The 109,177-nt window shown below is 58.6% G+C and carries 126 protein-coding genes, 1 tRNA gene and 3 pseudogenes (2 of these 130 cut by a window edge); 88 read left to right on the top strand and 42 right to left on the bottom strand.

Annotated features, from left to right (window positions below; translation table 11 throughout):
* The 5 genes from AB4N64_RS15300 to AB4N64_RS15280 form a co-directional block, all read left to right on the top strand.
* On the top strand, positions 1–114 hold the final stretch of the coding sequence (locus AB4N64_RS15300; protein WP_460116696.1) for a hypothetical protein. The gene continues 129 nt to the left of window position 1, outside the view; the window shows 114 of its 243 coding nt (coding positions 130–243); the start codon falls outside the window, past its left edge; it ends in the stop codon at positions 112–114.
* Positions 114–806, top strand: a complete 693-nt coding sequence (locus AB4N64_RS15295) for a hypothetical protein (RefSeq protein WP_460116695.1) — start codon at positions 114–116, stop codon at positions 804–806. Before AB4N64_RS15300 ends, AB4N64_RS15295 begins: the two co-directional genes overlap by 1 nt.
* A gap of 158 nt (positions 807–964) precedes the next feature.
* Complete coding sequence (locus AB4N64_RS15290) at positions 965–1,411, top strand: hypothetical protein (RefSeq protein ID WP_460116693.1); 447 nt, start codon at positions 965–967, stop codon at positions 1,409–1,411.
* 99 nt (positions 1,412–1,510) lie between these two features.
* Positions 1,511–1,936 carry a cell wall hydrolase gene (locus AB4N64_RS15285; protein WP_460116692.1) on the top strand — a complete coding sequence of 142 codons (426 nt, stop codon included), beginning with the start codon at positions 1,511–1,513 and terminating at the stop codon, positions 1,934–1,936.
* Entirely contained in the window at positions 1,933–2,448 is a 516-nt protein-coding gene (locus tag AB4N64_RS15280; RefSeq protein ID WP_460116690.1) for a DUF2514 domain-containing protein, read from the top strand. The genes AB4N64_RS15285 and AB4N64_RS15280 overlap by 4 nt, the downstream gene beginning before the upstream one ends.
* 45 nt (positions 2,449–2,493) lie before the next feature.
* Here AB4N64_RS15280 and AB4N64_RS15275 read toward each other — a convergent pair whose 3' ends face one another.
* From AB4N64_RS15275 to AB4N64_RS15260, 4 genes are all read right to left on the bottom strand, one after another.
* A complete protein-coding gene (locus AB4N64_RS15275; RefSeq protein ID WP_460116688.1) occupies positions 2,494–3,018 on the bottom strand; it encodes a hypothetical protein in 525 nt (174 codons plus the stop codon).
* 644 nt (positions 3,019–3,662) lie between these two features.
* Positions 3,663–4,148 carry a hypothetical protein gene (locus tag AB4N64_RS15270; protein ID WP_460116687.1) on the bottom strand — a complete coding sequence of 162 codons (486 nt, stop codon included), beginning with the start codon at positions 4,146–4,148 and terminating at the stop codon, positions 3,663–3,665.
* Entirely contained in the window at positions 4,138–4,515 is a 378-nt protein-coding gene (locus tag AB4N64_RS15265) for a helix-turn-helix domain-containing protein (RefSeq protein ID WP_460116685.1), read from the bottom strand. The genes AB4N64_RS15270 and AB4N64_RS15265 overlap by 11 nt, the downstream gene beginning before the upstream one ends.
* Before the next feature lie 159 nt (positions 4,516–4,674).
* Positions 4,675–4,884, bottom strand: coding sequence for a hypothetical protein (locus AB4N64_RS15260; RefSeq protein ID WP_460116684.1), 210 nt, complete (start codon positions 4,882–4,884; stop codon positions 4,675–4,677).
* Positions 4,885–6,236: 1,352 nt separating this feature from the next.
* Between AB4N64_RS15260 and AB4N64_RS15255 the strand changes: the two genes are divergently transcribed.
* Positions 6,237–6,689, top strand: coding sequence for a DUF2214 family protein (locus AB4N64_RS15255; protein ID WP_460116682.1), 453 nt, complete (start codon positions 6,237–6,239; stop codon positions 6,687–6,689).
* A 115-nt stretch (positions 6,690–6,804) separates the two neighbouring features.
* Here AB4N64_RS15255 and csrA read toward each other — a convergent pair whose 3' ends face one another.
* On the bottom strand, positions 6,805–6,996 hold the full coding sequence (csrA, locus tag AB4N64_RS15250; RefSeq protein ID WP_008028241.1) for a carbon storage regulator CsrA: 192 nt from the start codon (positions 6,994–6,996) through the stop codon (positions 6,805–6,807).
* A 250-nt stretch (positions 6,997–7,246) separates the two neighbouring features.
* Between csrA and AB4N64_RS15245 the strand changes: the two genes are divergently transcribed.
* A complete protein-coding gene (locus AB4N64_RS15245; protein WP_460116680.1) occupies positions 7,247–7,612 on the top strand; it encodes an SPOR domain-containing protein in 366 nt (121 codons plus the stop codon).
* A gap of 95 nt (positions 7,613–7,707) precedes the next feature.
* On the opposite strand, the gene AB4N64_RS15240 is transcribed toward AB4N64_RS15245, so the two are convergent.
* A complete protein-coding gene (locus AB4N64_RS15240) occupies positions 7,708–8,397 on the bottom strand; it encodes an endonuclease (RefSeq protein WP_460116678.1) in 690 nt (229 codons plus the stop codon).
* Between the two features lie 4 nt (positions 8,398–8,401).
* A complete protein-coding gene (locus AB4N64_RS15235) occupies positions 8,402–8,692 on the bottom strand; it encodes a DUF1654 domain-containing protein (protein WP_460116677.1) in 291 nt (96 codons plus the stop codon).
* Positions 8,693–8,853: 161 nt separating this feature from the next.
* Here AB4N64_RS15235 and AB4N64_RS15230 point away from each other — a divergent pair, with 161 nt between their 5' ends.
* The 8 genes from AB4N64_RS15230 to AB4N64_RS15195 all read left to right on the top strand — a co-directional run bounded on the left by AB4N64_RS15230 (position 8,854) and on the right by AB4N64_RS15195 (position 16,574).
* The gene (locus AB4N64_RS15230) at positions 8,854–9,312 is read left to right on the top strand and encodes a hypothetical protein (protein ID WP_460116675.1); all 459 of its coding nucleotides are present in this window, start codon (positions 8,854–8,856) and stop codon (positions 9,310–9,312) included.
* 309 nt (positions 9,313–9,621) lie between these two features.
* A complete protein-coding gene (locus AB4N64_RS15225; protein WP_460116674.1) occupies positions 9,622–10,578 on the top strand; it encodes a substrate-binding domain-containing protein in 957 nt (318 codons plus the stop codon).
* Between the two features lie 55 nt (positions 10,579–10,633).
* Positions 10,634–12,187, top strand: a complete 1,554-nt coding sequence (locus AB4N64_RS15220) for a sugar ABC transporter ATP-binding protein (protein ID WP_460116673.1) — start codon at positions 10,634–10,636, stop codon at positions 12,185–12,187.
* Entirely contained in the window at positions 12,184–13,161 is a 978-nt protein-coding gene (locus tag AB4N64_RS15215) for an ABC transporter permease (RefSeq protein WP_460116671.1), read from the top strand. Before AB4N64_RS15220 ends, AB4N64_RS15215 begins: the two co-directional genes overlap by 4 nt.
* Positions 13,162–13,164: 3 nt before the next feature.
* Entirely contained in the window at positions 13,165–14,184 is a 1,020-nt protein-coding gene (locus AB4N64_RS15210; RefSeq protein ID WP_460116669.1) for a LacI family DNA-binding transcriptional regulator, read from the top strand.
* Between the two features lie 18 nt (positions 14,185–14,202).
* On the top strand, positions 14,203–15,114 hold the full coding sequence (rbsK, locus tag AB4N64_RS15205; protein ID WP_460116667.1) for a ribokinase: 912 nt from the start codon (positions 14,203–14,205) through the stop codon (positions 15,112–15,114).
* The gene (gene rbsD, locus AB4N64_RS15200) at positions 15,111–15,515 is read left to right on the top strand and encodes a D-ribose pyranase (protein WP_460116666.1); all 405 of its coding nucleotides are present in this window, start codon (positions 15,111–15,113) and stop codon (positions 15,513–15,515) included. The genes rbsK and rbsD overlap by 4 nt, the downstream gene beginning before the upstream one ends.
* 36 nt (positions 15,516–15,551) lie before the next feature.
* Positions 15,552–16,574, top strand: a complete 1,023-nt coding sequence (locus AB4N64_RS15195; protein WP_460116664.1) for a nucleoside hydrolase — start codon at positions 15,552–15,554, stop codon at positions 16,572–16,574.
* Between the two features lie 30 nt (positions 16,575–16,604).
* Here the strand turns inward: AB4N64_RS15195 and AB4N64_RS15190 are convergent, their stop codons facing one another.
* On the bottom strand, positions 16,605–16,817 hold the full coding sequence (locus AB4N64_RS15190; RefSeq protein ID WP_460116663.1) for a hypothetical protein: 213 nt from the start codon (positions 16,815–16,817) through the stop codon (positions 16,605–16,607).
* Positions 16,818–16,947: 130 nt separating this feature from the next.
* Here AB4N64_RS15190 and AB4N64_RS15185 point away from each other — a divergent pair, with 130 nt between their 5' ends.
* Positions 16,948–17,247 (top strand): hypothetical protein, encoded by a 300-nt coding sequence (locus AB4N64_RS15185; RefSeq protein WP_460116661.1) that lies wholly within the window; start codon positions 16,948–16,950, stop codon positions 17,245–17,247.
* Positions 17,248–17,411: 164 nt separating this feature from the next.
* On the top strand, positions 17,412–17,732 hold the full coding sequence (locus AB4N64_RS15180; RefSeq protein WP_460116659.1) for an I78 family peptidase inhibitor: 321 nt from the start codon (positions 17,412–17,414) through the stop codon (positions 17,730–17,732).
* Positions 17,733–17,805: 73 nt separating this feature from the next.
* Here AB4N64_RS15180 and AB4N64_RS15175 read toward each other — a convergent pair whose 3' ends face one another.
* The gene (locus AB4N64_RS15175) at positions 17,806–18,018 is read right to left on the bottom strand and encodes a cold-shock protein (RefSeq protein ID WP_003179963.1); all 213 of its coding nucleotides are present in this window, start codon (positions 18,016–18,018) and stop codon (positions 17,806–17,808) included.
* 292 nt (positions 18,019–18,310) lie between these two features.
* Positions 18,311–18,613, bottom strand: a complete 303-nt coding sequence (locus AB4N64_RS15170) for a hypothetical protein (RefSeq protein WP_460116658.1) — start codon at positions 18,611–18,613, stop codon at positions 18,311–18,313.
* A gap of 372 nt (positions 18,614–18,985) precedes the next feature.
* Here AB4N64_RS15170 and thrS point away from each other — a divergent pair, with 372 nt between their 5' ends.
* From thrS to AB4N64_RS15125, 9 genes are all read left to right on the top strand, one after another.
* Complete coding sequence (gene thrS, locus AB4N64_RS15165; protein WP_460116656.1) at positions 18,986–20,908, top strand: threonine--tRNA ligase; 1,923 nt, start codon at positions 18,986–18,988, stop codon at positions 20,906–20,908.
* Positions 20,908–21,459 carry a translation initiation factor IF-3 gene (gene infC, locus AB4N64_RS15160; protein ID WP_172668659.1) on the top strand — a complete coding sequence of 184 codons (552 nt, stop codon included), beginning with the start codon at positions 20,908–20,910 and terminating at the stop codon, positions 21,457–21,459. Before thrS ends, infC begins: the two co-directional genes overlap by 1 nt.
* Positions 21,460–21,519: 60 nt before the next feature.
* Positions 21,520–21,714: a 50S ribosomal protein L35 gene (gene rpmI, locus AB4N64_RS15155; RefSeq protein WP_002553160.1), complete on the top strand. Its 195-nt coding sequence runs from the start codon at positions 21,520–21,522 to the stop codon at positions 21,712–21,714.
* A gap of 28 nt (positions 21,715–21,742) precedes the next feature.
* Positions 21,743–22,099 (top strand): 50S ribosomal protein L20, encoded by a 357-nt coding sequence (gene rplT / locus AB4N64_RS15150; protein WP_007905879.1) that lies wholly within the window; start codon positions 21,743–21,745, stop codon positions 22,097–22,099.
* Between the two features lie 109 nt (positions 22,100–22,208).
* Positions 22,209–23,225, top strand: coding sequence for a phenylalanine--tRNA ligase subunit alpha (pheS, locus tag AB4N64_RS15145; RefSeq protein ID WP_460116654.1), 1,017 nt, complete (start codon positions 22,209–22,211; stop codon positions 23,223–23,225).
* 26 nt (positions 23,226–23,251) lie between these two features.
* Positions 23,252–25,633 (top strand): phenylalanine--tRNA ligase subunit beta, encoded by a 2,382-nt coding sequence (gene pheT, locus AB4N64_RS15140; RefSeq protein WP_460116652.1) that lies wholly within the window; start codon positions 23,252–23,254, stop codon positions 25,631–25,633.
* Between the two features lie 3 nt (positions 25,634–25,636).
* Positions 25,637–25,939 carry an integration host factor subunit alpha gene (gene ihfA, locus AB4N64_RS15135; RefSeq protein ID WP_002553164.1) on the top strand — a complete coding sequence of 101 codons (303 nt, stop codon included), beginning with the start codon at positions 25,637–25,639 and terminating at the stop codon, positions 25,937–25,939.
* Positions 25,920–26,276, top strand: coding sequence for a MerR family transcriptional regulator (locus tag AB4N64_RS15130; protein WP_003179985.1), 357 nt, complete (start codon positions 25,920–25,922; stop codon positions 26,274–26,276). Before ihfA ends, AB4N64_RS15130 begins: the two co-directional genes overlap by 20 nt.
* Positions 26,277–26,364: 88 nt before the next feature.
* Positions 26,365–26,441: transfer RNA gene (locus tag AB4N64_RS15125), tRNA-Pro, on the top strand.
* Between the two features lie 89 nt (positions 26,442–26,530).
* Here the strand turns inward: AB4N64_RS15125 and AB4N64_RS15120 are convergent.
* The 7 genes from AB4N64_RS15120 to AB4N64_RS15090 form a co-directional block, all read right to left on the bottom strand.
* The gene (locus tag AB4N64_RS15120; RefSeq protein WP_460126762.1) at positions 26,531–27,643 is read right to left on the bottom strand and encodes a tyrosine-type recombinase/integrase; all 1,113 of its coding nucleotides are present in this window, start codon (positions 27,641–27,643) and stop codon (positions 26,531–26,533) included.
* Positions 27,643–27,855, bottom strand: a complete 213-nt coding sequence (locus tag AB4N64_RS15115) for a hypothetical protein (protein WP_460116650.1) — start codon at positions 27,853–27,855, stop codon at positions 27,643–27,645. Before AB4N64_RS15115 ends, AB4N64_RS15120 begins: the two co-directional genes overlap by 1 nt.
* On the bottom strand, positions 27,852–28,139 hold the full coding sequence (locus AB4N64_RS15110; protein WP_460116648.1) for a hypothetical protein: 288 nt from the start codon (positions 28,137–28,139) through the stop codon (positions 27,852–27,854). Before AB4N64_RS15110 ends, AB4N64_RS15115 begins: the two co-directional genes overlap by 4 nt.
* A gap of 156 nt (positions 28,140–28,295) precedes the next feature.
* On the bottom strand, positions 28,296–28,490 hold the full coding sequence (locus AB4N64_RS15105) for a hypothetical protein (protein ID WP_460116646.1): 195 nt from the start codon (positions 28,488–28,490) through the stop codon (positions 28,296–28,298).
* Entirely contained in the window at positions 28,487–28,678 is a 192-nt protein-coding gene (locus tag AB4N64_RS15100) for a hypothetical protein (RefSeq protein ID WP_460116644.1), read from the bottom strand. Before AB4N64_RS15100 ends, AB4N64_RS15105 begins: the two co-directional genes overlap by 4 nt.
* Positions 28,675–29,079, bottom strand: a complete 405-nt coding sequence (locus tag AB4N64_RS15095; protein WP_460116643.1) for a hypothetical protein — start codon at positions 29,077–29,079, stop codon at positions 28,675–28,677. Before AB4N64_RS15095 ends, AB4N64_RS15100 begins: the two co-directional genes overlap by 4 nt.
* Before the next feature lie 495 nt (positions 29,080–29,574).
* On the bottom strand, positions 29,575–29,697 hold the full coding sequence (locus AB4N64_RS15090; protein WP_460116641.1) for a hypothetical protein: 123 nt from the start codon (positions 29,695–29,697) through the stop codon (positions 29,575–29,577).
* A 267-nt stretch (positions 29,698–29,964) separates the two neighbouring features.
* Between AB4N64_RS15090 and AB4N64_RS15085 the strand changes: the two genes are divergently transcribed.
* The gene (locus AB4N64_RS15085; RefSeq protein WP_460116639.1) at positions 29,965–30,282 is read left to right on the top strand and encodes a DUF1654 domain-containing protein; all 318 of its coding nucleotides are present in this window, start codon (positions 29,965–29,967) and stop codon (positions 30,280–30,282) included.
* Positions 30,283–30,328: 46 nt separating this feature from the next.
* On the opposite strand, the gene AB4N64_RS15080 is transcribed toward AB4N64_RS15085, so the two are convergent.
* From AB4N64_RS15080 to AB4N64_RS15060, 5 genes are all read right to left on the bottom strand, one after another.
* On the bottom strand, positions 30,329–30,910 hold the full coding sequence (locus AB4N64_RS15080; protein ID WP_460116637.1) for a superinfection immunity protein: 582 nt from the start codon (positions 30,908–30,910) through the stop codon (positions 30,329–30,331).
* Between the two features lie 161 nt (positions 30,911–31,071).
* Entirely contained in the window at positions 31,072–31,974 is a 903-nt protein-coding gene (locus tag AB4N64_RS15075; RefSeq protein ID WP_460116635.1) for a hypothetical protein, read from the bottom strand.
* Entirely contained in the window at positions 31,961–32,533 is a 573-nt protein-coding gene (locus tag AB4N64_RS15070) for a DUF6932 family protein (protein ID WP_460116634.1), read from the bottom strand. Before AB4N64_RS15070 ends, AB4N64_RS15075 begins: the two co-directional genes overlap by 14 nt.
* A gap of 64 nt (positions 32,534–32,597) precedes the next feature.
* Positions 32,598–32,849 (bottom strand): hypothetical protein, encoded by a 252-nt coding sequence (locus tag AB4N64_RS15065; RefSeq protein ID WP_460116633.1) that lies wholly within the window; start codon positions 32,847–32,849, stop codon positions 32,598–32,600.
* Between the two features lie 3 nt (positions 32,850–32,852).
* Positions 32,853–33,734 carry a LexA family transcriptional regulator gene (locus AB4N64_RS15060; RefSeq protein ID WP_460116631.1) on the bottom strand — a complete coding sequence of 294 codons (882 nt, stop codon included), beginning with the start codon at positions 33,732–33,734 and terminating at the stop codon, positions 32,853–32,855.
* A 65-nt stretch (positions 33,735–33,799) separates the two neighbouring features.
* On the opposite strand from AB4N64_RS15060, the gene AB4N64_RS15055 reads away from it, so the two are divergent.
* On the top strand, positions 33,800–34,033 hold the full coding sequence (locus AB4N64_RS15055; RefSeq protein WP_460116629.1) for a Cro/CI family transcriptional regulator: 234 nt from the start codon (positions 33,800–33,802) through the stop codon (positions 34,031–34,033).
* On the opposite strand, the gene AB4N64_RS15050 is transcribed toward AB4N64_RS15055, so the two are convergent.
* Positions 34,030–34,236: a hypothetical protein gene (locus AB4N64_RS15050; RefSeq protein WP_460116627.1), complete on the bottom strand. Its 207-nt coding sequence runs from the start codon at positions 34,234–34,236 to the stop codon at positions 34,030–34,032. The two genes, AB4N64_RS15055 and AB4N64_RS15050, sit on opposite strands and share 4 nt — an antisense overlap.
* Positions 34,237–34,319: 83 nt before the next feature.
* Here AB4N64_RS15050 and AB4N64_RS15045 point away from each other — a divergent pair, with 83 nt between their 5' ends.
* Positions 34,320–34,742, top strand: coding sequence for a phage regulatory CII family protein (locus AB4N64_RS15045; protein ID WP_460116625.1), 423 nt, complete (start codon positions 34,320–34,322; stop codon positions 34,740–34,742).
* A 189-nt stretch (positions 34,743–34,931) separates the two neighbouring features.
* On the opposite strand, the gene AB4N64_RS15040 is transcribed toward AB4N64_RS15045, so the two are convergent.
* Positions 34,932–35,438, bottom strand: a complete 507-nt coding sequence (locus AB4N64_RS15040) for a hypothetical protein (RefSeq protein WP_460116624.1) — start codon at positions 35,436–35,438, stop codon at positions 34,932–34,934.
* Positions 35,439–35,669: 231 nt separating this feature from the next.
* Between AB4N64_RS15040 and AB4N64_RS15035 the strand changes: the two genes are divergently transcribed.
* The 9 genes from AB4N64_RS15035 to AB4N64_RS14995 all read left to right on the top strand — a co-directional run bounded on the left by AB4N64_RS15035 (position 35,670) and on the right by AB4N64_RS14995 (position 41,602).
* The gene (locus AB4N64_RS15035) at positions 35,670–36,599 is read left to right on the top strand and encodes a helix-turn-helix domain-containing protein (RefSeq protein WP_460116622.1); all 930 of its coding nucleotides are present in this window, start codon (positions 35,670–35,672) and stop codon (positions 36,597–36,599) included.
* Positions 36,586–37,383 carry a hypothetical protein gene (locus AB4N64_RS15030; protein WP_460116621.1) on the top strand — a complete coding sequence of 266 codons (798 nt, stop codon included), beginning with the start codon at positions 36,586–36,588 and terminating at the stop codon, positions 37,381–37,383. The genes AB4N64_RS15035 and AB4N64_RS15030 overlap by 14 nt, the downstream gene beginning before the upstream one ends.
* Positions 37,380–37,673 carry a hypothetical protein gene (locus AB4N64_RS15025; RefSeq protein ID WP_460116619.1) on the top strand — a complete coding sequence of 98 codons (294 nt, stop codon included), beginning with the start codon at positions 37,380–37,382 and terminating at the stop codon, positions 37,671–37,673. Before AB4N64_RS15030 ends, AB4N64_RS15025 begins: the two co-directional genes overlap by 4 nt.
* Before the next feature lie 70 nt (positions 37,674–37,743).
* Entirely contained in the window at positions 37,744–38,214 is a 471-nt protein-coding gene (locus tag AB4N64_RS15020) for a hypothetical protein (protein WP_460116617.1), read from the top strand.
* Positions 38,211–38,816 carry a recombination protein NinG gene (locus AB4N64_RS15015; protein ID WP_460116615.1) on the top strand — a complete coding sequence of 202 codons (606 nt, stop codon included), beginning with the start codon at positions 38,211–38,213 and terminating at the stop codon, positions 38,814–38,816. The genes AB4N64_RS15020 and AB4N64_RS15015 overlap by 4 nt, the downstream gene beginning before the upstream one ends.
* Positions 38,813–39,358, top strand: coding sequence for a hypothetical protein (locus AB4N64_RS15010; protein WP_460116613.1), 546 nt, complete (start codon positions 38,813–38,815; stop codon positions 39,356–39,358). Before AB4N64_RS15015 ends, AB4N64_RS15010 begins: the two co-directional genes overlap by 4 nt.
* Before the next feature lie 154 nt (positions 39,359–39,512).
* Positions 39,513–39,818, top strand: a complete 306-nt coding sequence (locus AB4N64_RS15005; RefSeq protein ID WP_460116612.1) for a hypothetical protein — start codon at positions 39,513–39,515, stop codon at positions 39,816–39,818.
* Positions 39,819–40,207: 389 nt separating this feature from the next.
* Positions 40,208–41,059, top strand: a complete 852-nt coding sequence (locus AB4N64_RS15000; RefSeq protein WP_460116610.1) for a hypothetical protein — start codon at positions 40,208–40,210, stop codon at positions 41,057–41,059.
* A 213-nt stretch (positions 41,060–41,272) separates the two neighbouring features.
* Positions 41,273–41,602, top strand: coding sequence for a phage holin, lambda family (locus AB4N64_RS14995; RefSeq protein WP_460116608.1), 330 nt, complete (start codon positions 41,273–41,275; stop codon positions 41,600–41,602).
* On the opposite strand, the gene AB4N64_RS14990 is transcribed toward AB4N64_RS14995, so the two are convergent.
* A complete protein-coding gene (locus tag AB4N64_RS14990; protein WP_460116607.1) occupies positions 41,577–41,804 on the bottom strand; it encodes a hypothetical protein in 228 nt (75 codons plus the stop codon). The genes AB4N64_RS14995 and AB4N64_RS14990 overlap by 26 nt on opposite strands.
* A 115-nt stretch (positions 41,805–41,919) precedes the next feature.
* On the opposite strand from AB4N64_RS14990, the gene AB4N64_RS14985 reads away from it, so the two are divergent.
* The 6 genes and pseudogenes from AB4N64_RS14985 to AB4N64_RS14960 all read left to right on the top strand — a co-directional run bounded on the left by AB4N64_RS14985 (position 41,920) and on the right by AB4N64_RS14960 (position 44,844).
* Positions 41,920–42,111 carry a hypothetical protein gene (locus AB4N64_RS14985; protein WP_460116605.1) on the top strand — a complete coding sequence of 64 codons (192 nt, stop codon included), beginning with the start codon at positions 41,920–41,922 and terminating at the stop codon, positions 42,109–42,111.
* Positions 42,108–42,356 (top strand): hypothetical protein, encoded by a 249-nt coding sequence (locus AB4N64_RS14980; protein ID WP_460116603.1) that lies wholly within the window; start codon positions 42,108–42,110, stop codon positions 42,354–42,356. Before AB4N64_RS14985 ends, AB4N64_RS14980 begins: the two co-directional genes overlap by 4 nt.
* 59 nt (positions 42,357–42,415) lie before the next feature.
* Complete coding sequence (locus tag AB4N64_RS14975) at positions 42,416–42,625, top strand: DUF2158 domain-containing protein (RefSeq protein ID WP_460116602.1); 210 nt, start codon at positions 42,416–42,418, stop codon at positions 42,623–42,625.
* Between the two features lie 651 nt (positions 42,626–43,276).
* Positions 43,277–43,801, top strand: a complete 525-nt coding sequence (locus AB4N64_RS14970) for a hypothetical protein (protein WP_460116600.1) — start codon at positions 43,277–43,279, stop codon at positions 43,799–43,801.
* A 1-nt stretch (position 43,802) separates the two neighbouring features.
* Positions 43,803–44,090 (top strand): annotated as a pseudogene (locus tag AB4N64_RS14965) (terminase); the annotation flags it as partial.
* Positions 44,091–44,175: 85 nt separating this feature from the next.
* Positions 44,176–44,844: an NlpC/P60 family protein gene (locus AB4N64_RS14960; RefSeq protein ID WP_460116599.1), complete on the top strand. Its 669-nt coding sequence runs from the start codon at positions 44,176–44,178 to the stop codon at positions 44,842–44,844.
* A 43-nt stretch (positions 44,845–44,887) separates the two neighbouring features.
* Here the strand turns inward: AB4N64_RS14960 and AB4N64_RS14955 are convergent, their stop codons facing one another.
* Positions 44,888–45,430, bottom strand: coding sequence for a hypothetical protein (locus AB4N64_RS14955; protein ID WP_460116598.1), 543 nt, complete (start codon positions 45,428–45,430; stop codon positions 44,888–44,890).
* 153 nt (positions 45,431–45,583) lie between these two features.
* On the opposite strand from AB4N64_RS14955, the gene AB4N64_RS14950 reads away from it, so the two are divergent.
* From AB4N64_RS14950 to AB4N64_RS14910, 9 genes are all read left to right on the top strand, one after another.
* The gene (locus AB4N64_RS14950) at positions 45,584–46,144 is read left to right on the top strand and encodes a hypothetical protein (RefSeq protein WP_460116596.1); all 561 of its coding nucleotides are present in this window, start codon (positions 45,584–45,586) and stop codon (positions 46,142–46,144) included.
* A 110-nt stretch (positions 46,145–46,254) separates the two neighbouring features.
* Positions 46,255–46,674, top strand: a complete 420-nt coding sequence (locus AB4N64_RS14945; protein WP_460116595.1) for a hypothetical protein — start codon at positions 46,255–46,257, stop codon at positions 46,672–46,674.
* A gap of 55 nt (positions 46,675–46,729) precedes the next feature.
* On the top strand, positions 46,730–47,302 hold the full coding sequence (locus tag AB4N64_RS14940) for a tail assembly protein (RefSeq protein ID WP_460116594.1): 573 nt from the start codon (positions 46,730–46,732) through the stop codon (positions 47,300–47,302).
* Positions 47,303–47,360: 58 nt separating this feature from the next.
* Positions 47,361–50,447 (top strand): TipJ family phage tail tip protein, encoded by a 3,087-nt coding sequence (locus tag AB4N64_RS14935; protein WP_460116592.1) that lies wholly within the window; start codon positions 47,361–47,363, stop codon positions 50,445–50,447.
* Between the two features lie 295 nt (positions 50,448–50,742).
* Positions 50,743–51,444 carry a hypothetical protein gene (locus AB4N64_RS14930; RefSeq protein WP_460116590.1) on the top strand — a complete coding sequence of 234 codons (702 nt, stop codon included), beginning with the start codon at positions 50,743–50,745 and terminating at the stop codon, positions 51,442–51,444.
* A 64-nt stretch (positions 51,445–51,508) separates the two neighbouring features.
* On the top strand, positions 51,509–51,934 hold the full coding sequence (locus AB4N64_RS14925) for a cell wall hydrolase (RefSeq protein ID WP_460116589.1): 426 nt from the start codon (positions 51,509–51,511) through the stop codon (positions 51,932–51,934).
* Complete coding sequence (locus AB4N64_RS14920; protein WP_460116587.1) at positions 51,931–52,239, top strand: DUF6527 family protein; 309 nt, start codon at positions 51,931–51,933, stop codon at positions 52,237–52,239. The genes AB4N64_RS14925 and AB4N64_RS14920 overlap by 4 nt, the downstream gene beginning before the upstream one ends.
* A gap of 5 nt (positions 52,240–52,244) precedes the next feature.
* Positions 52,245–52,751: a lysis protein gene (locus tag AB4N64_RS14915; RefSeq protein ID WP_460126760.1), complete on the top strand. Its 507-nt coding sequence runs from the start codon at positions 52,245–52,247 to the stop codon at positions 52,749–52,751.
* Positions 52,752–52,884: 133 nt separating this feature from the next.
* Positions 52,885–53,268, top strand: a complete 384-nt coding sequence (locus AB4N64_RS14910; protein ID WP_368556949.1) for a hypothetical protein — start codon at positions 52,885–52,887, stop codon at positions 53,266–53,268.
* A 45-nt stretch (positions 53,269–53,313) separates the two neighbouring features.
* Here the strand turns inward: AB4N64_RS14910 and AB4N64_RS14905 are convergent, their stop codons facing one another.
* Complete coding sequence (locus AB4N64_RS14905) at positions 53,314–53,523, bottom strand: hypothetical protein (protein ID WP_460116585.1); 210 nt, start codon at positions 53,521–53,523, stop codon at positions 53,314–53,316.
* A gap of 572 nt (positions 53,524–54,095) precedes the next feature.
* On the opposite strand from AB4N64_RS14905, the pseudogene AB4N64_RS14900 reads away from it, so the two are divergent.
* The 6 genes and pseudogenes from AB4N64_RS14900 to AB4N64_RS14875 form a co-directional block, all read left to right on the top strand.
* Positions 54,096–54,575: pseudogene (locus tag AB4N64_RS14900) on the top strand (ShlB/FhaC/HecB family hemolysin secretion/activation protein); the annotation flags it as partial.
* A 27-nt stretch (positions 54,576–54,602) separates the two neighbouring features.
* Positions 54,603–57,626: a hemagglutinin repeat-containing protein gene (locus tag AB4N64_RS14895; RefSeq protein ID WP_460116584.1), complete on the top strand. Its 3,024-nt coding sequence runs from the start codon at positions 54,603–54,605 to the stop codon at positions 57,624–57,626.
* Between the two features lie 5 nt (positions 57,627–57,631).
* Positions 57,632–57,829 (top strand): DUF4926 domain-containing protein, encoded by a 198-nt coding sequence (locus AB4N64_RS14890; protein ID WP_460116582.1) that lies wholly within the window; start codon positions 57,632–57,634, stop codon positions 57,827–57,829.
* Between the two features lie 127 nt (positions 57,830–57,956).
* On the top strand, positions 57,957–58,457 hold the full coding sequence (locus AB4N64_RS14885) for a hypothetical protein (RefSeq protein ID WP_460116580.1): 501 nt from the start codon (positions 57,957–57,959) through the stop codon (positions 58,455–58,457).
* 57 nt (positions 58,458–58,514) lie between these two features.
* Entirely contained in the window at positions 58,515–58,994 is a 480-nt protein-coding gene (locus tag AB4N64_RS14880; RefSeq protein WP_460116579.1) for a hypothetical protein, read from the top strand.
* 776 nt (positions 58,995–59,770) lie between these two features.
* Positions 59,771–59,950, top strand: coding sequence for a hypothetical protein (locus AB4N64_RS14875; RefSeq protein WP_460116577.1), 180 nt, complete (start codon positions 59,771–59,773; stop codon positions 59,948–59,950).
* A 70-nt stretch (positions 59,951–60,020) separates the two neighbouring features.
* On the opposite strand, the gene AB4N64_RS14870 is transcribed toward AB4N64_RS14875, so the two are convergent.
* Complete coding sequence (locus AB4N64_RS14870) at positions 60,021–60,524, bottom strand: Lrp/AsnC family transcriptional regulator (RefSeq protein WP_175380333.1); 504 nt, start codon at positions 60,522–60,524, stop codon at positions 60,021–60,023.
* A 138-nt stretch (positions 60,525–60,662) separates the two neighbouring features.
* Between AB4N64_RS14870 and AB4N64_RS14865 the strand changes: the two genes are divergently transcribed.
* Positions 60,663–61,601, top strand: a complete 939-nt coding sequence (locus AB4N64_RS14865; protein WP_460116576.1) for a DMT family transporter — start codon at positions 60,663–60,665, stop codon at positions 61,599–61,601.
* Positions 61,602–61,618: 17 nt separating this feature from the next.
* Complete coding sequence (locus tag AB4N64_RS14860) at positions 61,619–62,521, top strand: substrate binding domain-containing protein (protein WP_460126758.1); 903 nt, start codon at positions 61,619–61,621, stop codon at positions 62,519–62,521.
* A 182-nt stretch (positions 62,522–62,703) separates the two neighbouring features.
* Here the strand turns inward: AB4N64_RS14860 and AB4N64_RS14855 are convergent, their stop codons facing one another.
* Both AB4N64_RS14855 and AB4N64_RS14850 read right to left on the bottom strand, forming a co-directional pair.
* Complete coding sequence (locus tag AB4N64_RS14855; RefSeq protein WP_460116575.1) at positions 62,704–63,855, bottom strand: L-dopachrome tautomerase-related protein; 1,152 nt, start codon at positions 63,853–63,855, stop codon at positions 62,704–62,706.
* 29 nt (positions 63,856–63,884) lie between these two features.
* On the bottom strand, positions 63,885–64,892 hold the full coding sequence (locus AB4N64_RS14850) for a zinc-binding alcohol dehydrogenase family protein (RefSeq protein WP_460116573.1): 1,008 nt from the start codon (positions 64,890–64,892) through the stop codon (positions 63,885–63,887).
* A 397-nt stretch (positions 64,893–65,289) separates the two neighbouring features.
* Here AB4N64_RS14850 and AB4N64_RS14845 point away from each other — a divergent pair, with 397 nt between their 5' ends.
* Together AB4N64_RS14845 and aldA are read left to right on the top strand one after the other, a co-directional pair.
* Positions 65,290–67,458, top strand: a complete 2,169-nt coding sequence (locus tag AB4N64_RS14845; protein ID WP_460116572.1) for a PQQ-dependent dehydrogenase, methanol/ethanol family — start codon at positions 65,290–65,292, stop codon at positions 67,456–67,458.
* A gap of 52 nt (positions 67,459–67,510) precedes the next feature.
* Positions 67,511–68,947, top strand: coding sequence for an aldehyde dehydrogenase (gene aldA / locus AB4N64_RS14840; RefSeq protein WP_460116571.1), 1,437 nt, complete (start codon positions 67,511–67,513; stop codon positions 68,945–68,947).
* Between the two features lie 55 nt (positions 68,948–69,002).
* Here the strand turns inward: aldA and AB4N64_RS14835 are convergent, their stop codons facing one another.
* The gene (locus AB4N64_RS14835; RefSeq protein WP_460116569.1) at positions 69,003–70,952 is read right to left on the bottom strand and encodes a sigma-54-dependent Fis family transcriptional regulator; all 1,950 of its coding nucleotides are present in this window, start codon (positions 70,950–70,952) and stop codon (positions 69,003–69,005) included.
* A 348-nt stretch (positions 70,953–71,300) separates the two neighbouring features.
* Between AB4N64_RS14835 and pqqA the strand changes: the two genes are divergently transcribed.
* The 3 genes and pseudogenes from pqqA to AB4N64_RS14820 all read left to right on the top strand — a co-directional run.
* Positions 71,301–71,372: a pyrroloquinoline quinone precursor peptide PqqA gene (pqqA, locus tag AB4N64_RS14830; protein WP_003243383.1), complete on the top strand. Its 72-nt coding sequence runs from the start codon at positions 71,301–71,303 to the stop codon at positions 71,370–71,372.
* Positions 71,373–71,500: 128 nt separating this feature from the next.
* Positions 71,501–71,710, top strand: coding sequence for a hypothetical protein (locus AB4N64_RS14825; protein ID WP_460126756.1), 210 nt, complete (start codon positions 71,501–71,503; stop codon positions 71,708–71,710).
* A 26-nt stretch (positions 71,711–71,736) separates the two neighbouring features.
* Positions 71,737–71,868, top strand: a pseudogene (locus AB4N64_RS14820) (hypothetical protein); the annotation flags it as partial.
* Positions 71,869–71,988: 120 nt separating this feature from the next.
* Here AB4N64_RS14820 and AB4N64_RS14815 read toward each other — a convergent pair.
* Positions 71,989–72,750 carry an alpha/beta fold hydrolase gene (locus AB4N64_RS14815; protein WP_460116567.1) on the bottom strand — a complete coding sequence of 254 codons (762 nt, stop codon included), beginning with the start codon at positions 72,748–72,750 and terminating at the stop codon, positions 71,989–71,991.
* A 108-nt stretch (positions 72,751–72,858) separates the two neighbouring features.
* Here AB4N64_RS14815 and AB4N64_RS14810 point away from each other — a divergent pair, with 108 nt between their 5' ends.
* Positions 72,859–74,298: an HD domain-containing phosphohydrolase gene (locus AB4N64_RS14810; protein WP_460116566.1), complete on the top strand. Its 1,440-nt coding sequence runs from the start codon at positions 72,859–72,861 to the stop codon at positions 74,296–74,298.
* Here AB4N64_RS14810 and AB4N64_RS14805 read toward each other — a convergent pair.
* On the bottom strand, positions 74,270–75,472 hold the full coding sequence (locus AB4N64_RS14805; RefSeq protein WP_460116564.1) for an MFS transporter: 1,203 nt from the start codon (positions 75,470–75,472) through the stop codon (positions 74,270–74,272). The two genes, AB4N64_RS14810 and AB4N64_RS14805, sit on opposite strands and share 29 nt — an antisense overlap.
* Positions 75,473–75,548: 76 nt before the next feature.
* The gene (locus AB4N64_RS14800) at positions 75,549–76,598 is read right to left on the bottom strand and encodes an NAD(P)-dependent alcohol dehydrogenase (RefSeq protein WP_460116562.1); all 1,050 of its coding nucleotides are present in this window, start codon (positions 76,596–76,598) and stop codon (positions 75,549–75,551) included.
* 186 nt (positions 76,599–76,784) lie between these two features.
* Here AB4N64_RS14800 and AB4N64_RS14795 point away from each other — a divergent pair, with 186 nt between their 5' ends.
* The gene (locus AB4N64_RS14795; protein WP_460116561.1) at positions 76,785–77,888 is read left to right on the top strand and encodes an FAD-dependent monooxygenase; all 1,104 of its coding nucleotides are present in this window, start codon (positions 76,785–76,787) and stop codon (positions 77,886–77,888) included.
* A gap of 1 nt (position 77,889) precedes the next feature.
* On the opposite strand, the gene AB4N64_RS14790 is transcribed toward AB4N64_RS14795, so the two are convergent.
* Positions 77,890–78,510 (bottom strand): helix-turn-helix transcriptional regulator, encoded by a 621-nt coding sequence (locus AB4N64_RS14790; RefSeq protein ID WP_460116559.1) that lies wholly within the window; start codon positions 78,508–78,510, stop codon positions 77,890–77,892.
* Between the two features lie 168 nt (positions 78,511–78,678).
* Here AB4N64_RS14790 and AB4N64_RS14785 point away from each other — a divergent pair, with 168 nt between their 5' ends.
* From AB4N64_RS14785 to AB4N64_RS14765, 5 genes are all read left to right on the top strand, one after another.
* The gene (locus tag AB4N64_RS14785) at positions 78,679–79,620 is read left to right on the top strand and encodes a catalase family peroxidase (protein WP_460116557.1); all 942 of its coding nucleotides are present in this window, start codon (positions 78,679–78,681) and stop codon (positions 79,618–79,620) included.
* A gap of 11 nt (positions 79,621–79,631) precedes the next feature.
* Positions 79,632–79,973 (top strand): hypothetical protein, encoded by a 342-nt coding sequence (locus AB4N64_RS14780; RefSeq protein ID WP_460116555.1) that lies wholly within the window; start codon positions 79,632–79,634, stop codon positions 79,971–79,973.
* On the top strand, positions 79,964–80,296 hold the full coding sequence (locus AB4N64_RS14775; RefSeq protein ID WP_460116554.1) for a hypothetical protein: 333 nt from the start codon (positions 79,964–79,966) through the stop codon (positions 80,294–80,296). The genes AB4N64_RS14780 and AB4N64_RS14775 overlap by 10 nt, the downstream gene beginning before the upstream one ends.
* 177 nt (positions 80,297–80,473) lie before the next feature.
* Entirely contained in the window at positions 80,474–81,403 is a 930-nt protein-coding gene (locus AB4N64_RS14770; RefSeq protein ID WP_460116552.1) for a DMT family transporter, read from the top strand.
* 72 nt (positions 81,404–81,475) lie between these two features.
* Positions 81,476–82,081: an eCIS core domain-containing protein gene (locus AB4N64_RS14765; protein ID WP_460116551.1), complete on the top strand. Its 606-nt coding sequence runs from the start codon at positions 81,476–81,478 to the stop codon at positions 82,079–82,081.
* A 22-nt stretch (positions 82,082–82,103) separates the two neighbouring features.
* On the opposite strand, the gene AB4N64_RS14760 is transcribed toward AB4N64_RS14765, so the two are convergent.
* Positions 82,104–82,517, bottom strand: coding sequence for a cupin domain-containing protein (locus tag AB4N64_RS14760; RefSeq protein ID WP_460116549.1), 414 nt, complete (start codon positions 82,515–82,517; stop codon positions 82,104–82,106).
* A gap of 1,232 nt (positions 82,518–83,749) precedes the next feature.
* Here AB4N64_RS14760 and AB4N64_RS14755 point away from each other — a divergent pair.
* The 5 genes from AB4N64_RS14755 to AB4N64_RS14735 all read left to right on the top strand — a co-directional run bounded on the left by AB4N64_RS14755 (position 83,750) and on the right by AB4N64_RS14735 (position 89,435).
* The gene (locus AB4N64_RS14755; RefSeq protein WP_460126754.1) at positions 83,750–85,819 is read left to right on the top strand and encodes an ATP-binding cassette domain-containing protein; all 2,070 of its coding nucleotides are present in this window, start codon (positions 83,750–83,752) and stop codon (positions 85,817–85,819) included.
* 14 nt (positions 85,820–85,833) lie between these two features.
* Positions 85,834–86,880 carry an ABC transporter substrate-binding protein gene (locus tag AB4N64_RS14750; RefSeq protein ID WP_460116547.1) on the top strand — a complete coding sequence of 349 codons (1,047 nt, stop codon included), beginning with the start codon at positions 85,834–85,836 and terminating at the stop codon, positions 86,878–86,880.
* Positions 86,880–87,779: a homocysteine S-methyltransferase family protein gene (locus AB4N64_RS14745; RefSeq protein ID WP_460116546.1), complete on the top strand. Its 900-nt coding sequence runs from the start codon at positions 86,880–86,882 to the stop codon at positions 87,777–87,779. Before AB4N64_RS14750 ends, AB4N64_RS14745 begins: the two co-directional genes overlap by 1 nt.
* 182 nt (positions 87,780–87,961) lie before the next feature.
* Positions 87,962–88,240: a hypothetical protein gene (locus tag AB4N64_RS14740; protein ID WP_460116544.1), complete on the top strand. Its 279-nt coding sequence runs from the start codon at positions 87,962–87,964 to the stop codon at positions 88,238–88,240.
* A gap of 16 nt (positions 88,241–88,256) precedes the next feature.
* The gene (locus AB4N64_RS14735) at positions 88,257–89,435 is read left to right on the top strand and encodes a carboxylate-amine ligase (protein WP_460116542.1); all 1,179 of its coding nucleotides are present in this window, start codon (positions 88,257–88,259) and stop codon (positions 89,433–89,435) included.
* Here the strand turns inward: AB4N64_RS14735 and AB4N64_RS14730 are convergent.
* A complete protein-coding gene (locus tag AB4N64_RS14730; RefSeq protein WP_460116540.1) occupies positions 89,396–90,520 on the bottom strand; it encodes an ATP-binding protein in 1,125 nt (374 codons plus the stop codon). The genes AB4N64_RS14735 and AB4N64_RS14730 overlap by 40 nt on opposite strands.
* Positions 90,521–90,670: 150 nt before the next feature.
* A complete protein-coding gene (locus AB4N64_RS14725) occupies positions 90,671–94,066 on the bottom strand; it encodes a bifunctional diguanylate cyclase/phosphodiesterase (RefSeq protein ID WP_460116539.1) in 3,396 nt (1,131 codons plus the stop codon).
* A gap of 168 nt (positions 94,067–94,234) precedes the next feature.
* Here AB4N64_RS14725 and AB4N64_RS14720 point away from each other — a divergent pair, with 168 nt between their 5' ends.
* A complete protein-coding gene (locus AB4N64_RS14720; RefSeq protein WP_460116538.1) occupies positions 94,235–95,266 on the top strand; it encodes a UV damage endonuclease UvsE in 1,032 nt (343 codons plus the stop codon).
* Between the two features lie 120 nt (positions 95,267–95,386).
* Here the strand turns inward: AB4N64_RS14720 and AB4N64_RS14715 are convergent, their stop codons facing one another.
* Positions 95,387–96,223, bottom strand: a complete 837-nt coding sequence (locus AB4N64_RS14715) for an AraC family transcriptional regulator (RefSeq protein ID WP_460116537.1) — start codon at positions 96,221–96,223, stop codon at positions 95,387–95,389.
* A 135-nt stretch (positions 96,224–96,358) separates the two neighbouring features.
* Between AB4N64_RS14715 and AB4N64_RS14710 the strand changes: the two genes are divergently transcribed.
* On the top strand, positions 96,359–97,756 hold the full coding sequence (locus AB4N64_RS14710) for an NAD(P)/FAD-dependent oxidoreductase (RefSeq protein ID WP_460116535.1): 1,398 nt from the start codon (positions 96,359–96,361) through the stop codon (positions 97,754–97,756).
* A 17-nt stretch (positions 97,757–97,773) separates the two neighbouring features.
* Complete coding sequence (locus AB4N64_RS14705; RefSeq protein ID WP_460116534.1) at positions 97,774–98,133, top strand: cupin domain-containing protein; 360 nt, start codon at positions 97,774–97,776, stop codon at positions 98,131–98,133.
* Between the two features lie 142 nt (positions 98,134–98,275).
* Here the strand turns inward: AB4N64_RS14705 and AB4N64_RS14700 are convergent, their stop codons facing one another.
* Entirely contained in the window at positions 98,276–99,169 is an 894-nt protein-coding gene (locus AB4N64_RS14700; protein ID WP_460116532.1) for a LysR family transcriptional regulator, read from the bottom strand.
* A 130-nt stretch (positions 99,170–99,299) separates the two neighbouring features.
* Between AB4N64_RS14700 and AB4N64_RS14695 the strand changes: the two genes are divergently transcribed.
* The 6 genes from AB4N64_RS14695 (at position 99,300) to AB4N64_RS14670 (ending at position 105,624) form a co-directional block, all read left to right on the top strand.
* Positions 99,300–100,400 (top strand): ABC transporter ATP-binding protein, encoded by a 1,101-nt coding sequence (locus AB4N64_RS14695; protein WP_460116530.1) that lies wholly within the window; start codon positions 99,300–99,302, stop codon positions 100,398–100,400.
* 75 nt (positions 100,401–100,475) lie between these two features.
* Positions 100,476–101,591, top strand: a complete 1,116-nt coding sequence (locus AB4N64_RS14690; RefSeq protein WP_460116529.1) for an ABC transporter substrate-binding protein — start codon at positions 100,476–100,478, stop codon at positions 101,589–101,591.
* Position 101,592: 1 nt separating this feature from the next.
* The gene (locus AB4N64_RS14685; protein ID WP_460116527.1) at positions 101,593–102,441 is read left to right on the top strand and encodes an ABC transporter permease; all 849 of its coding nucleotides are present in this window, start codon (positions 101,593–101,595) and stop codon (positions 102,439–102,441) included.
* A complete protein-coding gene (locus AB4N64_RS14680; protein WP_460116526.1) occupies positions 102,438–103,292 on the top strand; it encodes an ABC transporter permease in 855 nt (284 codons plus the stop codon). The genes AB4N64_RS14685 and AB4N64_RS14680 overlap by 4 nt, the downstream gene beginning before the upstream one ends.
* Before the next feature lie 66 nt (positions 103,293–103,358).
* Entirely contained in the window at positions 103,359–104,510 is a 1,152-nt protein-coding gene (locus AB4N64_RS14675; RefSeq protein WP_460116524.1) for a M24 family metallopeptidase, read from the top strand.
* Between the two features lie 10 nt (positions 104,511–104,520).
* A complete protein-coding gene (locus tag AB4N64_RS14670) occupies positions 104,521–105,624 on the top strand; it encodes an arginase family protein (protein ID WP_460116522.1) in 1,104 nt (367 codons plus the stop codon).
* A gap of 294 nt (positions 105,625–105,918) precedes the next feature.
* On the opposite strand, the gene AB4N64_RS14665 is transcribed toward AB4N64_RS14670, so the two are convergent.
* Both AB4N64_RS14665 and AB4N64_RS14660 read right to left on the bottom strand, forming a co-directional pair.
* Positions 105,919–107,193: a nucleotide disphospho-sugar-binding domain-containing protein gene (locus AB4N64_RS14665; protein ID WP_460116521.1), complete on the bottom strand. Its 1,275-nt coding sequence runs from the start codon at positions 107,191–107,193 to the stop codon at positions 105,919–105,921.
* Positions 107,194–107,288: 95 nt separating this feature from the next.
* The gene (locus AB4N64_RS14660; protein ID WP_460116519.1) at positions 107,289–108,221 is read right to left on the bottom strand and encodes a GntR family transcriptional regulator; all 933 of its coding nucleotides are present in this window, start codon (positions 108,219–108,221) and stop codon (positions 107,289–107,291) included.
* A gap of 197 nt (positions 108,222–108,418) precedes the next feature.
* Between AB4N64_RS14660 and AB4N64_RS14655 the strand changes: the two genes are divergently transcribed.
* Positions 108,419–109,177 carry the 5' portion of a polyamine ABC transporter substrate-binding protein gene (locus tag AB4N64_RS14655; RefSeq protein ID WP_460116517.1) on the top strand. Its footprint extends 297 nt past the window's final position, so only the first 759 of its 1,056 coding nucleotides appear in the window; its start codon is at positions 108,419–108,421; its stop codon lies off the right edge, out of view.

Genomic DNA, 109,177 nt, shown 5'->3' with positions numbered 1-109,177 from the left:
GTCCCGATCGGCAGCTTCGGGCCGGAAGTGACGTTCTCCGGCACGACAATGAGCTGGACCTTTGCGTCCGGGCGAACCCCTCTCGCGGCCACCATTTTCTACGGAGTTTTCTGATGCCGGCCGGACTACAGATTTTCAACACCGCAGGAACCATCCAGATCGACGAGAATTATCAAAATTACATGTTGCTTGCGAAGGGCAGCGCGACGTCTGGTTCGCTTCTGGACGAGACTGGCATTGCCATGAACGGCATTCAGGTGTTCACGTCGTCAGTAACGGAATTCGTCGCTGTGCGGGGTTCCGACCGGGTGGCGCTGCACTCCATTCTCCCGAGCGGAGCCGGCCTGCGCTACGTGTTTGCTGCTCCATTCGGTTCGAGCGTGACCTTTTATCGGTACGCACTCGGCGTCAACTCCGCGCAGCCCTACGGACTTCAGGTCTTCAATGCTGCCGGCGCCTTGGTTTTTGATGCCATGTGCCCGTCGATGCGGATTGAGACCATCCTGAACGGGCCAGACTACGCGGCTTTCTTCGGAGACTGGGTTTGGAATACGTCTAAGCAATATGCCGTGGCCTACGGTGCATGGTCGGGAAGTACTGGGATGGACGTTACTCCAGTTGGGAACCAGATCCTGATCGAGTACTGGCGCAGCGCACCATCGGCCACCATCATAAACGGCGGCCTCCGTTTCTCACTTAACGCCAGATACTGGACCCGCTCGCAGTTTGTGACATCACCCCCTGCCAGCCCGGCTTTCAAATTCGGTAAGCTCCAGGCCCTCATTGTTGATGTGACCGGCCAGTGACCGTTAGAGCAAATCAAAACTCCGACGACTCCCTTGGGCGGGTATTTTTTCTTGGAGAAAAGCATCGCTGTCCTGCGCGATCACACCAGCGTAGGGGGCTCTGGAATATCCTAACCCTGCTCAGGTACATTGATAAGCCGCTTACAGGAGAAGTGCTCATGTACGATGCAGATGATGTCTACCGTTTGGTTGATAGACTCAATTTGGAACGGCAAATCAGGGAAATAAAGTCTGCACTGGAATCAATTGCATCTCAGGTTAGCTCCGCCGAACATGGCTCTCGGGAAGGGCTAGACGACATCCAGCGTACCCTTGCAGATTCGGATGAAGAACGTCTGCAGCCTGTCAGTGCTTCGCTGGAATCGATATCTGAAACTTTGAGCGAAATCTTAGAAATTGTGAATCGTCCTGACGAGGAGGCGATAACTTGGCCACCGGTAATTGGACAGGTTGTTGCACTTGTAGGATGGGACTACGCCCATGTCGTGAAGGCTGTCGAGATTGAGGACGGGGTAGTTAAGTATTTTGTCGGTGCCAGTACGCAGCGTAGTGATCAGCGAGACGTTCTCGTGAGGCTAGCCGACGTGATTCCGTATAAATGGTAGACCTGCTTGCATTGAGACGAGGCACTTATCGTCAGTGAACTAATGAAGAACATTCGATTGCCCGCCGCCGCGCGGGCTTTTTTTTGCTTGGAGAAAAGCATGCCGATCACCGAAAAAGACCGCGACATCCTTGCCCGAACGATCTGGGGCGAGGCCCGCGGCGAATCGACGCCCGGGAAGGTGGCGGTAACCTGCACGATCCGCAACCGCGTGCTCGATGGAAAAGAGAAGTCTTGGTGGGGTGAGGGTTATGCCGGCGTGTGCCAGGCGCCATATCAATTCAGCTGCTGGAACAGGAGCGATCCAAACTACCCATTCCTGAGCGGTGCCAAGCAGATTCCGTTCCGCGAGCTCGCGCAGTGCCGGGTCGTCGCTGACCAGGTGATCGACGGGAAAGTGCCTGACCCAACCAACGGCGCGACGCACTATTACGCGATCGCCATGAAGAAGCCCCCGGCCTGGGCGGCGAAGGCCAAGCAGACGCTCAAGTTGGGTGGGCACGTATTCTTCAAGGATGTTCCATGACGACCATCATCCTACGAGCCCTTCCTTATATAGGAGCGGTCTTGCTGGTGGTCGGAGCGCTGTTCGGCGCATACATCCACGGGGTCTCGGTCACAGACGACCGATGGCAGGTCAGGTGGAACGACCGCAACACCCTGGACGCAAAGGCACTCGCCGCCAACGAAACGGCCCAGCGCGCCCAGGAGCAGGCCTACCAACAGTCAATCAACAAGGCGGTCCAGAATGGCCAACAGATTATCGACCAGGCAATCACTGACGCTGTCGCTGCTCGCGCTACTGCTGACAGCCTGCGCGGAGCAGCCGACGACCTTGCCGCTCAACTCGCAGCCAGTGAAGCCAGCGGCAATTCCTGCGCTACCGCAGCAAGCAAGGCAGCTGCCCGCGCCGCAATGGTGCTTGCCGACGTGCTCAAGCGCGCTGATGAGAGATCGGGAAATTTGGCGGACTATGCTGATCAAAGCCACGGACGCGGAGTGACTTGCGAACAGATGTATGACGGTATTTCGAAGTAGGGATTTTTGGTTGGTAGAACGTCAGAGAGGGATGTTTTTGAAATGCTATGAATCGCTGTCTAGGATGAAGGTTTCTTCGTATATCGATTTGTATTTGATTTCTAGGCGCAAATTTTCTTCCAAATAGTCCTCAATGGAATTTAGGTTCTTGTCAAATTTCAATGTGACAAGCTCAATCTGCTGGTTGGTGGGTAATACGAATGGAGTGTTGATTGCCTCTATTGCGATGACCGTGCATCGCGTGAGGTTTTCAAACGCGGCCATGAGGAGCTTTTCACCAGTCCCATCCACCAAGACACTATTTGTGAAAATGTTGAGCATATCTATTGTTGCTGGTCCTAGTCCGTCATTTTTTATAATGATCTTGAATGTGTCGTCATCTTCTTCGCTATGTATTGCGAGATGAGGTTTAACTGAGAGACGATTGTGTTTTCGTGACAAATGGGACTGGTATAGGGTCACAAAAAGCGCAAGAAGCGCGATGAAAACGGACGCTATAGCAGGAACGTCATCAGTCCAGTGGGATTCAGGGACTGAATTTATCAAAATGTATTGTATTTCTGACGCCACGAGTAGGTCCTGACTAAGTTGAATCCGGCGATGATATCAATTTGGTGCTGAGTACGTGCGGGGCAGCAAATGGCGGCGACACAAGATCGGACCGCTCCTGCATGATATCTCTGCACTGTTCGAGATAAGCGGCGTGGTTCATGGAGGAGTACGCACCCGACTTGACCCAGCGCATGCTCAACGAAATGTCGCCATCGCCATCGCCATCGCCATCGCCATCACCGACGCCGGTGATCAGGGATAGATTGCGCTGAAAGCTTTCCAGGCATATGGGCGGGAATTAAGAGAAGTGAAATGAAAAAGCCCCAGCCAGCGATGGCTGGGGCTACATGACTACATCAATCTTTGATGTAGATTTTGAAAGGCTTGCCCACTGCGCGTTGGATGTGGCCGTTTTTCAGTCGGCGGCTCCAGCGGAGGATGAACGTGCCCCGTTCGTCGGTATAGGTCATGACCTATCTCCTTGAGGGGGTTGCCACTACTTACCCTGCTGGACAAACGAACTCGACGTACGTAGACTCTGCTCTTGTCTAGAGAGGCTTCGCCAGCATAAATCTTGTCTGTTTGCAAGAAGCGAGTGGAGAACTTCTTTGGTTGGCTAGCCAACCACCAGTTCTGATTGGTTACGGTGCAAACGTAATCAATCAGAACTTCAATTCCATCTGTTGATCGAATTTCGGCAGTCCTAGCAGATCAAGTATCGAATCTGCGAGATAGTCTGCTTGCCATTCTGAGTCTTCAGCCTCCGTCGGATGTTCGACCGCGAAGTGAAGCAGAGGTCGGTGTCCAAGAACTATGTGGCCTATTTCGTGAAGAAAGATTCTTATGGCTTCTGCCTTCCCTCTGCAGAAATCACCATAGAATTTTTCCGGCACATAGATCATTGCTTTTTGGGGATCTACTGTTGCTCGAGTTGCATCGATCCATTCTTCGTCCGCAATCACATCGACATGAATGCCGTACTGCTCGAATCGAGATACTAGCTGTTCCGACCTTTTACCCTTGAAGGATGTCTTCTTGATCTTCATGATCTCGCAGACGCGCTGGGCAACTTCCTTGATTTCATTCGGAGTGAGGGCGTGGACCCTGTGCCCACGCATGCAATAACTTGCCGGATCTTCAGGCGTCATCTTTCGGTTTCTCCCCGTAAATCTCTGAAAGTAGTTTTCCAAGCTTTGCCAGCTGCTCCTGGTTCAGGTCCGAATTGGCAAACCCGGCAATCAGCATTTTGTGGTGAGGCGGCAAGCCTTCAAGCGACACACTGTCGTTTGACTCGCATGCCATCGCTTTAAGGCGATCAATTTGGATACTTTTGCCCTGATCTGAAAAATAACTACCAATCTTTTCAGCCCATTCCATTGGGACCTTGCTTCTGCCTGTCTCCATGGCGCTGAGAAAAGCGGAAGAAGTTCCGAGCGCGGCCGCCATGGTGCTGAGCGTGAGGCCCAGTTGGCGGCGGTATTCGCGAACGGCGGTACCAAATTTTGTAAGCGACATGATGATCTCCCTATTGGCTAGTTTCAGCACTGATGTCAGTAAACAGCATCGATCCTTGGTCGTCAAGCATTCTACTTGAAAAGTTGAATGCTTGATCGACGGGACTTACGAAACTTTTTGCAACGTGATGAGCAGGGGCAAGGATCGTCTTGGATTAGATCAGTCTGGCGCCATGAGTACTGCGAGCGTCAGCTTGATGAACTCCTCGTTCTTGTCGATGGTGTCCATGGCGCCGCGCACGTTATCGGCAACCTCTGGGCCGCCGTGTTGCTCGACCCAGTTGGTGAGTTCCATGAGCGCGGCTTCTAAGGCGAGCTGATTTTCGTGGATCTTGTATAGCAGGGAAGGGAGTAGGTCGGAATCTGGCATGCTAAATCTCCGTGGGATGGACGGAGCTTAGCAGTGGTTATGGAGGCCGGCGAGATGCCTTGGAGGGGCGACTACTGTAGGAATATCCAACGCTAAGCTATTGATTCTTAATAGGGGAATACGCATGTTTGCGACTGCGGATTTACCCCGGATTCTCCTTTCAGATCACATACTTGCGTACGTCTCGGGGTCACCTTGACATGGTGGGGGTCGTTGGTTCGAGTCCAATCGCGCCTACCAAACAAAATCCGCTCTGCTGGGCGGTCTAGAGGGGTCACCGGAAACGGTGACCCCTTTTTGCTTTTGCGATTTGCAAAAAACTGCCCCCCTCAGTCGGATCACACCTCTTGGTTTTGTTTCCTCATCTTCAAAAGTGCATCTCTCGTCATTTGCTCATGAGCAGTGCTTGTGATTGCTGCTGGGGGAGGATTGGATTTGCGACTGTCGTCGCTTGACTTACACAAAAAAGCCCGCTCAGTGGCGGGCTTCTTTTTAGCTGTCGGCTTGGACGGGCGGATAGCCTAGTTGAATCTTGAGCTCATGCTCTATTTTTCGACATTCCCGACTGAGCACGCTTTTTTCTTCAGCTGAGCCTGTGAATTGGCGTTCTTTGCGATGGCACAGTTCAATCGCGTCGCGTGTACGGGCTTTCGAGTTTCCTTCCACGATAGCGCCATATACCAGAAATAAAACGACAGCGGCACATACGCCGCCTACTGCTCTACCAATCATTTCGCCCCCATCAACATGCCTCAATGTTATCATTTAATGGCAAACAGCTACTATTTTTTCCTGCGGAGTGTAGGAAAAATCGCATCCGGTAGTAGGCTTTATGTCGAGTGGGAACGTCAGGAGGAAATACGAGCGATGCGTCTGCACTGGGTTTGATCGCTGCTACCAGGATGGAGGCCTGAGTAAAGCCGTCCTCGGCCGGTTTATTCTCACTCGACCGCTTACTGGGGTGCCGGAAGGGCTGCTCGCTTCAGTTGCGGGCACTAGTCAATAATTGTCAACCCACCATGCTCCGCGCGTTCACTCCAAGCGATGGTGTGGCTCGTCTTGTTCCGGCGCACTTTTTTTATTCCGCAATCTCCAGTGCGTTCGAAGGTCTCCGAGACATCGTCGGGTGTTGAACATCGCCCCTGCGATGGCTTGCTTGCAGTCGCTAGTCCCAAAAATGGATCTCTTAACGTCCCCTCATTAACCCAGTTTTGAGAGAAATTACAATTTGCGACGAGGGACAAGGCATGCAGATTTGGCAGCAGGCCTGGCCAATTCGTTGAATGCAGGATGCCGGTTGATGAGCTACTACTGACAAGTCTTATCTTGGGCACACTGGCAGGAGTTTATCGATGGCTCACTGGCTTCTTGCAGCGCTTCATCTCTTGGCGTTTGGCGTGGGATTCTGGGCGGTGCTGACGCGTGGTACACACTTTCGGCGTTTGGCCGCAGGCGCTGGCGGGGCTCGCAGTGTTTTGATCGCGGACAATATCTGGGGGATTTGCGCCCTGGTTCTGTTGGTGACCGGTGGGATGCGTGCTTTCGGCGGATTTGAGAAAGGCACGGATTATTACCTGCAGCAGCCGTTGTTTCACCTCAAGATGACGCTGTTCGTGTTGATTCTGTTGCTGGAGCTCGCATCGATGATGACTTTGATCAAGTGGCGAATAGCGCTGGCCCGCGGCGCGACAATCGATACCGCACGCGCGAAGTTGTTTGCGCGGATCAGTCATGTTGAAGGTTTGATGATGTTGCTGATGGTCGTCGCTGCAACGGGTATGGCGCGTGGCGTTACGCTTGGTTAACGGTTACCCGCAAAAGCAGCGAGCAGCCTGACGCGGGGAAGAGGGCGTGGAAGCCCGCGAATCTTTAGCCAGCCATCGTCGTCGAGTACGGGCTGGCTACTGACTGCAGCAGGATTCAGGACTGCGGTTTGTCTGGGGCGGTCAAACCGGCTTGAATGCGCTGGTAAATTTCTTCGCGGTGCACCGCAACGTCTTTCGGGGCATTGATACCGATTCGGACTTGCTGGCCGCTTACGCCCAGAATGGTGATCGTAATGTCATCGCCAATGTTTATGCTTTCACCGACTTTGCGGGTGAGTATCAGCATGGTCTTCTCCTTGATTGCTTTGTTGGGCACCTGATTCGGACAGTGCAGAGGTCGGTGGTATGTATAGATTAGTGCGAAGTCTCACGGTTTGGGTGCCTCTTTCTGACGCGCAGATGCTGCATTAATTCCCAAGGCGTAACTATACAGAGGCCGCATCCATCATTCTCGTTGTTTTCAGTCCATTTTGTGGGGCTCAACAAGTATTCATGGATGATAAAATCCCCGCTTTGAGTCTTCAGAGGGAAGCGTTGTGCGCAAATTGGCCTTGGTAATCGCAGTACTGGCGTTGGCGGGATGTGGTGAGGGCAAGCGCGTCGAAGCGGCAAAGCCGCAACCTTCGGCGGTCTCGACGCCGGCAGTCGCTTCTGCACCTCAATGGGATCTTGAGGTGCGGGGTGAAATAACCCAGGCCGTCAGCGATTTGAGTGGCTGGTTGATTGAGCACAGCTTCATCGCCAATGTGGTCAAGGAAAACGGCAAGACCCGCATCCTGATGGGGCCCTATAGCTCGAAAGCCGAGGCTGAGGCCAAGCAGGACGAGGTGCGCGCGGCGCTGACTCGTGCCAAGAAACAGAATATTGAATTGCTGGTCATCGAGCGGCCGGCGGCTCAATAAAGGCGTCTTCGCTGTAGCCAGGCGGTCCTTCGATTGGGTTGAAACAACAAAGGCCCCGGATTTCCAGTCCGGGGCCTTTGTCGTTTCAATCGTGTTTAACCGCAAGCTTTCATGTCGACCGGTCCGACGAACTCATTGCCGCGCCCCATCACGCACGCCACGCTCTGGTTGCGCTGCCGCTCCCAGGCTTGCACCGGGTAGGTTTTGTTCCAGGCGTCATACAGTTGCCGATCCTGTTTGGACAGGCGTAAACCGTATTGCTTGCTCATGTAGAAATAAGTTCGAGCAATCATGCCGCGAATGGATGGGCGTGGCATGACCTTCTTCGCCTTGAAATCAATCTGAGTCAGGCACGAACCATACTGGCCCGATTGCTCCGGCAGCCAGCCGAAGCTGAAATTGCTGCGGTCTCCGTTCACCTCGCCAATACTCGGCACCAAGTTGTGCAAGTCGGCTTCGGCCCTTTGATACGTCGGGTCGTGTCGCGTGCAATTCTTGCGTCCGCCTTCCTGCCAGCATTGGCGCTGATGGCCAATCTGCCAGGCCGGGACGATGTGCTCCCACTCGATGCGCGAGGCGCGTTTGGCGTTTTTACGCGGTATGTAACCGCAGGCTGAGAGGTTCACCTTGTTGCCGGTGTACTTGCACCCGCAATAGAACTCGGTGGACTGCGGGGCATACAGCTTCCAGGCGACTTTCTTGGCTTCGTTGAAGGTGCGCGGGGCGTCGGCCTGGGCGCCCACGGTGAAAAATATCAATAGCAAAACAAACCAGCGGACACTCATTGACTCAGTCTTCCTTCGGCACAACCCAGAAAATCTGCACACCGCCATCGTCGCGATAGGCGAGGGTGACGTTATCGTTCTCGTCGATTTCCTCGAGTAACTGCTCCCAGTCATCCACGGGCTCGTCCGGCAAACGGAAGATCAGTGCGGCCCTGGCTTTCTGGGCGGTGGGGGAATTGATGATTTTCTGAACGCGAATGCCCATGCGTTGATAGGCGTCAGGAGAAGCGGAGGTGGTGTCCACGGAATTATCCTTATTAAGCTGTACGTGCATACAGTATTTAACCGTAAGCATTTTCGCAACTGCTTAAAATTCAAGAAAATCCTCTGACAGCGTTTTTTTCCGTTTGGTGTAGGAAGAAGGAATTTTTTATCCGCCAGTGTGGCTGTGAGCGTCGCTAAAGAATTCCGTACTCAGGTCGATGCCCTTCAAAGGATTTTTTTCCAGGAGTTCCCATGTCCCTTTCGATTGGCTTTCCCCATCCGAGCGCAATCACCATCGGCGGTAAATCCACAGCCACGATCGACGCCCTGAGCGAATCGACTTCAGGGGCCTCTGCCTCGGCCCTGGGTAAGGACGAGGAGGGGGATGTCACTCAAGTGCGAACCGGTGGCGGGCCACTCACCGAAAATAAAAAAGCCAATAGCGACAGCGGGAGTGACCAGAGTGTCGCCGTGAAGACGTTGCTCAAGCGCATGCGCGAGCTGCAACAGCAACTGCGAGAGCAACAGCAACAATTGGCAGCAGCGCAGGCCGCTCCTTACCCCACGCCGGAAGCGAAGCAGGCAGTCGTGATGTCGATTCAGGGACAAATCGCCGACACCAGCAGCGCACTGCTGCAAGTGACGGCCAGCCTGGTCAAGGAAATGGCAAAGGGTTCCAGTACGGGTAACATCGTCAGCACCACGGCTTAGGTTGCGTGGTGTTCAGAGCGAGTGTAGCTCTCAGGGTCGTTGACAAATGACTACAAGGTTCGCATGTAAGATGCCGGCCGCTGTTCAAGGGAATGAGCGAAGGTTCCAGCAGCACCACGGCGTGGGTTTCATAGGTCGTCGTTACGAACGCAGCTCTCAGGGTCGTTGACAAATGACAACAAGGTTCGCATAGTTCGGTCTTCGCAAACGTTTGCGGGGCTCCGTCGATCGCTTATTCCCTGGCGCTGGCGGTGAAGCTTACACCAGCGCAAGCGTTGCTCAGAATAATCATAAGATCGGAGTGAACCCATGAAGCTGCCATTCGCTGGACGTCTTCTTGCTGTCGCTATGCTGGCTGCCGCATCCGCCGCGCTGCCTGTCTCCTCGGCTTTCGCCGAATCCCCTGAAAAGCCCAAAGTCGCGCTGGTCATGAAATCCTTGGCCAATGAATTCTTCCTGACCATGGAAGATGGCGCCAAAGCCTACCAGAAAGAACACTCCGGCGATTTCGAACTGATTTCCAACGGCATCAAGGACGAAACGGACACCGCCAACCAGATCCGTATCGTCGAGCAGATGATTGTTTCCAAGGTCAATGCACTGGTGATCGCCCCGGCTGACTCCAAAGCCATGGTGCCAGTGATCAAGAAGGCCGTGGATGCCGGCATCACAGTGGTCAACATCGATAACCAGCTCGACCCTGCTGTGGTCAAAAGCAAAAATATCAGCGTTCCGTTCGTAGGCCCGGACAATCGCAAGGGTGCACGTCTGGTGGGCGAATACCTGGCCAAACAACTGAAGGCCGGTGACGAAGTCGGCATCATCGAAGGCGTGTCCACTACCACCAACGCCCAAGCCCGCACCGCAGGCTTCAAGGATGCAATGGAGGCGGCGCAAATCAAGGTCGTGTCCCTGCAATCCGGTGATTGGGAAATCAACAAAGGCAACCAGGTTGCCGCCTCCATGCTCAGCGAATACCCGAACATCAAGGCGCTGCTGGCTGGCAACGACAGCATGGCCGTCGGCGCGGTGTCCGCGGTGCGGGCGGCGGGCAAGGCCGGCAAGGTGCAAGTGGTCGGGTACGACAACATCAATGCGATCAAGCCGATGCTCAAGGACGGTCGCGTCCTCGCCACGGCGGACCAATACGCCGCCAAGCAGGCGGTGTTCGGCATCGAAACGGCGCTGAAGATCATCAAGGGTGAAAAGGTCGACAGCGGCGCCAACGGCGTCATCGAAACGCCGGTCGAGCTGGTAACCAAGTAGTCCTTCTCGCGGCACAACGGTGCTCGCCCGTCCGGGCGAGCGCATGGAGATTCTTATGTCAGTTTCCGCACCGAACGCTGTCCTCTCGGTCAGCGGTATCGGCAAGACGTATGCGCAACCTGTCCTCACCGGCATCGACCTGACGTTGATGCGTGGCGAGGTCTTGGCGCTGACCGGCGAGAACGGCGCCGGCAAAAGCACGCTGTCGAAGATCATCGGCGGGCTGGTCACGCCGACCACTGGCCAGATGCAATTTCAGGGTCAGGATTATCGTCCTGGCAGCCGTACCCAAGCGGAAGAGTTGGGCATCCGCATGGTCATGCAGGAGCTCAATCTGCTGCCGACCCTGTCCGTGGCGGAAAACCTGTTCCTCGACAATCTGCCGAGCAATGCAGGTTGGATCAGTCGCAAGCAACTGCGCAAGGCAGCGATCGAAGCCATGGCTCAGGTCGGGCTGGACGCAATCGATCCGGACACCCTGGTTGGCGAGTTGGGTATCGGTCATCAGCAAATGGTCGAGATTGCCCGCAATCTGATTGGTGATTGCCGGGTGCTGATCCTCGACGAGCCGACCGCGATGCTCACCGCTCGCGAAGTGGAAATGCTCTTCGAGCAGATCACCCGTTTGCAAGCGCGTGGCGTGTCGATCATCTACATTTCCCATCGCCTTGAAGAGCTGGCGCGGGTGGCGCAGCGCATTGCGGTGCTGCGCGACGGCAATCTGGTGTGTGTCGAGCCGATGGCCAACTACACCAGCGAACAACTGGTCACCCTGATGGTTGGGCGTGAACTGGGCGAACACATCGACATGGGGCCGCGCAAGATTGGCGCGCCAGCGTTGACGGTCACGGGCCTGAGTCGTGCCGACAAGGTGCGCGACGTGTCCTTCGAAGTGCGTGCCGGCGAGATCTTCGGCATATCCGGGCTGATCGGGGCAGGGCGCACCGAGTTACTGCGCCTGATTTTTGGTGCCGATGTCCCGGACAGCGGCACGGTTGCGCTGGGTTCGCCGGCGCGGGTCGCGACTATTCGCTCGCCAGCGGATGCCGTTGCGCACGGTATCGCCTTGATTACCGAAGACCGCAAGGGTGAAGGCTTGCTGTTGACGCAATCGATCAGCGCCAACATTGCCCTGGGCAACATGGCGGAAATTTCCAGGGCGGGGGTCGTCAACAACGCCGATGAGTTGTCCCTGGCCCAGCGCCAGGTCGACGCCATGCGCATCCGCAGTTCCAGCCCGACGCAAACGGTATCGGAGCTGTCCGGCGGCAACCAGCAGAAAGTCGTGATCGGTCGCTGGCTGGAGCGCGACTGTTCGGTGTTGCTGTTCGACGAGCCTACACGTGGCATCGACGTAGGCGCCAAATTCGACATTTATGCACTGCTCGGTGAGCTGACCCGTCAGGGCAAGGCGCTGGTGGTGGTGTCCAGCGACCTGCGCGAACTGATGTTGATCTGCGACCGCATTGGCGTGCTGTCGGCGGGGCGTCTGATCGAGACATTCGAGCGCGACAGCTGGACCCAGGATGACTTGCTTGCTGCCGCTTTTGCCGGTTACCAAAAACGTGATGCGTTGCTCAACGAAGCAGCGCCTAGGGATCTCCCATGAAAACTGCAACGCCTGGCGGTAAACGTAGCGGCAACTTCTACGGTCTGGGCACTTATCTGGGTCTGGCCGGTGCCTTGCTGGCGATGATTGTGCTGTTCTCGATCCTCAGCAGCCATTTCCTGTCGTATGACACCTTCAGCACCCTGGCCAACCAGATTCCGGACTTGATGGTGCTGGCGGTCGGCATGACGTTTGTGTTGATCATCGGCGGCATTGATCTCTCTGTCGGGTCGGTGTTGGCGCTGGCGGCATCGACTGTCAGCGTGGCCATTCTTGGCTGGGGCTGGAGCGTGCTGCCGGCGGCACTGCTGGGCATGGCGGCCGCGGCATTGGCCGGGACCATCACGGGTTCGATCACTGTGGCCTGGCGTATTCCGTCGTTCATCGTTTCCCTGGGTGTCCTGGAAATGGCGCGAGGCGTGGCGTATCAGATGACCGGTTCGCGCACCGCCTATATCGGCGACGCCTTTGCGTGGCTGTCCAATCCGATCGCGTTCGGCATTTCACCGTCATTCATTATTGCCTTGTTGATCATCTTCGTGGCGCAAGCCGTATTGACCCGCACCGTGTTCGGGCGTTACCTGATCGGTATCGGAACCAATGAGGAAGCGGTGCGTCTGGCCGGGATCAATCCCAAGCCCTACAAGATCCTCGTCTTCAGCCTGATGGGGTTGCTGGCCGGGATCGCTGCGTTGTTCCAGATTTCGCGGCTGGAGGCAGCGGACCCGAATGCCGGTTCCGGCCTGGAGCTGCAAGTGATCGCAGCGGTGGTGATCGGTGGCACCAGCCTGATGGGCGGGCGCGGCTCGGTGATCAGCACGTTTTTCGGGGTGTTGATCATTTCCGTACTGGCGGCTGGCCTGGCGCAGATTGGCGCGACCGAGCCGACCAAGCGCATCATTACCGGTGCGGTGATCGTCGTGGCGGTGGTGCTGGACACCTACCGCAGTCAACGCGCAAGTCGGCGGACCTGAGCCATGGCAACCATCAAAGATGTGGCAGCCCTTGCAGGGATTTCCTACACCACCGTTTCCCACGTGGTAAACAAGACGCGTCCGGTCAGTGAAGAAGTACGGGTCAAGGTCGAGGCGGCGATCAAAAGCCTCGACTACGTGCCCAGTGCGGTGGCCCGCTCATTGAAAGCCAAGACCACGGCCACCATCGGCCTGTTGGTGCCGAACAGCCTCAACCCGTACTTCGCCGAGCTGGCGCGCGGTATCGAGGATTACTGCGAGCGCAATGGCTATTGCGTGATCCTGTGCAACTCCGACGACAACCCGGACAAGCAGCGCAGCTACCTTCGCGTACTGCTGGAAAAACGCATAGACGGGCTGATCGTGGCCTCCGCCGGTGGGGATGCCGGTTTCGCCGAAGGGCTGGCGGGCGTGCGTACGCCGATGGTCATCGTCGACCGTGGGCTGCAAGGCGTGAGTGCCGACCTGGTGCGCATCGACCATGAATACGGCGCATATCTGGCGACCCGACACCTTTTGGAGTTGGGGCATCGGGATATCGCCATGATCGGTGGCCCGGCGGACACCAGCGTCGCGCAGATGCGTCTGGCGGGTTATTGCCGTGCCTTGCAGGAAGCGGGCGTCGAAATGGTTCACGAGCGTGTGCTGCAAAGCGACTTCACCAGCACTGGCGGTTACGGTGCTGCCGCAACCCTGCTGGAAAACAACCCGCCCACGGCGATTTTTGCCGGTAACGACATGATCGGCTTCGGTGTCCTGCGAGCCGCCGCCGAGCGCAACATTCGCGTGCCGAGCGAACTGTCGGTGATCGGCTTCGACGATATCCAGATGAGCCGCTATGTCTATCCGGCGCTGACCACCGTGGGCCAATCGATTCTGCAATTGGGCGAGATGGCGGCCGGTGTGCTGTTGCGCAGGATCGCCAAACCGGAAACGGCTATCGATCAACGGATCGTGACGCCGAGTATTGTCTTGCGTGAATCGACTGCGCCCCTGGCCGGTCTGTTCGCGCAATTGCGTTGAAACTTTGAGTAGCGATGTATGCCAGCAAAAGTAGTGGTGATAGGCAGCCTGAACATGGACCTGGTGACTCGTGCTTCGCGCCTGCCCCGGGGCGGCGAGACGCTGATCGGTGAGTCGTTTACCACGATTTCCGGTGGCAAGGGTGCCAACCAGGCAGTGGCTGCGGCACGGTTGGGTGCGCAGGTATCGATGGTCGGTTGCGTGGGGAGCGATGCCTATGGAGAGGTGCTGCGCGGGGCGTTGTTAGCCGACGGCATCGATTGTCAGGCCGTGAGCACCGTTGATGGCTCCAGCGGTGTGGCGCTGATTGTGGTCGATGACAACAGCCAGAACGCTATCGTCATCGTGGCTGGCGCCAATGGTGCGCTGACGCCGGCGTTGATCGATCAGTTCGACGCGGTGCTGCAAGCGGCGGACGTGATCATCTGTCAGCTGGAAGTGCCGGATGCCACCGTCGGGTACGCGCTCAAGCGCGGCCGGGAGCTGGGCAAAACGGTGATTCTCAATCCGGCACCGGCCAGTCGGGCGCTGCCGGCGAACTGGTATGCGGCCATTGATTACCTGATTCCCAACGAGAGCGAAGCATCGACCTTGACAGGGTTGCCGGTGGACTCACTGGCAACCGCCGAAACGGCGGCAACGCGGCTGATCGCCATGGGGGCGGGCAAGGTCATCATCACGCTCGGCGCGCAAGGCTCACTGTTTGCCGACGGCCAACGCTTCGAGCACTTTGTCGCGCCGAAGGTGAAAGCGGTGGACACCACGGCCGCAGGCGACACCTTCGTCGGTGGTTTTGCCGCTGCACTGGCCGGCGGCAAAAGTGAACGCGAGGCCATCCACTTCGGTCAGGCTGCCGCTGCACTGTCGGTCACCCGCGCGGGGGCGCAACCCTCGATTCCCGATCTGTCTGAAGTGCAGGCCACAGCATGAAAAAAACACCGCTACTCAACGTCGCCTTGTCGCGGCTGATTGCATCCCTGGGGCATGGCGACCTGGTCGTGATCGGCGATGCCGGACTGCCAGTGCCGCCGGGTGTCGAGTTGATCGACCTGGCCCTGACCCAGGGTATTCCTGATTTCGTCAGCACCTTGAGCGTCGTGCTCAGCGAAATGCAGGTCGAGCGCCATGTACTCGCCCGGGAGATCCTGGATAAGCAACCATCCGCTCTGGTTGCGCTGGACAGACTGCATGCCGAAGGTGCGCTGGGCCAGCGCGAGTTGCTCAGCCATGAGCAGTTCAAGGTCTTGAGCCGACAGGCGAGGGCGATTGTGCGCACCGGCGAATGCCAGCCGTACTGCAACATTGTTCTGGCGGCCGGGGTCACCTTTTAAGTTGCTTGATCTTTCCCCCTGCACAAGGAGTGCACCATGTACCGCAATGTCCAGAAACTGCTGCTTCGGAGCCTGCTGCTTTTGTCCCTGATATCCGCAACGAGCGCCCACGGGGCACAAAATATCGACCTGATCATCGACACCGATCCCGGTGCCGACGACGTCGTGGCCTTGCTGTTTGCCCTGGCATCACCGCAAGAGTTGAGCATCCGTGCGTTGACCACCGTCGCTGGCAATGTGCGCCTGGACAAGACCTCGCGTAATGCGCGGCTGGCTCGTGAATGGGCAGGGCGCGAGGAAGTGCCGGTGTATGCTGGCGCGCCAAAACCACTGATGCGCACTCCGATTTATGCGGACAACATTCACGGCAAGGAAGGCATGTCGGGCGTCACCGTGCATGAGCCTGAGAAGGGGCTGGCGCAGGGCAATGCCGTTGATTACCTGATCGATACCCTGAAAACGGCCAAGCCCCATAGCATCACCATCGCCATGCTGGGGCCTCAGACCAATCTGGCCCTGGCACTGATCCAGGCGCCGGAGATCGTTCAGGGCATCAGGGAGGTGGTGATCATGGGTGGCGCGCACTTCAACGGTGGCAACATTACGCCGGTGGCTGAGTTCAATCTGTTCGCTGATCCGCAGGCTGCAGAGGTCGTGCTCAAGAGCGGCGTCAAACTGACCTATCTGCCGCTGGACGTGACGCACAAGATTTTGACCAGTGAAGCGCGCCTTAAGCAGATCGCCGCACTGAACAACAATGCCAGCAGGCTGGTGAGCGATATTCTCAATGAATACATCAAGGCCGATATGGAGCACTACGGTCTGACGGGTGGGCCGGTGCATGACGCTACCGTCATCGCCTATCTGCTCAAGCCTGAGTTGTTCAGCGGTCGTTCGGTCAATGTGGTGATCGACAGCCGCGAAGGCCCGACCTTCGGCCAGACCATTGTTGACTGGTACGACGGCCTGAAGGCGCCAAAGAATGCTTTCTGGGTTGAGAACGGTGATGCCCAGGGCTTTTTTGACCTGCTGACCGAGCGTCTGGCTCGCCTGAAGTAAGCCAAAACCCGCAGGCGACGGCCTGCGGGTTTACTCCCTTTCGTTGATTTCAGCGCCCTGGTAGCCCGCCGGGTATTTCTCGAATACTTGTGCGATGAAGGATTGCGCGGCCTCGGTTCCCAGTTCCTTGACCAGCAAGTCGACACTGATGATCGCCAGTTCCTCCGGGCTGCCCGGGCTATACGAACTGTGGCCCAGCGGCCATTTGGCCTTGATGTCGGCGTCTATGTTTACGGTGGTCATGATGGCGCTCGTGAATGGGGTGAAGTCTGCATGAAGTTAATCATTTTGCCGCTTGTTTGGCACTCCGACTTAGGCATGAGGGCAGGGCTGTGCCACACTGCCTCATTGATGATTTTTCAAGGACCGTGTTGTGCAGAACGATTTGAATGACGGCCTGACCCTGGAGGCCGTGCGCCAATTGCTGGCCAGTGCCAGCGATGATGAGCATACGCAGTTGCGGGTAACCAAGGGCGGCATTGCCTACATTTCTTCGGGTGTCGTGGGCGGCACCGACATCGATGGCCTGCTGTTTCGCCTCGAGACCTGGGCCAAGGGCTCCGGATACGTGGGCCGGGTTGCAGCCAGTGATGAGGTCTGGGTCACGCAGATTTTCAACGCATTGAAAGACAACTGGCCGAAGCCACCCTTCGATTACATCGATATCTATTAAGCGCCATTCATATCCGGTCACGATTGAGAAGTGAACGACGGGATTGGCTCAGGCAAACTTGTCGATCGACCGGATCGAAAGCAAGGGGCTGGCACCTGGTGAAACCAAACGCCGGATTGGCGGTCGCACGATCTCAGCTCAATCAATTGAATAAAGGAGGCTTCATGCCTTGGAAGCTCGCGTCATTGGGTACTTTGCTGGCCGCTAGCCTGCTGGCTGGTTGCAGCAATACATCCACCGACTCGGCCGCGGACCCTGTTGCGGCGACCGACACCGGTCATAGTCGCTGCGAAGCAACGGCGGCGGAGTTCGCTATTGGCAAGAAGGCTTCGCCTGAGCTGCTGGAGCAGGCACGCGTTCGCGCAGGCGCGCAAAACGCCCGAATCCTCAAGCCCAACGATATGGTGACCCTGGAGTACCGCTCCGATCGCCTGAACCTGAGCACCGATAACAGCCTGGTCGTCAATCGCGTCAATTGCGGCTGACACCGCACCCGCTTTTTCATCACCCATAAAAAACCCCGTCACATGGACGGGGTTTTTTTAGTGCGCCTGGAAATTACTCTGGGCGAACTTGTGCAGCTTGCATACCCTTTTGGCCTTTCTCAGCCACGAAGGAAACGGTTTGGCCTTCTTTCAGGCTTTTGAAACCGTCGCTTTCGATAGCTTTGAAGTGTACGAACAGGTCGTCACCGCCACCTTGAGGAGTGATGAAGCCGAAGCCTTTTTCATCGTTGAACCATTTAACGGTGCCGGTTTGGCGATTAGACATGGTGTATCTCCAAGAAACATATATTTTCAGTAGTACTGTGTTGCTCAGGCCAACTGGGCACACCCGGGTATCATAGTCGAAATGTTCGCTTTGGGAGCCCCCCGCAGGTGCTGTTTGCCGCGTAGTCACACTTTCTTTGTTGCCTGATAAGCCTGGAAGCCCCGATTTAAAAGGCTTTCAGGCGAAAGTAAAGACGATAAAAAAAGCTGTAAAACCTACATAAATTGTTGAAAAAAACGCTATTTGCGGCCTTTTCAACGACAGTTGCGGCCTTCGCTGCCGGTTTTTCGCTTTATTTTTTGGCCTTGTTATCAGCCTTGCACGCCGAAATCTGGGTCAGCGCTTTCTGTTTCAGAGCATCACTGGCCTTATTGTCCATCAGCGCCTGAAGGTCGCTGGCCGGGTAGGACTTGATGGCATCCGCGCCACAAGCGCAGTGCGCCTTGGCGGCCGCCGCGCCGATCTGCGGGGTGGCCGCTTCGGTGCATTGGGCCATGTACTTCTCGCGTTCGCCCTTCGGCCAGTCCGCATGGGCCGTCAGCGGCAACAGGAGGACGATGGGGGCGACGACTGCGAATAAACGATTCAGACGCATGCTGAGATGCTCCTTGTGGGTCGATGTCTTTTTATCTGAGGGGTGAACAGGGTTCAAGTTCAGCACTCTGGCACAAAATGGCTGATTTGCCCCGACGTAAAACCCAGGCCCGCGACAACCGTTCATCTGTGCTAGCATGCCCGGCTCGGGTGTTTGCAGGCTGCGCAGGACCTCCCGTCCCGTTGGCGGCAGATGTCCGAATAACCCTGATTTGAATCCCAGTCACTCTGGTTCGGTTTTTCCGGTTGGCCGCAAGGCTCCTGCCGCTGTAAGGCAGGCGTTCGTCATTGAATGGCCGGGACTGGATCTTGTACTGGCTCATCCCAACCCACGTGACCTTTGGTAGGGGTCACCACTAGGAGAGGAGGCGCCATGCCAACTATTACTCTTCCCGACGGCAGTCAACGTTCATTCGATCACCCGGTTTCCGTAGCCGAGGTTGCCGCATCCATCGGTGCAGGCCTCGCCAAGGCCACCCTGGCCGGCAAGGTCAACGGCAAGCTGGTCGACGCCAGCGATACCATCGACAGCGATTCCACGCTGCAAATCATTACGCCAAAGGATGAAGAGGGGCTGGAGATCATTCGCCACTCTTGCGCGCACCTGGTTGGCCATGCGGTCAAGCAGCTGTACCCGACTGCCAAGATGGTCATCGGGCCGGTCATTGATGAAGGCTTCTATTACGACATCGCCTTCGAGCGTCCATTTACGCCGGACGACATGGCCGCCATCGAACAGCGCATGCAGCAGCTGATCGAGAAAGATTACGACGTGATCAAGAAAGTCACTCCGCGCGCCGAAGTGATCGAAGTGTTCAAGGCCCGCGGCGAAGACTACAAGCTGCGCCTGGTTGAGGACATGCCGAACGAGCAGGCCATGGGCCTGTACTATCACGAAGAATACGTCGACATGTGTCGCGGTCCGCACGTGCCGAACACCCGCTTCCTGAAGTCCTTCAAACTGACCAAGCTGTCCGGCGCCTACTGGCGCGGCGATGCCAAGAACGAGCAATTGCAGCGCGTTTATGGCACGGCGTGGGCGGACAAGAAGCAACTGGCGGCTTATGTCCAGCGCATCGAAGAAGCTGAAAAGCGCGATCACCGCAAGATCGGCAAGCGCCTGGGCCTGTTCCACACCCAGGAAGAAGCGCCTGGCATGGTGTTCTGGCATCCGAACGGTTGGACCCTGTATCAGGTGCTCGAGCAGTACATGCGCAAGGTTCAGCGCGATAACGGTTACCTGGAGATCAAGACACCTCAGGTGGTTGATCGCAGCCTGTGGGAGAAATCCGGGCACTGGGCCAACTACGCCGACAACATGTTCACCACTGAGTCGGAAAGCCGCGACTACGCCATCAAGCCAATGAACTGCCCTTGCCACGTGCAAGTGTTCAATCAGGGCCTGAAGAGCTACCGCGAGCTGCCGATGCGACTGGCCGAATTCGGTGCCTGCCACCGTAACGAGCCATCGGGTGCGCTGCACGGCATTATGCGTGTGCGTGCATTCACCCAGGACGACGCCCACATCTTCTGCACCGAAGAGCAGATGCAGGCCGAATCCGCTGCATTCATCAAGCTGACCATGGATGTCTATGCCGACTTCGGCTTTAAAGACATCGAGATGAAGCTGTCCACTCGTCCGGAAAAGCGCGTCGGATCCGACGAGCTGTGGGATCGCGCCGAAGCTGCATTGGCCGCAGCGCTGGACAGTGCGGGCCTGCCGTACGATCTGCAGCCGGGAGAGGGCGCTTTCTACGGTCCGAAGATCGAATTCTCGCTGAAAGATTGCCTTGGCCGTGTGTGGCAGTGTGGTACCCTGCAGCTCGATTTTAACCTGCCTGTGCGTCTGGGCGCTGAATTTGTCTCCGAAGACAACAGTCGCAAGCATCCAGTTATGCTGCACCGGGCGATCCTCGGATCGTTCGAGCGCTTCGTCGGAATATTGATCGAGCACTACGAGGGAGCATTCCCTGCGTGGCTCGCTCCGACCCAGGCTGTAGTGATGAATATCACTGATAAACAGGCAGATTTTGTCAGCCAAGTGGAAAAAACTCTCAACGAAAGCGGGTTTCGTGCCAAGTCTGACTTGAGAAATGAAAAGATCGGCTTTAAAATCCGCGAGCATACGTTGCTCAAGGTTCCCTATCTTCTGGTTATCGGGGATAAGGAAGTTGAGACGCAGACTGTCGCTGTGCGTACTCGTGAAGGTGCTGACCTGGGCTCGATGCCCGTCGCCCAGTTCGCCGAGTTCCTCGCGCAAGCGGTTTCCCGGCGTGGTCGCCCAGATTCGGAGTAATTATTATTAAGCGTGAAATGAGACAAGATAAACGAGCTGCACCGAAAGCCCCGATCAACGAGAATATCTCGGCACGCGAGGTTCGGTTAATTGGGGCTGAAGGTGAACAGCTTGGGATTGTGTCAATTGAAGACGCGCTTCTTAAGGCTGAAGAGGCCAAGCTGGATTTGGTGGAAATTTCCGCCGATGCAGTACCCCCTGTTTGCAAACTGATGGACTACGGCAAATCGATCTTCGAAAAGAAGAAGCAGGTTGCCGCGGCCAAGAAAAACCAGAAGCAGATTCAGGTTAAAGAAATCAAGTTTCGTCCAGGGACGGAGGAAGGGGATTACCAGGTAAAACTGCGCAACCTGGTACGTTTCCTGAGTGACGGGGACAGGGCCAAGGTATCCTTGCGATTCCGCGGCCGTGAGATGGCCCACCAGGAGCTGGGGATGGAACTGCTCAAGCGAGTTGAAGGTGACTTGCTCGAATACGGTTCGGTCGAACAGCATCCTAAGATGGAAGGACGCCAGCTGATCATGGTCATCGCCCCGAAAAAGAAGAAGTAATCAACAGGGCACGGCAGGCCTTCTGATTATGTTTATCAACTGAATGCGGAGTATCCGAACATGCCAAAGATGAAAACCAAAAGTGGTGCTGCTAAGCGGTTTCTGAAAACTGCGAACGGTATCAAGCACAAGCACGCTTTCAAGAGCCACATCCTGACTAAAATGTCGACCAAGCGTAAGCGTCAACTGCGCGGTAGCAGCTTGCTGCATCCGTCCGACGTGGCAAAAGTCGAGCGCATGCTGCGCCTTCGTTAATTTTAGTCAAGAATAGAGGAAGTAACTCATGGCTCGTGTAAAGCGTGGCGTCATTGCCCGTAAACGTCACAAAAAAATTCTGAAACTTGCTAAAGGCTACTACGGCGCTCGCTCCCGCGTATTCCGTGTTGCCAAGCAAGCGGTAATCAAGGCAGGCCAATACGCCTACCGTGACCGTCGTCAGAAAAAACGTCAGTTCCGCGCTCTGTGGATCGCTCGTATCAACGCTGGTGCTCGTATCAACGGTCTGTCCTACAGCCGTTTCATCGCCGGCCTGAAAAAAGCGTCCATCGAGATCGACCGTAAGGTTCTGGCTGATCTGGCAGTGAACGAAAAAGCGGCGTTTGCTGCGATTGTCGAGAAAGCTAAAGCCACCTTGGCTTAAGTACCCCCGACAGTCACCCGGCCTCACCTCAGTGGGGCCAGGTGTTAAACGTCATAAATAGGGGAAGAGCCTTCAAGCTCTTCCCCTATTTTGTATCTGGAGTCTGTACATGGAAAACCTGGATGCGCTCGTCTCGCAAGCTCTAGAGGCTGTGCAAAGCGCTGAAGACATCAATGCCCTGGAGCAAATCCGGGTTCACTACCTTGGCAAAAAAGGTGAATTGACTCAGGTGATGAAGACCCTGGGGAATCTGCCGCCAGAGGAGCGCCCACAAGTCGGCGCCCTGATCAACGTTGCCAAGGAGCGTGTTACAGAGGTTCTCAATGCTCGCAAGGCACTGTTTGAAGAGGCCGAGCTGGCCGCCAAACTGTCTGCCGAGTCCATTGACGTGACCCTGCCTGGCCGTGGCCAGACCTCGGGTGGCTTGCATCCGGTGACCCGCACTCTGGAACGTGTAGAACAATTCTTCACCCGCATCGGCTACGGCATCGCCGAAGGCCCTGAGGTCGAAGACGATTACCACAACTTCGAAGCGCTCAACATCCCAGGCCATCACCCGGCCCGGTCGATGCATGACACCTTCTATTTCAATGCCAACATGTTGCTGCGCACCCACACCTCGCCGGTACAGGTCCGCACCATGGAATCGAAACAGCCGCCGATCCGCATCGTCTGCCCAGGCCGCGTGTATCGCAGCGACTCCGATATCACCCATTCGCCGATGTTTCACCAGGTCGAAGGCCTGCTGGTTGATCGCGACATCAACTTCGCCGACCTCAAAGGCACCATTGAAGAATTCCTGCGTGTGTTCTTCGAGAAAGAGCTGGCCGTGCGTTTCCGACCTTCGTATTTCCCGTTCACCGAGCCATCGGCTGAAGTGGATATGGAATGCGTGATGTGCAGCGGCAAAGGCTGCCGCGTCTGCAAGCAGACGGGCTGGCTGGAAGTCATGGGTTGCGGCATGGTCCATCCGAACGTGCTGCGCATGTCCGGCATCGACCCGGAAGAGTTCTCCGGCTTTGCCTTCGGCATGGGCGTGGAGCGTCTGGCCATGCTGCGTTACGGCGTGAACGACTTGCGTCTGTTCTTCGACAACGACTTGCGGTTCCTCGCGCAATTTCGCTAGTCGTAATGAATTCTTAGGAGAGCAGGATGAAATTCAGTGAACAATGGCTGCGCGGCTGGGTTAGCCCGCAGGTAAGTCGCGACGAGCTGGTTGCTCGTCTGTCGATGGCCGGTCTCGAGGTCGATAGCGTGACCCCGGCGGCCGGCGAATTCAGTGGCGTGGTGGTAGGCGAGGTGCTGAGCACCGAACAGCACCCTGACGCTGACAAGTTGCGTGTTTGCCAGGTCAGCAATGGCTCGGAAACTTTCCAGGTCGTTTGCGGTGCGCCGAACGTGCGTCCGGGCCTGAAAATCCCGTTCGCCATGATCGGTGCCGAGCTGCCGGGCGACTTCAAGATCAAGAAAGCCAAGCTGCGTGGCGTCGAGTCCAACGGCATGCTGTGCTCCCAGGCTGAGCTGCAAGTCGGTGAAGGTAACGATGGCCTGATGGAACTGCCGGTCGATGCACCGGTGGGTCAGGACATCCGTGAGTACCTGAACCTGAACGATGCCAGCATCGAGGTCGACCTGACTCCTAACCGTGGTGACTGCCTGTCCCTGGCGGGTCTGGCCCGTGAAGTCGGTGCGCTGTATGCGGCCAAGGTCAATCGCCCCGTGGTTGCCAGCGTTCCTGCCGTGCACGACGAAGTGCGTTCGGTTGAAGTGCTCGCGCCAGCCGCTTGCCCGCGTTACCTGGGTCGTGTCATCCGTAATGTCGACCTGTCCAAGCCTACGCCGCTGTGGATGGTCGAGCGTCTGCGTCGTGCCGACGTACGCAGCATCGACGCTGCCGTCGACATCACCAACTACGTGATGCTCGAATTGGGTCAACCGCTGCACGCATTTGATCTCGCCGAAATCAATGGCGGCATCCGCGTACGTATGGCCGAAGAAGGCGAGAAGCTGGTATTGCTCGACGGCCAGGAAGTCAGCCTGCGTAGCGATACGCTGGTGATTGCCGACCACACCCGCGCCTTGGCCATTGCCGGCGTCATGGGTGGCGAGCACAGTGGCGTCAACACCGCGACCACCCGCGACATTTTCCTGGAAAGTGCGTTCTTCGATCAGATCGCCGTGGCCGGCAAGGCCCGTTCCTATGGCCTGCACACCGACGCCTCGCACCGCTATGAGCGTGGCGTGGACTGGAAACTGGCCCGTGAAGCCATGGAGCGCGCCACCGGCCTGCTGCTGGAGATCACGGGTGGCGAAGCGGGTCCGATTATCGAGACCGTCAGCGAACAGCACCTGCCGTCGATCGCACCGATCACCCTGCGTGCGCCTCGCATCACCCAGATGCTGGGCATGGAAATGGATTCGGCCGAGGTCGAGAGCCTGCTCACTGGCCTGGACCTGACCATTACCGCCGAAGGGGCAGGGCAGTGGCGTGTAGACGTGCCAAGCCATCGCTTCGACATCAGCCTTGAAGTTGACCTGATCGAAGAGCTGGCGCGCCTGTACGGCTACAACCGCCTGCCGGTTCGTTACCCGCAGGCTCGCCTGGCTCCTCAAGCCAAGGCCGAAGCGCGTAGCGACCTGCCTGAGCTGCGTCGCCTGCTGGTGGCTCGTGGTTATCAGGAAGCAATCACTTACAGCTTCATCGATCCGAAACAATTCGAGTTGTTCAGTCCGGGCGTGGAGCCGCTGTTGCTCGCCAACCCGATTTCCAACGACATGGCCGCGATGCGTTCGTCCCTGTGGCCAGGCTTGGTCAAGGCGCTTCAGCACAACCTGAACCGTCAGCAGGACCGTGTGCGTCTGTTCGAGAGCGGCCTGCGCTTCGTCGGTCAGCTCGACGGCTTGAAGCAGGAGCCGATGCTGGCGGGCGTCGTTTGCGGCAGCCGCTTGCCGGAAGGCTGGGCACAAGGTCGCGATGTCGTGGATTTCTTCGACGTCAAAGCCGACGTAGAAGCGGTGTTGGGTTTTGCCGGTGCGCTGAATTCGTTCACGTTCGTGCCGGGCAAGCACCCTGCGTTGCATCCAGGGCAGACTGCGCGCATTGAGCGCGAGGGTCGCCTGGTCGGCTTCGTTGGCGCGATTCACCCTGAATTGTCGAAAACCCTGGGCCTTGATCGTCCGGTCTTCGTGTTCGAGCTGGTTCTGGCGGAAGTGGCAACCGGCAAAATGCCTGAATTCCGCGAGTTATCGCGCTTTCCTGAAGTGCGTCATGACCTGGCATTGATCGCGCACCAGGACGTCGCTGCTGCGGCTGTACTGGACGTAATCCGTGAAAATGCAGGCGAATGGCTGACAGACCTCAGGCTATTTGACGTGTATCAGGGTAAAGGCATTGATCCTGATAGAAAAAGCCTCGCAGTTGGCTTGACCTGGCAGCATCCATCGCGCACTCTTAATGACGATGAGGTGAATACCGCAACGCAAAATATCCTCACCTCGCTCGAACAAAGGTTGAACGCCACGTTAAGGAAGTGACGTATGGGGGCTTTGACGAAAGCTGAGATGGCGGAACGTCTGTATGAAGAGCTGGGCCTGAACAAACGGGAAGCCAAGGAATTGGTCGAACTGTTTTTTGAAGAAATCAGGCACGCGCTCGAAGACAACGAACAAGTCAAATTGTCCGGTTTCGGCAATTTCGACCTTCGGGACAAACGCCAGCGGCCTGGCCGCAATCCGAAAACGGGTGAAGAAATCCCGATCACGGCTCGCCGTGTGGTCACCTTTCGTCCAGGGCAGAAGTTGAAGGCCCGAGTTGAGGCTTATGCTGGAACCAAGTCATAACGACGAACTACCCGTCATCCCGGGCAAACGCTACTTCACCATTGGTGAAGTTAGCGAGCTGTGTGCGGTAAAACCACACGTGCTGCGCTACTGGGAGCAGGAGTTTCCTCAACTCAACCCCGTCAAACGACGCGGAAACCGCCGGTATTATCAGCGCCAGGACGTGCTGATGATCCGGCAGATCCGCGCACTTCTTTACGATCAGGGTTTCACCATCGGCGGCGCACGCCTGCGCCTGTCCGGCGATGAAGCCAAAGATGACACCACCCAGTACAAACAGATGATCCGGCAGATGATTGCCGAGTTGGAAGATGTGCTGGTTGTCCTCAAGAAATAAAATCATTCGTTTGAATACTTCCATTTTTCAAACGCTTGCGATACATTCTTGAGCGTTCTTCGAAGTGAAGAACAGTTTCACGCCTAGTCGGGGCGTAGCGCAGTCCGGTAGCGCACTAGCATGGGGTGCTAGGGGTCGAGTGTTCGAATCACTCCGTCCCGACCATTATTCCTGAGTTAAATCAGACAGTTAAGCCGATCAGCTAGATCGGCTTTTTTGTGCCTGCGCAAAACCCGCGCAAAACTGGCGCAAAACTACCCGGTGATTTCGCTGATATTCAGGTCCGGAATTGCCTCGGTCCAGACCACTTCTGCGTGGTCCCGCTGGTAGTTTTTGGTCATGCTCTCGCTGGCGTGCCCGGCGATCTTCTGCCCATCCTTTCCAGCTTTCTGGTACAGGTGCAGCGACAGCGCTCGCACTTCGTGGAAGCCCGGCATTTCCTCTTCCTTCCATCCTTTGTAACAACCCGCCGCCTCCCGCGCCTCTTTGAAGGCTCGAGTCAAATATCGCTCTTCGACCTGCGTCCAGTGATCCTTCGTTTGCGCCTGAATCTGCTTCTTGCGCTCAGGGCGACGGTGGATCAGGTAGGGAGAGACGATGTCATCCCGGCACCGGCTGATCACAGCCTGGAGCTCATCGGTCACCTTGAACCTGATCCAGGCTGCGTCCGTGGCCTTGGCCGTCTTCTGCTGCACCACATACAGAAACCCTTCCCGAACCCCGTCGAAACGCATGTTGAGGATGTCGGTGCGGCGCTGCGCAGTGATTAGTGCCAGGTCGATTGCGTTCTGCAGCCAGGCTGGCGCCTTCTCGCGGATGGACTTCAGGCCCTCGACGGTGTGCCGCTTGCGCTGTTTCTTCTCGATCCGGTTGATGGTGCTGGCCGCGGGGTTGTCAGGGCAGAGGCCCTTTGCTGCCGCGTGGTTGAAGATGTCGATCAGCAGGGCCCGGCACTGATTGGCAGTGCGCGGGGTGAGCGCGTCCAGCATTTCCGCAATCATGCGGATGGTGATCTGGTCCACGGCCTGGCCTTCGAAGTGCTTCCGAAAGCGCCGGAAGTGGACGGCGTATAGGCCCAGGGTGCCCTTGGCGAGCTCCCGCGGAGGGAGGACATCCCGTTCGTACGTGTCGAGGAAAGCCGCAAATGACTCTGTTGCGTTGCCCAGCACGGCTCCGATCAGGTCCGCCCCGCGCATGAACTCCAGGTTCAACTGCTTCGCCGCGTCGATGGCCTTGATGCGGTCGGTGCCGAACCGAAACCACTTACCGTCGGTGGGCCGCCGGTAGCGATAGCTCGAACGCCGCGAATCGAAGTACAGGTTCTGCGGGAGATTCTTGTTCGCCTTGTTGCGCGGCCGTGGGACCATCATGCAGCTCCTTTCAACACCATTGCCACCAGGTCGTTGCCTTCCGACTTGCTGAACGCCGTCCAGTCAACGTACCAGAGTTTTCCGATCTGCTCGCCCGGCACCTGGCCGTTGCGGATGTGGTTGCGGATCGCCTGGGGGCACTGCGGCGTGCCGTTCTCGCCCCAGCGCCGGCGCTGGAACTCACTGATCTTGATCAGCTCTCTTCTCATGTGATGCTCCATGCCGCGCGTGGCGGCAGAAGGTGGTGATGGGTTATTTCACCGCCGACCATTTGTAGGCCAGCGGCTCGGGCGGGAAAAACAGATGGCGCATGTTCGCGACGTTCACGATGTCCCTGTCTGCCGGGAACACCTCCACCGCGTCCAGTCGCCTTGCGCATCAGGTAGGTGGGCTTGATCGCCGTACCCTTGAACCCGCCCATCCCTGTGAAGTTTTTCGTGGCGCTAGGGTCGGTGGTGTTGACCTGGTCCCAGATTCTCGTATTCGTGGACATGAGTGATCCTTGCCGCGTTGAACGCAGTGTTTGAATGGTGGGGTTACTGAGTGATGCAATCAGCGAGAGCGCTGAGCAGCATCAGGAGGGAGAAAATTGCGAGGGCAGGGAACGAGCCGCGCCAGATGAGGATGCGCCTTGTGCGCTGGTGGGAGGTCATGGCCGAACCCTCACCGCAATCCTACCGCCCTTCATAGTCGTGCCCAGGCGCTGGGGCAGATCACTGACTAGTTCTTCGCGGCGCCGGCCGATCACTTCGTTGAAGGGCCGGCCGAAGCCGAGAATGGCGATCTTCCGCTCGATCTCGTCGAGCTGCTCATCGACCAGCGTTTTTACCGGCGGCGTACTCATGCAGCCTCCTTGCGCTGCCGACTGATCTTCAGCAGGCGGGCGCTGTAGTGGTGGAATTCTTCGGCGGTGATATCGCCAGCCGTGAAGTGGCGGACGATCAGTCCTTCGGCGAGGGTGTCGTCCAGTTCGCGGTTGCCAGAATGCGCCAGGTCCTCCAGCGCCGTGTCGATGGCGATATGCGGGCTCAAAACCCGCACTCCTGCTCGACGCGATCACTTTCGCGCTTGGCGTCTCGGTACTCGTTGGCGTGCACCGCGACCAGATCGCCGGCCAGAATTCGAATGATCAGCGGATCACCGCCGACAGCTTCGATGGCCCAGGCGCGCAAAATCCCGCCGTCTTCACGCCGGATCAGCTCGATGAGAATCTTCTCGATGCACCGATCTGGATCTGGATTTGCGGCCATGTGATCCGCCAGCGCTTCTGGCAGGTGATCGGCGTGAACCAGGACCTGGTTTCGACCAACCGGGTTCGGCGCCTCTACGTGGTGCCGAGAAAGCAAACCGTTGACCGACTCGGTCAGCCATTCCTGACCGGCTTCCGTATCGAGAAAATCGTCTTCCAGGATGGGCTTGCGTAAAGCTGACATGGTCGCCTCCAGATCGGCGGTGTGGATTCAACAAAACTCGGCTGCACACGATCATTCCGCTGGTTGCCGTTGGGCGCGGTGATGTGCATGCGGGTGGTGTCGGGGAGGGGCCCCGGCCTCGCTACTGGCGACAGGCCGGGGTTGTTGCATCAGCGGTGTTGGCCAGTTACCCGCAGCTGATTGCAGGGCTGGCCGATCTTCGTCGGTGCGGGCGTCGAGCTTCCTCCCCGCGGCGTCAAACAGCATCTGTTCGCCTTGGATCACAGGTCCTTACAACATGCACGCTACAGCTCTGAATGCCCTGATTGATGGGGCAGGGTGCATGAGGTCCGGCGATCCCAGCCGAGGCTATGGGGATCGCTAATTCAAATCTGTTTGCGGTGACCCGCTACTGGCGGCAGTCACTGGCTTGAATCATCTGGCTGTCGATTCAGGATTACTCGCCATCCTGAGAGGCAATCGTCTCACTGCTTCGCACTGTGCCGGTGAAGCGCCTCATCTTGGCTCCAGCAGGGAGTGCTCACTGCGCAGATCGGTGACTGCTGAATCCAGATGCATCAGCAGGTCGATCTGGTCCGGGAACCAGAGCCGGGCGTGGTTCAGTTCCAGAGCTGACATGGGGATCGAAATTTATGGTTCGCGCTGTTCGCCGTTTCCAGCGATGCCTCAAGGGCTGCCCGTTTCCGGGGACCGATCCGCGAAGATTCCAGACTGTTAAAGAGCGGCGGGTCTGTTGAGGCCCTTCGCAGTGGCTGTTTCGCTGCGATGCATTCAGTTAACCATCGGTATATTTATACGTCAATACCGATGGTTAATTTATTTTGAGTGGGTGTGAGATATGCTTGTTTCACAACTGTATGGATATACAGCTATCGGGGGATTGGAATGGCAAAGGCAGCGAAGCAGGCGGTACAAGCGGTACGGCGGGAGATGAGCAGCGTAGAGCGGCTTGGCCTGCGAGTATCGTCCATGATCAACTCACCGCGAGCCATGGAAAGGTGTTCAGCGCTGATTCACCGACTCGATTCGGATCAGGACGCGGAGTGGGATGAGGTAATGGGGCGAATCGCCGAGACAGACGGGGTAAATATGATCTTCCAGGACGACGGCGGGGTTTTGTTGGAGTGGGAACCGCCCAGCGATGAGGATCGCGTGCTTGAGACGGGCGAGGTTGAACTGGTAGAAGAACCAGCGCCATTCTGAGTGCACAAAAAAGCCCGCGCGCGGCGGGCTTTCTGCATGGGCAATTCTAATCAGTGATTGGATGATACTTGCCGCTGACCGAGTCCCTATAAACGATTTCGCTGTAGAGCCTCGGGCCATCCCGCATCTGCTTCACGGCTGCTTTGGCTTCGTCCTTAGTTTCAAATGGGCCGGCACCAACGGCGAGCCCCATCATAGAAACCACCGGCAACCCGATCGCGGCAATGGCATCAATCGTGCGCTCCTGCTCTTCCTTGTCGCGGCATGTAGTGGATGCTACCCAGCCCTGCTTGAGGCGGGGTGCCTTTACAGGCTCAACGTCGGCCCCGCAGTGCTTGCATTTGATGGCTGCACTTTTGATCGTCTCAGCACAGTAAGGACAGGTGCGATCACCGGATGCCGAAAGGCCTGGCACAATTTTTTCTGCTGGTTTCTCTGTGTTTGCTGAGAACGCCCACACCAACGCTGCGACCCATCCCAGGAATGTCCATCCTAGGAGCAGGTTCACCAGAAAGATCGAGGTGAAGTTTACGTGCTTGCGACTCGATGCAACAAACGTCGGCAGAAAATATATAAGAAACCCAGCCACCAGAAGAACTAAGCCGGCCCAAGCACTACCGCTATCCATATCGTAAAACCTGATCCGTTGAATTAAGCCCGCACTTTACCATTCGTGGCCTGGCGCCACCATTGTCCCGCGGGATGGGTGCGAAGCCCGCTCAATGGCGGGATTCAGATACAGATCCGGAAGGGCAGATACGAAAAGCCCGGCTCTGGGCCGGGCTGGTATCACCAAGGCAAAGCGGAAATTGAGTATCGAGGCCTGCCCCTTCCGACGGTTCGTGCGTTCACGTTGATTCGGAAGGTTCGATTCAATTGCGTGTTGATCACCGACGGGTCTTCAATATCGGCCGTAATGCGCCCATGTATTACCGCACCATCAAGAGTTTGGAATTCAAAGCGCCGTTCTGCCGGAAATGCGCCGAGGAATTGTCCGGTGAATTCAACACCTTGTTCCGAGATGTTCTCGGCACTAAGGCGTGACCTACTAATTCTGACCTGATCCACGCTAGAGAACGCGAAGACATGGTCGCGAGTGGTCACGGAACAAAAGGCTTCATAAGCGATAAGTTTATCGAGATATTCGGAGACCATACCTAAGGCGCGAGTGCCCAGTCGAGAAGCTGGCTCTGAAAGCTCCTCGTCGCTTTTCGTAGACGCCTCCAGCAGTTCCGCTACGAGCTCGAATGCCTGTGAAACTGGCGTGGTTCCTTCGAGCGGCAACTGAGCCTCTGGAGAAGGCGCTTCCTCAAATTCAAACCCAAAGGAACCGAGAGCGGTGCCGGTTATCAGAATTTGATTCTGTGCCTTGTTGGGTATAGGCCCGAAATCATTGAGGACGCCGCTTAGGGAAGCCGCAATAGCCGCGACGGCATCAGAAAATTTGGTGGTAACGGCCGCACCAAATTCTGCAACCATTCCGTGCACCCCCCTGACTGGAGCTCCACGGTAAGTCACAATTGCTTTGGCAGGCGCGAATGCACCGCGGCCAGGGTCGCGCAGGCTTGCGGCGACTTGATCCATTCTCGACTGGAGTGACAATCGGGTAAGGTTGCTCAACCCACCGTTCTTGGTCATTCGGTCCAGGAAACTGATTTCAGCTTGTGCATGAGTAAATTCAGTTCTGTCCATTTTGGAGCTCCTGTTTGCGAATCACCAAGAGATCAGATGCATTCTGGTCGAGGCCAGGATCCAGCTTGACGCTGAGGAAGCCTTTCCATTGCTGAGATCTTCTATGCGACCACATACTGTACCAGTATGCGGCAATTTCTATGAGGCTTTCAGGGGGCTCCGACAGAAGGGTTAGATAGAAATCGACCTTGTAAGTCGCCTTTATCCACGGATTGTCTACAAGCATTTGGATGTCTGGTTGAGTCAACGCCTGTTGAGTAGCGATGGAAATCTCAGCGAATGTCACAACGTCCATATCGTTTGGCGGACGGGTTTCTAAAAGCTCCACGTTTTCCATGAAGCTTCCATCAAGCCACTGGGTTCCCGCAACGATACCCATGCGATGTATTTCCGCGCGATGGGCAAGGAAGCCTTCCAAAATCGCGCAGCGCTCCAGAGACGTAGAAAAACGCTCGACTACTTGCTGTACGTCAGTAGGGTATGGGGCGCGCGTCAGCGAGGCAGGGTCTTGTTGATCAATAGGAGGAATTACCCCCTGATGGTTCCATAACGGTATCAATCACACCTCCGTGTGGAGCATTATTTTCCGAATAATGAATAGCAGTGAAATGCCCATCAGACACCTACCCCTCTTTTGCTGCCGCTTTCCCTCGTAGAATTCTTCCCACGTTCACGTCTTCCACATACCCCGCCAGCTTGTCCTCGACCTCCTGAAAGCTCACTGCGATCTTCAGCAGCTCCTGGGCCTCATCTTCCAGGCCGGACACCGAAAGCTTTCGGGCCACCTGGAGCAGATCCACACCCGACCATTTCAGCAGGGCGGCGGCTTGTTTCAGATCGCGGCGCAGCTCTTGGTTGGGCTTGGTGAGGGACATGGCTCAGGCCTTCCTCGCATTCCAGATCAAGAGCACCTTTGCGTGGACGGTCACGTCTTCGATTCGCGCTTCTTGATCCCTAACGTGAGGGTTGTCTGACACAAGCAAGAAGCGCTCTGAGTCCAAGAGCTGGATACGCTTTATGAATAAATGCTCATGCCAGGTCAGTACGTATATCCCGTCGCCCGCGTACTCGTTGACACCCTTGTCGACGATCAGTGGGTCTTTATCATTGATCGTCCCCTCCATGCTCTGACCCCAGCCGGTAATCATGGCGAGGGCGTGAGGGGAGGTGTAGGTAATGCCTTTTTCGCGCAGCACGTCCTCGCGAATAATGAGGTTTCTTATGACCTCGTTGTATTCAGCTGGGACCTGGCCGTGCCCCATGGACGCACGGACGTCGTATTGGCGAATCACGATTTCTTCAGGCCTTGCTTTTATCCCGGAGAAATCAGCCTGAATTACTTTGCCGTGCGCCTCGCCAGCGGCAGACAGAGCCGCCGCCGCGATTTTTTCCTGAGCGTCCGCATCCAGATTCTTCCCTGCATGCTTGCGGATCATCTCCATCACTTTATCAGCCGCACTCGATCCGACCGCTACGGCGGGCTTGGCCGTGGCGCTGGTCAGCGCCGCTATTTCGTCAGCCAGGCGCGGGCTGAATGCAGAGACAGGCTCATCAAGCATGCGTGCAAGGACGGCGGCGAATCTAGTGTTCAGGGGATTGATGCCCTTGAAGTAAAGATTCACTGCAGCCGGAGTCATCCCGGCCTCATCGGCAATTTTCTTCTGACTGAGCTTCAGCTCGTTCTTCTTCGAGAGGAACAAGTCGTGCGCGGCTGCGCACTCGGCGATCAGCTCAGGCGGGAGGATTCGTTTTTTGGTCATCGCGCGAATGTATACCAACGGTTAAAAATAAGAAGAAACCATCGGTATTGATTTAGAATTAACAGATGGTTAATATCCTGATCATCTACGACCGAGGTTTGATCATGAATGAGACCCCCCTCGACAAGTTTGTTGCCGAAAAAGGGCAGTCCGAAGCCGCGAGGCTGCTTCGTGTCACTGCCCCAGCAATTCACAAAGCGCTTTCAGCCAAACGTGACATCCGCGTTCTGGAGCTTCCTGACGGAAGTTTCCAAGCAAATGAACAACGCCCTTTTCCATCGCAGAAGACCGCTGCCTAACCACGCTTCGAGCTGAGCGTAATCGTCGCCTGCTCGAAGCCTCTGAGGGCATCCCGACCAAGCTGGGTGCGCAATAGATCGGCCTTCGATTCAAACGCAGGCCAGAGCCTGAGCTGAGAAGACAAGGGCAGGGTGGATGCCAGGGCACCTACGAAGCAGCAAAGGGCGGTTATCTCGCCTTGAAGTTCTGAAGAGTCGGTCATGGATGAGTCCTTGATCGGTTGTTAGACCCATTTTCGAGGTGTTGGCGCATCGCCACCACTGAAACAGCTGCGAGGTTTTACGGATGGAAAGTTTTCTGCGCGCCACCCAGGCGGCTGTTCTGGACAACGAAGCGAAGGTACTTGCGTCGAAGATGGGACTTGGCCACGTCAGCCTTCTTCAACGTGCCAATCCTGACAACGATGCTCACCACCTGACTATCGAGCATCTGTTCGGCGTCTTGCTGCACACCGGCGATATGCGCCCGCTGATGGCGCTGGCCAATGAGTTCGGTTTCGACCTGGCCGCGAAGAATGCCCCGAAACCGCAAGAACTCACCAAATCCATGATCGGTGTCGGCAAGGAGTTCGCCGATCTGACAATTGCTGTGCATGAAGCCTTGCAGGACGGCCGGGTCTGCCAGTTCGACAAGTCGACCATCCGCCGCGAGATCAACCACATCCGAGAAAGCCTGGACGTGATGGATGCGTCAGTGAGGGTTGCCTGATGATGAGAATCACGCAGAGCCAGTTAGCGCAGGTAGCCATTGCTGGGCGTTGCGGTCTCCTGAGCACGGAAATTTTCTACTCGATTGTCGGCCTAGATATTCCGGAGTTTTGGTTGGAGTTGTGGAGTGGTTCAGAGGGTAAACCTTCGAAAATTGGTTTCGCCAAGTTCGAGTTGGCCACCACCAATGTCACTGAAGAGCTTGTTGAAGGTACGTACCGATTAACGCAGTTGCTGCCGGCAAGCGCCCAAGCCCCTCATCCAATAATTTCAATGTCAGGTGTTTTATGGCCTCGCCGGAGAGTCCTTTCAAACCTTGAACAAGGCGACTCTTCTCTTCCTGCGGCGTATCGCTCTCAAGGATTTTCCTTTCTAGAAGATCGCGGAGGGTGTCTTCATGAATCTTGATGGTGACCGTTCCGAGAATTGCGCCAAGACCACCGTCATCTTCCAGAAAGTCCATGCCGGATTTAGTGCATTGAATTCCATTCTGCGTGGGCAGTGCATGCCCATCGCTGGTGAGCGTAATGCATCGATAAATCAGCCCGTGCTCACCCAGATAGTAAAGATTGGCATCGACCTTTTCCTTGGTCTCGCCGTCTGCCAGTTCGAAGTAAAGCCCGTGTGGTGCGGGGAAAGGGTACGCAGCAGCTGCTGCTTCAAGAATCCGCTTCTGGAGCGTTCTATCCAATTTCATTCGTCCGTGCTCCATGGCCTTGTGAGGTAAGTGTCGGAAGCGACTAAGGATGCGCTGGACACCAACAGAGCCTGAATTTCAGGCACAAAAAAGCCGACGGGCAAGGTCGGCTTATCTGCAAAACTAGAGAGGCCCGATTATGCAGAGCAAGCCTATTTCAAGCAATACCTCGAGCAATTTCACAACCTGTTCAGCGAATTGTGAAATCGCTGGCTCTGCGCGAGGTGCCCAGTGAGCATGTGCCTTATGGTCGCCGCGATGAAGCTTCGCGTCGGCAACCCATTGCGCAAGCTGGTGCTGATCAAGCTGGCCGACAATGCCAGCGATATCGGCGAGTGCTGGCCGTCCTACCAGCATATCGCCGATCAGTGCGAGATCAGCAAGCGTTCCGTTATGAACCACATCACAGCACTGTGTGAATCCGGTCTGCTTCGCAAGGAAATCCGGAAGGGTGGACCGAAGGGTAACTCGTCCAACGTGTACTTCCTGACCTTAGATGGGGGTGTACCTCCTGCACCAGGGGTAGTGCAGCAGATTCACCAGGGTAGTGCAGCAGGTGCACCCCCTAGTGAATCTCCTGCACCAGGGGCTAGTGCAGGAGCTGCACCCAGAACCAGTCACTCTCCTGAACCAGTCATGGAACCGGTCATTGAACCAGTTACGCCCGCGGCTTTCGCCGAGGCCGGCGCGGAGAGAGCGGCCCGCAACCTGGTGCTGGTGGTTGATCGCACCGATGCGCCACGGGTTGAAATCCCCGCCGATATGCCAGGCCCCAAAGACCAGACCTGCAAAACCTTCAAGGTCTGGGCCAATTACGCAATGGCCTACCGCAAGCGCTACACCACCTGGCCGGTGTGGAACGGCAAGGTCGGTGGACAGCTTGGCCAACTGGTCGACCGCCTCGGCGCCGACGTCGCGCACCACGTCGCCGCCCACTACCTGAGAACCAGCGACGCCGCGGTTTTGCGTAAGTGCCACAGTCTCAACGAGCTTCTGGCCAACGCTGAGAGCTACCACACCCAGTGGGTGACCGGTCAGCGCATCAATGGGGCGACTGCTCGCCAGATGGAGCGCACCGAGGCAAACGTCTCTGCCGCCGAGCAGGCCGCGCTAATGGTCTTGGCCAAGCGCCAAGGTGGAGAGCGCAATGAATACCTCTGAAATGAACGATCAGCAGGTTGCCGGCCTCGCCGCAGCGATCTGCGCCACCGCCGAGGCTATGGGACAGGAAATGAACCCAGGTACAGCGGCGATGATGGCTGAAGACCTCTGTGCTTACTCGGTGCCCAGCGTGAAAGCTGCGCTGAAGGCCTGCCGCTTCGAGGTGAAGGGCAAGCTGGCAATGGCCGACATTCTCCAGCGGGTGCAGGCCGCCGACGGCCGCCCTGGCAAAGACGAAGCCTGGGCCATCGCGATGACCACCAACGACGAGTTCGAAACCGTGGTGCTGACTGACGAGATCCAGTTGGCTCTTGTTGCAGCGAAGCCCGTGCTCGATGCCGGCGACAAGATCGGCGCCCGGATGGCATTCATCAGCGCCTACGAGCGGTTTGTCGGCCAGGCCCGCACCGATTCGAAGCCGGTCAATTGGCATGTGTCCGTGGGCTTCGATGCCAACCGCCGTGTCCAGGCCATCACCAAGGCCGTGGAGATGAAGCGGATTCCGCAGGAGCGCGGGCAAAAGTACCTGGCCGACCTGAGTGTTGAGCCTGTCACCGAAGACGGTCGCGCGATCGCGGGCCTGCTCACCGGCGCTGTGACGCGCCCGGCCCCGGCAATGCGCGAAAAACTCCAACAGGTGAGGGACTCCATGCTGGAAATGCGCCGGGCAAGCGCCGAAGAGCAGGACCAGATCCGTATCGACGCGGCCAACGACTTGGCTGACCGCCGGGCTCTGCTGATCCAGCAGGCGGCGCAATTGGAAACGGGGGAAGCAGCTCAATGAGCATCGACAAACAGAAACTTCAAAAACTGCTTTGGGCTGAGGCTGCGTCGTTTCGTGCCGACTGCGCCGGCTGGAAGCTGAACACCGAGCGCCTGCAGGACTTCCTCGGCGACAAGACCGTCGAGGAAGTCGCTCTGGAGCTGCTGGCTGAGAACGAGGCGCTGCGAAACGTGCTTCAGGAGGCTACTGATGAACTCCGCGCGCTGAAAGCATCCGTTGGGTTTCGTGGACACACATTGGATGTACTTCATCGCATAGACGCCGCGATGGGCAAGGCGGTGCAGCCATGACAATCCTGGATATCCTTCTGGGCTACACCATCGGCGTTACTCCCTTCCTGATCTTCGTGGCGGTGACGTCATGAGCGAGAAGATCAGCGTCAACTGCCAGGCCAAGCTTTCCGAAGCCATCACCGCGCTCAGTGCGATGTATCGCGACAAGAAGTTCGTGTTGGTCAGTCTGCGCCCAGGCAAGGACCGCACGCTCGACCAGAACGCTCTGTGGTTCGCAATGTACAAGCGCATCGCCGAGATGACGCAGATCGGCGACGAGGCCGACGCGCGCCGGTATTGCAAGCTGCACTTCGGCGTGCAGATCCTGCTGAACGAGGATGCAGGTTTTCAGGCTGAGTGGTATCGGGTCATGCGCCATCTGTCCTACGAGACGAAGCTTTCGATGATGGGAGGTTGCAAGTTGTTCGGGCCTGACGGCTTCCCGGTCACTAGCCTGTTCAATCGTGCCCAGGGCATCAAGTACACCGACCGGATGGCATCGTTCTTCACCGGCCAGGGTGTTGTGTTCGCCGATCTACTGAGCCAGGAGGCTGCATGACCCTGGAACGCAAGGCTCCGCGCCCGAAGAAATGCCGCGTCGAAACCTGCAGGGCCTCATTCGTTCCGCAGCGCCTGGGGCAGGCGGTATGCAGCCCGGCCTGTGCCGCAATCGACGCTCCGCGTCACCTGGAGAAGGCCCGCAAAGCCATTGCCCAGAGGGAGCGCCGTGAGATCAAAGTCCGCAAGGAGAAATTGAAGAGCAGGGCGGATCACCTGCGCGAGGCCCAGGCCGCGGTGAACGAGTTCGTGCGCCTGCGTGACGCGCACCTGCCGTGCATAAGCTGCGACTCGACGCCGAACGACAACGACCTCATGACCGGCAGCCGCTGGGACGCCGGGCATTACCGATCCGTCGGCGCCTGCCCTGAGCTGCGTTTCGAGCCGCTGAACATCCACCGCCAGTGCGTGAAGTGCAACCGCAACCTGTCCGGCAACGCGGTCGAGTACCGCATTCGCCTGGTGCAGCGCATCGGTGCCGAGCAGGTGGCCTGGTTGGAAGGGCCTCATGAGCCCCGCAAGTACACCGTGGAAGACATCAAGGCCATCAAGGCGGAATACCGGGCAAAGACCCGCGAATTGAAGAAGGGGCAAGCAGCATGATCTATCGCAACGTGATTTCCGCAGTGGTCCGGGCCTTGGCCGCTGAGACCATCAACTCCGCCGGTGGCTGCGACTTTGAGCCTAAGGTGCAATGCGCCAAGCAGAAGGAGGAGATCGTCGGCAAAGAGGCTGCATTCCTGGCTGACTGCTGGGTGTTTGGCCGCTTGCACAAGTCGCTGTCACCGGCGCATTGGCGGGCTCTTGTCGCGAAGTTCTCTACGCACACCGAGCGCAAACATGCAGCAATCGCCGAACTTACCAAGGTCATGCGGTCCCCGGCCCCCGAGCGGTTCCTACACTGTGCTGTCGTTACTTGGGCATTGCCCAAGCTGGCAGGAGTAGACGGAAAGCGGTCGACCAACGTCCTGCCGGCCGGCTGGTACGAGATGGACAACTGGTCGAACGAGCCACATCCGATCAAGACCCAGGAACGCTGGAGACGCGACATCCGAAAGGCGCTGGAGCGAGAAGTGGATGAGGCATTGGTGTGCGCTCAGGCGCTGTTGGATGCTGATGAACTGATCGAGATAAAAGCCGCTTGACTCGCGGTGAGCCAATGAGCCAAGATCTACCCATCCTGTCATTCCTTCGTGCGTAGGACTGACGAATAAAACCCGGCCACCGTGCCGGGTTTTTTATGTCATCAAGAAACGTTAGTCTTGCGCCATCACAGAGATGCGATCAAGGAACTGACGTATGGTTGAAGTAGATAAAGAGGTATTGAAGGAAGCGGTGGCTGCTGTGGTGTCGATCATGGAGGTATCTACTCCTCATTTGTTCTACGATGCCGGAACAATTGTAATGCCGTATCACATTCGCCTTGAAGGTAAGTACGGGAAGCAGAAAAAGGCCTCGAAAGTTACCGTTACTGAAATCCATCGCGAGCTCGAGTGGATGATCAAGAGCGGTGAAATTGAAGAAAGACTCTCTTGGCTCGATCCCAAAGCAATTGAGGAACGGGAACAGCGCGCTCGGGAGATGAATGCCAAGTACCACATTTGAATAGGTTGCCTGATTAACAAATCGACTTCAGGCTTTATGCCCATACTCATGAGCCCGGCCACCGCGCCGGGTTGTTTTTTGCCCGCTCATCTGCTTGACCGCACCCTAATTTGCCCGCGGCTTCAAACCACTACGACCCGGAATATCTGGGCATTACTGGTGAGGTGGGTTATGTCTATCCGCTGAAGTCGCGCTTGTTCCGGAGCTAGCTCCGGCTGGGGCTGGCTCGTTGATTGGGTGTTGTGAGTTGTGGGTAGCAAGAAGTTATGGCGCGGCGTCTGGTATCAGTGGTGATTTAGTAGAATTAGGAAAAGGAAGAAGCTGCTTAAAAGTAATGGCATTATGCATGCCACCACTGACTAAGGAGTTCCGTTTCAATGGAAGAGGTAATGAGTCCTGCATTGGCGAGCGGGATATTCACCGCGCTTGCAACTGGATTATTGGTATTGGTTGGCTTTGCTCAGGTTGTCGTTTTGAGAGGGCAGCGCAGGCAACAACGGCTTGATCAAGCTGAAACCTATAGAAAGCGCTGGGCTGATTCTCGAAGTGATTGGGCGAAAGTGGTTTTCTTGGGGCATGACAGGGGGGCTTATTACCAAGTAGCGAACTCCCAAACAGTTGAAAAGCTTGAAGAAGATGTCGCCGCCGGTTCGGATGGAAGAGTTGCTTGGGCTTATGAATCTGTCCGCAATATTTCGGCGCTTCTCAGCGACGTCTCGCTAAGAATACTTCAAGGTCAGCTTCAAGTTAGCGATATTTATCCTGTCTTTGGCAGTGAGCTGTTAAGGCAAAGTAGGCAGCTTAGGAACCTTCTAGAGCATGGCTACAGTCGATCTCCATATGGGAGGCTAGGACCTTCTCCGGCTGAGCGGGAGCACGACAGTCTTCGCGGTCATCTCAACAGTTGGCTGGTTTACCATGACGGTATTCGCCGCAGATGTCTGATTCTGATTGATTTACTCTGGGCGGAGGCCGCGCGACTTGAAGATCTTCCGCCTGATGATCTCAAGAGCGCAGCTGATGCAAAGGTTGCGAGCGGTGAAATCTGCCGAAAGCGCTTATCAAGTGAGTGCAAACGTCTGAATGGATACTGGGATAAAGGAGTGGGTAAGCAACTCACTAACTTTCTTCGGCATTCCGAGTATCGGCGTAAATGCTCACGTGTAGGTTTAGACCCTGACCGGCTTGCTTTGCTGGGAAAAGAGTGGGTAGATCGTTTGTTGCATAATCCACCCGGATAAACTTTTGAAAGGACTGTCCTGATTTCCTAGGTTGAGTGGTTATGCGCTCAATCCAAAAACTAGCTTAGGGCGAGTTTTTATTGCCCGGATTTCAATCCTGAGCCCCGCCATCGTGCGGGGTTTTTCGTTTTCGGCTCCACCACACCCATTGCTCCGAGCTGGGGGGCTGCTGGGACTGAATCAACTTTGCTTCCCGAAAGGGAGGGATACCGGATGTCACACATGCCAGACAAACCAGACACCTGGCTCATCGTGCTTGCATGGCTGAGCCAGCATTCGCCGACGATCTATGCCGGTGCGCTTTCGTTCGTGGTGGGGGCGTTGCGGATAATTTATGGCGGAGGAACGCGGCGCCAGGCACTGCTGGAAGCATCACTGTGCACACTGATTACGATCGGCCTGATACCGCTGCTCGAGTACTTCGGACTGCCTCAAAACTTCGCCACCGCAGCGGGAGTATTCATCGGCTTTCTGGGTGTGAAAAAAATCGCTGACCTGGCTGACCGCTTCGCTGACTTCAAGCTTCCTCGACGGGCTGAGTGAGCTCGCCCTCGAGGTGGACCTCGTTCAAATGGCGGCAGTGGCTTTCAGCCAGCTCTGCGTGAGTGAAGTTTTGATTGACCCCCTGACCGGTGCTTACGTCGACCACTCGATAGTAGAAGCCGTTCAACACGCCATTGGCGGGCCTTTTTTGCACGATGAAGTTTTCCGCCATGAGTGTGCCCCGCGTGGTCAATTTATTCACCTTAATCGGTGCTTGATGATTATCAAGCGAGGTAGATGAACGGCCGCCCCTTGGTAATCTCGGCGCCGCGACACGCTTCGCGGATCATTAAATTGTGTCGCGACACGGAGCCAGCATGACGAACATCACTCGGCTGCACCACGCATTGCCCCTCAGCCCTGCTATCAGCCAGGCCTTGACCAAGCTGGACAGCAGCATCGCCAAGGCGATTGATGCAGCCAAGGCCGCCGGTTGCCCGCAGGGCCTGATCGTCAGCCTGCTGCACGGACACGCTCACGCGGAGACGCACAATATGGTGGTCAAGTGAAAGTCGTCGAGCTCAAGCGGGAAGGCTGGCGCGATGCTGCCCAGACACTACGCAAGATCGCCGACGACCTCGATGCTGGTGTGCATCCGGAGTGCTCGGTAGGCGCGCTGACACTCATGGGGCCGAAAGGCGAAGTGACGGTGTTTTGGCTTGGCCCTAAGTGCGACGATCTCCAGTGCCTCGGCGCCATGCGCCTGGGTGAGCAGAAGCTGATTGATGTCCTACTCGAACCTGTTGACTGTTAGGTTGATATTCTGCAGTCGGATAGCCATGCTGCTGTCTCCATGACTCTAGGAGTAGGGCAATGTCGGATTTTAAGCAGGGTGACTTAGTTAAATTAAAAAGTGGTGGGCCAGTAATGACAATCTCCTATGTGGATGACGTTGAGCTTCCTCCAGAGGATAGGCTGGTGCCCGACCAGAAATTCAGCATCACGATTTTTTGCCAATGGTTCGACGATAAGAAAAACCTGCAAACAGCAACATTCAATCCCGAAGTTCTTGTTAAGCACTGATATGGTGTGCGCTTTAGAGTGTCAGCTCGTACGGAGTGGTCTTGGCTTCTCCGACGAGCTTTTTGGCACCCGTCCCTTTTGATGGAGTGCCCCTGCGCCCAATCGGTGTGCCGCAGGTGAGCGCGGCACGGATTCCGCTTCAAATTAGAAGGTGCGCCTAGAGCTTACGATTCTCTCCAATTTGCCTCTAGCGTCTGCATAGGCCAGCTCGGTAACCCCTTCGTCTGGATAGCACCCAACATAAGCCGGCCCGCAAAAGACGTTCCGGATTGTAGTGTTAATTTCCGCATCTAGATCAGATGCCCTGTGTATCAGATGCCCGCAGACATGCACGATGGAGTCAAAAACCAGAATCGCGACATCTCCGGGATTATTGCGATCGAATCGCCCCTCTTGACTTGGATCCACTTCTAGGAGGAGCTCCGGAGTGAGCGCTGCGCCCTCATTCGGAAGCCCGCAGATGGCGGCAGCAACTCTAAAGAACGTCTCTTCATACGTTATGTGGTGCGGCACTCCAGTAATCCGTTCGAATTCTGTGGGGGGAATGATCAATTGAGCTCGATCAAAAGTCTTCATGATGGATTTCCGGAATTGATTTCTTCGTCAGTGATATATCTGTAAAAAACCTTCCTATCAAGGTGCTCTCAAGCTATGAATCAAAAGCAACCCGACTGGGAGGCGATCGAACGAGCCTACCGGGCTGGATTGCTTTCCCTGCGAGCCATCGCAGATAAGTACGACACCAACGAAGGCACGATACGCAGTCGAGCCAAGAAACACGGCTGGTTGCGTGACCTCACCGTACAAGTGCGCGCAGCAACGAAAGGAAAGCTTTCACGCGAAGCTTCACGCAACAGCGTCACGCAGCGTGATGTGCGTGAAGATGCCGAGATTGTGGAGGAGGCTGCAACAGAAGCTGCCTCGGTCGTGCTGGCTCACCGGACCGACCTCGCCCAGTGGCGCGCCATCGCGAACAAGCTCTGCGAGGCGCTGCAAGACATCGAGGTGACCGAGGACAACGTCGGTGACTTCTCCCGCTCCCTGAATGCAGGTGTCGACGCCCAACTCAAGGTCATCAAAGGCGAACGCCAGGCATATGGCCTGGACAGCGAGGAAGGCAACAAGACGGTCGATGAGCTGGCCGCGATGATGGATGAACTATCGAAGGACGCCTGACATGAAGCTCGAGCACATGAAGCTGCTCCGGGACAGATACTGGCGACTGAACAACCTCTACTTCATCACCGACAAGCAGGGGAAGAAAGTCCGCTTCCGCATGACGCAGGAGCAGATCGACTACTTCCAGGGGATGCACACTCGCAACATCATCCTCAAGGCGCGGCAGCTCGGGTTCACGACCCTGGTATGCATTGTCCAGTTGGACGCGGCCCTGTTCGAGGCTGCGAAGTGCGCGCTGATCGCTCACACCCTGAACGACGCCAAGCGGCTGTTCCGGGAGAAGGTCACCCGTCCGATGCATTCCGGTATTTCGCGGTCTCCAAGAGCGCGAGGAAACCGGTCAAATCAATCAAAATGGGATTCGCACGCTAATGGCAGACGTCACCTATACCCGGCCCGAGTACGACGCGGCTCAGTCCCGTTGGCGGCTGGTGCGCGACGTATGCAAGGGCTCCGAAACAATCAAGGCTCGAGGCGACGTCTATCTGCCGAAGCCCAATCAGCACGACACCAGCGTAGAGAACACAGAAAGATACAAGGCCTACAAGCAGCGCGCCGTGTTCTACAACGCGACCGGTCGAACGAAGCACAGTCTTGTTGGTGCGGTATTTCGCACCTGGCCCACGCTGACCGTTCCTGGTGCACTCGATTACGTTGCAACGGACATCGACGGCCAAGGCGTCAGCGTTTACCGTCGTGAGATGGGCATTGACCTCGGCGACTACGAGCGCGAGGACGGCTGGTGGGATAAGGGCGGCAACCTGTACCTGGAGAACCTGCCCGCTGCTGGCTTTGAGAAGGTATCGAACCTGCGACACGGTGACCTTGTGCTGATGCAGATCCGCTCCCCGGTTCCAAACCACGCCGCGATTTTCCTTGCCGATGGAGTACTGAAGACCGAGCCCGACCACTACCCGGCGCCAGGGTCGATCCTGCACCATCTGTACAACCGGGACAGCAAGCGGGATTTGTACGGCGGTTATTGGTCAGAGGTCACAGTCAACTACTGGCGGCACTGTGCCGTCCCGAAAGGTAACTGATCAACCTAGGGGGTTGGGCTGAATAGAAGGCAAATCCATCGGACTAAGTGTTGTTCGTCTTGTCACGCCGCGATCTCCTGACAGGTTGAAACCCTCTCTTGGAGGCGTTGGCAAGGCTGCGACGCTTTTGGGTCATGTATGTGATCAGATAATCTGCTAGGTCAGCTCCAAACCTTAAGCGATCAGCAAGAATTGTCAGCTGTGCAGTCGGAGGGTCTTCTTGATCAGCTAGCAGTTCGTTGATCAGAGTGTCGGTGTTGCGAATGAAAAATGCCAGCTGTAGAAAGCGCGCCATCTCGTTTGCTCCCAAAATGGCATTTTCTTTTATGTTGGCGGCGCCGATTGAATTACCGTAAAGCGCCCATCGAAGCTGTCTACGTATGGGGGCATTGTTCGAGGGATTGCCTAGTTCTTGGGCTGTGATGTCGTAGTGTCGCTGGATGTGAACTAGCTCGGCAAACAGCGCTGCTTGAGTCGCAGCCTTTCTCCGTGAATCTTCCAACCAGAGCTTTAGTCCTCCGAATATGCCGCCTACCAGCGCGGCTAGAAGGGTGGCGCTGGTTAGTGTTGTGACAAGCCGTTCCATAATAATCTCCACTTTTTTGAAACTAGAGCCTGTTCCCTTTTGCGCAAGTCACAGCCTGCTATCGAAATTCCATTTTCGGTGGATGCTTTGCCAAGGTAGTGTAGAGTGCTTGCGCTCAGATTTCCCATCTCCATCTGAATCGCAAGGATGCTCATGCGAAAATTGCTTTCAGCTTTGCCTCTCACTGTTTTCGCGCTCCTTCTGCCAGGCTGTGAAAGCGTGTCGACGTTTGATAAATATGCAACATTGCGTTTTCATGAGATGGATCGGACGGAGATCAAGTACAGCTACTTCGATGAGGAACTTGGCATCCGATCCAACCCCAACTTCCGCGACAAAATGCTGCCCATGCGTATAGCTGACAGCAATCAATGGATAGATTTCACCGATGACCTTGGAAGCAAATTTATAACGCTGGGAAATCGTATACAGCGCGAAACGTTTCCAGCCGGATTGGAGCCAATTTTTCTGTTTGTAGCCTGGAGTGAGCTTCCCTCAATGCAGCGCCTGCTTACACTCGATGTATTGAATGCCAAACCAGAGTTAACATCGATCAATGCGCGACTGGTGTTTGAGCGCGGGACGGATGAGCCACTGCTGGTTTTTACTGGGAGCTCACTACCTCTGACTAAAGTTCCGGCCTATGCGTTGGACAGATATAACGCCAGGAAGATGCTGGGCACGGCACAGATGTGGTTCAAGAACTCGAATTAACCTCGTTTTTGAGAGCCTTGGACAATGCGTTCGCTCAGCACTGCGCCGGGCTTTTTTAGTTTCTGTCCGCTGAATGTTATCGTCTGCCGATCTCACAAGGAGCGGTAACTATGCGGATTTTGATTGGGGCGGCTGCTCTGGTGTTGCTGGCGGGGTGTGCGACTTCACCAGTTCCAAATTCCCAGGCAGTGAACGCGCCTTCTGACCGTCTGTTGGCACATCAAACCGAATTGCCTGATGCCGGTCGGATAACGGTTATCAGGGACAGTGGAATGCTCGGGGGCGGGTGCTTCGCTACCGTTTTTATAAACGGCGAGCGCGCTGCGAAGCTCAACCCCAAGGAGAAGGCAACTTTTATTCTCCCGCCGGGCGAGTGGGTAATTGGCGCGGCTCTAGAAGGTGCCGGGCTCTGCGGTGTTAACGAGAAGCGTACAGAGGCCGAAACGCAGTTGAAGCAAGGCCAAGACAAATTCTTCAGGATTTTCTCTACGCCAGATGCCGGGCTTGATGTGCGGCCAACTAGTTTGTAACTGATGAAATCCAATCAAACCGCCTTCGGGCGGTTTTTTATTGCCAGGTAAAAATATGGCCCACCAAACAGAAAAAATGCAGACCGTCCTCCTGTCTGGGTCACTGGCCCGCAGGTTCGGGCGCAGGCATAGGTTTACCACCGGTGCTGGCTTCAATGACGTCCGCGGGTATTTCAAGCAGTTTCCGGGCTTCGAGCAACACATGATGGAGAGCTCCAGCAAAGGACTCTGCTTTGCGATCTTTAACGGAAAGGAAAACATCGGCGAAGACGACATCGAAAAGCCGACTGGAAAAGATGTAATCCGGATTGTCCCGATAATTGCGGGCTCGAAGCGAGCCGGCTTGCTCCAAACCATTATCGGCGCGGTTTTGATCGTAGCCAGTTTCTTTGGAGCCCCGACTGCTCCTATCGGTATTGCGTTGCTAGCGGGCGGCGCAATTCAAATGCTCAGCCCTCAGGCAAAAGGCCTGGGTACGCAGGACAGCCCCAACAATCGACCCAGCTACAGCTTCAACGGCGCCGTGAACACCAGCGTGCAGGGAGGCTGCGTTCCGCTGCCCTACGGCCGAATGATCGTCGGCAGTGCGGTGATCAGCGCCGGGATCTTTTCCGAAGATCAAATGTAACTCTCGACAGTTTCCCAGGCCCGTCCAGAGCGGGCTTTTTTTCGCCTGAAGGAAAGCTATGACGAATTCCAAAATCACCGGCCGCAAGGGCGGCGAGTCGAAGCCGCGCCCCTCTGTCGAGGCACCGGACAGCCTGCAGAGCACGGCTTACGCCAGAATCCTTGACTTGGTAGGCGAGGGCGAGATTCGTGGTCTTGTGAATGGGATGCAGTCTGTATTTCTCGATGAGACGCCATTGGCGAACGCTAACGGCAGCTTGAACTTCAGCGGCGTTACCCTCGACGTACGCACCGGCAGTCAGGACCAAACCCACATCGCCGGCTTTCCAGCGGTGGAGAACGAAACGGCTATCGGCGTTGAGCTGACATCGGCGCAGCCTTGGGTGCGATCGCTCAGCAACCTTCAATTGTCGGCGGCTCGAGTCAGGCTTTCCACGCCGCGCCTCGCGCAGACCAACACAACCAACGGCGATACCAATGGCTACACCGTCGCTTACCGGATTGAGCTCTCCACCGATGGAGGGCCTTTCATCACGGTCCTGTCTTCCGCCTTCAGCGGCAAGACCTCGACGAAATACGAGCGTTCGCACCGTGTCGACTTGCCAGACGCTGTCAGCGGCTGGACGATCCGCGTCGTTCGATTGACTCCCAACTCCACCAGCGGTGCCATTGCGGACACCACCAACGTCGATGCGATCACCGAGATCATCGACGCGAAGCTGCGCTACCCAGGCTCCGCCATCGTCGGCCTTCAGTTCGATGCCTCGCAGTTCCAGTCGATCCCAACCCGGGCGTTCGAGTTGTACGGCCGCATCATCCGCGTGCCCAGTAACTATGACGCCGAGACGCGCACCTACTCGGGCGTGTGGGATGGCAGCTTCCAAAGCGCCTGGACCGATAACCCGGCCTGGATCTTCTACGACCTGCTGCTGCACTTCCGTTACGGTCTGGGTCACCTGCTCAATGCCAGCCAGGTAGACAAGTGGGAGCTGTACCGCATCGCTCAATATTGCGACCAACTGGTGCCAGATGGAAAGGGCGGGGTAGAACCGCGCTTCACCTGCAATCTGTATCTGTCGGTACGCGCTGACGCTCTAAAGGTGCTGCAGGACCTGGCCACCACCTTCCGTGGCATGGCCTACTGGGCGGCCGGCGCCGTCATGGCCGTGGCCGACATTCCAGAGGATCCGGTTTACACCTACTCGAACGCCAACGTTATCGATGGGAAGTTCGGCTACTTCGGCTCGGCCAAGAAGACGCGCTACACCGTAGCCCTGGTGAGCTGGAACGATCCGACGGACTTCTACCGGCAGAAGGTCGAGTATGTCGACGATCAGCCCGGGATCACTCGCTACGGCATCCAGCAGACCGAGATCACTGCCACCGGCTGCACATCGCAAGCCCAGGCGCACCGCATCGGCAAGTGGGCATTGCTCACCAACCGTCTCGAGACGGAAAGCGTCGGGTTTTCCGTGGGCCTCGACGGCACCCTGGCTCGCCCTGGGCAGATCATCCGCATTGCCGACAATGACCGGGCAGGGCGCCGCATCGGCGGCCGCCTGCGCTCGTCGACGCTGGATACGCTGGTCCTCGATGCTGATGTGAGCGCCTTCTCGGGCGACACCATTACGCTGATCATGCCCAACGGCAAGGCAGTATCGCGGGCAATCAAGTCCGTTGGCTATCCGCTGACCTGGGATGACACCGGTATCACCTGGGACAACGGCAATGTCACCTTCGACACCACCGGCTTCCCGGCCGAGGTGCAGCAGGTGGTGCTGGCTGAAGATCTCGACGACCTGCCACCGCGCCATTCGATGTGGGCGATCGACTCGCCGACCCTGGCCGTGCAGCAGTTCCGCGTGATGTCGGTGGCCGAGGATTTCTCGGATTCTGAGATCAAGTTCACCATCAGCGCAGTGCGGCACAACTCGAGTAAATACGGCGCCATCGACAACGGTACCCGGATCGAGCGCCCGCCGATCACCGTCATCCCGCCCAGCGTGCAACAACCTCCATCGACCGTGACCGTCAGCAATGACCATTTCGTCGACCAGGGCAGCGCAATCAGCGTGATGACCATCGAGTGGGACCGACCGCCGAACGCGATCACCTTCGAAGTGTACTGGCGCAAGAAAGACGGCGACTGGATCTTCGCGGGTCGCACCGGTACGACTTCGGTCGACGTGAGCGGGATCTACGCCGGCCGGTACGTGGCCAAGGTTCGGGCGATCAACTCGCTCGACATCGGTTCGGTCTTCGCCACGTCCGTCGAGACCGTGCTCAACGGCAAGACCACGCCGCCACCGGTGGTGTCATCGTTTACCGCAGATTCGATTGTGTTCGGCATCAAGCTGAAGTGGGGTATCCCCCAGGACGTGAGCACGGCCGATCTCCAGCGAACTGAGATCTGGTACAGCGAAACCAACCAGATTGCAGAAGCCATCAAGTTCGGCGACTACGCCTATCCGCAGACCGACCTCACTGTTATGGGGCTGGCCGCCGGCAAGACCTTCTTCTTCTGGGCCCGGCTGGTTGACCGGATCGGCAACGTTGGCGCGTTCTTTGGGCCAGTCTTTGGCCAGTCGTCGGCGGATGCCGGCCCTATCCTCGACTACCTGAACGGCGAGATCACCGAAACTCAGCTCAGCCAGCACCTGCTGGAAAAGATCGAGGCTGGCGATGGTTCACTTGTTCTAATCGAACAGGTGAAAACCGAGCTTGCCGCGATGTATAGCATCAAGACCCAGCTCACCGTCGACGGGAAGCCTTATTTGGCGGGTATCGGCGTTGGAGTCGAGAACGACGAAGGGATCATCACCAGCCAGGTACTGATTGCCGCCAGCAGATTCGCAATTGTTGACCCCAATGCCTCGGAGATTTTTTATCCGTTCGTGGTCGAGAACAACGTCGCCTACCTCAAGGCCGCATTCATCGAGGATGGGTCAATCACGAACGCGAAGATCGGCAACACCATCCAGTCAAACGACTACGTTGCTGGAGCCTCGGGCTGGAAGCTTGGCAAGGCGACTGGCTGGGAGATGAACGGCGCCGTTCCAGGCACTGGCCGTCTCACGATGAACAACACGGTGATCAACGTTTACGACGGCGCGGGCACGCGGCGCGTTCGATTGGGGATGTGGTAATGCCATCAGGACTGCAAGTTTGGGATGCCAACGGCAATCTGGTAATCGATATCACAACGAGGCTGTTCCGCTTTCTCGGAAGCGTTAATAGCGGGACAGCGGCCGGTTCAATAAACGACCCGGCCTTGCTTCAGGGAACACCTTTCCCATTCGTTGTGCAAAACGGCACAGCCCCCGGCCAGTTCGGGCCTGAGGTCACGTTTTCAGGTTCAACCATGAGCTGGACTTTCCCGTCAGCCGCTCAATCGCCGCCGCGACCTGCCATCGCTTCAACTATTTATTACGGAGTGTACTGATGCCTGCCGGATTGCAAGTTTTTACGGCGAGTGGAGTAATTCAGATTGACGAGAATTATCAGAATTACATGCTCCTACAGAAGGCATCAATTTCAGCATCAAGCCTTACTGGTCCAAACGGAGAACGGGTTACAGGGGTTGAGGTTTACACATCGTCGGTAAGTGAAATGGTAGCAATTCGATCAACTGCGCTTGCCGCTTTGCATTCGATTACACCGTCAGGTACTGGCCTTCGCTATATTTTTGGAACAGCAGGGACTGTCACGTATTACCGATATGGGCTGGGGGTTGCCTCGGGCCAGAGCTTCGGTTTGCAGATATTCAATGCTGCCGGGAAGTTGGTTTTTGACGCGGCCAGTCCAGCGCTGAGGGTCACCTCGATTATTCAAAGTCCTGATTATCGGAACATCCTTGGTGACTACGTTTGGGACACCTCAAGAACCTACGCTGCGATGTTTGGGTTCTGGTCTGGTCTGTTCAGGCAGCTCGTTGACATGGATACGAGCCCATCAAACCCGTTGCCATTCACTGAGGACTTTGTAAAAAACTCCCCTGGTGTTTTGTCATTGGCGGGCGGATTGCGCTTCCAGATGATCAATTACTGGAACACGTTCGCAGGCAGGCACAATCAGCCTCCCCCCAACAAAACATTCGACTCTACTCGGTTCAGCGCATTGATTGTTGATGTGACCGGCCAGTGACCTGTTCGAACCCGAATCACGATAACCCGCCATCGAGCGGGTATTTTTTTGCCTGGAGAAAAGCATGACCATCAGTGAAAAGGATCGAGACATCCTTGCCCGCACGATCTGGGGTGAAGCCCGGGGTGAGTCGACGACCGGAAAGGTCGCCGTAGCATGGACGGTCCGCAACCGCGTATTCGATGGAAAAGCGAAGTCGTGGTGGGGAGAGGGCTATGCCGGCGTTTGCCTGGCGCGCCAACAATTTAGCTGCTGGAACGCTGACGACGAGAACTATCCATTCCTGAGCGGCGCCCGCCAGATCCCGCTCCGCGAGCTGGTGCAGTGCCGGGTCGTCGCTGACCAAGTGATCGACGGGAAAGTGCCGGACCCAACCAACGGCGCCACGCACTATTACGCGATCGCCATGAAGAAGCCCCCGGCCTGGGCGGCGAAGGCCAAGCAGACGCTCAAGTTGGGTGGGCACGTATTCTTCAAGGGTGTGCCATGACAGCCTTTCGCAGAGTTTCCAAAGTGCTGGCCACCACGGAAGAGGGCAGCCTGTGGTTCGAATGCCCAGGCTGCGACATGGTGCACAGGATCATGCACGGTCCAGGCGCCGGGCCTCGATGGGGCTGGAACGGAGACGCGGAGAAGCCCACGTTCACTCCGTCCGTGCTGGTGCGCTACAACTGGTCTGACGGGGAGCGTGTCTGTCACTCATTCGTCACGGATGGGCAGATCCAGTACCTGGGTGACTGCACGCACTCGCTAGCCGGACAAACCGTCGATATCCCGGCTTGGGAGGACCAATGATGCAGATCGCGATTCCGTGGAAGGCGATCGGCCTAGTGGTCCTGGTGCTGCTCGCCGCCGGCGCCACCTGGCAAGTGCAGGAATGGCGTTACGGCCTGCAGCTCGCTGAGCAGGCCCGCTCCCACACCGACACCCTCAATCAGTTGGCCATGGTCGGCGCTGCTGCGCAGAAGACCGAGCAGGACAAGCGGCTCGCGCTCGAGCAGAAGCTGGCGGCCAGCGAACAAACCCACTTCGAGAAACTGACCAATGCTCAAAAAGACCAGGATCGCCTGCGCGATCGCCTTGCTACTTCAGATCTGCGGCTGTCAGTCATCCTTGACCAGGGTTCAACCAGTGGCTGTTCAGTGCCTGCCACCCCCGGCGCCAGCGGCGTGGTTCCTCGCACCGTACGAGCCGAACTTGACCCAGCGCATGCTCAACGAATTATCGCCATCACCGACGCCGGCGACCAAGGACTGATCGCATTGGCTGCGTGCCAAGCGTACATAAAAGAAATTAACGCCAGGTAAGTGAGGGTTCTAGCAAAGGTGGCCTTACATCGGACTCGATTGAAGTGAGGCGACGAAGGGGTCGTCTCTGGTAAAGGATCTCTACTATCGTTCCAGGGCAACTCAATTCCATCGAATAAATGTGGAGGTGGACATGGAGATCTGGACAACGAATTTTACGGACGGAACGGGCTATGAAGGCAGGGAATTTAAGCTAACAGTTACGGGGACCGCTACTGATGATTCTGTTGTCGTCGAGTTAACAATCGAAAATGAGGAGAGACTTTGTGGGTCCGTGAAGTTAACCAAGACAGAGTCGAATATATCACTAACAAAATTAGACCTCGGTTCCTTCAATTTTGTAGCCTGTCTACTAGCCAGCGGGGGTGGAACACTAGCTCACGAGCTTGGGGACTGTCAGGGGAAGCACGGCTTTAAGCCATTTGAAATTATCGCTTGTATGGCAGCTAAGGGTCATATTTTAGAGCCTGCAATAACCACTGCATTAATTTCTTGCTGGATCGGAAGTGGGAATTGAATAAGGTCGACGGTACGCATTCTGGTCCATATGTGAAAGGAACCTTCACTCTGGAGCCATCAACACCGCGAGCGTGAGCTTGATGAACTCTTCGTTTTTGTCCAACGTTTCCAGGGCGCCGCGCACGTTTTCGGCAGCTTCTGTCCCGCCATGATGTTCCACCCAGTTCCTCAGCTCCGTGATGGCAGCTTCAAGCGCTAGTTGGTTTTCGTAAATCTTTTGGAGTAGGGAGGGGAGTAGGTCGGAATCTGGCATTGCTTATCTCCGTTGGCTGTACGGAGCGTAGCAGTGAAGTGGCTGGGTGTTGGTCGGCAGGACGCCGGGAAGTGTGCGCAAAACCTCCTCTGGAGGGCGCGTGTTTTCGTTTGCATACGCACAAAAAATCAGGTTTTTTGCTATGCCGAAATAGGCCTGTTATCCTTTAAAAACAAGTGCTTGGGTTGCTACAGTCGCCAGCATGGGGTGCTAGGGGTCGAGTGTTCGAATCACTCCGTCCCGACCATATTTTTCAATGACTTAGCCCAATCTGAAAAGGTTGGGCTTTTTCATGTCTGAAAATCCCCCCTCTTTTCTCCTCACCAAGAATATTTAGTGGCTTGTCATGTCACTGAAAGCTTCATTCGCCCGAGTTCGAGTCTCGTTTCCCGCTCCACATATCGTTTTGCAGAGCAGTCTTCGTCGACAAAAAAAGATTTGTTGGAGCCCATGGATGGTTGCGTTGCGCAATTCCGTTCCAATCTGCGGTTGTGATCTTGATAGCAGGGCTCCTCAACATCTCGGCGCGTTGGTCTCGTTTTCGATCGTTTACCGAGCGCTCCGTCGTTGTTGCCCGTTATCGCAAATACACCGCGACGATCAGTTATCTGCAGCCCTTCAAATGGTGGGATGAGTCGCTGCTGTTCACGAGCCTGATCACCGGGCAGCGCAGTGAAGACGTGTTGTTCAGTCCTCAGCGCATGAGTCTGGGTGGTCAGTCTTCCATCCGTGGCTACAAGGATCAGAACCTGACCGGGGACAGCGGCGGTTACTGGCGAAATGACCTGCGCTGGAGTCGCCCGGTCACCTGGTCCTGGCTGCGTCCGCTGCTGACGGAATATGGAACGGGCCTTGGCTACGACGTAGGTGTGATCCGCAACGACCGCTACAACGCAGAGCAGCATGGCCGCGTGTCGAGCAATTCTCTTGAGCTGTTCGCTCGGGGCGAGCACCTGGCGGCCAGTGTCACCTTCGGGCACTCGCTCGAGCGACCCGAAGCGCTAAGCGATCGTGAAGCACCGATTTACTTGCGCATGGATTTCTTCCTTTAACTTCTGCTGATTAATCGAGATACCGACATGGACGTCCGCCAGTTCACCTTTTTGGCCAGCCAGCCTTCTGCCTCCGTGCATCCTCGTGACTCTTTCTGGGGGCTGCCCAAGCGTGGATTGGCGTTAATGCTCGCCAACGCGATATTTTGGCAACCGATTTGGGCGCTCGCCGACGGCATCGTGGTCAATGGCAGTGCGACGACTGTCGGGCAGGCTGCCAACGGTGTTCCGGTGGTGAACATTGCCGCGCCCAATGGCGCCGGCTTGTCGCATAACCAGTACAGCGACTTCAACGTTGGTCAGCAGGGCGTCATCCTCAACAACGCCACCAACAATCTGCAAAGTACGCAACTGGGTGGCTACATCATTGGCAACAGCAACCTCAATGGACGCGCCGCCAATCTGATCCTCAATGAAGTCAACGGCGGTAGTCCCAGCCAGCTCAAAGGCTACACCGAAGTGGCCGGGCAAGCCGCCCATGAAGGCGAGAACGGCGTCAGCAAAGGTTCGAGCGTACTCAAGGGCGTGGATGCCGTCGGCCAATTCCTGTCGGGGCCCACAGGCGACCTCAAGATTGGTAACAGTAAACAGAGCAGCAGTCAGGTGGTGATCGAGCAGACTAACCGATCCTCGACGCTCAATGCGGGTAACGACGTCAACCTCAATGCCAACAATGATGTAGTGGTCAATGGCAGCCGGGTAAACGCCGGGCGCGACATCAACGTCAAAGGCCGTGACGTAACCTTCGATGTTGCCAAGGGTGGTGTCAGCGAAGAGAGCCAGAACACCGAAAGCTGGGGCGGCATTCACGGCGGTACCAGTGGTGGCATCAAGCTGGGTGTCGGCGGCAGTTACGGCACGTCCAGTGCTGACAGCACTCAGGACTCTTCAACGGTCACGCAATTGGGGGCCGGTCGCGATGTCAACCTCAAGGCCAGTAACGACCTGAACCTGATCGGCACCCAGGTGAAGGCCGAGCGCGATATCGATCTGAGTGCCGGCAATGAGCTCAACATTCGATCGGCTCACAACGACAGCAGCAGCGACAACAACCGCCACAACGGCGGCGGCGAAGCCGGTCTGACCTTCGGTTCGCAAGGCGTAGGCCTCTACGTCAGCGTCAATATCGGCAAGGGCAATCTGGAGCGAGAAGGCGAGCAACAACAAGAGGCTTATCTCTACGCCGGCAACCGATTGGGCTTCAGCAGCGGGAAGGACACCAACATTGCCGGGGCCAACCTGCGCGGTGATGAAGTAGTCGGCCGCGTGGGCGGCGATCTGAATGTGTCCTCGGTTGCCGATACCGGCAAAGTCAAAGGCAAGGAGTTCGATATCAGTGCCACCGGCTCATTCGTCGGTGTCAGTGGCTCGGTGGGTTATGGTCAGACCACCGGCAAAACCAACTGGGTCGAAGAACAAACCAGCATCACTGGCAAGTCCAAAGTCGACATTCGTACGGAGAACCACACCCAGATTGACGGTGCAGTGATTGCTGCCGACAACGGCAACCTGAAGCTGGACACCGGCACGTTGGGCTTTAGCGATATCGCCGGGAAGGATAAAGAGCACGGTTATTACCTGAACGTTGGCGGTACGTACGGTGGCAGCGGCGCTGTACAAGATGGCAGTCAAGTCGGAAAAGGGAAGGAGGGCAAGTCGGGTTGGAGCCTTGAAGGCTGGAACTACGAGAAGGATCGCGAACAAATTGTGCGGGCCACCGTTGGCGCGGGTGAGATCGTGGTGCGCAACGACGAAGGGACGGGCAAAGACTCTACAGTCGGGCTTAATCGTGATCTGGACAAAGCGTACGAAATCACTCGCGACAAGGAATCTCGGACCGATCTTTATGTCACCAGCTCGTCGGTTAAGGCTGTTCTGAACCCTGCTGACACTCTGCAAGGTTGGAAGGACAGCGTTTCGAAGTATGGGGAAAACGCTGAAGAAACGTTGCACAAGCTTGGCGATTTACTGATCGTCGGAGCGACGCTGGGCACTGGTACCGGAGCGGAGCTAGTGAATCGTCAGCAGATTGCACGAGAGCTGACGCGCCAATTAGGCAATCGCAACGAGGAAACCCGCGCTAAAACGGTAAAGATACTGCTTGCTAGGGTCGCTCCAAGTGACCAGAGCAAGGATTTTGAACTAGTCGCCCAGCGTCTTACGGACATGGCTGGTCAGGACCCAGACAAGGCAATGCAAGTTCTCGCGGTGATGTACCGGATGAATTTGCTGCAGCAAACCCAGCATAATTTTGTACCAGTGCTAGTGGCGGGGTCAGTGCTATTAGGGGCGTTGGCGACATCCCTCGCTGCCACACAATTACCACCTGAGCGGCAGGCAGAGATGCAGACGGCGGTATCGAGTGCGATCGACTCCATCGAGCGGGGCGTGAGTGACGCGACCCAGCGTGCCGTCATGGTGAAGATGATTGTGGATGTCGCACTCGAAAACATGGGGCTTCCAATCCATGTCCTCGATCCGCGGTTGAAGAAGTATGAAGGTTTGCTGGCGGAGATGACTAAGCAAAACCCGAGCAGTGGGGGGTATGCGGAGGGTGGGCAGGCCGTTACAACTCCAAATACTGGGGGGACGCAGCTGGATGGCCAACAAGGTGGTAGTGTTTATGTGACGCCAGGTCATCAGTTGAATCCGGGTGTGGTATACAATAACGAGAACAATGCTGAAGGTGCAAAAGGAGTTCCGGAGCTCGTCGAAGCTCATTCACTTGTAGGCTCCAATCGTGCGGTTATTGACCCGCGCAAGCTCACAGACTACGCATTGAATCCTGATCATCCTGTTGGTGGTAACAAGGCTCGTGTTTTTGAATCGGTGCTTGGATTTACGAAGGGCAATTCTGATCTGCTGATGAAGCAGCTTCAGGAAGGGGTAATGAAAAACACGCCAACTCCTGGGAAGGTGGATCAATATGGAGCTCGCTTTACTGTTGACATTCCCGTTACAGGTCCAAATGGAAGCGGAGTCGTTAGAAGTGGATGGATTTATAAGCCCGGCTCAAATACTCCAGAACTGACAACAATTTTTGTGAAGTAACTCATATGCCTTTAGAAATTAACGAAGTCGTGCGCTTATTAGAGGACATTCCTTCGGAGGGAGTTTTTAGTGGCAGCCTCGGAGTAATAGTTGCCGTGTTCTCGGAACCAGAGGAAGCTTATGAGGTTGAGCTCTGCGATGAGAAAGGTGCCACCACTGCACAGGTGGCACTGAGACCATCACAGTTTGAGTCTATGACGTAATACATTTAGGGCAAAAGGTGTAGAAGCACTAGGCCAAAAGCTGCAATCTGCCTTACCAGATAATTTGACTGTTTATGCGAACTCGAAAGATATCCTGTTCACGCAAGACAGTATCGGAGCGGAGCTGGTGAATCGTCAGCAGATTGCACGTGAGCTGACGCGCCAATTGGGCAATCGCAACGAGGAAACCCGCGCCAACACGGTAAAGTCGCTACTAGCGAGGGTTTCGGCAACTGAGGGAGGCAAGGATTTCGAGCTTGTTGCGCAGCGCCTAACGGATATGGCAGCTCAGAATCCCGACAACGTCTTGCGCGTTTTGGTGGTGATGGCCATGACCAACGCCCTGCAACAGAACCGCCATAACTTTGTGCCTGTGGTATTGGCGGGTTCTGTGCTATTGGGGGCGTTGGCGACATCCCTCGCTGCCACACAATTACCACCTGAGCGGCAGGCAGAGATGCAGACGGCGGTATCGAGTGCGATCGACTCCATCGAGCGGGGCGTGAGTGACGCGACCCAGCGTGCCGTCATGGTGAAGATGATTGTGGATGTCGCACTCGAAAACATGGGGCTTCCAATCCATGTCCTCGATCCGCGTTTGAAGAAATATGAAGGATTGCTGGCCTAGGCTGGCGGGCAAAACCCAAGCAGTGGCGGTTATGCTGAGGGCGGCCAGGCCTCTACAATGCCGCATACTGGTGGAAGCCAGTTGGATGGCCAACAAGGAGGTGACACTTATGTAACTCCGGGCCATCAGTTGAATCCGGGGGCAGTCTACAATGAAAGTAGCAATGGCAACGGTGTAGGGGAAGGCAATGGTAGCTCCGGAGCGGAGAGCGCTGTCAATCAGGACAGGCTCAGTTCCCAGCTTTTGGCTGAGGAGGTTGCTAGTGGGCATGCCTTTCAGAAGCATGTGATCGAGCGGCAAGAGTTCGCTGATCTTGGCATCAGTACAAAAAATGAGTTTCAGAGCTTTATTGAAAAGATCGTTTCCAATCCAGAAATTGAGCGGCGCCAATCCGTTGATGGAACAGTGTACTATCTTGATAACTCAACAAAGACGATTGTTATTCGGGGGCAGAGGGGCGAAGCTACGGCGTTCAGGCCTGACCAAGGTGGGGTCGGTTGGGATAATTACATTAAATCTCAGGTTCCCAAGAAATGAGTGAGCGAAATATAGATTCAAAAATTATTATGTTAGAAGTCACGCCGAAAGAGCTTCGGTATTTTGTGTCGTGCGGGTTTGCTCTAATTCAGAATATTCCAGATGACTCACTGCCGACATATTGTGGATTAAACAAGGATGAGATTATCGAGGTTTCTCTGAGGTTGAGAGAGTTGGCTGAAAAATTAGGTGTTGATTTTTAGGTTGGTTTAGTAGGTAGGCAAACTTAGTGGTCTATATCCTGAAATTGTTGGTGGTCGTTTATTTAAAAATTTTTGGCTTGGCAAGGCGAATATACGGCCTACGCCCTGACCAGTGGATTGACATTGCGGCAAAGGGGGGAACGTTTTACCGCTAGGCCTACACCTTGAACAACGGATCGACCAGCTTCATCTGTCGTGAGAAATTTCCGACGCTCGTTCCTGCCCATGAATGAACGCCACCACCTCATCCAGGACCGGCGCCAGCCAATCGTTGGGCACTGTTTGTCCGATAGCTTTGCCACGGAACCGTAAGGGCTTTTTGTCAGCGACTGAATAAGGTCGCCCAGGAGCTGAGTGACGAGCTAAAAACCGTAGCGGGGTGTTTTTCTGCTTTGACATAGAATCACTTGGGTCGACCGACCCGTAGACCGCCAAGTAAGGCATTGCGCGCCAAGACTCGTGCGACCTGCACCTACGCTTTCTTCAATTTGCTGAAACTGTTTCATTGGCTGGCGGGTGTCGCCAGATTTTTTTGCCGTTCAAGCTGATCACTCAACAATTGGAGCGACTGCCATGAATGACATGACCACCGCTGCAGCAGAGATCACTGCTGAATCTTCCCTACACAATGAGCCCATCCCTGCGCTTCACACCAAAGCTGACCCGATCCGGCTTGCAGCAGAAGGCTTCAGCGACCCGGATATGCTCGAGATACAGCAGCCGGAGTTTTGGCTCGGAAATGGATTGCCCTAAAGGAAGTTATTCTTGAAGGGCTTTGAATCGCAATGCTTCGTGTGCGGCGACGCCTTCGAGTGTTTTGACTTCAACCGTGAGCCAAGCTGGATCGACCACGCAGATGATTGGTCGGAAGTGCCGTGGTGTACTTCACTTGGCTCAGGGCAAAGCTTGACCTGATACTCGCTACGACAGGTATGGTCGTGAGACAGTCGAGCAGTAAGGTCTGGTATTTTGAAATATCCTCGCTCACAACCCTCAGCATGAAATCAGCCTCGCCGCTCATCAAATAACATTCCATGACTTCCGGTCGCTCCCTGATCGCATTGGTAAATATCTCCAGTGATTGCTTGTCCTGAAGCTTCAGGGTGACGTGTACGAACACGTTAATCGCAAGCTCCAGCTTCGCGGGGTCGACCAATGTGACTGCACCTCGAAGAACCCCGTTTTCTTTCATCTCCGCAACGCGTCGCCAACACGGCGAAGTGGACAGCCCCACGATATCTGCCAATTCGGCATTGCTCAATTCTGCGTTCTTCTGCAATGCGTCGAGGATTCGCAGGCTGGCATCGTCCAGTTTTGCGCGGCTCATGGTAGGTTTTTCCTGTAATGGGTCGTTGATAGGTGAAACGTACCTAATTATTCGTTTTCAGGAAACAGATAGAAGCATTTTTGCTGCTGGGTAGAAATATCATGATTGCTCGATGGGATAACTTTCCGGAGCGCAATCATGAGTGTTTCCACCGAATTACTTGTAAGAGCTCGAGGCGGGACTTTCGGGTTTCAAAACACGTATATGTGGCTGGCTGTGATGGTACTGCTCTGGGGCAGCAGTTGGCCTATCACCAAGCTTGCATTACAGGATGTGCCTCCGCTCTGGCTGGCCACCATCCGGTTTTCCAGCGCGGCGCTGTGTTTGTTCATGTATTTGATCTTGCGGGGGCAACTGAAACTCCCGGTAGCCAAAGACCTTGCGATCATCGCAAGCGTTGGTTTATTGCAGATGATGGCTTTTACCGGGCTGGGTTTGGTGGCCATGGTGCACATCGACACCAGCCGTGCAGTGCTTCTGGCGTATACAACACCCTTATGGTGCGTGTTAGTGGCTTGGCTTATTTTTCGCGAAACACCGTCGAGGATGCAGGTGTCCGCACTCCTGATTGGCCTGATCGGTATTGCAGTGGTTTGTTCGCCCGGCGAGTTGGATTGGTCGAATAAGGATACTGTGCTGGGTGCGGTGTTCCTGATTCTGGCGGCCATCAGTTGGGCAATCGTTATCCTCCATATCAAGCGCCACCATTGGGTCACGTCTCCCTTGGCACTCGCCCCATGGCAGATGCTGCTTGCGACCGTTCCACTGGCAATTGCTGCCACTCTCACAGAAGGTCCTCCCACCTCCATAAAAGTCAGTGCCGATCTGTTAGAGGAGCTTTTTTTCATTGGTCCCATCGCAACATCAGCGTGTTTTGTAATATCAGCGGAATTTGGGAGAAGGGTGTCGACGTTTGCGATGTCGAATTTCACCATGGGGGTGCCATTGGTGGGGATTGTTTTTTCCTGTCTTACTCTCGAAGCCACAGTCTCAGGTAAGTTCCTGCTTGGACTTTGCCTGGTAGTGTTCGGTGTTGTCATCGCTGCGCTGGTTGCGCGTAATACCGCGAGGAGTTGATTGTAAAAGTGAAGAAAATAGTTCGGGTCGACGATATTCAGGTATTCGTTACGACTGCAAGTGCAGGCAGCTTTTCGGCGGCGGCACGATTGCTGGACATCTCGCCTGCCTTGGCCAGTGGCGCCGTTCAGCGTCTGGAGGGCATCCTGGGAGTCAGATTGTTCGTGCGCTCCACGCGGCGGCTGAGAGTATCTGACGACGGTGAGCGCTACCTGTCGCATGCTCGGCAAGCACTGGAAGCCCTTGAACTCGGCGAGCTGGCATTGACCCAAGGGCGTGATGAGATCGCCGGAACCATCCGTTTGTCCATACCTTCGGACATCGGAAGAAACGTGCTGTTGCCCTGGCTTGATGAATTTCAATTGATGTATCCGAAGGTATTGCTACAACTGCGGATCAGCGATCAGGTCGCGGACCTGTTCGGCGAGCATCTGGATGCCAGTATCAGATATGGCCAACTGGCTGACTCAAGCCTCGTGTCATTGGCCTTGGCACCGTTCAACCGCAGAACAGTGTGTGCATCGCCCAGCTATCTCGCACGGCATGGTGTTCCCCTGACGCCCGAAGATTTAAGCCGGCATAACTGTCTTCGTTATGTCATGGGGGAACAGACTTACGAGCGTTGGAGTTTTCACTCGTCAGAGGGCGCCAGAACCGTCCAGGTGACGGGGGACCGCATCAGTGACGATGCGGATATCGTTCGTCGATGGGCTGTAGCGGGAGTGGGGGTCGTCTACAAGTCCAGGATCGACGTCATGGATGATCTTCGGCAGGGCCGCCTTGTGGAAATCTTTCCCGAGGAGTACGGACAGCCGGCGCCGCTTCAGCTCGTGTGTGCACATCGAACTTCGCTGACGCCGGCAGTGCAAATGCTGAGAACCTTCTTGTTCACACGTTTCGAGAGCTATGTTGCGCAATGACGCTCAATGTTGGATGTCAGACTTTTTCAAGCTGTGATAGGCGTTCAATTCGCCTATCAGCCGCTTCCAGGGCCGAGCATCCTTCCCGTCGAATCAGGTAGTCGGCTTCACTCCCGTTAGCGAAGTAGTCGCCGGCCTGATCCAGCGCACAAGACGGATGAGCTTTTGCATTGAACGGCCCTCTAGTGGGTTTGTGCAGGCTTGGCGTCGATCTTGATACGCATCAGACTGTAGGGTTTCACGCGCTTGTCCTGACCATCATTGAATCCAGGAGAACGATGAAGTTGATTGGCCGTGAAGTACAAGTAGCCGTCGGGTCCGATGGACAAGGTGTCCGGCCAAAGCAAGCGTGAATCCTCGACCAGGGTTTGCCATTGACCGTCGGACAAGCGTTTCCTGATTGCGTTGTGCTCATAATCGCCGGCATAAACCGCTCCGTTGGCATCGGCTTCAAGGCCGTCGGAAGCTCCTTTCTCACCCAAGTCGATGACCGCTTTTTCCAGTTCGGTATCGCTCACGCTTGGGTCTCGCAACAGAGCGGTCGAAACTGAATAAAGATGCCTGCTCGACAAAGGGCAGAAGTACAGTGTCTGGCCATCGCTTGAGAGCGCTATGCCATCAGACGCTACCGACAACAGGCCGGCTTCTCCTTTGTCATTTTTTGTGATAAGGGCCGGTCTGCCTTCGATCACGGGAGTGAACGAGGGATCGACCGAGGTGGACTTGACTCCACTCAGTCGGCGAGTGGCATTGCCGCTTGCAAGATCGACAACAATGATTGCACCAGGGCCACTGACGGAAGAATCCGTAACATAGGCGACCCCTTCCTTGCCCACCCGAAAGTCGAACCTCATGTCGTTCACGTAGGTGGAGGGCAGCATCACCTCTGGGGGGAAAACGACGGTCTTGACTATCTTGTTGGACGCCAGGTCGATGGCGACCAGCTTGGCGCCTCCGGCCTTGGGTTCGGAAAACCTGGGTGCTGCGGTATCGAGTATCCAGACCCGCCCATGGCCGTCGGCGACTACGCTTTGCACACTGATGAAACCAGCGGCCGGGTTTTTCGGATCTTCGACATTGGTTTTCAGGTCAGGGTAAGGCACGACCTTTCCTTGGACAACTTCCGCAACGGTGTATGGAACGTCGTCACCCCAACGGGGAAAGTTGACAAAAATGCGACCGCTCTCGGTGACAGTAACTCCCGTTGGCATGGCCCCATTGAATGCGAAGACGCGTTCGATCTGGATGCCCTTGCCGGTTGCAGAATCGGCTACAGCCATTGTGCTGAGAGAAACCGCGATCGCCAGTCCAGCGACTTTGAAGAGTGCTTTCATGTTCGTTTCCTTGCGTGTGTAAGCGCTTTTTAGAAGCCTTCCAGGACGATCTTGCCCTTGGCTTTGCCGCTTTCAATGAGTGCATGAGCGCGTTTGAGGTTCTCGGCGTTGATGCTGCCGAAGTGCTCGCCGATCGTGGTCTTGATCACGCCTTCTTCGACCAGGGCGCAAATCCTTTCCAGCAAGTGATGTTGTTGGATCATGTCGTCGGTGTGGTACAGCGAGCGAGTGAACATCAGTTCCCAATGCACTGACAGCGATTTGCGCTTGAGTGGAATCACGTCCAGTTGTTCGGGATCGTCAATCAGCGCGAGCTTGCCCTGAGGGCGCAGCACTTCGACGATCTGGGGAAGGTAGGTGTCGGTGTGGGTCAGACTGATCACGTAATCGACGGGGCTTTGTTTGAGGTTTTCAAGCTGTAGGGAGATCGACCCTGAATGATCGATGACGTGATGGGCGCCCAGTTCACGTACCCAGTCCCGGGTTTCCGGTCGAGACGCCGTGCCGATCACCGTGAGTTGGGTCAGCTTGCGGGCCAACTGAACCAGGATCGAACCGACACCGCCGCCTGCGCCAATCACCAGGAGACTTTGCCCTTTACCACCGCCTTCCTTTACGCCGAGGCGGTCGAACAACAGTTCCCAGGCGGTGATGGAGGTCAGCGGCAACGCTGCGGCACTGGCATTGTCCAGCGTGCGGGGTTTATGCCCAACGATGCGCTCATCAACCAAGTGAAACTCGCTGTAGCTGCCAGGGCGATCAATGGCGCCGGCGTAGAACACTTCATCGCCTGGCCGGAACAACGACACATCACCACCGACCTCACGAACGATGCCTACCGTGTCCCAACCCAAAACCTGAGGTTGCTTGCTGGTACTGCGAGCTCTCACTTTGGTATCGACCGGGTTGACGGCGATCGCCTTGACCTCGATCAGCAAATCACGGGCGCGTGGGATGGGTTGAGGCAATTCGGTTTCGAACAATGACTGAGCGTCTTGAATGGGCAAACCCGGTTGGGTGAATACGACTGCTTTCATTTGCGTTACCTCAATAGGGCGGGAAGTGGTGTCAGGCTAACTGCCTTGGCCTACCTCAAAAACCAACCAACCGGAGTAAGACTTTCGCCGTTTTGATGAAGGTTCGGACAAATTTGCTTCAACGGCGCTCCAATCTCCCAATCAGCGGCCGAAAGGACGGCGAATCCAGTGGTCCCGCATACCAGTAAGGCGATTCAAAGAACACCGCTACACCTGTCGCATCACTGTCCCTCTGTTGCGACAAGTGTCCGGCTTCATCATCACGCGTCACTTCTCTACAGACCCCGGCCTATCTGGTCTCTAGCCTGTTTCAACCCCTCTGGCACAGCCGTTGCTCCAGTCCTTTGCAGCCATCCGCGCCTGGCGCTGGCTCCTAATAAGAACTGGAGATTCCACGATGAATCAGATTGGCCTGCCACGGTCCCTTCTTCCCTCAAAAATCCTCGCTTCACTGCTTCTCGGCGCGGCGATTTCCGGCCACGCCATGGGGGCGCCTGCGCAGCCTGCGGCTGTGGATGGCGCGCGTATCAGCGCGGCCAACAGCGAGCCGGGCAACTGGATGAGCACCGGCCGCACCTACGACGAACAACGCTTTAGCCCGCTGAAGAAAATCAACGACGGCAACGTCGACAAGCTCGGCCTCGCCTGGAGCTACAAGCTGGATATCGATCGCGGTGTGGAGGCTACGCCGATCATCGTCGATGGCGTGATGTACACCACCGGGCCGTTTTCAATCGTCTATGCCCTGGATGCGCGCGACGGCAAGCTGCTGTGGAAATACGACCCGCAGTCCGACCGCTCGCGCGCCGGTGAAGCCTGCTGCGATGCGGTGAACCGTGGCGTGGCGGTGTGGAATGGCAAGGTCTATGTCGGCGTGCTCGATGGCCGTCTGGAAGCCATCGACGCCAAAACCGGGCAGAAGGTCTGGAGCGTGGATACCCGAAGCGACCCGACCCGCAGCATCACCATCACCGGCGCCCCGCGCATCGTCAAAGGCAAGGTGATCATCGGCAACGGTGGCGCGGAGTTCGGTGTGCGCGGCTACATCACCGCCTACGACGCCGAGACCGGCAAGCAGGACTGGCGCTTCTTCACCGTGCCCGGTGACCCCAAGGAAATGCCCAAGGGGAAAGGCATGGAAATCGCCGCCAAGACCTGGTTCGGCGACAACTACCACAAGCAGGGCGGTGGTGGCACGGTGTGGGACTCGATGTCCTATGACCCCGAGCTGAACCTGCTGTACATCGGCGTGGGCAACGGTTCCTCGTGGAACCCGCGTATCCGCAGCGAAGGCAAGGGCGACAACCTGTTTCTCTCCTCCATCGTGGCCATCAACCCGGATAACGGCGAATACGTCTGGCACTACCAGACCACCCCTGGCGATGCCTGGGACTACACGGCTACCCAGCACATCATGCTGGTGGACCTGGAACTCGACGGCAAGCAACGCAAGGTGCTGATGCAGGCGCCGAAGAACGGTTTTTTCTACGTGATTGATCGGGCCACGGGCGAGCTGCTGTCGGCGAAGAATTTTATCCCGATCAACTGGGCCACCGGCATCGACATGAAAACCGGGCGGCCGATCCGCAACGAGAAAGTCGCCGAATACTGGAAAGACCCGGAGAAAAAAGCCCGCCTGATCCAGCCGGCCTTCTGGGGTGCGCACGACTGGCAACCTATGTCGTACAACCCGCAAACGGGCCTGGTGTACATCCCGGCGCACATCATGTCGGCCATGTACCAGGACGTTGACGGCGCGCCACCGCGCTCCAAGTTCAAGAGCATTTACCAGCTCGACGTGAACACCGGGATGATGCCGGAGGACCCTGAGGGCCTGCGCAAGATCGCTGACACCTGGACCGGTAAGCTGATCGCCTGGGACCCGGTCAAGCAGGAAGCCCGTTGGGAAGTGCCATACACCACCATCTTCAACGGCGGCACCCTGAGCACCGCCGGCAATCTGGTGTTCGAAGGCACCGCCAATGGTCGCGTAGTCGCCTACGCAGCCGACACCGGCAAGAAGGTCTGGGAGTCGCCGGCCAACACCGGCGTGATGGCGGCCCCGGTGACCTATGAAGTGGACGGCGAACAGTACGTCACCTTCATGGCCGGTTGGGGCGGGGCATTCTCCACCTTCGCCGGTGCCTTGTCGTTGCGTGCCGGGGTCAAACCCAATGCGCAGGTGCTGACCTACAAGCTTGGCGGCACTGCCACGCTCCCGGACCTCAAGGACCGGTTCGCCGATCGCGAACCCGAACCGCCGAAGCTGACCGGCACGCCAGCACAGATTGACCAGGGCCGTGAACTGTTCAACTCCAGCTGCTCGCAATGTCACGGCATCAACGCCATCAGCGGCGGTGTAGTGCCGGACCTGCGGACCCTGAGCAAGGACAACCACGAACGCTTCCTTGGCATCGTCTACGGCGGGCGTATTCCCGATGGCATGCCGTCGTTCCAGGGCCACCTCGACCTTGCGCAAGCCGAAGCCGTGCATCAATACCTGATCAAGCGCGCCTATGACCTGCAGGAACAGCAGGCCGCCACCAAGAAAACCGCCAGCAACTGACACTTATGCGCCCGCTCTGACGGGCGTTTTTTCATGGACAGGAGAGACTGCAATGAGCGAGATCGTCACCTACCAGAACTACATCGATAACGCCTTTGTCGGCAGTGAAGAGCTGATTGAGGTGTACAACCCGGCCGACGCCGCCCTGTTGGCTCGCGTGCCACAGGCCACCACTGTGCAGGTCGAGCGCGCCATCGCCGCCGCGCGCAAAGCGCAAAAAGGCTGGGCCGCGAAACCGGCCATCGAACGCGCGGGTTACCTGCGCCAGATCGCCAACAAGGTGCGCGCCAACGCCGACCGCCTGGCGCGCATCATCACCCAGGAACAAGGCAAGGTGCCGGGCCTGGCGCTGGTGGAAGTCAACTTCACCGCCGACTACCTCGACTACATGGCCGAGTGGGCCCGCCGCCTGGAAGGGGAAGTGCTGACCAGTGACCGCGCTGGCGAACATATCTTCCTGCAACGTAAACCCCTGGGTGTGGTGGCCGGCATTCTGCCGTGGAATTTCCCGTTCTTCCTCATCGCCCGCAAGATGGCGCCGGCACTGATCACCGGTAACACCATCGTGATCAAACCCAGCGAAGAGACGCCCATCAACTGCTTCGAATTCGCCCGCCTGGTCGCTGAGACCGACCTGCCCACCGGCGTGTTCAACGTGGTCAGCGGTACTGGTGCAGGCGTAGGGCATGTCCTCACGAGCCATGCCGGTATCGACCTGATCAGCTTCACCGGCAGCGTCGCCACCGGCTCGCGGATCATGGCCGCCGCCGCCCCGAACATCACCAAGCTCAACCTTGAGCTGGGCGGCAAGGCGCCGGCCATCGTACTGGGTGATGCCGACCTGGAGCTGGCGGTTAAAGCCATCACGGCCTCACGCGTGATCAACACCGGGCAAGTGTGCAACTGCGCTGAACGGGTGTACGTCGAGCGTGGTGTGGCGGATGAGTTTATCGACAAACTGGCCAGCGCCATGGCCGCCACCAAGTACGGTGACCCGTCCAGGGAAGCTGGTCTGGATATGGGCCCGCTGGTCAATCAGATCGGTCTGGACAAGGTCGCGCAGATGGTCAAGACCGCCAGCAGCCACGGTGCGCAAATCATCACGGGCGGCAACGTCGCCCACCTTGGCAAAGGTTTCCACTACCAGCCCACCGTGCTGGCCGGCTGCAAGGCCGATATGGAGATCATGCGCAAAGAAATCTTCGGGCCGGTATTGCCGGTGCAGGTGGTCGACTCGCTGGATGAAGCCATTGCCTTGGCCAACGACAGCGAATACGGCCTGACCTCGTCGGTTTACACCCGCAATCTGAGTGCCGGGTTGAAGGCCGCCCGCGAACTCGACTTTGGCGAGACCTATATCAACCGCGAAAACTTCGAAGCCATGCAGGGCTTCCATGCCGGTACGCGCAAGTCCGGGATCGGTGGGGCGGATGGCAAGCATGGGTTGTATGAGTTCACCCATACCCATGTGGTGTACATCCAGGAGTGAATGATGGCCGGGCGTGAAAGCGCCCGGCTTCTGCACGGGGTGATCGTGTTCGTGCTCAAAATACCTCGTTGGGCTGCACGATCCCGTGTTTTTTCATTTTGCGATACAGCGTGGAGCGCGAAATCCCGAAGCTGTCGGCCGCTGCGGTGATGTTCCATTGATGCTGCCGCAACGTGGCATACAGGTGCCGTGCCTCATCGCTGCACAGTTGTTCGGCCAGATTGCTGCTGGGCGGCACGTCGGGTGCCAGGGCGAGCGGTAGCGGCGCAATCATCCCCTGCAATTCCGCCGGCAGACAATCGCTATCAATCACCCCGTCTTCAGCCAACGCCACGGCGTAACGCAGCCCATTGAGCAACTGGCGGATGTTGCCGGGCCAGGGGTAGGCCAGTAGCCGGGCCCGCGCTTCGTTGTCCAGGCGTAACCCGGCCGCGCCGGGTTGGGCGGCCAGCAGTTCATCGAGCAGTTCGGCGCGGTCGCTGCGTTCGCGCAGGGCCGGCAGGTGCAAGGTCATGCCGCTGAGGCGGTAGAACAGGTCTTCGCGAAACTGTTTGGCGCTGATCATGTCGGCCAGGTTCTGGTGGGTGGCGGACACCACCTGGACGTCCAGCGCCACCGGCGCGGCTGCGCCGATGGGGGAGATTTCCCGTTCCGCCAGCACGCGCAGCAAACGGGTTTGCAGGTGTGCGGGCATGTCGCCGATTTCGTCGAGGAACAGGGTGCCGCCATTGGCCAGTTCCAGTTTGCCTTTCATGCCTTTCCTGTCGGCGCCGGTAAAGCTGCCGGCGCGATAGCCGAACAGTTCGCTCTCGATCAGGGTTTCGGGAATTGCGGCGCAGTTCAGCGCCACGAAGGGGCCCTTGCGGCGCAGGCTGGCCTGGTGGACGGCGCGGGCGAAGGCTTCTTTGCCGGTGCCGGTTTCGCCGGTGATCAGGATGGGGATGCCCTTGTCGATCACCTTGCGAATACGTCGTACGCCTTGCTGCAGCACCGGGTCGCGGCCGCCCAGTTGGTCGAGTTGCGGGTGCTGCGGGTGACTCGGGCGTGTGGGTGCGGCGGGTTTCAGGCGACCGACGGGGATACGCAGGCCGACGTCGACCAGCGCTTCGTCGATCAGCGCACGCAGTTGCACGCCGCGGGCGCCGCCGCTGGTCATACTTAGCAGTTCATCGACATTGGCCGGCAGCAGGGTGTCGATGCGCCGGCAAAGCAATGGCTGGTTCTGCACCTGGTCGTAGGCGACAAACGCAGCGCGATTGGCGCCGACCACCCGGCCGCTTTCATCCAGGGCCAGCAACTGTTCGTTGGCCAGGTCGGTGATGTCATCGCGCGGTTTGATCGCCAGCGTCAGGCAGTCACGGTAGCGCTGGCGAAAGTGCGAGTTCTCGATCATGCGCGCATACATGATCACCAGTTGCAGGGTCAGGTATTGTGATTCCTTCGGCCCGGCGCTGTTCAGGCAGGTGGCGTTGAGGCAGCCGCGCAGCAAGCCCTGGGCGTCGAAGATCGGGGCCACGGAACAGCTGAGGCGGAAGTTGGAGGCCAGGAAGTGTTCTTCGCGGTGAATGATCATCGCCTGTTGGGCGGCCAGGGCGGTGCCGATGGCGTTGGTGCCGGCCACCGATTCGTCCCAGCGCGCGCCGACGATCAGCCCGGACTGGGTATAGGGATCGTGCTGGTTGGGCAGGCGAGCGTCGAGGGTGATGCCTTGTTCATCGCTGAGCAACACGGCAAAACCGGCCGGCACCACGCGCTTGGCCAGTCCGGTGACGCCCTGGCTGGCGATGGCCAGGTATTCCTGGTGCTGGGCCTGGTGCTGGCGGATTTCTTCCGCGGTGAGGATGTTCTTGACGTTCACCGCCCGTGGGTTGAGCTGGTGCTGGTTGATGCTGCGATACCAGGACTGGGCAATCACCCGGTCCGGGCGGATACCGCGATCATGGAAGTGATCATCGACGAAGGCAGCCAGTTCACTTGCGTTGGTTTCCACGGCATGCACAGGCATAGCAGGACTCCCGATGCCGATGCCGTCAGCGGGTCAGGCGCTGCGGATCGGCTGTTGTTTTTGTAATGGCGACGCTCAGTCAGAGCGTGAACGCTGCACAGGTGTAACAACCATAGACCTTTGGTCTGCCTTTTGCAGTCATCCTTGCGTCGCATGCCGACCATTGCAGCAAGCTACATGCCGAAAGCCGGACGTCGGCCTACAAGGCCCAATCCAGCGCACTGAAAGGACTGCAGGGCGGGGTCGGGTGGGCGGCGCAGGTGTGCCACGGATGACACACCTGTCGCAGCACGCTGATTCAGGTGTTGCGGCGAGCAGTATTCCTATCAATAACAAGAGGATCACACCATGTGGACTAAACCCGCCTACACCGACCTGCGCATTGGTTTCGAAGTGACCATGTACTTCGCCAATCGTTGATCGCCGTTGCCCCGGCTTGCCGGGGCATCTTCGTAGTGGCATTTTAATGGTGTTAAATGTCCCGTCGCCACCCGGAACGGGTCAGCACCCATCGCAGACTCAAAGCCTGCCTTGCAAAGGCTCCTGAAATGCCAAAAACACCACCTGAGAACAGGGCTTCAGTAACTGCCGCTGATATCGAGCGGTCGATCCAGGCCTTGAACAAAATGGCTGAGCGTCTTTGGGGCAATGGTCGAGAGGCCGAGGCCAAGGCGCTTCTCGATGCCCTGGATGCGTTGAACCGCGCGTTGGATCGAATCAGGATCGGCGAAGGCCGCAGAGCGGCGACCTTGCACTGAGCGGGCCTGGTGGCGTTGATCTCGTCGTGATCGGCACGCGAACCTATGACACGTCATCGTCTGCCTGGGAGGGGGTCATGTCGGCCATGACCAAGGAGCAGGTGGAAGCGCTTGCCCAGCAGATCATCAGCGATATCAAGAGTGCCAAGGCGAAGTAGTCTGGATCTGCGCTGTCAGGGACGGCGCTCATAAATAGATGCCGGAAGATCCTTCCGGCGTCTGCATCGAAAAACCATGACAGGCATCAATCGCCTGTCATGGTCCTGGCACCCACTCACTTATTGGGTGCTGTGCACCGCATCGATGATCACCTTGGCCACATCTGCCGGGCGCGACTGTTGAGGCACGTGGCTGGACTCCACCTCGGTGACCTGCGCCTTGATCTTCTTGGCAAAATCGCGTTGCAAGTCTGGCTGGATCATGCGGTCTTCACGGGCGACTACGTACCACGACGGCTTGCCTTTCCAGGCGGCGGCGCTGGTCTTGTCCTCGAATGCAGCGGCGCGGATCGGGCCCTGGGTCGAGGTCATGACGGCGGTCTGGGCAGCAGGCAGGTCCTGAGCGAAGCCGGTGGCCATGCCTTGTGCGGTCATGTAGAGGAAGCCGTTTTTATCGGCGGCGATGTCCTTCGTGCCGGACGGCGCCGGGTATTGCTTGCCCAGGTCCTTGACGGCCTGGCCGGCATCCGGGGCGAACGCGGCGACGTACACCAGGCTACGAACTTTCTGGTCAGTACCGGCCTGAGTGATTACTGTACCGCCCCAGGAGTGGCCGACCAGCACCACATTGCCGTCCTGGTTGTTCAGTACGCGCTGAGTGGCGGCCACGTCATCGGCCAGCGAAGTCAGCGGGTTCTGCACCACGGTGACCTTGATGCCTTCGGCTTGCAGCAATGGAACGACCTTGGCCCAGTCGGAGCCGTCGGCGAATGCGCCGTGCACGATCACTACCGAAGGTTGCGGGGTGGCAGCGTGGCTTGCGCCAGCAAAAACGGAAGCGGTCATGGCGAGGGCGAGGGCGATTGCCTTGGGTTTGAACATGGTGGAATCTCCTGTGGTTGATGTGACCAGTTTCCGGAATACGCGTGAGGTCCGGTATCGGTCGTTTATCCGAGGCGGACAAAAAACAGGTGAATAATGGAGAGCGTGATGAAGGGTGCCGACGCGGTTGAGCTGGAAAGTGCAATGGTGTGCCTGTCCGTTGTGGGCGATTTGAGCATGGGCCAACCCACTGATCAGTCACGCCGCGCCGCCCGCCTGGCCCAGTGGCTTGCGCAAACCTGCGACGGCGCCGGCGAACACATCGAAGTGGCGCGACAGGTGTCCCTGCTGCGCTGGTCCGGTTGCACCGCCAACGCCGAGGACTTCATGCGCCTGCTCGGTGATGACGTCGCCGGGCGCAACGCGATGCTCAGCCAGACGCTGGGCCCGGCGGGGCTGCGGGCCATGCGCAAGACCGCGCCGCAGGCCCAGGTACATTGTGAGGTGGCGGGTGACATCGCCCAGACTTTGGGGTTGAGTGCGCCGGTCGAACTGGGACTGCGCCATGTGTTCGAGCAATTCGACGGCGAAGGTCGCCCGGGGGGCCTGCGCCATCCCGAAGTGCCGGAGGTGGTCTATCGAGTGCTGCTGGCCGGGGACCTGGAGATTCTCTCGCGGGTGCACGGGCTCGATTCTGCGCTCGAGTGGATTGCGGGCCAGGGCAACCGTCGTTATCCGGCCTCGCTGGCCGCCGAGCTTTCACGCAATGCCGCCGAATGGCTGGACGCATTGAGGGAACCGCCAGCCACCCATTCAAGCTCGCCCGCGCTGAAGGCACAGGTGCCGCTAACGTTGGTAGGCGATGTGATCGACCTGAAAATTCCCTGGCTGGCGGGTTATTCCCGGCGCTCGGCCGAACTGGTGCGCGACGCGGCCAAGCTGTGGGGCCTCGCCGAACCCTCCATCGAGCAACTGGGCAAAGCGGCGCTCATTCATGGCGTCGGTCGGGCGGCGGTGCCCAATCGCATCTGGAACCTGCCCGGTCCATTGCTCGATGGCGATCTCGAACAGGTGCGACTGGTGCCGTACTGGACGTCGCGCACCTGCAAGCAGATCCCTGAGCTGGTGGCTCCCGGTCAAATCGCCGCCAACGCCTACGAACGACTCGATGGCAGCGGTTATTTCCGGGGGCTGGACGGGGATGCCCTGCAACCTGAACACCGTTTGCTGGCGGCGGCGCTTGCCTGGCAGGCATTGCGTTGCGTGCGACCCTGGCGTCCAGCGTTCAGCGAGAGTGACGCCGAACGCCTGCTGCTCGAGGAAGCAGCAGAAGGGCGTTTCGACCCGCGCGCTTGTCAGGCGGTGATCGCCGCCGCGCGGGGTGAGAGCGCCGTGGCCCCCTGTAAGTCCAACACCAGCCCGCTCAGTGAACGAGAGACCCAGATCCTGCAGTGCATCAGCATGGGTGGCAGCAACAAGGAGGTGGCGCGCCAGCTCGGCATCAGCCCGAGCACGGTGCGCACCCACGTTGAAAGCGTGTTCCGCAAATTGCAGTGCACCACACGGGCCGCCGCGACGCTCAAGGCGTTGACGTTGGGATTGATCTGATTACCCCACGCATCTCCCGCGATGCGCAGCGACCCGCCAGCCACGCCAGGACAGCCGCGACACCCAGCAACATCGCGCTCGACTCGAACGTTGCGCGATAGCCGCTGAAGTCGAACAGCAAACCGCCCACGGTGGCGCCGGAGGCGATCGCCAGTTGCACGATGGCGACCATCAGGCCGCCACCCGCTTCGGCATCGTCCGGCAGGGTTTTCGCCAACCAGGTCCACCAACCCACCGGCGCCGCCGTGGCGACCAATCCCCACAGGCCGAGTAAAACCGTGGTGGTCATCGCCGAGCTGCCGAAGGACAACAGCGCCAGGGCGATCACGGCCATCAGTACGGGGATGGCGATCAGGGTGCGATGCAGGCCGGATTTGAGAAACCCTTCAATCAGGAAGGTCCCGGCCAGGCCCGCCAAGCCGAGCACCAGCAACATCAGTGACAGCGTGGAAACGCTGACCTGCGTGACCGTTTCAAGGAAAGGACGCAGGTAGGTGAACAGCATGAACTGGCCCATGAAGAACACGCTGACTGCAATCATGCCCAGGGCCACCGGCATTCGTTTCATCAACCGGAAGACGTTGCCGCTGCCGGCGCTGGCGCTGTTTTTCAGGGACGGCATGCTGAACATCAACCACGCCGCGGCGATGACGGCGACTGGCACAATGCAGAAAAACGCCCCGCGCCAGCCGATCAACGAACCGACAAAGCTGCCCAGTGGCGCAGCAATCACCGTTGCCAGGGCATTGCCGCCGTTGACGATGGCCATCGCCCGCGTGACCTGGTCTTCAGGAACCAGGCGCATGGCGGTGGCCGCCGACAGCGACCAGAACCCTCCAATGGCAACGCCGATCAGGGCGCGGCCCATCATGAAGATCGTGTAGTTCGGTGCGAAAGCAGCCACCGTCCCGGAGACGATCATCAGCAACGTCAGGGACAGCAGCAGGGGTTTGCGGTCGACCCGCGCCGCGATCGAGGCGATCAGCAGGCTGGTGATCAGCGCGAACAATCCGGACACGGCGATGCCCTGGCCGGCCTGGCCTTCGGTGACATGCAGGTCGGCGGCAATCGGTGTCAGCAGGCTGACGGGCATGAATTCCGAGGCCACCAGCACGAAGGCGGCGAGGGACATGGCGAATACCGCGCCCCAGGATGTTTTGGGGGGTTGGGTCATGGTTTGAATCCTTTAAACGCAAAGCATCGCGCCCCCTGGATCGGGGGCGGGACAAGGTTGTTTTTTAGCGGGGGGGTTAGTTAGCCAGCGTGGCGTTGTCGATCACGAAGCGGTATTTCACCTCGCCCTTGAGCATGCGCTCGTAGGACGCGTTGATCTGGTCGGCGCGCACCAGTTCGATGTCGGCGACGATGCCGTGCTCGGCGCAGAAATCCAGCATCTCCTGGGTCTCGGGAATGCCGCCGATCATCGAGCCTGCAACCGTGCGGCGCTTGGTGATCAGGTTGAACACGTTCGGCGACGGATGCGGCGAGGCGGGGGCGCCGACCAGCGTCAATGCGCCGTCGCGCTTGAGCAGCACCAGGAACGCATCGAGGTCGTGGGGCGCGGCGACCGTGTTGAGGATGAAGTCGAAGCTCTTGGCATGCGCAGCCATTTCCTCGGCGTTGCGTGACACCACCACCTCATCGGCACCCAGCTCGCGGGCGGCCTCACGTTTGGACTCGGACGTGGTGAACGCCACCACATGCGCGCCCATGGCATGGGCCAACTTGATGCCCATGTGGCCCAGGCCACCGATGCCGACCACGCCGACTTTCTTGCCGGGGCCGGCGTTCCAGTGACGCAGCGGCGAGTAGGTGGTGATGCCGGCGCACAGCAGCGGCGCCACCGCCGCCAGTTGCGCTTCGGGATGGCGGATGCGCAGGGCATAGCGTTCATGCACGACGATGGTTTGCGCGTAGCCACCGAGGGTCCAGCCGGGCGCGTCCGGGGTCGGGAAGTTATAGGTGCCGATCATGCCGTCGCAGTAGTTTTCCAGGCCGCTTTCACAGTCGTCGCAGTGCTTGCAGCTGTCGACGATGCAGCCGACACCGACCAGGTCGCCAACCTTGTAGTCCGCCACATGGGCGCCGATCGCAGTCACACGACCAACGATCTCGTGCCCCGGTACGCAGGGGAATTGCGTGCCGGCCCATTCCGCACGCACCTGGTGCAGGTCGGAATGGCAGATGCCACAGAACGCGATATCGATCTGGATGTCATGGGCGCCGGGTGTGCGGCGGGTGATCTGCATGGGCTCAAGGGGTTTGTCACCTGCATGGGCACCGTAGGCGTGTACAAGCATGGGGAAATTCCTGAGTGAGTGGGGGTGGACGACCATTGTGTGGCCGGCCCCTGCATGCCCTGTAGATCATTCCTGTGAGTTACTTGCCTGATTCTATGAATGTCGGTTTGCGCCGGAACACTCCCTGTAATTTCGGCGGGTTATGATGGCGCCACTGCTTATGTTCAAAGACTCAAGGACCTTGCAATGCGGATATTGATTGTGGGCGGCGGCATCGCTGGTTTTGCCATGGCCAGGGCCCTGGAATTGAAGGGCTTCACGCCGGAACTGGTCGAGCGCCGTCTCGATGAATCACCCGGTGGCATGGGGTTCTACCTGCCTGGCAACGTCGGCCGCGCACTCGCCCGACTCGGTCTGCTGGACTCGGTTCGCGGGGCGGCGGCGCTCATCAAGACGCAACGGATCATGGACCAGCGAGGGCGCTTGCTGACAGTCACCGACACCGAAGACTTCTGGCGTGACTGCGGCCCCTGCCTGTCGCTGCCGCGTGATGCGCTGCACACCATCCTGCGCGGCGCCCTCGAGCGCACGAACACGCGTTTCGGCGTCTCCATCACCGGGATCACGCCTGCGACCGATGCCTGCGAGGTGGCTTTCTCCGATCACACCACGGCCACTTATGACCTGGTCATCGGCGCCGACGGCATTGATTCGACCGTGCGCCGGATGATTTTTCCGGCGATCCAGCCGTCCTTTGTCGGCAACGTCTGCTGGCGCTTCATCACGCAGAACACCACGGGTATCGAAGGCTGGACAGCAATGCTGGGCAAGGGCCGCACGCTGTTGGCCATCCCGGTCAGTGGCGAGCAGGTCTACGTTTATGCCGACATGGCGGTGGCTGAAGACGAATTCGACCGCGTCAGGCACGCCTCACTGCAAAGCCTGTTCGGTGACTTCGCCGGGCCGCTGTTTCCACTGCTGGCCGACACCCGCCAGGACACCCACTTCGGCAGCATCCAGCAAGTGGTCATGCCGCACTGGTATCGCGGCCGCGCCGTGCTGATCGGCGACGCGGCCCACGCCTCATCGCCAAGCATGGCGGAGGGCGCGGGCATGGCCATCGAGGATGCTTGGGTCATGGCCGACGCCATCGCCACCCATCAGGACCTGGATGCGGCGTTGCAGGCGTACAGCGCCAGGCGTCAGCCGAGGGTGGACTGGGTACAGAAACAATGCGTGGCGCGGGACAAGATGCGCACGCTGCCGGTGCCGGCCCGCAACCTGATTCTCAAGCTGCTGGGCGACAAGCTCTACAAACGCAGCTACATGCCGTTGCTGGCTTCGGTGTAGTTCAGGCGCCGTTCTCCATGGGGCGGGTGATCAGGTACTGACACACCAGGCGTTCTCCGCGAAGGCACTGGTCCGCCGCCGGTTGGCCGGTGGCTTCGGAGAAGAACGACGCCATCGCCCGGCAGACGCAAGGTTCGTCGTGCACGGCGCCGCCCAGCGGGCACGTGTAGTTGCGCACCATGATGCCTTCGTCCTGGGCATGCGCTTCGGTGTTGGCGCCGAGCGCGTTGGCAGCAGCCATGGCGGACTGCAGGCCGCTTTGAAAGTCCTCGGGCGTGGCGATACCGGCTTCGCGGGCGAGGTGGCGGCCGGTCTCGTCGAGCAATTCACTGATCTGTCGCTCGTCCATGCGCGTCTGCATGACTTTCAACAGCCCGCGCAGGAACAGCCGATAGGCGCTCGACTCGATGTCCTCGCTGCCCGGCGCCGCTTCATAGACCACCGGTGGTTTGCCGAGCATCCCGCGTTGCCTGAGGGTGGCGCGACGGACCAGCCCCTGGGCTTCGAGTTGGCGCAACTGCACGTTGATGGCATTGCGCGTGACGTCCAGGTGCTCGCACAACTGCACGACAGTCAGCGGTTCGCGTTGTAACAGGCGCAGGATGTCGTTTTTCGTGGTCACGAAAAAATCCTTGTGGTCCAAAAGTGCCGATCATAGCAATCCCTCCGGCAAAGTGGGGTAAGGCGATTAATGACAATTGGTATTGTCATTAATCGCGTAATGCCGCTAGACTCGCCTGGCAACGCCATAAAACCAAAACCAAGCCTGATGATTGCCGAGCCAAGACAAATGAACGCACACGAAAATACCCGTCCTGCCGAAATGGTCGATGCACTGAATGCAGTGTTCGGCAAACACCAAGCTGCGCGCAGTTCTCATGCCAAGGGCGTCTGCGCGAGTGGTGAATTCACGCCATCGACTGACGCGCCCCAATGGGTCAGGTCGAGCCTGTTTGCCCAGGGTGGCGTGCCCGCGGTGCTGCGTTTTTCAGTGGGCGGTGGCAACCCCAACGTCTCTGATAAGAGCCGCACCGTACGCGGCTTGTCGGTGCACCTGAACGACAGTGCCCAAGCCTACGACCTGATGATGATTTCCGAGCCGGTGTTCTTCGCCGCCACGCCCGCTTCGTTCGTCGCGTTCCTGCAAGCGCGGGTGGCTGACCCGGCCACCAAGAAGCCTGATCCGAACAACATCAAGGCGTACGAAGCCAGCTTCCCCGACGGCAAGCTCCAGCCGCGTCTGCTGGCGTCGCACCCGGCGCCGGCGTCCTATGCCACGACCGCGTACTTTTCCACGCATGCCTTTCGCTTCGTCAACGGCCGTGGTGAAGGTGTGTGGGGCCGGCTGGTGATGGAACCGGTGGCAGGCACGGTGTTGCTCAGTGAAGAACAGGAAGCCAGCCTGCCTGACGCGTTTCTGGCCGCAGAACTCGATGCGCGTCTGCAGACCGGCACGGTGCAGTTTCGCTTGTACATTCAGCCGGCGGGGCCGAACGATTCGCTGGTCGATCCCTCGCAACAGTGGAGCGAAAACCACAGCGCTCGCCTCGAGCTCGGACGCCTGAGCGTTCAGGCGGTTGAAGCGGACACCTTGTGCAACCCAGGGGTGTTCGACCCGATGCGCCTGCCGGATGGCATCGAACCGTCGGACGATCCGGTGCTGCTGTCGCGCAGCGCGGCGTACAGCGTATCGCTGCAGCGTCGCCAGGCACCTGGCGAAGCGACTTGCTGAGGATCAGTCGAATGGGTGTTTTACCGATGGCGGCCATGGCGTGTGCTGCCGTGTTGCTCACGGGTTGCGCCTGCGCACCAAACGACCCGACCCTGACCTTGCACACCCGCAAGACCCCGGCCGAGTACGCCGATTGCGTTGTGCCGAAATTGCAGGACAACGCACTGACGCCGACCGTTTCGCAGAGCCAGCGCAGCTATCGGATCGTGGTGCCCAGCAAGGTTTCGGCGGACAAGGTGCTGGAGGCGCACAAGGCTGGCAAGGGCGGCAAGGTATTTGTCTACGACCCGCAACTGCTGGCCTCGAACGTACTGCCTTCGAGCTTTGAACGCGCCGCGCAGGATTGCATCTGATCCTGGCTGACAGCGCTTTTGCGCAACTCCTTTGGTTGGCCGTAACCAGCCATTTTTCAGCCCATGCCGGTGTCGGCGTGGGTTTTTTTGCCAGAAAAACAGTGCGCGGCCGTGAGGAAATTGTCTCCACAGAGGCTACAGAGCGTATCAAATCGGACGGCGCACTGGCGCGCCTGCGCCTGCACTTCGATGACCCGCTATTTCTGCGGATGGGCAGAGGGGGGCAGCCAACGGTTCGGGCGATGGACATCGCGGCATTACTGGTCCCGGCATTGCGTAGCATCGAGGTGGTGATCAAGCAGGCAGCGCGGCGCGGTGGTTGATTGACGGGCTCGCCTTGGGCAGGCAGACACGATCCACCTTTGCGCACGGTGTCGACCGCCATGACATCCTGGGAGTGCCCAAGGTATGCCGAAAGGGAATGTCAGTATGCGGCGTTTTCGTTACATCGACGCGGCGATTTCTCCTAGTATCGTGACATTAATCAACGGGTAGCCGCGATGCGAACAGCAATAGTCCATGCCATGATGGCAGGCGCTTTGTGGGGGGCGGTGATCGTCACGCCTTCAATGATCCCGGATGTGCATCCGGTGGTAATCAGTTGCGCACGTTTCCTGGTGTATGGCTTGTTCGCCGTGCTGGTGGCATTGCCGCGCGCCCGGCAGCTTCTGGGGCGCCTGCGCAAGAGCGATGTGCTGATGTTGCTGGAGCTGGCGCTGACCGGCAACCTGGTCTATTTCATCCTGCTGAGCGCGGCGGTCCAATATGCCGGGGTGGCGATTGCTTCCTTGATCAATGGGTTGATCCCGGTCGCGATCATGCTCATGGGCAGGAAAACCAGCGGTGGCAGCAGCGGGTCGATGTACATCTCCCTGGCGTTGATTTGCGTTGGCACGGCGTGGATCAACGTGCCGGCGATCATGGATGTCCTCCATGGCCAGGGCAACAGCGACAAGGCATTCGGCGCATTCCTCGCAGGACTGGGCGTGCTGTCCTGGTCGTGGTTCGCCTTGCGTAACGCCGCGCATCTCAAAACGCTGCGCTTCAGCCCCAGTGAATGGTCGACGCTGCAAGGCGTGACCACGGGCGTTGTCGCGTTGTTTGCCAGCATCGGCGTGTGCCTGTTCAATCCGCAGATCCTGCCCACGGCATTGAGCGGCGGGCGCATGACCGTGTTTATCCTGGTGATCCTTTTTCTGGCCATTTGCGGGTCGTGGCTGGCCAACGGCTTGTGGAACAGCGCTGCACAGCGCCTGCCGCTGGGGCTCAGCGGGCAGATGATCGTCTTCGAAACGTTGTGTGCGTTGGTTTATGGCTACCTCATGTTGTGGGCCTTGCCCGGCGCCAACGAGGCGATTGGTATCCTGCTGGTGCTGGGTGGCATCGCCTGGACCTTGAATGCGCGAGGGCGACGAGCTGCTGCTACCTGACATGCTGGCTTCAAGGGCTGCGCCGTTCGCAGCTACGCTAAGGGCATCTCCATCTCCAGGACGCAAGCCTTGATGCCGCCCATAACCACGCGCCTGGTGGCGCTGCTGGCGTTTTGCCTGAGTCTCCCACTGGCGGCTCAGGACAGCGCCTGCCCGGCAGGCGAAAAACAGGTGTGCCTCAACGGCTGCATCTGCCTGCCTGACCTGGGCAAGATCGCTGGTGTACCGGATGGCATCTATCAGGTTGCAGCGCCCGCCTTGGCGTTATGGCTGACCCAGTCGCGCGCCGAAGCCGCGAGTGCTGGGGTTCAACCCATTCCGGCGCCTGTACGTGAGCAACTGCTGCGATGGTACGACGCCGGTGTGCTCGATGCCGTGAGCTACAAAATCAGCGACGACGGTCAACTCAACGCCGCCAACGCCATGCTGCAAAACCCTGACATCGGCGCGGTGACGCTGATCGACATCATCGTTTTTCGAACCGCTGAAGACGCCGGGCAGAACATCGCGCTGTGGGCCCATGAGCTCAAGCACGTGCAGCAGTATCAGGAGTGGGGTGTTGCCGGTTTTGCCCAGCGTTACACCGCGGATTTCAACGCGGTGGAGGCGCCGGCCTACGCCATCCAGATCGAGGTGGGAAGGGTGTTGCGGGAAGAGGCGGCCAAAGTGTCTGAATGAGCCTCCTCCCGACAGGTATTGCTTATTTCGACAGGATCAGCAGCGGCGTGTTTTTCTTCACGACGTAGGTCGCCAGCTCCGACGCGGTGGTCGAGCCCACGTTCTTCGCCGTGTGGGCGACACCTTCGGGAATGAACAGCGAATCACCGGCTTTCAGCGTCACCGGTGGCTGGCCTTCGAGCTGATATTCGAACGTCCCGCTTTCGACGTGGGCGATCTCCACGCCGGGGTGTGAGTGCTTCGGCGCCGCCACGCCCGCATCGAAGTCCACACGCACCTGGATCACCTCGCGTTCGGCGGCACCCAGGTCGGCGCGCAGCAGGTCGGTACGGTGCAGGCCGCTCTGCCAGCTTTTGGTTTCTTCAGCGTGGGCGACGCCAGTGAGTGCGCCGATTGCGACGACGGTAGCGAGGACGGCGGTCTTGAATCGAGACATTTTTGTTCTCCGGTAAGAGCACGGCGAAGCGGGGGAGGTAAGCGCCTGTGCGGTGAACTCATTAGGCGGGTGGGGTGTGTCTGCGGCGTGTCGAACTATGGGTGTTTTGTATCTTGAGGTAGCCGTGGGGGTAGGGGATACGTGGTGGTACATATCGCGGCTGGTCTTACCCCATTCCTGTAGGAGCGGGCTTGCCGATGCGTCGAACCGTCGCGATGATCGTGAACGATGATGAGGGCTGCCTGGGACCTTGCGGTGTCTGGGCCTCCATCGCGAGCAAGCTCGCTCCCACAGGTTTTTGTGTCGACTGCACATCCTGCGGCTTGCCCGGCCCCTGTGGGAGCGGGCTTGCCCGCGATGGTCTTGAACGATGACGCTGGCTGTCTGATGCCCTGCAGTGTCTGGGCCTCCATCGCGAGCAAGCTCGCTCCTACAGGTTTTTGTGTCGACTGCACATCCTGCGGCTTGCCCGACCCATTGTGGGAGCGGGCTTGCCCGCGATGGTCTTGAACGATGACGCTGGCTGCTGATGCCCCGCGGTGTCTGTGCCTCCATCGCGAGCAAGCTCGCTCCCACAGGTTTTTGTGTCGACTGCACATCCTGCGGCTTGCCCGGCCCCTGTGGGAGCGGGCTTGCCCGCGATGGTCTTGAACGATGACGCTGGCTGCCTGATGCCCCGCGTTGTCTGGGCCTCCATCGCGAGCAAGCTCGCTCCCACAGGTTTTTGTGTCGACTGCACATCCTGCGGCTTGCCCGGCCCATTGTGGGAGCGGGCTTGCCCGCGATGGTCGTCAACGATGATGAGGGCTGTCTGATGCCCCGCGGTGTCTGGGCCTCCATCGCGAGCAAGCTCGCTCCTACAGGGTTTTGTGTTGACTGCACATCCTGCGGCTTGCCCGGCCCCTGTGGGAGCGGGCTTGCCCGCGATGGTCGTCAACGATGATGAGGGCTGTCTGATGCCCTGCAGTGTCTGGGCCTCCATCGCGAGCAAGCTCGCTCCTACAGGTTTTTGTGTCGACTGCACATCCTGCGGCTTGGGTAGAAAAAACCGGAGACATCGTTTACAGGTGCAAAACTGTGATCTGTAGGTTCACCGTCGACTAAGCTAATTCCAAAATATTATTTCTTTCATTTTTTTAAGATCGTTTAGCTTTACGCCCATGCAGAGCGCCTCGCTGTCCAGCCAGGCGCTTTTTTTTGCGTCAGATGATGTGCAGGGAGCGGCCGTGTCAGTGATACAAACCCGATTGGCGACAGGTCTGGAACCTGCGCAAAGGTCCGTTGCCCCAGCCGATGTGGTGCTTGAGCTGCGGGCCGTCACCAAGGCCTACACACGCAGCCAGGGCGCGGCGACTTTGCCAGCGGTCAACGATGTCAGCCTCAAGGTACGACGCGGTGAAGTGTTGTGCCTGATGGGCACCTCCGGCAGTGGCAAATCGACCTTGTTGCGCCACATCAATCGCTTGATCGAACCGACCCAGGGTGAAGTGCTGATCGAAGGCCAGGCCATCAGTGGCTTGAGCAACAGCGATCTGCGCACGCTCAGGTCGCGTCGCATCGGCATGGTGTTCCAGCATTTCGGCCTGTTACCCCACCGCACCGTGCTGGAGAACGTGGCGTTGCCGCTCGAGCTGAGCGGCGAGCCGGAAGTCATCCGGCTGGCCGCCGCCGCCGTGCAACTCAAAGCCGTGGGGCTGGAGGGCTGGGGCGAGCATTACCCGCAGGAGCTGTCCGGTGGCATGCAGCAACGCGTCGGCCTGGCCCGGGCATTGGTCACCGAGCCGGACTTCCTGCTGATGGACGAGCCGTTCAGTGCCCTTGACCCGACGATTCGCCGAGACCTGCAACAGCATTTCCTCGCCCTGGTTCGCGAGCGCGGAATCACGACCTTGCTGGTCACCCACGACCCGGCCGAAGCCATTCGCCTGGCGGATCGCATTGCGGTGTTGCGGCGCGGGCGACTGGTGCAATTGGGCACGCCGCAACAATTGCTTGAGCAACCCGTCGATGCTGACGTCGCGGACTTTTTCCGTGACTGCCAGCCAACCTCAGCCACGCCATCGGCGGTGAACAGCCTGACGACCGAGGCGGGGCAACCTGAACTGCGCGAACAGCCGGTGACGTCTGGGCTGCCGTGGTGGCAAGCGCTGCTCCTGGGCCCTGCGGCCTTGGCAGCAAGGGGCAAGGGCGGTTCATTCTGGGCCACCTTTGCGGCCGAACTCGGGGCTTTGGCCGCGCTCGGGCAGGGCATTGCCAGCGCAACGGCATGGACGGTGGTCGTTGCGCTGCTGGTGCTGGCTGCCAGCCGATTTGCCGCGATTTCCCTGAGCGGGCATGCCTCGCGCTCCCACGCCTCTGGTTGGCTGCTGCCCCTGACCGTGATATTGGCGTCCCAGGCGCTGGTGGTGTGGCGGGTGATCACTCCCGAAACCACCCACGCGCTGTTGCAGTTCCCGATCAATCGCCAGGTCATGCTGGTGACTGCGCAAAGCATTGACGACTTTATCGGCTGGTCGCAAATCACCTTCGAAGGGGCTTTCGTCGGTGTGATCGTCGCGGTGCGCACGGTCATCGAAGGCGTCGAAAACATGCTGGGCTGGCTGCCATGGCCGGTCGCTGCACTGTCACTGGTCTTCCTGGCCTGGCGGTCTGCCGGTTGGGGCCTGGCGCTCACCAGCGGTGCGGCATTGTTGTACATCGGCCTGTTCGGCTTTTGGGAGCACACCATTGCCACGTTGGCGCTGGTGGGTGCCTCGGTGTTGATCGCCCTGGTGATCGGTGTGCCCACCGGCATCGTGCTGGCCAAACGGCCTCTGGTGCGCCGGCTGTTCACGCCGTTGCTGGACGTCATGCAAACCTTGCCGACCTTCGTCTACCTGATTCCTGCCGTGGCGTTCTTTTCGGTCGGCAAGACTCCGGCAGTGATCGCTACCGTCATTTTCGCCCTGGCCCCAATGATTCGCCTGACTTCGCTGGGCATCCAGGAAGTGCCCAAGGACGCGGTCGAAGCCGCCGTCGCCCACGGCGCCAGCCCCTGGCAGACCCTGATCAAGGTGCAACTGCCACTGGCGCGCCGCTCGCTGCTGCTGGGGATCAACCAGACCATCGTCATGAGCCTGTCAATGGTGGTGGTCGCCGCGCTGATCGGCGCCGGCGGCCTGGGCTACGACGTCATGACCGCGTTGCGCAACATCAAGGGCGGCGAGGGCGTGCTGGCCGGTATTGCGATTGTCGTGTGTGCACTGATCCCTGACCGAATCATTCAATCGAGCTTGCGCAAGCAAGACCACCTCTCCCACTGAAAGTGAGACTTATCGTGAAGACATCTCTATCGCGCAGCTTCGGCACGGCGGCACTCGTGGCGTCCTTGATCGCTCCCGTCACGGCCATGGCCAAGGACAAGATCGTCATTGGGGAACAGAACTGGACCGGCGCCATCGCCATTCAGCACATCCTGGGCGAAGTCCTGCAAACCCGCCTGGATGCAGACGTTTCCTACCTGGCCGGGGATGTTCCGGTGCTGTTCAGCGCAGCGTCCAAGGGCGACGGCTCGGTGGATGTGCTGACCGACATCTGGCTGCCCAACCAGTCTGCTGCCTGGGCCAAATACGTCACTGGCGGCACCCGTTCACTGGTGCCCAACAAGCAGCCCTACGTGGGTGAGCAGGGCTTCTACATTCCCGGCTATGTGCAGGACAAGTACGGGGTCAAGTCGGTGTACGACCTGAAGAAACCGGAAGTGGCCAAGCTCTTCGAACCGCTGGGCGGCGGCAAGGCGCAGTTGCTGGTGGGGCCGGCGGGTTGGGAGTCGACCTACATCGGCGAGATCAAGGCCAAGGATTACGAGTTCGCCGATAAATTCGAGTCGATCTCCACCGAGGCCTCGGTGACTTATTCCAAATTGGCGGCGGCTTACAAGGCCGAGCGAGGCGTAATCTTCTACGCGTACACCCCGGACTGGATTTTCTCCGCCTTCGACCTGCGTCGCCTGGAAGAGCCGGCTTTCGACGGTTATGCCCAGGACAACAAAAAGGATGACCCGCTGTACAAGGCCGACGGTTGCTGGAAATTCATCAGCCCGACGGTCGACCCGGACTGGCTGAACAAGAGTCGTATTACCTGCGCGTTCCCGGACGCCAAGGTCTACGTGCTGTCCTCGGTTGCCCTGCAAAAACGTGCGCCCAAAATCGCCGAATTCTTGCAGAACGTTGCCATCGAGCCGTCGCAGCTCAATGACCTCATCCTGAAAATCGAAAAGGAAAAGCAACCGGCGGACGTGGCTGCCAAGGCGTGGGTCAAGGCCAACCCTGCCGTTATTGATCAGTGGCTGGCCGGTCCTGCGCAGAAAGTGAGTGCCAACTGATGACGACCGTACGTTTGTTGGATGGTGGCATGGGGCGGGAATTGCAGCGCATCGGCGCGCCTTTCCGTCAGCCGGAATGGTCGGCGTTGGCGCTGATCGAATCGCCGCAGTTCGTGCTGCAAGCACACCAGGCCTTCATCGCCGCCGGGGCCCGGATCATCACCACCAACAGCTACGCGGTGGTGCCATTTCACATCGGTGAGGAGCGTTTTGGCGAGCAGGGCCTGGAGCTGGCCGATCGCGCAGGAAGGCTGGCACGCCAGGCGGCCAGTGAAAATCCGGAGCCGGTCACGGTGGCCGGTTCGTTGCCGCCGGCCCTGGGGTCTTACCGGCCGGACCTGTTCGATCACACGCGCAGCGTTGCCATTCATCGAACGCTGATTGCCGGGCTACGCGATCACGTCGATGTCTGGCTGGCGGAAACCCAGAGCTCCATCGCCGAAGTGCGAGCGGTGGTCGAAGCGTTGGGTGCGCAGCCCAAGCCGCTGTGGCTGTCGTATACGCTACTGGATGACGCTGACGGGGCGCCACGGTTGCGCTCTGGCGAAACAGTCGGAGCGGCGGTGCAGGTGGCTGCTGAGCTGGGCGCGAAGGCGGTGTTGTTCAATTGCAGCCAGCCGGAAGTGATGGCTGCGGCGCTGGCCGAGGCGCGGTCAGTCATTGTCGGGCAGGCGATTGAACTGGGGGTATACGCCAATGCGTTTCCTGCGGTCACCGCCAAGGCCGAAGCCAATAGCACATTGCTGGAGATTCGCGCCGATTTGACCCCGGACTCGTATTTGAACTGGTCCAGTGCCTGGGTCGCGGCAGGTGCGAACATCATCGGCGGGTGCTGCGGCATTGGACCGGAGCATATTGCGCGGTTGAATGTGCACTTGGTGCAACAACAGGCATCTTGAGTGCCTGTACGGACCCCTTCGCGAGCAAGCCCGCTCCCACAGGGGGTGGACAACGCGGAGCTCCGGTGGGAGCGGGCTTGCTCGCGAAGAGGCCAGCCCCACACCACACCCCTCATCAATTGACCTGAACCTCGCACCGCCCCGGGTGTTCCATACCAAAACACCCCCGGATCGATGCCGCCATGAGTTCATTCAAGCCCTTGCTGACACCCCTCCAACACCAGCGGCTCTGCGCTCTGGATGCCTGGCATCGAGCGCTCGAGGACTGCACGCTGCGCATGAACTGCCCTGACGCCTACCATGAGACGCTGATACGCCATGCGGACGAGATGGATCGCAACGGTCTGGTGGATTGGCAGGAGTGGCGGGATCTGCGCGCCGAGGCAGACCGCGCCTATTTGCGGGCCGTCGCGGGTGAGGACTACCACCCGTCACGTTCCAGCGGTCGGCGCCTCGTCTAGCGCAGGGGAATGGGCCATGAACGAGCCACTGAAGTTCGGCATTGAAGAAGAGTATTTCCTCACCGATCTGGACTCTCGACAGGTGCCCGGGGAAGTCCCGCGCGAGGTGAGCAATCAGTGCGCGGCCGCCCTGGGACACGCCTTCGCCTACGAGATGTTCCAGTCGCAAATCGAAGTCGCCTCACCGGTTTTCACCAGCCTGCCTCAAGCGGCCGAATACCTGGTCAACGCCCGCGGAACCTTGCAGCAGGTATTGCAACCCTTTGCGCTCGGGTTGCTCAGCGCCGGCAGCCACCCCTTGGGCGATTGGCGTGCGCAACACCCCACCGACCAGGCGCATTACCGGCAGCTGTTCGACGATTATCAATATGTCGCCCGGCGCAGCCTGCTTTCTGGCCTGCACGTGCACGTGGAGGTTCCAGCTGACCTGGACCGTATCCGGGTGATGAACGAGGTCCTGCCGTGGACGCCGTTGCTTCTGGCATTGAGCTGCTCCTCACCGTTCTGGCAGGGGGATGACAGCGGATTCGCCAGCTATCGTCAGACCGCCTGCGATGAATGGCCGCGCATGGGCGTGCCGGAATACCTGGAAGATCAGCGCGCTTATGATGACTATGTGTCGTTTCTCATCGCCAATGGCGCCATGAAGAAAGCCAGTGGCTGCTGGTGGGCGGTGCGTCCATCCTCCAGCTACCCGACGCTCGAATTAAGGATGACCGACGCTTGCCCTCGTTTGAAGGATGCGCTGAGCCTGGCGTCGTTGTTCCGGGTGCTGGTTGCCTACGCCATTGCACAGCCTCGTGCGGGGGCTGACTACTCGGTGACGTCCCGTTGGACACTGATGGAGAACCGCTGGCGAGCAAAGAGGTCTGGCACCAACGCCATGTTTCTCGTCGAGGGCTTCGACCGTGCCTTGACCCTTGAGCAATGGTTGTCCCTGGCGGAGCAGGTATTGGGGGCAACAGCGCGATCATTGGGTGTCGAGGACGTCTTCGATGAGTTGCGGCACATAATCCGCGAGGGCAGCAGTGCAGGGCGGCAACGGGTCGTTTATCAAACGTCCATCAGTAGCGGTCGCCAACCCCATGAAGCGCTCTTGCAGGTGGTCGATCATCTACTGATCGAAACCGCGTCATCCTCGCGCCGTGACATGCCTCAGGCATTGGGCAGCAGCACGGTGAAGATAGTGCCTTGATCAGGTGTGGATTGCACTTCAATGCTGCCGTCGTGTCCTTCTACGATTTGTGCAGCGATGAACAAACCGAGCCCCAATCCGGACGATGAGCCTTTTTCGCCCGAGGCATAACTGGAATACCGGCCTTCTGGATTGAACAGGTGAGGCATGATTTGTGCGGGAATGAGCTCACCACGATTCTGCACGCTGAACAGAGTGCGGTGCCCGTCGCGCTTGAGTGTCACGTGGATCGGTTGCTGCGCATCCCCATGGCGGATGGCATTGGCGATCAAATTGGTGAACACCTGTTCCATGCGTAAAGGATCGAATTGCCCACTGACGTTTTCGTTGGCGTGCAGCACGAGCTGTACGGCGGGGAAACCGGTGCGCAGTTCTTCCACCACCGAGGCGCACAAACCGCTCAGCTCGCAGGGTTGACGATTGACCGGCAGCCCGGTGCCCAGGTTGACCCGCGCCAGGTCAAGCAAGTCATTGACCATCGAGTCGGCACGCCGCACGCTCGTGCTGATCTGCGTCGCAAGTCTGCGTTCGCGGTCGGACAGGTGAACGCTCTCTCGCAGCAGGTCACTGGCCATCATCACCGCGCCAAGCGGCGAGCGCAGGTCATGCCCCAGGACACCCAACACGGTCTTGCGCGTCGACTCGACGGCCTGCCCGTACGTTCTGATCGACTCAACGAGCGCCTGATCGATCGCTTCGTTGAAGCGAATCATGTCATCGATCCGATGAGTTTCATCAAAAGCGTTTTCCGCCATCCAGAGCCTGAGCACGCTGGAGCGCAGTGCCCGGTATTCAGAAACCATCTGATCCATGGAGAAACCGGCGACAAGGCGTGTCCTGGCATGGGTATCGGCGGGCGAATCGCCGTCAATATCGGGGCCCCGTCCTTCGGATTTGGCAATCTGCTGCTGCTCGGTCTGGGTCCTGCGCATGTCCCGCGCCACTGTTTCCAGAATGAATTGAGCGTGATTTCTCAGCCCTTTGGCGTCCATCGTCGGCATGGGTGTATCTATCGTCCTGGCATACGTAACCCAGGCCGCCAAAATCTGTTCCATGTGTTTGAGAATGAAATCGTGTAATCGCATGGCGGTCGTTGTTGCCTCCCTGGTCACCCATTTGATGTGCATGTACGTGCGACAGGCGAACGGATGGTGCCGGCCCTGCCTTCAGAAGTCATTTTAGTTCAGTGCCCAGAGAGTGTAGTGCCGTATGGGGTCTGTGCGATGACACTCGGTTCAATGTCGTGCGTTCAGCCACTGTTCGAAGTCTTGCGCCGGCATCGGACGTCCGTATAGGTAACCTTGACCCTGGTCGCAGCCGATTGTTTCAAGGAAACGATGCTGCTCTTCGGTTTCAACGCCTTCGGCAATGATCTTGAAGCCCAGTGCATGGCCCAGTTCCACGATGGTTTTGGTAATGGCCACGTTTATGGAGTCCTGGGGCAGGTCCGAGATGAACGTGCGATCGATCTTGATATGGTTGATCGGCAGGATCTTCAGGTACGCCAGAGACGAATACCCCGTACCGAAGTCATCGATGGCGGTGGTGATCCCCAGATTTTGCAGGGTGCACAGCACCTCCCTGGAGTGTTCGGGGCTGGCCATCATCAGGCTTTCCGTCACTTCGACCTCCAGCGCGCTGGCAGGCAGGTCGTACAGGTCCAGCGCGCAGCGAATGGTTTCGACGTAGTCGCTGCGATCGATCTGCAAGGTGGCGACGTTGATTGCGATGACGCCGTGGGCAATGCCCTGATCCTCCCAACGGCGCAGGTCCTTGCAGACCATGTCGACCACCTGTTCGCCGATCTGAATGATCAGCCCCGTGCTTTCTGCCAACGGAATGAATTCAGCAGGGGAAATCAGGCCTTTGATCGGGTCGCGCCAGCGGATCAATGCTTCTGCACCTTCGACCGCGTTCGTGACCAGATTGACCTTGGGTTGATACCAGACCTCGAATTCGTGATTGAGCACCGCCCGCCGCAGGAAGCGCTCGCTGTTCATGCGTTCCTGGGCGCGCAGTGTCATTTCGGGCTGGTAGAAGCGGTAGTCGTTACGACCACTGTCCTTGGCGCCATACATGGCAGTGTCTGCCTGGCGCAATAGAAGCTCGGGCGTTTCGGCGTCGTGCGGGGCAATCGAAATACCAATGCTGGCAGTCAGCAGCGTCGAGGTGCCTTTGAGGTCGAAGGGCTCCTGCAGTGAGGCCAGTAGCTTCTTGGCGATGATGATCGCGTCGGTGGGATGGGTCAGGTTGTTGAGAATCAGTGCAAACTCATCCCCGCCCAACCGTGAAACCGTGTCTTCTGCTCGTACGCACGCCAGGAAACGAGACGCCGCCTGCTGCAAGAGCAGATCACCCATCGAATGCCCCAGGCTGTCATTCACGGTCTTGAAGCTGTCCAGGTCAAGCACGACGACGGCCAGTGATTGGTTGTAGCTTAGCGAGAGGTCCAGTGAATGCTGCAATCGTTCGTGGAACAGCGAGCGGTTGGGCAGGGCGGTGACAGGGTCGTAGTGCGAGACGCGCTCCAGGTCGGACCTGGATTGATTGATGGCCGCCATATCGGAAAACACCGCGACGTAGTGGCTGATATTTGCATTGTCATTGTAGACCGCGTTGATGGTCAGCCATTGCGGATACAGCTCGCCGTCTTTCCTGCGATTCCACAACTCCCCGCGCCACAGCCCGCTGAGCTTCAGGGTTTCGATGATGTCGCGGTAAAACGCATTGTCCTGTTTGTCGCTGATGAGAATGTTGGGCTTGAAGCCGACGGATTCCTCGGCGCTGAAGCCGGTAATATGGGTAAACGCCGCGTTCACTGACAGGATGTGGCCGCGGGCGTTGGTGATGATCACGCCGTCGGCGGTATTGTCCAGAACGATGCCTGCCAGGCGTAACTGTTCGCTGTTCTGCCGGGTCGCGGTAATGTCGGTGGAAATACCCAGGACTCCTGAGGCTTGGCCACCGGCCCCTCTGAGCACGCATTTGGTGGTCAGGTAAGTTCGAGTCGCGCCCTGTTGCACCAGTTGATCCTCGAAATGCAGTATGCCGCCGGTTTCGAGCACTTTCTTGTCGTTCTCGCGCAGCGTGTGGGCCTCCTGCGTGGGCAAATAATACTCCCGCGTCTGGCCTTTCATTTCTTCAAAGGAAATATTGGCGGCCTGCTCGAACATGCGGTTGCAAAGCCGCAGTTTGCCTTCGGTGTCATAGACGTAGATGAGCGATGGAGCGTTTTCGACGATCTCCAGCAACAGGGCCTTCTGCGTGTGCAAGGCTTCTTCGGCCTTCTTCCTGTCGGAGATGTCGCGCACCACGGCGTAGAGCATCGGCTCGTCAGCCAGATTGACCGAGCACAGCGTGACCTCGGCCGGGAAAACGCTGCCATCGCCGCGCTTGTGCAGCCATTCGAAACGGTGCACACCGTTGGCCAGAGCCGTTTTCAACATGGCCTGTGCCTTGACGGTCGACAACTGTCCGTCGCCTTGATACTCGGGAGAGATGTCGGTCGTGCGGATTCGGTGATACGTGGCGGGATCATCGAAACCGAAAACGCGCATCGCCGCCGCGTTGGCCTGGGTGCAAATACCGCCCGGGCCCAGAATCCAGATAGGATCGGGGGAGCGCTCGAACAGCGCACGAAAACGCGATTCACTCTGGCCCAATGACCTCTCGATCACCCGGCGCTCTTCGATTTCCTGCGCCAGCTCGGTATGGCGCTGGCGGATGAGTTGGTTGCGCCTGCTCAGTTGCGCCGCGAACACCGTCAGCAGCCCGGTGCCGATCAGGGCCGAGAGGAACAGTGGCGACACGAGCAGGGACGCAGGGCGCGAGCCCGCTACGGGCAATGCCGCCAACTCCCAGGTACCACCGGGTACATCGACCGATGTGACCAGCGCATCGCCCTGGAACAGCTGCGGATCACCTTTGATCATTTCGCCCAAGGCACCCCTGCCGTCCCGGCCACGCAGCGCAAGGCGCAGACTGCTGCTGGTGTTCAGCCCCCCCGCGTCGAGCAACCGATCCACGTCAGCGACCACGGACGTGCTGCCCCAGTACACCGTTACCCCTGAGGCATCAGTGACGAAGACGGGGCGACGATGAATAAACGCCTGACCGCCCTGCACCAGCGTGACGGGGCCGGCCAATACCGACGTCTTGTTTTTGCGGGCGAGTTCGAGCGCCGGATATTGGTCTGCAACCGTACGGTAATCCAGGCCCAGGATCTGTTGGTTGCCGGCGATTGGAAATACCCGACTGACGACGTCATTGGGCGCCAGAGAGAGGTGATGAATGTGCGGTTGGGACTCGATCGCTCGTTGCGACATGCCGTCGAAGTGCGCTGCAGTGATGGTGCCATCCAGGCTCAGCAGTTGTCCGATACCCGCCGTCACATCGAATGTCGAGCGAACCTGGCTCTCCAGCCGAGCCTTGACTCCGGCCAGCTCCACCATGCCTTGGGCGGCGGCCTCCTGTGCCTCTTCGTGCACGTCCATGGCACCCAGGGTGACAGAAATGACGATTCCGCTCAAAAAAATGCTGGCTGGCAATACAAAGGTACGCCACCGACTTTGCGGCTCGGGAGTCGGGCTATTTTGGGTGTCCGGGGCCGTGGCGGCTCTTGGTGTGTCCAACGCGTCGTTCCTTGAGTCCATGCACGGCATCTGCCTTTGAGTTGACTGGTCGGCAACAATGAAAGTTTCGATGGATAATGAGTGAACCTCAAGTGGAATTCGGACCTAAGTTCTTATCGCTTATCTGAACGCCGTGTACGACATTAACTCAAACGAGCCGTCCTCTCCATGACCCTGACGCGAATCGGTTTTGCCTGTCAGTTCAAGCATCCGCAGCGTGAGCTGTCGGTGTCTGAGCTCAAGGCGCTCGAAGGCCCCTTGAACCCGCGTACTACCACCCTTCGCTGGATGGACACGGTGTCGCCGCAGCTTGCGCGCGACAAGCTGATTGAAGTGGTGCTGCACAACCTGGCCGCACAACTGCGCCTGCTCGAATATGTCAGCGGGTTGCCGCCGACCCTTCGCATGCTGCGTCTGAGCAGCGACCTTTTGCCGTTCTACAGCCATCAAAAGGTTCGCGATTTCTATCGCGACCCCGGGATCGAGCAGCAGTTGGCGGCGGGGTTCGCCGCCATCGGCGAGCTGGCGCGCGAGGCGGACATACGCCTGTCGTTTCACCCCGGACAATATTGTGTGTTGGGATCGGATAACCCAGGTGTCGTGGAAAACAGCGTCGCCGAGTTCGAATACCACGCCGACATGATCCGCATGATGGGCTACGGACGGCGTTTCCAGGACCTCAAGTGCAATGTGCACATCGCCGGGCGATTGGGTGTCGAGGGAACGCGTGCCGTCTGGTCGAGGCTGTCGGAGGTTGCCAGGAACTGCATCACTTTCGAGAACGACGAGAAAACCTACGGGCTGGACCATTGCCTGCAAGTGGCCGACCTGGCGCCCGTGGTGCTGGACATTCACCACTGCTGGATCCATGAAAACGACTACATCGCCCCCGATGACCCCAGGGTTGCACGAGTGATCGACAGTTGGCGCGGCGTCCGTCCGACCATGCATTACTCCCAGCCACCGGAGCGTTTGCAGGAATTGGGCTTCGATGCCGGCAACAAGCTGGAGATGGAGGCGTTGTTGCAGGTGGTGTCAAAGCGTGACCTCTATGCGCACAGCGACCAGATGTGGAACCGCTGGACCAATGACTACGCGCTGCAGTTTCGCGATCGCTTCGACATCATGCTCGAGGCCAAGGACAAGAACCTGGCGGCGCTGGCGTTTTACGACTACTCGAACGGCCTCGAAAACCTTTAGGAGCGAGCATGTCGAGGCGTCGAACCGTCGCGATGGTAGTCCAGACACCGCGGGCGTCCAGACAGCCAGCGTCATCGTTAACGACCATCGCGACGGTTCGACGCCTCGACATGCTCGCTCCTACAGGTTGCACAGTTGTTGTGCATAACTCTTCGGCGAACACCCGGTCCGCTCCTTGAAGCAGCGATAAAACGTCGACAACGAATTGAACCCCGCCGCACTGGCTATCTCCTCGATCCGGGCCGTCGTGCCCTGGGTGTTCAGGTGCTCCAGCGCCTCATCCAGCCGCAGCTGATTGAGCAGCGCATAAAACGTTTGCCCGCGAACCTGATTGAGGAAAAACGAAATCTGGTTACGCGTGTACCCCGTCGACGCCGCGACATTGGACAAGTCCAGGCGTGGATCGAGGTACGGCTTGGACTGTTCGAAATACTGCTGCAAATCATTGGCCAGCGCGCCGATCTGCCGGGCGGACAAGCCCAGGCGGCTTACGGCACCTGCGCTGTATGTCGGGCGGGTTATGGGCGGCGCCTGGCTGACGAGGGCTGCATGCTCGTTGACCCTGACAATCAACCCGTCCCGGATCGACAGCGCTTCGACGGTGCGCAATGACACCAGCCCGTCACTGCCGTTGAGTGTCACCTGGTATTGCAGGAACGCGGTATCGCCGTCGACTCGCAGGCGGTCGGTGTAGGTCTGCAATTCCTGCGACCCGCGCGGCATGCTGGCGCCGAGATACGCGCGTAGTTGTCCGTAGTCCAGCGCGCGGTTTTGCAGGAAATCGTTGTACTCGACCGCCGGGTGATACAGCGCCATCACCGCGTCGAGGTCGCGGCGTTTCCAGGCCTGGTGGTAAAGCACGGCGACCAGGTGGGTCTGGGCGCTCGCCGGGTCCGTCACGAAGGTGTCGGTGGTGGGTAAATCCAGTGCTTGCACAACGAACTCCAGGTCGCGCATCAGGGGCGAGCCGTGAGTATTCCAGAAGCCGTGGTTTTCCGCCCGTGTCCGCTGCGAGGTTTGTCGCGCCGTGGTGCCTGTGAAAGCGCAGGCGTTTGCATTAGCGTCAGCCTATGAATTTTCGGAGCCGAGCGCATGCCCCAGCACACCGCGAACCCATCCCTGGCTGATGCCCGGCCTTACCCCGTCTGGCTGGAGGCGCGAGTCAGCCCGCCAGCCGCTCCCCGACTGACCGGCGACATCCTCTGCGACATTGCCATCGTCGGCGGTGGTTTTGTCGGTTTGTGGACGGCGCTGAAAGCGCGCCAGCGTTGGCCCGATGCAAGGATCGTGGTGCTGGAGGCCGGGGAGTGCGGCGGTGAGGCGAGTGGACGCAACGGTGGGTTCTGCGCACCGAGCATTTCCCATGGTGTGGCCAATGCGTTGAAACGCTGGCCGGGGGAGGCCGAGCAACTGGTGCGCCTGGGTCGGGAGAACCTCGATGCTTTCCAGCAGGATCTTCAGGAGTACGCCATGGACGTGGCGTTCGAGCGCCAGGGCAAACTCAACGTCGCCAGCCAGCCGTGGCAGGTCGATGGCTTGCGCTCGATGCAGCGCAACTATGAGCGCTTCGGCATTGATTGTCAGTACGTGGAAGGCGTTGACCTCAAGGCCTACCTGGACTCGCCCGACTATGTCGCCGGTGTCTTCGAGCCCAATTATGCGCTGCTCAACCCGGTGAAAATGGTCACCGAGTTGCGCCGGGTTTGCCTGGCGCAAGGGGTGCAGTTGTTCGAGCATTCGCCTGTCAGTCGTTTGCGTGAAGACGGCACTTATCAGGTGCTGGAAACCGGCCTGGGCACGGTCAGGGCGGACAAGGTCGCGCTCGCCACCAACATCGCACCGCCCCTGCTGGGGACGCTTAAATCCAAGGTCATTCCGATCTATGACTATGCCTTGGCAACCCAGCCGCTGAACGAAGAGCAATTGCGCGCCATTGGCTGGGTCGGGCGCTACGGCATCGCCGACAGCGGCAATCAGTTTCATTACCTGCGCAAGACCGAGGACAACCGCATTCTCTGGGGCGGCTATGACGCGATCTATCACTTCGGCAGCCGCCGCGACGAGGCGCTGACCCAGCGTCCCGACAGCTTCGCCACCCTGGCCCGGCAATTTCAGGCGGCCTTCCCGGCGTTGGTCGATGTGCGTTTCAGCCACGCCTGGGGCGGCATCATCGACACCTCGGCGCGCACCACGATGTTCTGCGGCACCGCGTCCAATGGCCGTGTGGCCTATGCCCAGGGCTTCACCGGGCAGGGTGTGTCCGCCAGCCGTTTCGCGGCATTGACCCTGCTCGACCTGCTGGAGGGCAAAGCCACTGAGCGTACGAAGCTGGCGATGACCTCGACCGCACCGTTTCCGTTTCCCCCCGAGCCCTTGCGGTACCTGGGCGTGTCGATGGCCCAGCGCTCGCTGGCCCGCGAAGACCGCACCGGGCACCGCGACTGGCTGCTCAAGGGGTTCGATGCATTGGGCATCGGGTTTGATTCTTGACTGGAGTGAGTACACGCATGAGCACGCCTTCGCACATCATCGACTTCGCCAACCCCGAGTTGCCCGTGGTCGAACTCGACACCACGGACCCGGCGCTGGTCGACATACCGTACCGTAGCCGCAGCTGGCGGCATTTTGTCGACCCGCAGAAAAAAGCCACCGCCGGCATCTGGGAGGCCCCGCCCCATCTGGAGCGCTGCGAGTGCGACTACGATGAGCTTTGCCACCTGCTCGAAGGGCAAGTTCGCCTGACCGACAGCGATGGCGCCAGCCAGTCGTTCCAGGCCGGTGACACCTTCGTGGTGGCCGCCGGGTTCAAGGGTACCTGGGAAAACCTCACGCACGTGCGCAAGGTGTTCATGATTCTGCGGGGCTGACATTTGGGTTGTCTGGACTGGCCTCTTCGCGGGCAAGCCCGCTCCTACAATGATCCGTGTTGTTGCATAAATAGTGTGAACACCCAAAACCCTATGGGAGCGGGCTTGCCCGCGAAGAGGACGTCATAGCCACCGCGAAACCTCAATCCACCCGCGCAATCATCTCCAGCTCGCGCATCAGCCAATCCGAGAATGCCTTTGCCAGGTCATTCGCGCCCCGCGGCGGCAGGATGATGAAGTACGGGTGCGGGGCCGGGAACTGGATGTCGAACAGGCGGATCAGCGTACCCTGGGCCAGGTGCTCGCCCGCCAGGATGTGATCGCTGATGGTCACGCCCGTGCCGGCAATCGCCGCGTCGATGGTCAATGAGGCATTCGGCAGGTAGATGTTCTGCCGACCCTGCAAGCTGGGAATGCCGGCCGCCAGGAAATAGCGGCTCCAGTCATAGCCCTCGTCCTCATGCAGCAACACCTGGCGCTCCAGGTCACGTGGTTTGCGCAACGGTTCGCTGCCGTTGAGCAGGCGCGGGCTGCCCACCGGGAAATACATGATGTCGCCCAGCGCCGCGATGCGCTGGCCTTCGACCTGGCTGTCACCAAACGAAATCACCAGGTCGACGTTCGGTGTCGCCTGTTCGATCGGCAGCATGTACAGCGACACGTCCGGGTAATCACGCAAAAAACGGTCGAGGATTTTCGAGATTCGCGCCAACAGGGCCGGGGCGCAGGCGATGCGCAGGCTGCCCGAGGGCGTCGAGGTGGGCAGGGCGGTCTGGATGTCCCGCAGTTGCTCGAACGCGCCGTTGACCAACTGGCTCAACTTGCGCCCCGCCGAGGTCAGGTGCACGCCCTTGCCCTGGCGCTCCACCAGCGCCACTTCCAGCTCTTCCTCTAGCTTCTTGATCTGGTGGCTGATGGCGCTGTGGGTAACGTGCAGTTCCAGTGCCGCACCGCCCGTGCTGCCCTGCCGGACCAGGGCATCGAAAGCGCGCAGGGCGATCAGGGAGGGGAGGCGGCGTGTCGCTTTCAGAGCCATGTTTGCCTGATTGATGGTTAGTTGAATTCACATGAAACCTAGAAAACAAATCATTTGATGTCAATCTGGTTTGTCGTGAAGATGGCTCCACCAGTCAGTCACTCATACGGTTACACGAGAGGGATTTTCGATGTCGGTTCAGCAAGCGCAATTTGTCGACCTGATACGCCTCGGCAAGTCCTACGGGCAAACCCGTGCGTTGAGTGACCTGACCCTGCACATCAAGCGCGGTGAATTCCTCACCCTGCTCGGGCCGTCCGGTTCCGGCAAAAGCACCACCCTGATGATGCTCGCCGGCTTCGAAACGCCCAGCGAAGGCCGCATCGAACGCAATGGCCAGAACATTACCCACCTGCCCGCCGACCAGCGCGATTTTGGCGTGGTGTTCCAGGGCTATGCGCTGTTCCCGCACATGACTGTGGCGCAGAACATCGCCTACCCGCTCAAGGTGCGCAAAATGCCCGCCGCACAGATCACCGAGAAGGTCGGGCAGATGCTCGAAAGGGTCGGCCTGCAAGGTAAGGGCGAGCGCGGCATCCAGCAGTTGTCCGGCGGCCAGCAACAGCGTGTGGCCCTGGCCCGGGCGCTGGTGTTCGAACCCTCGTTGCTGCTGCTCGACGAACCCTTGTCCGCCCTCGACCGCCGCCTGCGCCAGGAGATGCAGATGGAGCTGGCGCGCATGCACAAGGAATTCGGCACCACCTTTGTTTTCGTCACCCACGACCAGGAAGAAGCACTGGCGCTGTCCGACCGGGTCGCGGTGTTCAATCATGGTCGCCTGGAACAGCTGGGCACGCCGCAGGAAGTCTACGAGCGGCCGTCCAGTCGCTTCGTCGCCAACTTCCTTGGTGACACCAACCTGCTCGGCGTGCAGGGCATTCGCCGCCAGGACGACGCGCTGATCTGCAATTACCAGGGTCGCTCGCTGGTGGTGACCCGCGGCGCCGACCCGCTGGCGGTAAGCAATGCCGGCGAGCACTGGCTGGCGATCCGCCCCGAACACGTCGACCTGCAACCGCTCGCCCAGGCCGGCGGCGGCAACGGCGTGATCGCGCGCATGGAAAAACTCACTTACCTGGGTACCCACGTCAGCCTCGACATGCGCCTGGACGATGCGCAACCGATGGCGTTGCGCATCCCGGTCGGTCATCCGATGTTGAGCAACCTGCAACAGGGCCAGCCGTATTGGTGCGCCTGGTCGCAGCAACATGGCCACCTGATTTCGGCTTAAAACAACAGCAAGCAACACACCTAATAAAAACTGGTTCGATCACCTGCCCACCACCTATTGCATGGGGTTCCGAGGATGAAAGACAAACAGCGCTTTATCGACGACACAATGGACATCGCCCGGGAGAAACTCGAAGCCGGCACGCTCAGCCGTCGCAGTTTCAACCAGGCCCTGATGGTCGCGGCCGCCATGGCCGGGCTCGGTCCGATGCGCGGTGCCTTCGCCGCCGGCGGTTCGCTGGTGGTGTCCAACTGGGGTGGCGATGCGGTCCCGGCCTTCGAGAAAAGCTACCTGGATTTCGCCGGCGCCAGTGGCCTGGTGCTCAAGGTCGACGGCAGCGGCCCCACCGAAGGCGCGGTGAAAACCCAGGTTAACAGCGGCGCCGTGCGCTGGGACGTGTGCGACGGTGAAATGTATTCCTCGTACCGCCTGGGCAAGGAGGGGGTGCTGACGCCCATCGACTACTCGATCGTCGACAAGTCTTTGATCGGCTATGGCGATATCCACGAATTCGGCCTGGCCAACTACACCTACAGCTACGTGATCGGCTACGACGCCAAACGCTTCGGCAAGAACCCGCCGAAAAGCTGGGCGGATTTCTGGGACGTGAAGAAGTACCCCGGCAAACGCACGCTGTACAAATGGATGAGCGCCAACCTGGAGTGCGCGCTGCTGGCCGATGGCGTCGCCCCGGACAAGCTCTACCCGCTGGACGTCGACCGCGCCCTGCGCAAGATCGAGGAGCTGATGCCCCACGTGGTCACGCACTGGTCCACCGGTGCCGAGTCGCAACAACTGCTGCGCGACGGCGAGGCGAGCATGGGCCAGATGTGGCACACCCGCGCCGAACTGGTCAAACACGACACCGGTGGTGCGGTGGACTGGACCTTCGACAACGCCATCGTCGCGCCGTCGGTGTGGTTCGTGCCGAAGAACAACCCGGCCGGTTCCGCCAACGCCATGAAGTTCATCGCCTACGCCTTGCGCCCGGAAGTCCAGGCCAGGCTGATGGAGGTCTACAACATGGGCCCGGTGGATGCCAAGGTCAACGCCTTGCTCTCGCCCGAGTTGCAGCGCATCAACCCGACCGCGCCGGACAACCTGGCCAAACAGGTGTCGATGAACAACCGGTGGTACGCCGATCACTACGGTGAAACCCTCGAACGTTACCTGGCCCTGATTGGTGGCTGACATGCGACTCGGTTCCCAAGGCACGTTGCGCATCTATGCGCTGCTGATCCTGCCGTTGCCGGTGATCATCCTCGTCGGTTACCTGTTGCCGACGGTGGGTGTGCTGGGCTGGAGTCTCAGCCTGCCGCAGCCAGGCGTGCAGCATTACGCGACGATCATCGACAACGCGACGATCCACACGGTCATCTGGCGCACGCTGCGCATCTGCCTGCTGACCACGCTGATCAGCGTCACCATCGCCTACCTGATTGCCTATCGCTGGCGGTTCGCATCCGGGCGCGGGCGGCAGCTCATCGAGTTGTTCGTGCTGCTGCCGTTCTGGTTGTCGATGCTGATCCGCGCGTTCGCCTGGCTGGTGTTGTTGCGCAACGACGGTCTGGTCAACCAGAGCCTGCTGACCCTGGGCATCGTCGACGAGCCGCTGGCGCTGGTGCGCAATGAACTCGGGGCGCTGATCGGCATGGTGCATTTCATGGTGCCCTATGCGGTGCTGCCGTTGCTGTCCTCGATGCGCCAGATCGACGACGGCCTGCTGCGGGCGGCAAGCAGTCTGGGCGCGCGACGCTGGGCGATGCTACGGGACGTGTTCTTCCCGCTCACCGTGCCCGGTGTGGCGGCGGCCTCGGCGACGGTGTTCGTGTTCAGCCTCGGTTGCTTCGTTACGCCGGCCCTGTTGGGCGGTGGCAAGGCGGCGATGCTGGCCGAGAGCATCTACATCCAGATGTTCCAGTTGTCCAACTGGGGTCTGGGCGCCGCGCTGAGCATTGTCCTGATGTTGATGGTCGCGGTTTGCGCGCTGGTGTTCGGCAAGCTGGTGGGTTTTGCACGTTTGACCGGGAGAACCGCATGAGTAGCTTGCCAACGGTAAGTCGTCTGGCCGCGCAGGCGCCGGCCGCTGCACGATTGAAGCCGCGCTTCGATGTCGCCCGGCTGCTGTCGTTCGCCGGCCTGTTGCTGGCGGCGGCTTTCCTGCTGCTGCCGGTGCTGGTCATCGTGCCGCTGTCGTTCGGTGATCAACGCTATCTGGCCTTTCCGGACGGCGCCTGGTCTCTGCGCCACTACCTGGAGCTGCTCAGTGGTGGCTGGCTCAGCTCGATCCTGCAAAGCCTGGGGCTGGCGATTGTCGTGGGGGTGATCAGCACCGCCCTGGCATTGCTGTTCGCCACCGGCATCTGGCTGGAGCCCCGTCACCGCATTGCGCTGACCACCGTGGTGCTGTTGCCGATGATCGTGCCGCAGGTGGTGTCCGCCATGTCCATCTATTACCTGGGGGCGAAGGTGCAGCAACTCGACACCTTGCTCGGCGTGGGTTTTGGCCACCTGATGATGGCACTTCCGTACTCGCTGATCGCCATGCTGGTGGCCTACAGCCGGCTCGACAGCAGCCTGTACAAGGCCTCGCGTTCGATGGGCGCGGGCCTGTGGATGACCCTCCGCCAGGTGCTGATGCCCAACGTGCGGGTGGGCATGGCCGGGAGTTTCTTCATGGCCTTCATCATGTCCTGGGAAGAGGTGGTGGTCACGCTGTTCACCAGCGGCCTCAACGTCATTACCGTGCCCAAGCGCATCTGGGATGGCCTGCGCTACAACCTCGATCCGGCCGTCGCCGCCGTTTCCACCCTGATGATCTTCATCACCCTGGTCGTGCTGCTGGTGCGCCTGTACCGGCACGACAGGAACGCTGACACACCGGGTCGCTAGCCGGCCCGTCTCAACGCAATACCTCACTCGTCACCCGTGCACCTTTTCCCTAAGGAGGGAGTCCTCATGATGACTGCATTTCCGCTGCGCACTTATCGTCAACGTATCGACGCGGTCAAACGCCGAATGAGCGAGCGTGGCCTCGACGCGATGGTGATCAACTACCCGGACAACATCAACTACCTGACGGGCTTCGACAGCCTGGGTTTCCTCTGGTACCAGGCGCTGATCATTTCGCCGAAACTGGCCAACCCGACCTTCCTCACCCGCACCAGCGAAGAGCCGTGCACCTATGAGTTGTCGAGTCTGGAAGAGGGGATCTTCTACGACATCGCCAAGCAGGACCCGCTGCGCATCGTCGCCGATTCGCTCGAAGGGCTGGGCCTGAGCCAGGGTCGCATCGGCCTGGAAATGCAGGCCTCGACCTTCAGCGCCCTGCAATACACCACGCTGCTGCGGCACATGCCCAACGCGCATTTCGAGGATGCCTCGGTGGTGGTCGCCGAAGAGCGCCTGATCAAGACCGCCGAAGAAATCGAATACCAGCGCAGCGCCGCACGCATGGCCGACTACGGCATGCGCGCCGCGTTCGAGGCGCTGCGTCCGGGCATGTCGGAAGTGGAGATTTCCGGGATCGTCTCCCAGGCGCTGGGCGAGGCCGGCAGCGAGTATTCGGCGATCAGTCCGATGTGTGCCACCGGGCGGCGCAGCACCATGACCCACGCCATGCCGCACCGCATCACCATCAGTCCGGGTGATGTGGTGATTCTCGAACATGCCGGCGTGTGCAACCGTTACCACGCGATCCTGATGCGCACCGCCGTCATCGGCAAACCGACGGCGCGGGTACGGGAAGTCTCGACCCTGCTGACCGAAGCTTTCAATGCTGCCATCGACGTGGCCAAGCCGGGCACGCCGGTGGGTGAGGCCAACCGGGTGTGCAACAAGATCCTTGACCGCATCGACCTGTCGCGCACCCGCGTGCACCGCATCGGCTACAGCCTGGGCCTGGCCTATCCGCCGACCTGGCTGGAAGCGATGATGGTCGACGAGGCCGACGACCATGTGTTTCAGCCAAACATGTCGTTCTCGATCGAGCCTAACCTGTCCCTGTACTCCGAAGGCTTTGGGCTCAAGCTGGGTGACACCGTGCTGTGTGAAAAGGATGGCTCGCGCAGCCTGTCCGAGATTGCCCCAGAGCTTGTGATCATCGACTGAGGAGGCCGACATGCCTGCATTGATGGACGTTTTCTGGCACGACGATGTGCTGCGCCACGACACCGGCTACGGGGTGTTCGAGGCGCCGCCCAGCGAACTTTTGGATACGCAGAGCCAGCACCCGGAAAGCAGCCCACGGCTGGTCAACATGCGCGCGATCCTGCGCAATGGACCGGTGGCCGGGAACCTGGTCTGGCACGAGGGGCGGCACGCAACCTGGCCGGAGATCCTGCGTTTTCACACCCAGGCCTATGGTGAGAGCATTCAACAGGCTGATCAGCAAGGGCGGCGATTCAGCAGCACCACGCTGATCAACGCTGGTGGCCTGGCCGGGTTGCTGGCGGCGGCGGGCACCAGCGTGGCGGCGCTGGAGCAGACCCTGCGCGAGCGGCGTCCGGCCATGGCACTGGTGCGCCCGCCGGGGCACCATGCGGCGCCGGCCATGGCGGACGGGTACTGCTTTTTCAACAACGTCGCGGTGGCAGCGAGAGCCGCGCAGGCGGCGGGCATCGAGCGGGTGGCCATCGTCGATTGGGACGTGCATCACGGCAACGGCACCCAGGAAGGGTTCTACCAGGATCCGACGGTGCTGACCGTGTCGCTGCACATGGACCACGGCGCCTGGGGGCCGAGCCATCCGCAGACCGGCGGCGTCGAGGAGCGCGGCAGCGGTGATGGGGTTGGCAGCAACCTGAACATCCCATTGCCCATGGGCTCCGGGGATCTGACCTACGCGCTGGCGTTCGAACGGTTCGTCGAGCCGGCGCTGGCCTCGTTTGCCCCGCAATTGCTGATCATCGCCAATGGCCTGGACGCCTCGCAGTTCGACCCGAACGGCCGTCAGTTGCTGACCATGAAGGGTTTCAACCGTCTGGCCCAACGGGCCCGCCACTTCGCCGACGCGCACTGCGAAGGGCGCCTGCTGATCGTCCAGGAAGGCGGCTACAACCCGGCCTACAGCGCCTACTGCCTGCACGCCGCCGCCCAGGGGTTTTTGGCTGCAGACTCGACCCTGGCCGACCCGTTGGCGTACATGCCGGTGTTCGAGGAGCGCAGCCATGCCGATGTCGAGGTGTTGGCCAAGGCGCTGGAGGAGGTGGGTTGGCGATTCTGATACCCGGCCATCCCCACCCCCTGTAGGAGCGAGCTTGCTCGCGATGGTCGTTAACGATGACGCTGGGCACCTGACACCCCGCGGCGTCCTCGGGTGCATCGCGAGCATGCTCGCTCCTACAGTGGATCTGTGTGGTTCGGATGATTTGTGCCTGGCAATACACAACCCCTGTAGGAGCGAACTTGTCGAGGCGTCGAACCGTCGCGATGAGGTCGGCACATTCAACATCGATGGTGTCTGACCCTGCGCCATCGCGGGCAAGCCCGCTCCTACAGGAAACCGGAGGGGCCGGGGTTACAGCGCCATGATCGCCCGCGCCGCGATGTCGGTGCCGCGGGTGGCTTGCATGGTCTGGCTGATCGTGGCCAGGCGTTGTTTCATTGAAGTATCGGCCAGCAGTTGTTCGAGGGCGGCCGGCAGGGCGGACAGGGGATCGGCGAAGCGCGGCAGGTAGCGTCCCACGCCCACTTCCTCGGCGCGGGCGGCGTTGTCGTGGCCGTCCCAGCAGTAGGGGATGATCACCGACGGCAAGCCGAAATACAGCGCCTCGCAGAAGCTGTTATTGCCCCCGTGGTGGATGAACAACTGGCACTCCCTGAGCACCGCCGGTTGTGCAAACCAGCTGTCCAGGTAGACGTTGTCCGGCACCGTGGCGTACTCGTCTCGATAGGCGCCGACGTTGATCAAGAAGCGATAGGGCAGGTGTTCGATGGTGCCGATCAGGCGCTTGATCATCGAGGTGTCGGCCGCCCCCAGGCTACCGAAGCTCAAGTAGATCAGTGGCGCGTCGTTGTGCCGTGGAAAGTCCGGCACGATGTAGGGCGCCTCGCGCCGCACGCAGCCGTCGAGGTAGACATACCGCTGCTGATCCAGGGCCTTGTCTCGCGCATACCGCACGGGCGTTGGTGACAGCAGCAGGTTGAGCCACGGCGAATCATCGAGAAACTGGCCCGGCGGGCAGGGCGGTGTGCCGTTGTTCGCCAGGAACGCGGAAAAACGCTCATGGGCCGGCGCGACGGCGCGGCGATAATGCTCGGCAAACCGCTCGCGCCCCTCGTTGTCGCCCGCCAGGCAGCCTGACAGATAGGGCGGCACGGCAGCATCCGGCAGTTCGGTTTCGGCGCAGGAGACCATGCGCACCCACGGGCAACCCGCGTTGGCGATGGCGGGGAACATGACCACATTATCGAGCACGATCACGTCCGGCTTCAGACGACCGAGCAATTGCTGCAACGGCTTCTCGGCTTCGATGGCGGTGTCGATGATCGCTTCCCAGGCCGGGGCCACGTAGCTGTCGATCTGCGCCTGTGGGGTCTGGTCGAAATACGGGATATTGCGCTCGATGAAGCGCTCCCAGTAGTGCTGGTGTTCCGCCGCCGACAGTGGGTTGACCGGCGCAATCGGGTACTCGTCGAATCCGTATTCGGCAAACAGCCCCTGGAAATGTTCGTAGCAGATAAACACCGGTTTGGCCCCCAGCTCACGCAAGGATTGGGCGATACCAATGCAGTTCAGGGCCGCGCCGAAACTGGCTTCCGGAAACAGGGCGATCAGTTTTTGTGGGTGCATGGCAAGAAAATCCGTGGCGGGTAAAGTCCGCCGTGCCTGAGATAACTGGATGCTGTCTTATTTTATAAAAAAAATCATCCTGTATTTTGAGCGCTTCAGCGACGTCCGAACACGTGGCCCTGAGGGATCCCGCGATTGGCCGTTTGCGGGCGCTGGGCGGCGCTCAGGCGCAGATGCAGGCGCAGCAGGTCGGCGGCGATTTCCAGTTGGCCGCGTTCGATGTGCGCAATGATCTGCAGATGTTCGCGCAATGCCTCCTGCAAGCGGTGCACGCTAACGCTCGGCAGCAGGTTCGGCAGGCGCCTCAGGCTCTGATGCTGGAGCAGTGCGTCAGCGACAAAGCGATTGCCGCAGCTCTGGCCGATCAGCTCGTGGAAGCTGATGTCCAGCTCGCGAAACTGCTGGATGTCGAAATGCTCGACCGGGCTTGCCAGCAGGCTCTGCATGGCGCTGCGCAGCAAGGCCAGGCGTTGCGGGTCGGCGTTGAAGTTGGCGCTGAGCAGCGCTTCCGGTTCGAGAATCAGCCGGAATTTGAGGCTTTCCTCAAGGGCGGCGAAGCTGTTCAGCGACGGTCGGAACAGCCACGACTGCCCCGGCCCGCGCTCGATGGCCTGGTTTTCACTGAGTTGCTGCAGGGCTTTCTGCGCGGCTGGGCGGCCGATGCCATAGCGGCGCATCAGTTCGCTGATGCTGATGCTGTCACCCAGGCGCCCGGCCATGCGATCGCGCAACACCGAAGTGGCCAGTTCTTCTTCCTCGGCCTGGGGCAATACGGCGCTGAACGCCTGACCGGCTGGGGTGGCGAGCAGGCGATAGCCCTTGCCGGCTTCGTGGCTGAGCAGGTTTTCCTCGAGCAGTACATTGAGCGCGCCACGGATCAGCGTGCGTGACACCTGAAACGTGCGCGCCAGGGCTTGCTCGGCCACCGGGTCGCCGGCCACCAGTCCGCTTTCCTGGGTGTGCTCGAGGATGCGCCGGGCCAGCTCCAGGTGGTTGGTGCGAGGTTTCTTTTCAGCTGTTGTGCTCAAGCGTCTCATCTCTATTGGTCGCTGTGGACTCACGTGCACATCTTATGTCATGCACCGCTCGACAGTCAGTCCAGAAAAAACCATTGACATCTTTTTATACTGGTCCTAATTTCTAAAAAAAAACACATGCAATCGTTTCTCTGGTTTTGCCGTACTGCCTTCGAATTCAAAAAATAAACAATCGTCGGGTGAGTATTATGAGAAAGCTGAAAGGCCTTATGTGTCTGGGATTGAGCGTTTCCCTGGCGATCGCTGCACAAGCGGCCACTGCGAAAGACATGGTGATTTCCATCTGGGACGGTTACATGGCCCCGGATGCGCTGGACAAGTTCAAGGCGGCCAGCGGTGTCGAGGTCGACAAGGCCTTGCACGCGACCAACGAAGAGATCATGGGCAAGCTCATGGCCTCGGGCGGAGAAGGGTATGACGTGGTGTTCGTCTCCTCGCCATTCGCTGAAGTCCTGCACAAACAGGGGCTGCTTGCGGACATCGATCCGGTCAAGGTCCCCAACCTGAAGAACCTCTATCCCCAAGCCTCGAAACTGGAATACGACCCGGGCAACCATTTCTCGGTGCCGTACACCTGGGGCACTACCGGCATCTGCTACCGCTCCGACAAGGTCACGCCGGCCCCGGTGAGCTGGAACGAACTGCTCAACCCCAGCGATGCGCTCAAGGGCAAGGTGACCATGCTCGCGACCGACCGCTGGATGCTCGGCGCCGGGTTCCTGGCCAAGGGCTGGTCCGTCAACGACAGCGACCCGAAACAGATCGCCGCCGTGCGTGACCAGTTGATCGCCACCAAGAAACGCATCCTCGCCTTCGACGACACCACCTTCTACTCCAAGCTCGCGTCCGGCGAATCGCTGATGGCGCATGCCTGGGACGGCTGGTGCAACTACGGCACCCAGGCCAATGCCGCGATCAAGTTCGTGGTGCCCAAGGAAGGCTCCGAC

This window comes from Pseudomonas sp. S2_C03, assembly GCF_054668405.1.
This window is presented reverse-complemented; position numbering and strand designations above follow the sequence as displayed.

Excerpts from the sequence above, each read along its gene's own strand:
- AB4N64_RS14905 (WP_460116585.1), bottom strand. The coding sequence starts at position 53,523 with ATGCCAGATTCCGACCTACTCCCCTCCCTACTCCAAAAGATTTACGAA.
- AB4N64_RS14960 (WP_460116599.1), top strand. The coding sequence starts at position 44,176 with ATGGCAGACGTCACCTATACCCGGCCCGAGTACGACGCGGCTCAGTCC.
- AB4N64_RS15110 (WP_460116648.1), bottom strand. The coding sequence starts at position 28,139 with ATGTCCACGAATACGAGAATCTGGGACCAGGTCAACACCACCGACCCT.
- AB4N64_RS14875 (WP_460116577.1), top strand. The coding sequence starts at position 59,771 with ATGAATGACATGACCACCGCTGCAGCAGAGATCACTGCTGAATCTTCC.
- AB4N64_RS14680 (WP_460116526.1), top strand. The coding sequence starts at position 102,438 with ATGAGTAGCTTGCCAACGGTAAGTCGTCTGGCCGCGCAGGCGCCGGCC.
- AB4N64_RS14995 (WP_460116608.1), top strand. The coding sequence starts at position 41,273 with ATGTCACACATGCCAGACAAACCAGACACCTGGCTCATCGTGCTTGCA.
- AB4N64_RS15295 (WP_460116695.1), top strand. The coding sequence starts at position 114 with ATGCCGGCCGGACTACAGATTTTCAACACCGCAGGAACCATCCAGATC.
- AB4N64_RS14705 (WP_460116534.1), top strand. The coding sequence starts at position 97,774 with ATGAGCACGCCTTCGCACATCATCGACTTCGCCAACCCCGAGTTGCCC.
- AB4N64_RS14805 (WP_460116564.1), bottom strand. The coding sequence starts at position 75,472 with ATGACCCAACCCCCCAAAACATCCTGGGGCGCGGTATTCGCCATGTCC.
- AB4N64_RS14920 (WP_460116587.1), top strand. The coding sequence starts at position 51,931 with ATGACAGCCTTTCGCAGAGTTTCCAAAGTGCTGGCCACCACGGAAGAG.
- AB4N64_RS14695 (WP_460116530.1), top strand. The coding sequence starts at position 99,300 with ATGTCGGTTCAGCAAGCGCAATTTGTCGACCTGATACGCCTCGGCAAG.
- AB4N64_RS15010 (WP_460116613.1), top strand. The coding sequence starts at position 38,813 with ATGATCTATCGCAACGTGATTTCCGCAGTGGTCCGGGCCTTGGCCGCT.
- AB4N64_RS15280 (WP_460116690.1), top strand. The coding sequence starts at position 1,933 with ATGACGACCATCATCCTACGAGCCCTTCCTTATATAGGAGCGGTCTTG.
- AB4N64_RS14770 (WP_460116552.1), top strand. The coding sequence starts at position 80,474 with ATGCGAACAGCAATAGTCCATGCCATGATGGCAGGCGCTTTGTGGGGG.
- AB4N64_RS14735 (WP_460116542.1), top strand. The coding sequence starts at position 88,257 with ATGAACGAGCCACTGAAGTTCGGCATTGAAGAAGAGTATTTCCTCACC.
- AB4N64_RS15215 (WP_460116671.1), top strand. The coding sequence starts at position 12,184 with ATGAAAACTGCAACGCCTGGCGGTAAACGTAGCGGCAACTTCTACGGT.
- AB4N64_RS15020 (WP_460116617.1), top strand. The coding sequence starts at position 37,744 with ATGAGCGAGAAGATCAGCGTCAACTGCCAGGCCAAGCTTTCCGAAGCC.
- AB4N64_RS15040 (WP_460116624.1), bottom strand. The coding sequence starts at position 35,438 with ATGAAATTGGATAGAACGCTCCAGAAGCGGATTCTTGAAGCAGCAGCT.
- AB4N64_RS14810 (WP_460116566.1), top strand. The coding sequence starts at position 72,859 with ATGAAGGGTGCCGACGCGGTTGAGCTGGAAAGTGCAATGGTGTGCCTG.
- AB4N64_RS14950 (WP_460116596.1), top strand. The coding sequence starts at position 45,584 with ATGCGAAAATTGCTTTCAGCTTTGCCTCTCACTGTTTTCGCGCTCCTT.
- rbsD (WP_460116666.1), top strand. The coding sequence starts at position 15,111 with ATGAAAAAAACACCGCTACTCAACGTCGCCTTGTCGCGGCTGATTGCA.
- AB4N64_RS15225 (WP_460116674.1), top strand. The coding sequence starts at position 9,622 with ATGAAGCTGCCATTCGCTGGACGTCTTCTTGCTGTCGCTATGCTGGCT.
- AB4N64_RS15170 (WP_460116658.1), bottom strand. The coding sequence starts at position 18,613 with ATGCGTCTGAATCGTTTATTCGCAGTCGTCGCCCCCATCGTCCTCCTG.
- rbsK (WP_460116667.1), top strand. The coding sequence starts at position 14,203 with ATGCCAGCAAAAGTAGTGGTGATAGGCAGCCTGAACATGGACCTGGTG.
- AB4N64_RS14670 (WP_460116522.1), top strand. The coding sequence starts at position 104,521 with ATGCCTGCATTGATGGACGTTTTCTGGCACGACGATGTGCTGCGCCAC.
- AB4N64_RS15190 (WP_460116663.1), bottom strand. The coding sequence starts at position 16,817 with ATGACCACCGTAAACATAGACGCCGACATCAAGGCCAAATGGCCGCTG.
- AB4N64_RS14665 (WP_460116521.1), bottom strand. The coding sequence starts at position 107,193 with ATGCACCCACAAAAACTGATCGCCCTGTTTCCGGAAGCCAGTTTCGGC.
- AB4N64_RS14740 (WP_460116544.1), top strand. The coding sequence starts at position 87,962 with ATGAGTTCATTCAAGCCCTTGCTGACACCCCTCCAACACCAGCGGCTC.
- AB4N64_RS15000 (WP_460116610.1), top strand. The coding sequence starts at position 40,208 with ATGAGTCCTGCATTGGCGAGCGGGATATTCACCGCGCTTGCAACTGGA.
- AB4N64_RS14945 (WP_460116595.1), top strand. The coding sequence starts at position 46,255 with ATGCGGATTTTGATTGGGGCGGCTGCTCTGGTGTTGCTGGCGGGGTGT.
- AB4N64_RS15260 (WP_460116684.1), bottom strand. The coding sequence starts at position 4,884 with ATGCCAGATTCCGACCTACTCCCTTCCCTGCTATACAAGATCCACGAA.
- AB4N64_RS15265 (WP_460116685.1), bottom strand. The coding sequence starts at position 4,515 with ATGTCGCTTACAAAATTTGGTACCGCCGTTCGCGAATACCGCCGCCAA.
- AB4N64_RS14855 (WP_460116575.1), bottom strand. The coding sequence starts at position 63,855 with ATGAAAGCACTCTTCAAAGTCGCTGGACTGGCGATCGCGGTTTCTCTC.
- AB4N64_RS15115 (WP_460116650.1), bottom strand. The coding sequence starts at position 27,855 with ATGAGAAGAGAGCTGATCAAGATCAGTGAGTTCCAGCGCCGGCGCTGG.
- AB4N64_RS14850 (WP_460116573.1), bottom strand. The coding sequence starts at position 64,892 with ATGAAAGCAGTCGTATTCACCCAACCGGGTTTGCCCATTCAAGACGCT.
- AB4N64_RS14780 (WP_460116555.1), top strand. The coding sequence starts at position 79,632 with ATGGGTGTTTTACCGATGGCGGCCATGGCGTGTGCTGCCGTGTTGCTC.
- AB4N64_RS15085 (WP_460116639.1), top strand. The coding sequence starts at position 29,965 with ATGGCAAAGGCAGCGAAGCAGGCGGTACAAGCGGTACGGCGGGAGATG.
- AB4N64_RS15060 (WP_460116631.1), bottom strand. The coding sequence starts at position 33,734 with ATGACCAAAAAACGAATCCTCCCGCCTGAGCTGATCGCCGAGTGCGCA.
- AB4N64_RS14845 (WP_460116572.1), top strand. The coding sequence starts at position 65,290 with ATGAATCAGATTGGCCTGCCACGGTCCCTTCTTCCCTCAAAAATCCTC.
- thrS (WP_460116656.1), top strand. The coding sequence starts at position 18,986 with ATGCCAACTATTACTCTTCCCGACGGCAGTCAACGTTCATTCGATCAC.
- AB4N64_RS14835 (WP_460116569.1), bottom strand. The coding sequence starts at position 70,952 with ATGCCTGTGCATGCCGTGGAAACCAACGCAAGTGAACTGGCTGCCTTC.
- AB4N64_RS14825 (WP_460126756.1), top strand. The coding sequence starts at position 71,501 with ATGCCAAAAACACCACCTGAGAACAGGGCTTCAGTAACTGCCGCTGAT.
- AB4N64_RS15030 (WP_460116621.1), top strand. The coding sequence starts at position 36,586 with ATGAATACCTCTGAAATGAACGATCAGCAGGTTGCCGGCCTCGCCGCA.
- AB4N64_RS15065 (WP_460116633.1), bottom strand. The coding sequence starts at position 32,849 with ATGTCCCTCACCAAGCCCAACCAAGAGCTGCGCCGCGATCTGAAACAA.
- AB4N64_RS14785 (WP_460116557.1), top strand. The coding sequence starts at position 78,679 with ATGAACGCACACGAAAATACCCGTCCTGCCGAAATGGTCGATGCACTG.
- AB4N64_RS14700 (WP_460116532.1), bottom strand. The coding sequence starts at position 99,169 with ATGGCTCTGAAAGCGACACGCCGCCTCCCCTCCCTGATCGCCCTGCGC.
- AB4N64_RS14975 (WP_460116602.1), top strand. The coding sequence starts at position 42,416 with ATGTCGGATTTTAAGCAGGGTGACTTAGTTAAATTAAAAAGTGGTGGG.
- AB4N64_RS14895 (WP_460116584.1), top strand. The coding sequence starts at position 54,603 with ATGGACGTCCGCCAGTTCACCTTTTTGGCCAGCCAGCCTTCTGCCTCC.
- AB4N64_RS15175 (WP_003179963.1), bottom strand. The coding sequence starts at position 18,018 with ATGTCTAATCGCCAAACCGGCACCGTTAAATGGTTCAACGATGAAAAA.
- AB4N64_RS15120 (WP_460126762.1), bottom strand. The coding sequence starts at position 27,643 with ATGGTCCCACGGCCGCGCAACAAGGCGAACAAGAATCTCCCGCAGAAC.
- AB4N64_RS15095 (WP_460116643.1), bottom strand. The coding sequence starts at position 29,079 with ATGTCAGCTTTACGCAAGCCCATCCTGGAAGACGATTTTCTCGATACG.
- rpmI (WP_002553160.1), top strand. The coding sequence starts at position 21,520 with ATGCCAAAGATGAAAACCAAAAGTGGTGCTGCTAAGCGGTTTCTGAAA.
- csrA (WP_008028241.1), bottom strand. The coding sequence starts at position 6,996 with ATGCTGATACTCACCCGCAAAGTCGGTGAAAGCATAAACATTGGCGAT.
- AB4N64_RS14940 (WP_460116594.1), top strand. The coding sequence starts at position 46,730 with ATGGCCCACCAAACAGAAAAAATGCAGACCGTCCTCCTGTCTGGGTCA.
- AB4N64_RS15075 (WP_460116635.1), bottom strand. The coding sequence starts at position 31,974 with ATGGACAGAACTGAATTTACTCATGCACAAGCTGAAATCAGTTTCCTG.
- AB4N64_RS15270 (WP_460116687.1), bottom strand. The coding sequence starts at position 4,148 with ATGACGCCTGAAGATCCGGCAAGTTATTGCATGCGTGGGCACAGGGTC.
- AB4N64_RS14800 (WP_460116562.1), bottom strand. The coding sequence starts at position 76,598 with ATGCTTGTACACGCCTACGGTGCCCATGCAGGTGACAAACCCCTTGAG.
- AB4N64_RS15235 (WP_460116677.1), bottom strand. The coding sequence starts at position 8,692 with ATGCTTACGGTTAAATACTGTATGCACGTACAGCTTAATAAGGATAAT.
- AB4N64_RS15240 (WP_460116678.1), bottom strand. The coding sequence starts at position 8,397 with ATGAGTGTCCGCTGGTTTGTTTTGCTATTGATATTTTTCACCGTGGGC.
- AB4N64_RS14870 (WP_175380333.1), bottom strand. The coding sequence starts at position 60,524 with ATGAGCCGCGCAAAACTGGACGATGCCAGCCTGCGAATCCTCGACGCA.
- AB4N64_RS14925 (WP_460116589.1), top strand. The coding sequence starts at position 51,509 with ATGACCATCAGTGAAAAGGATCGAGACATCCTTGCCCGCACGATCTGG.
- AB4N64_RS15045 (WP_460116625.1), top strand. The coding sequence starts at position 34,320 with ATGGAAAGTTTTCTGCGCGCCACCCAGGCGGCTGTTCTGGACAACGAA.
- AB4N64_RS14890 (WP_460116582.1), top strand. The coding sequence starts at position 57,632 with ATGCCTTTAGAAATTAACGAAGTCGTGCGCTTATTAGAGGACATTCCT.
- AB4N64_RS14865 (WP_460116576.1), top strand. The coding sequence starts at position 60,663 with ATGAGTGTTTCCACCGAATTACTTGTAAGAGCTCGAGGCGGGACTTTC.
- AB4N64_RS14710 (WP_460116535.1), top strand. The coding sequence starts at position 96,359 with ATGCCCCAGCACACCGCGAACCCATCCCTGGCTGATGCCCGGCCTTAC.
- AB4N64_RS15210 (WP_460116669.1), top strand. The coding sequence starts at position 13,165 with ATGGCAACCATCAAAGATGTGGCAGCCCTTGCAGGGATTTCCTACACC.
- AB4N64_RS14910 (WP_368556949.1), top strand. The coding sequence starts at position 52,885 with ATGGAGATCTGGACAACGAATTTTACGGACGGAACGGGCTATGAAGGC.
- AB4N64_RS14760 (WP_460116549.1), bottom strand. The coding sequence starts at position 82,517 with ATGTCTCGATTCAAGACCGCCGTCCTCGCTACCGTCGTCGCAATCGGC.
- AB4N64_RS14955 (WP_460116598.1), bottom strand. The coding sequence starts at position 45,430 with ATGGAACGGCTTGTCACAACACTAACCAGCGCCACCCTTCTAGCCGCG.
- AB4N64_RS15105 (WP_460116646.1), bottom strand. The coding sequence starts at position 28,490 with ATGAGTACGCCGCCGGTAAAAACGCTGGTCGATGAGCAGCTCGACGAG.
- AB4N64_RS15285 (WP_460116692.1), top strand. The coding sequence starts at position 1,511 with ATGCCGATCACCGAAAAAGACCGCGACATCCTTGCCCGAACGATCTGG.
- AB4N64_RS14815 (WP_460116567.1), bottom strand. The coding sequence starts at position 72,750 with ATGTTCAAACCCAAGGCAATCGCCCTCGCCCTCGCCATGACCGCTTCC.
- AB4N64_RS15195 (WP_460116664.1), top strand. The coding sequence starts at position 15,552 with ATGTACCGCAATGTCCAGAAACTGCTGCTTCGGAGCCTGCTGCTTTTG.
- AB4N64_RS15025 (WP_460116619.1), top strand. The coding sequence starts at position 37,380 with ATGAGCATCGACAAACAGAAACTTCAAAAACTGCTTTGGGCTGAGGCT.
- AB4N64_RS15005 (WP_460116612.1), top strand. The coding sequence starts at position 39,513 with ATGGTTGAAGTAGATAAAGAGGTATTGAAGGAAGCGGTGGCTGCTGTG.
- rplT (WP_007905879.1), top strand. The coding sequence starts at position 21,743 with ATGGCTCGTGTAAAGCGTGGCGTCATTGCCCGTAAACGTCACAAAAAA.
- AB4N64_RS14795 (WP_460116561.1), top strand. The coding sequence starts at position 76,785 with ATGCGGATATTGATTGTGGGCGGCGGCATCGCTGGTTTTGCCATGGCC.
- AB4N64_RS14765 (WP_460116551.1), top strand. The coding sequence starts at position 81,476 with ATGCCGCCCATAACCACGCGCCTGGTGGCGCTGCTGGCGTTTTGCCTG.
- AB4N64_RS14715 (WP_460116537.1), bottom strand. The coding sequence starts at position 96,223 with ATGCGCGACCTGGAGTTCGTTGTGCAAGCACTGGATTTACCCACCACC.
- AB4N64_RS15055 (WP_460116629.1), top strand. The coding sequence starts at position 33,800 with ATGGTTAATATCCTGATCATCTACGACCGAGGTTTGATCATGAATGAG.
- AB4N64_RS14970 (WP_460116600.1), top strand. The coding sequence starts at position 43,277 with ATGAATCAAAAGCAACCCGACTGGGAGGCGATCGAACGAGCCTACCGG.
- pheS (WP_460116654.1), top strand. The coding sequence starts at position 22,209 with ATGGAAAACCTGGATGCGCTCGTCTCGCAAGCTCTAGAGGCTGTGCAA.
- pheT (WP_460116652.1), top strand. The coding sequence starts at position 23,252 with ATGAAATTCAGTGAACAATGGCTGCGCGGCTGGGTTAGCCCGCAGGTA.
- AB4N64_RS14930 (WP_460116590.1), top strand. The coding sequence starts at position 50,743 with ATGCCTGCCGGATTGCAAGTTTTTACGGCGAGTGGAGTAATTCAGATT.
- AB4N64_RS15130 (WP_003179985.1), top strand. The coding sequence starts at position 25,920 with ATGCTGGAACCAAGTCATAACGACGAACTACCCGTCATCCCGGGCAAA.
- AB4N64_RS14675 (WP_460116524.1), top strand. The coding sequence starts at position 103,359 with ATGATGACTGCATTTCCGCTGCGCACTTATCGTCAACGTATCGACGCG.
- AB4N64_RS15050 (WP_460116627.1), bottom strand. The coding sequence starts at position 34,236 with ATGACCGACTCTTCAGAACTTCAAGGCGAGATAACCGCCCTTTGCTGC.
- AB4N64_RS14880 (WP_460116579.1), top strand. The coding sequence starts at position 58,515 with ATGCCGCATACTGGTGGAAGCCAGTTGGATGGCCAACAAGGAGGTGAC.
- AB4N64_RS15220 (WP_460116673.1), top strand. The coding sequence starts at position 10,634 with ATGTCAGTTTCCGCACCGAACGCTGTCCTCTCGGTCAGCGGTATCGGC.
- AB4N64_RS15015 (WP_460116615.1), top strand. The coding sequence starts at position 38,211 with ATGACCCTGGAACGCAAGGCTCCGCGCCCGAAGAAATGCCGCGTCGAA.
- AB4N64_RS14985 (WP_460116605.1), top strand. The coding sequence starts at position 41,920 with ATGACGAACATCACTCGGCTGCACCACGCATTGCCCCTCAGCCCTGCT.
- AB4N64_RS15180 (WP_460116659.1), top strand. The coding sequence starts at position 17,412 with ATGCCTTGGAAGCTCGCGTCATTGGGTACTTTGCTGGCCGCTAGCCTG.
- aldA (WP_460116571.1), top strand. The coding sequence starts at position 67,511 with ATGAGCGAGATCGTCACCTACCAGAACTACATCGATAACGCCTTTGTC.
- AB4N64_RS14935 (WP_460116592.1), top strand. The coding sequence starts at position 47,361 with ATGACGAATTCCAAAATCACCGGCCGCAAGGGCGGCGAGTCGAAGCCG.
- AB4N64_RS15230 (WP_460116675.1), top strand. The coding sequence starts at position 8,854 with ATGTCCCTTTCGATTGGCTTTCCCCATCCGAGCGCAATCACCATCGGC.
- AB4N64_RS15290 (WP_460116693.1), top strand. The coding sequence starts at position 965 with ATGTACGATGCAGATGATGTCTACCGTTTGGTTGATAGACTCAATTTG.
- AB4N64_RS14685 (WP_460116527.1), top strand. The coding sequence starts at position 101,593 with ATGCGACTCGGTTCCCAAGGCACGTTGCGCATCTATGCGCTGCTGATC.
- AB4N64_RS14720 (WP_460116538.1), top strand. The coding sequence starts at position 94,235 with ATGACCCTGACGCGAATCGGTTTTGCCTGTCAGTTCAAGCATCCGCAG.
- AB4N64_RS14730 (WP_460116540.1), bottom strand. The coding sequence starts at position 90,520 with ATGCGATTACACGATTTCATTCTCAAACACATGGAACAGATTTTGGCG.
- AB4N64_RS14690 (WP_460116529.1), top strand. The coding sequence starts at position 100,476 with ATGAAAGACAAACAGCGCTTTATCGACGACACAATGGACATCGCCCGG.
- ihfA (WP_002553164.1), top strand. The coding sequence starts at position 25,637 with ATGGGGGCTTTGACGAAAGCTGAGATGGCGGAACGTCTGTATGAAGAG.
- AB4N64_RS15090 (WP_460116641.1), bottom strand. The coding sequence starts at position 29,697 with ATGTCAGCTCTGGAACTGAACCACGCCCGGCTCTGGTTCCCGGACCAG.
- AB4N64_RS14745 (WP_460116546.1), top strand. The coding sequence starts at position 86,880 with ATGACGACCGTACGTTTGTTGGATGGTGGCATGGGGCGGGAATTGCAG.
- AB4N64_RS15255 (WP_460116682.1), top strand. The coding sequence starts at position 6,237 with ATGGCTCACTGGCTTCTTGCAGCGCTTCATCTCTTGGCGTTTGGCGTG.
- AB4N64_RS15080 (WP_460116637.1), bottom strand. The coding sequence starts at position 30,910 with ATGGATAGCGGTAGTGCTTGGGCCGGCTTAGTTCTTCTGGTGGCTGGG.